The 115,343-nt window shown below is 61.4% G+C and carries 96 protein-coding genes (2 of these 96 only partly in view); 52 read left to right on the top strand and 44 right to left on the bottom strand.

Going from position 1 to position 115,343, the window contains the following annotated elements:
• The 10 genes from yjfF to OSJ75_RS11785 form a co-directional block, all read right to left on the bottom strand.
• On the bottom strand, positions 1–377 hold the start of the coding sequence (yjfF, locus tag OSJ75_RS11740) for a galactofuranose ABC transporter, permease protein YjfF (RefSeq protein ID WP_267228178.1). It extends 601 nt beyond the left edge of the window; only the first 377 of its 978 coding nucleotides appear in the window; it begins with the start codon at positions 375–377; its stop codon lies off the left edge, out of view.
• Complete coding sequence (locus OSJ75_RS11745; protein ID WP_250018938.1) at positions 374–1,390, bottom strand: ABC transporter permease; 1,017 nt, start codon at positions 1,388–1,390, stop codon at positions 374–376. The genes yjfF and OSJ75_RS11745 overlap by 4 nt, the downstream gene beginning before the upstream one ends.
• Positions 1,387–2,907, bottom strand: coding sequence for a galactofuranose ABC transporter, ATP-binding protein YtfR (gene ytfR, locus OSJ75_RS11750; RefSeq protein WP_371929572.1), 1,521 nt, complete (start codon positions 2,905–2,907; stop codon positions 1,387–1,389). Before ytfR ends, OSJ75_RS11745 begins: the two co-directional genes overlap by 4 nt.
• A gap of 71 nt (positions 2,908–2,978) precedes the next feature.
• On the bottom strand, positions 2,979–3,935 hold the full coding sequence (gene ytfQ, locus OSJ75_RS11755; RefSeq protein ID WP_267228274.1) for a galactofuranose ABC transporter, galactofuranose-binding protein YtfQ: 957 nt from the start codon (positions 3,933–3,935) through the stop codon (positions 2,979–2,981).
• A 229-nt stretch (positions 3,936–4,164) separates the two neighbouring features.
• Positions 4,165–4,995 carry a carbohydrate ABC transporter permease gene (locus tag OSJ75_RS11760; protein ID WP_267228179.1) on the bottom strand — a complete coding sequence of 277 codons (831 nt, stop codon included), beginning with the start codon at positions 4,993–4,995 and terminating at the stop codon, positions 4,165–4,167.
• Positions 4,992–5,870 (bottom strand): carbohydrate ABC transporter permease, encoded by an 879-nt coding sequence (locus tag OSJ75_RS11765; RefSeq protein ID WP_371929582.1) that lies wholly within the window; start codon positions 5,868–5,870, stop codon positions 4,992–4,994. Before OSJ75_RS11765 ends, OSJ75_RS11760 begins: the two co-directional genes overlap by 4 nt.
• An 85-nt stretch (positions 5,871–5,955) precedes the next feature.
• Positions 5,956–7,227: an extracellular solute-binding protein gene (locus OSJ75_RS11770; protein WP_267228275.1), complete on the bottom strand. Its 1,272-nt coding sequence runs from the start codon at positions 7,225–7,227 to the stop codon at positions 5,956–5,958.
• Positions 7,228–7,293: 66 nt separating this feature from the next.
• Positions 7,294–8,364 (bottom strand): ABC transporter ATP-binding protein, encoded by a 1,071-nt coding sequence (locus tag OSJ75_RS11775; RefSeq protein ID WP_267228181.1) that lies wholly within the window; start codon positions 8,362–8,364, stop codon positions 7,294–7,296.
• Between the two features lie 9 nt (positions 8,365–8,373).
• A complete protein-coding gene (locus OSJ75_RS11780) occupies positions 8,374–9,885 on the bottom strand; it encodes an alpha-N-arabinofuranosidase (protein WP_250018944.1) in 1,512 nt (503 codons plus the stop codon).
• 124 nt (positions 9,886–10,009) lie between these two features.
• Positions 10,010–10,939 carry an ArsR/SmtB family transcription factor gene (locus OSJ75_RS11785; protein WP_250018945.1) on the bottom strand — a complete coding sequence of 310 codons (930 nt, stop codon included), beginning with the start codon at positions 10,937–10,939 and terminating at the stop codon, positions 10,010–10,012.
• A 207-nt stretch (positions 10,940–11,146) separates the two neighbouring features.
• On the opposite strand from OSJ75_RS11785, the gene OSJ75_RS11790 reads away from it, so the two are divergent.
• Together OSJ75_RS11790 and OSJ75_RS11795 are read left to right on the top strand one after the other, a co-directional pair.
• Entirely contained in the window at positions 11,147–12,475 is a 1,329-nt protein-coding gene (locus OSJ75_RS11790; RefSeq protein ID WP_267228182.1) for an epoxide hydrolase family protein, read from the top strand.
• 54 nt (positions 12,476–12,529) lie between these two features.
• Positions 12,530–12,916 carry a cupin domain-containing protein gene (locus OSJ75_RS11795; protein WP_416362560.1) on the top strand — a complete coding sequence of 129 codons (387 nt, stop codon included), beginning with the start codon at positions 12,530–12,532 and terminating at the stop codon, positions 12,914–12,916.
• A 36-nt stretch (positions 12,917–12,952) separates the two neighbouring features.
• On the opposite strand, the gene OSJ75_RS11800 is transcribed toward OSJ75_RS11795, so the two are convergent.
• The 3 genes from OSJ75_RS11800 to OSJ75_RS11810 are packed head-to-tail and all read right to left on the bottom strand — an operon-like array spanning position 12,953 to position 15,780.
• A complete protein-coding gene (locus OSJ75_RS11800) occupies positions 12,953–14,233 on the bottom strand; it encodes a TRAP transporter large permease (RefSeq protein WP_250018948.1) in 1,281 nt (426 codons plus the stop codon).
• Between the two features lie 2 nt (positions 14,234–14,235).
• Complete coding sequence (locus OSJ75_RS11805) at positions 14,236–14,757, bottom strand: TRAP transporter small permease (RefSeq protein WP_267228184.1); 522 nt, start codon at positions 14,755–14,757, stop codon at positions 14,236–14,238.
• 42 nt (positions 14,758–14,799) lie between these two features.
• Entirely contained in the window at positions 14,800–15,780 is a 981-nt protein-coding gene (locus OSJ75_RS11810; RefSeq protein ID WP_267228185.1) for a C4-dicarboxylate TRAP transporter substrate-binding protein, read from the bottom strand.
• Between the two features lie 72 nt (positions 15,781–15,852).
• On the opposite strand from OSJ75_RS11810, the gene OSJ75_RS11815 reads away from it, so the two are divergent.
• From OSJ75_RS11815 to bioB, 4 genes are all read left to right on the top strand, one after another.
• Positions 15,853–16,563 (top strand): GntR family transcriptional regulator, encoded by a 711-nt coding sequence (locus OSJ75_RS11815; protein ID WP_267228187.1) that lies wholly within the window; start codon positions 15,853–15,855, stop codon positions 16,561–16,563.
• A 119-nt stretch (positions 16,564–16,682) separates the two neighbouring features.
• Entirely contained in the window at positions 16,683–17,348 is a 666-nt protein-coding gene (locus OSJ75_RS11820) for a GntR family transcriptional regulator (RefSeq protein WP_267228188.1), read from the top strand.
• A gap of 87 nt (positions 17,349–17,435) precedes the next feature.
• Positions 17,436–18,002 (top strand): biotin transporter BioY, encoded by a 567-nt coding sequence (locus OSJ75_RS11825; RefSeq protein ID WP_250018953.1) that lies wholly within the window; start codon positions 17,436–17,438, stop codon positions 18,000–18,002.
• A complete protein-coding gene (bioB, locus tag OSJ75_RS11830; RefSeq protein ID WP_267228189.1) occupies positions 17,999–19,057 on the top strand; it encodes a biotin synthase BioB in 1,059 nt (352 codons plus the stop codon). Before OSJ75_RS11825 ends, bioB begins: the two co-directional genes overlap by 4 nt.
• A gap of 24 nt (positions 19,058–19,081) precedes the next feature.
• Here the strand turns inward: bioB and OSJ75_RS11835 are convergent, their stop codons facing one another.
• The 4 genes from OSJ75_RS11835 to OSJ75_RS11850 all read right to left on the bottom strand — a co-directional run bounded on the left by OSJ75_RS11835 (position 19,082) and on the right by OSJ75_RS11850 (position 22,516).
• The gene (locus OSJ75_RS11835; RefSeq protein ID WP_267228190.1) at positions 19,082–19,987 is read right to left on the bottom strand and encodes an arginase family protein; all 906 of its coding nucleotides are present in this window, start codon (positions 19,985–19,987) and stop codon (positions 19,082–19,084) included.
• A 94-nt stretch (positions 19,988–20,081) separates the two neighbouring features.
• Positions 20,082–20,798 (bottom strand): L,D-transpeptidase, encoded by a 717-nt coding sequence (locus tag OSJ75_RS11840; protein ID WP_267228276.1) that lies wholly within the window; start codon positions 20,796–20,798, stop codon positions 20,082–20,084.
• Positions 20,799–20,924: 126 nt separating this feature from the next.
• Positions 20,925–21,851: a LysR family transcriptional regulator gene (locus OSJ75_RS11845; RefSeq protein ID WP_267228191.1), complete on the bottom strand. Its 927-nt coding sequence runs from the start codon at positions 21,849–21,851 to the stop codon at positions 20,925–20,927.
• A 164-nt stretch (positions 21,852–22,015) separates the two neighbouring features.
• Positions 22,016–22,516, bottom strand: a complete 501-nt coding sequence (locus OSJ75_RS11850; protein ID WP_267228193.1) for a MarR family winged helix-turn-helix transcriptional regulator — start codon at positions 22,514–22,516, stop codon at positions 22,016–22,018.
• A 53-nt stretch (positions 22,517–22,569) separates the two neighbouring features.
• Here OSJ75_RS11850 and OSJ75_RS11855 point away from each other — a divergent pair, with 53 nt between their 5' ends.
• Together OSJ75_RS11855 and OSJ75_RS11860 are read left to right on the top strand one after the other, a co-directional pair.
• Positions 22,570–24,090 carry an FAD-dependent oxidoreductase gene (locus OSJ75_RS11855; protein WP_267228194.1) on the top strand — a complete coding sequence of 507 codons (1,521 nt, stop codon included), beginning with the start codon at positions 22,570–22,572 and terminating at the stop codon, positions 24,088–24,090.
• Positions 24,087–25,319: an MFS transporter gene (locus OSJ75_RS11860; protein WP_267228196.1), complete on the top strand. Its 1,233-nt coding sequence runs from the start codon at positions 24,087–24,089 to the stop codon at positions 25,317–25,319. Before OSJ75_RS11855 ends, OSJ75_RS11860 begins: the two co-directional genes overlap by 4 nt.
• 23 nt (positions 25,320–25,342) lie before the next feature.
• Here the strand turns inward: OSJ75_RS11860 and OSJ75_RS11865 are convergent, their stop codons facing one another.
• The 5 genes from OSJ75_RS11865 to OSJ75_RS11885 form a co-directional block, all read right to left on the bottom strand.
• Complete coding sequence (locus OSJ75_RS11865; protein ID WP_267228197.1) at positions 25,343–26,407, bottom strand: ABC transporter ATP-binding protein; 1,065 nt, start codon at positions 26,405–26,407, stop codon at positions 25,343–25,345.
• The gene (locus tag OSJ75_RS11870; RefSeq protein ID WP_267228198.1) at positions 26,407–27,453 is read right to left on the bottom strand and encodes an NAD(P)-dependent alcohol dehydrogenase; all 1,047 of its coding nucleotides are present in this window, start codon (positions 27,451–27,453) and stop codon (positions 26,407–26,409) included. Before OSJ75_RS11870 ends, OSJ75_RS11865 begins: the two co-directional genes overlap by 1 nt.
• Before the next feature lie 5 nt (positions 27,454–27,458).
• A complete protein-coding gene (locus OSJ75_RS11875; RefSeq protein WP_250018962.1) occupies positions 27,459–28,277 on the bottom strand; it encodes a carbohydrate ABC transporter permease in 819 nt (272 codons plus the stop codon).
• A complete protein-coding gene (locus OSJ75_RS11880) occupies positions 28,274–29,137 on the bottom strand; it encodes a carbohydrate ABC transporter permease (protein ID WP_250018963.1) in 864 nt (287 codons plus the stop codon). The genes OSJ75_RS11875 and OSJ75_RS11880 overlap by 4 nt, the downstream gene beginning before the upstream one ends.
• Before the next feature lie 68 nt (positions 29,138–29,205).
• The gene (locus tag OSJ75_RS11885; RefSeq protein ID WP_267228200.1) at positions 29,206–30,456 is read right to left on the bottom strand and encodes an ABC transporter substrate-binding protein; all 1,251 of its coding nucleotides are present in this window, start codon (positions 30,454–30,456) and stop codon (positions 29,206–29,208) included.
• Positions 30,457–30,588: 132 nt separating this feature from the next.
• Here OSJ75_RS11885 and OSJ75_RS11890 point away from each other — a divergent pair, with 132 nt between their 5' ends.
• Entirely contained in the window at positions 30,589–31,539 is a 951-nt protein-coding gene (locus OSJ75_RS11890) for an AraC family transcriptional regulator (RefSeq protein WP_267228201.1), read from the top strand.
• Between the two features lie 132 nt (positions 31,540–31,671).
• A complete protein-coding gene (locus OSJ75_RS11895; RefSeq protein ID WP_267228202.1) occupies positions 31,672–32,703 on the top strand; it encodes an NAD(P)-dependent oxidoreductase in 1,032 nt (343 codons plus the stop codon).
• Positions 32,704–32,737: 34 nt separating this feature from the next.
• Here the strand turns inward: OSJ75_RS11895 and OSJ75_RS11900 are convergent, their stop codons facing one another.
• A complete protein-coding gene (locus OSJ75_RS11900; RefSeq protein WP_267228204.1) occupies positions 32,738–33,730 on the bottom strand; it encodes a zinc-dependent alcohol dehydrogenase family protein in 993 nt (330 codons plus the stop codon).
• Positions 33,731–33,809: 79 nt separating this feature from the next.
• Between OSJ75_RS11900 and OSJ75_RS11905 the strand changes: the two genes are divergently transcribed.
• Complete coding sequence (locus OSJ75_RS11905) at positions 33,810–34,181, top strand: winged helix-turn-helix transcriptional regulator (protein WP_250018968.1); 372 nt, start codon at positions 33,810–33,812, stop codon at positions 34,179–34,181.
• Positions 34,182–34,306: 125 nt separating this feature from the next.
• Here the strand turns inward: OSJ75_RS11905 and repC are convergent, their stop codons facing one another.
• From repC to OSJ75_RS11925, 4 genes are all read right to left on the bottom strand, one after another.
• Positions 34,307–35,530, bottom strand: coding sequence for a plasmid replication protein RepC (gene repC / locus OSJ75_RS11910; protein ID WP_267228277.1), 1,224 nt, complete (start codon positions 35,528–35,530; stop codon positions 34,307–34,309).
• 157 nt (positions 35,531–35,687) lie between these two features.
• Positions 35,688–36,689, bottom strand: coding sequence for a plasmid partitioning protein RepB (repB, locus tag OSJ75_RS11915; protein WP_267228205.1), 1,002 nt, complete (start codon positions 36,687–36,689; stop codon positions 35,688–35,690).
• Positions 36,686–37,897, bottom strand: coding sequence for a plasmid partitioning protein RepA (repA, locus tag OSJ75_RS11920; RefSeq protein ID WP_256473302.1), 1,212 nt, complete (start codon positions 37,895–37,897; stop codon positions 36,686–36,688). Before repA ends, repB begins: the two co-directional genes overlap by 4 nt.
• A gap of 1,302 nt (positions 37,898–39,199) precedes the next feature.
• Entirely contained in the window at positions 39,200–39,919 is a 720-nt protein-coding gene (locus tag OSJ75_RS11925) for a transcriptional regulator NanR (protein ID WP_250017821.1), read from the bottom strand.
• 165 nt (positions 39,920–40,084) lie between these two features.
• Between OSJ75_RS11925 and oiaX the strand changes: the two genes are divergently transcribed.
• From oiaX to OSJ75_RS11975, 10 genes are all read left to right on the top strand, one after another.
• On the top strand, positions 40,085–41,344 hold the full coding sequence (gene oiaX / locus OSJ75_RS11930; RefSeq protein ID WP_267228207.1) for a 3-oxo-isoapionate-4-phosphate decarboxylase OiaX: 1,260 nt from the start codon (positions 40,085–40,087) through the stop codon (positions 41,342–41,344).
• Positions 41,344–42,672, top strand: a complete 1,329-nt coding sequence (locus OSJ75_RS11935) for a four-carbon acid sugar kinase family protein (RefSeq protein WP_267228278.1) — start codon at positions 41,344–41,346, stop codon at positions 42,670–42,672. The genes oiaX and OSJ75_RS11935 overlap by 1 nt, the downstream gene beginning before the upstream one ends.
• Before the next feature lie 55 nt (positions 42,673–42,727).
• Positions 42,728–43,174: an RpiB/LacA/LacB family sugar-phosphate isomerase gene (locus OSJ75_RS11940; protein ID WP_267228208.1), complete on the top strand. Its 447-nt coding sequence runs from the start codon at positions 42,728–42,730 to the stop codon at positions 43,172–43,174.
• Between the two features lie 57 nt (positions 43,175–43,231).
• On the top strand, positions 43,232–44,059 hold the full coding sequence (locus tag OSJ75_RS11945) for a phosphogluconate dehydrogenase C-terminal domain-containing protein (RefSeq protein WP_250017219.1): 828 nt from the start codon (positions 43,232–43,234) through the stop codon (positions 44,057–44,059).
• Positions 44,060–44,134: 75 nt separating this feature from the next.
• Positions 44,135–45,076 carry a D-ribose ABC transporter substrate-binding protein gene (locus OSJ75_RS11950; protein ID WP_267228209.1) on the top strand — a complete coding sequence of 314 codons (942 nt, stop codon included), beginning with the start codon at positions 44,135–44,137 and terminating at the stop codon, positions 45,074–45,076.
• A 64-nt stretch (positions 45,077–45,140) separates the two neighbouring features.
• Positions 45,141–45,785: a DUF2291 family protein gene (locus OSJ75_RS11955; protein WP_267228210.1), complete on the top strand. Its 645-nt coding sequence runs from the start codon at positions 45,141–45,143 to the stop codon at positions 45,783–45,785.
• A 1-nt stretch (position 45,786) separates the two neighbouring features.
• Positions 45,787–47,331, top strand: a complete 1,545-nt coding sequence (locus OSJ75_RS11960; protein WP_267228211.1) for a sugar ABC transporter ATP-binding protein — start codon at positions 45,787–45,789, stop codon at positions 47,329–47,331.
• Positions 47,328–48,389 (top strand): ABC transporter permease, encoded by a 1,062-nt coding sequence (locus OSJ75_RS11965; RefSeq protein WP_250017223.1) that lies wholly within the window; start codon positions 47,328–47,330, stop codon positions 48,387–48,389. The genes OSJ75_RS11960 and OSJ75_RS11965 overlap by 4 nt, the downstream gene beginning before the upstream one ends.
• A gap of 6 nt (positions 48,390–48,395) precedes the next feature.
• Positions 48,396–49,430: a Gfo/Idh/MocA family protein gene (locus OSJ75_RS11970; protein WP_267228212.1), complete on the top strand. Its 1,035-nt coding sequence runs from the start codon at positions 48,396–48,398 to the stop codon at positions 49,428–49,430.
• A complete protein-coding gene (locus OSJ75_RS11975) occupies positions 49,427–51,292 on the top strand; it encodes a hypothetical protein (protein WP_267228213.1) in 1,866 nt (621 codons plus the stop codon). The genes OSJ75_RS11970 and OSJ75_RS11975 overlap by 4 nt, the downstream gene beginning before the upstream one ends.
• Positions 51,293–51,296: 4 nt before the next feature.
• Here the strand turns inward: OSJ75_RS11975 and OSJ75_RS11980 are convergent, their stop codons facing one another.
• The 4 genes from OSJ75_RS11980 to OSJ75_RS11995 all read right to left on the bottom strand — a co-directional run bounded on the left by OSJ75_RS11980 (position 51,297) and on the right by OSJ75_RS11995 (position 55,770).
• The gene (locus tag OSJ75_RS11980; RefSeq protein ID WP_267228215.1) at positions 51,297–52,382 is read right to left on the bottom strand and encodes an SMP-30/gluconolactonase/LRE family protein; all 1,086 of its coding nucleotides are present in this window, start codon (positions 52,380–52,382) and stop codon (positions 51,297–51,299) included.
• A gap of 192 nt (positions 52,383–52,574) precedes the next feature.
• Positions 52,575–53,957, bottom strand: coding sequence for a tripartite tricarboxylate transporter permease (locus OSJ75_RS11985; protein WP_267228216.1), 1,383 nt, complete (start codon positions 53,955–53,957; stop codon positions 52,575–52,577).
• Between the two features lies 1 nt (position 53,958).
• Positions 53,959–54,417, bottom strand: a complete 459-nt coding sequence (locus OSJ75_RS11990) for a hypothetical protein (RefSeq protein ID WP_267228218.1) — start codon at positions 54,415–54,417, stop codon at positions 53,959–53,961.
• A 60-nt stretch (positions 54,418–54,477) separates the two neighbouring features.
• Positions 54,478–55,770, bottom strand: coding sequence for a hydroxymethylglutaryl-CoA reductase, degradative (locus OSJ75_RS11995; RefSeq protein WP_267228219.1), 1,293 nt, complete (start codon positions 55,768–55,770; stop codon positions 54,478–54,480).
• A gap of 133 nt (positions 55,771–55,903) precedes the next feature.
• Here OSJ75_RS11995 and OSJ75_RS12000 point away from each other — a divergent pair, with 133 nt between their 5' ends.
• The 3 genes from OSJ75_RS12000 (at position 55,904) to OSJ75_RS12010 (ending at position 62,614) form a co-directional block, all read left to right on the top strand.
• On the top strand, positions 55,904–57,298 hold the full coding sequence (locus OSJ75_RS12000) for a PLP-dependent aminotransferase family protein (RefSeq protein WP_267228220.1): 1,395 nt from the start codon (positions 55,904–55,906) through the stop codon (positions 57,296–57,298).
• The gene (locus OSJ75_RS12005) at positions 57,288–58,184 is read left to right on the top strand and encodes a hydroxymethylglutaryl-CoA lyase (protein ID WP_323748385.1); all 897 of its coding nucleotides are present in this window, start codon (positions 57,288–57,290) and stop codon (positions 58,182–58,184) included. Before OSJ75_RS12000 ends, OSJ75_RS12005 begins: the two co-directional genes overlap by 11 nt.
• Before the next feature lie 671 nt (positions 58,185–58,855).
• Positions 58,856–62,614, top strand: a complete 3,759-nt coding sequence (locus OSJ75_RS12010) for an autotransporter outer membrane beta-barrel domain-containing protein (protein ID WP_267228222.1) — start codon at positions 58,856–58,858, stop codon at positions 62,612–62,614.
• Positions 62,615–62,807: 193 nt separating this feature from the next.
• Here the strand turns inward: OSJ75_RS12010 and OSJ75_RS12015 are convergent, their stop codons facing one another.
• The gene (locus OSJ75_RS12015) at positions 62,808–63,347 is read right to left on the bottom strand and encodes a cysteine hydrolase family protein (RefSeq protein ID WP_250017827.1); all 540 of its coding nucleotides are present in this window, start codon (positions 63,345–63,347) and stop codon (positions 62,808–62,810) included.
• Between the two features lie 198 nt (positions 63,348–63,545).
• Between OSJ75_RS12015 and OSJ75_RS12020 the strand changes: the two genes are divergently transcribed.
• From OSJ75_RS12020 to OSJ75_RS12045, 6 genes are all read left to right on the top strand, one after another.
• Complete coding sequence (locus tag OSJ75_RS12020) at positions 63,546–64,259, top strand: FadR/GntR family transcriptional regulator (protein ID WP_250017238.1); 714 nt, start codon at positions 63,546–63,548, stop codon at positions 64,257–64,259.
• Between the two features lie 77 nt (positions 64,260–64,336).
• Positions 64,337–65,242, top strand: coding sequence for a 5-dehydro-4-deoxyglucarate dehydratase (gene kdgD, locus OSJ75_RS12025; RefSeq protein ID WP_267228224.1), 906 nt, complete (start codon positions 64,337–64,339; stop codon positions 65,240–65,242).
• 89 nt (positions 65,243–65,331) lie between these two features.
• Positions 65,332–66,843: an ABC transporter substrate-binding protein gene (locus tag OSJ75_RS12030; protein WP_267228225.1), complete on the top strand. Its 1,512-nt coding sequence runs from the start codon at positions 65,332–65,334 to the stop codon at positions 66,841–66,843.
• 69 nt (positions 66,844–66,912) lie between these two features.
• Positions 66,913–67,827 carry an ABC transporter permease gene (locus tag OSJ75_RS12035; protein ID WP_267228226.1) on the top strand — a complete coding sequence of 305 codons (915 nt, stop codon included), beginning with the start codon at positions 66,913–66,915 and terminating at the stop codon, positions 67,825–67,827.
• 3 nt (positions 67,828–67,830) lie between these two features.
• Positions 67,831–68,754 carry an ABC transporter permease gene (locus OSJ75_RS12040; protein WP_267228227.1) on the top strand — a complete coding sequence of 308 codons (924 nt, stop codon included), beginning with the start codon at positions 67,831–67,833 and terminating at the stop codon, positions 68,752–68,754.
• Positions 68,751–70,391: an ABC transporter ATP-binding protein gene (locus tag OSJ75_RS12045; RefSeq protein WP_267228228.1), complete on the top strand. Its 1,641-nt coding sequence runs from the start codon at positions 68,751–68,753 to the stop codon at positions 70,389–70,391. Before OSJ75_RS12040 ends, OSJ75_RS12045 begins: the two co-directional genes overlap by 4 nt.
• Before the next feature lies 1 nt (position 70,392).
• Here the strand turns inward: OSJ75_RS12045 and lhgO are convergent, their stop codons facing one another.
• From lhgO to OSJ75_RS12070, 5 genes are all read right to left on the bottom strand, one after another.
• On the bottom strand, positions 70,393–71,604 hold the full coding sequence (gene lhgO / locus OSJ75_RS12050) for an L-2-hydroxyglutarate oxidase (protein ID WP_267228229.1): 1,212 nt from the start codon (positions 71,602–71,604) through the stop codon (positions 70,393–70,395).
• Between the two features lie 77 nt (positions 71,605–71,681).
• Positions 71,682–72,839, bottom strand: coding sequence for an NAD(P)/FAD-dependent oxidoreductase (locus OSJ75_RS12055; RefSeq protein ID WP_267228230.1), 1,158 nt, complete (start codon positions 72,837–72,839; stop codon positions 71,682–71,684).
• A complete protein-coding gene (locus tag OSJ75_RS12060; protein WP_267228231.1) occupies positions 72,836–74,227 on the bottom strand; it encodes an NAD(P)/FAD-dependent oxidoreductase in 1,392 nt (463 codons plus the stop codon). Before OSJ75_RS12060 ends, OSJ75_RS12055 begins: the two co-directional genes overlap by 4 nt.
• Positions 74,224–74,532, bottom strand: coding sequence for a 2Fe-2S iron-sulfur cluster-binding protein (locus OSJ75_RS12065; protein WP_267228232.1), 309 nt, complete (start codon positions 74,530–74,532; stop codon positions 74,224–74,226). The genes OSJ75_RS12060 and OSJ75_RS12065 overlap by 4 nt, the downstream gene beginning before the upstream one ends.
• A gap of 91 nt (positions 74,533–74,623) precedes the next feature.
• Positions 74,624–75,406, bottom strand: a complete 783-nt coding sequence (locus tag OSJ75_RS12070) for an IclR family transcriptional regulator (RefSeq protein ID WP_250017266.1) — start codon at positions 75,404–75,406, stop codon at positions 74,624–74,626.
• 201 nt (positions 75,407–75,607) lie between these two features.
• Between OSJ75_RS12070 and OSJ75_RS12075 the strand changes: the two genes are divergently transcribed.
• From OSJ75_RS12075 to OSJ75_RS12110, 8 genes are all read left to right on the top strand, one after another.
• Positions 75,608–76,378 (top strand): enoyl-CoA hydratase/isomerase family protein, encoded by a 771-nt coding sequence (locus OSJ75_RS12075; RefSeq protein WP_267228233.1) that lies wholly within the window; start codon positions 75,608–75,610, stop codon positions 76,376–76,378.
• A gap of 92 nt (positions 76,379–76,470) precedes the next feature.
• Complete coding sequence (locus OSJ75_RS12080; RefSeq protein WP_250017279.1) at positions 76,471–77,529, top strand: ABC transporter substrate-binding protein; 1,059 nt, start codon at positions 76,471–76,473, stop codon at positions 77,527–77,529.
• A gap of 122 nt (positions 77,530–77,651) precedes the next feature.
• Positions 77,652–78,728 (top strand): ABC transporter ATP-binding protein, encoded by a 1,077-nt coding sequence (locus OSJ75_RS12085; RefSeq protein WP_267228234.1) that lies wholly within the window; start codon positions 77,652–77,654, stop codon positions 78,726–78,728.
• Positions 78,725–80,464, top strand: a complete 1,740-nt coding sequence (locus tag OSJ75_RS12090) for an ABC transporter permease subunit (RefSeq protein WP_267228235.1) — start codon at positions 78,725–78,727, stop codon at positions 80,462–80,464. Before OSJ75_RS12085 ends, OSJ75_RS12090 begins: the two co-directional genes overlap by 4 nt.
• A gap of 68 nt (positions 80,465–80,532) precedes the next feature.
• Positions 80,533–82,032 (top strand): class I adenylate-forming enzyme family protein, encoded by a 1,500-nt coding sequence (locus tag OSJ75_RS12095; RefSeq protein ID WP_267228236.1) that lies wholly within the window; start codon positions 80,533–80,535, stop codon positions 82,030–82,032.
• A 17-nt stretch (positions 82,033–82,049) separates the two neighbouring features.
• On the top strand, positions 82,050–83,138 hold the full coding sequence (locus tag OSJ75_RS12100) for a hypothetical protein (protein WP_267228237.1): 1,089 nt from the start codon (positions 82,050–82,052) through the stop codon (positions 83,136–83,138).
• A gap of 187 nt (positions 83,139–83,325) precedes the next feature.
• Positions 83,326–90,957, top strand: a complete 7,632-nt coding sequence (locus tag OSJ75_RS12105; RefSeq protein WP_267228238.1) for an SH3 domain-containing protein — start codon at positions 83,326–83,328, stop codon at positions 90,955–90,957.
• 276 nt (positions 90,958–91,233) lie between these two features.
• Positions 91,234–91,554: a helix-turn-helix domain-containing protein gene (locus OSJ75_RS12110; protein ID WP_250017321.1), complete on the top strand. Its 321-nt coding sequence runs from the start codon at positions 91,234–91,236 to the stop codon at positions 91,552–91,554.
• A gap of 16 nt (positions 91,555–91,570) precedes the next feature.
• Here the strand turns inward: OSJ75_RS12110 and OSJ75_RS12115 are convergent, their stop codons facing one another.
• The 4 genes from OSJ75_RS12115 to OSJ75_RS12130 are packed head-to-tail and all read right to left on the bottom strand — an operon-like array spanning position 91,571 to position 94,872.
• Positions 91,571–92,809: a sensor histidine kinase gene (locus OSJ75_RS12115; RefSeq protein WP_267228240.1), complete on the bottom strand. Its 1,239-nt coding sequence runs from the start codon at positions 92,807–92,809 to the stop codon at positions 91,571–91,573.
• Positions 92,810–92,811: 2 nt separating this feature from the next.
• Entirely contained in the window at positions 92,812–93,360 is a 549-nt protein-coding gene (locus tag OSJ75_RS12120; protein WP_267228241.1) for a hypothetical protein, read from the bottom strand.
• Positions 93,347–94,015 (bottom strand): FkbM family methyltransferase, encoded by a 669-nt coding sequence (locus OSJ75_RS12125; RefSeq protein ID WP_323748430.1) that lies wholly within the window; start codon positions 94,013–94,015, stop codon positions 93,347–93,349. The genes OSJ75_RS12120 and OSJ75_RS12125 overlap by 14 nt, the downstream gene beginning before the upstream one ends.
• 41 nt (positions 94,016–94,056) lie before the next feature.
• Positions 94,057–94,872 carry a response regulator transcription factor gene (locus OSJ75_RS12130; protein WP_267228242.1) on the bottom strand — a complete coding sequence of 272 codons (816 nt, stop codon included), beginning with the start codon at positions 94,870–94,872 and terminating at the stop codon, positions 94,057–94,059.
• Here OSJ75_RS12130 and OSJ75_RS12135 point away from each other — a divergent pair.
• On the top strand, positions 94,871–95,263 hold the full coding sequence (locus OSJ75_RS12135; RefSeq protein WP_267228243.1) for a hypothetical protein: 393 nt from the start codon (positions 94,871–94,873) through the stop codon (positions 95,261–95,263). The two genes, OSJ75_RS12130 and OSJ75_RS12135, sit on opposite strands and share 2 nt — an antisense overlap.
• A gap of 3 nt (positions 95,264–95,266) precedes the next feature.
• Entirely contained in the window at positions 95,267–95,680 is a 414-nt protein-coding gene (locus tag OSJ75_RS12140; RefSeq protein WP_267228244.1) for a hypothetical protein, read from the top strand.
• Positions 95,681–95,779: 99 nt separating this feature from the next.
• Here the strand turns inward: OSJ75_RS12140 and OSJ75_RS12145 are convergent, their stop codons facing one another.
• From OSJ75_RS12145 to tssH, 3 genes are all read right to left on the bottom strand, one after another.
• Entirely contained in the window at positions 95,780–96,280 is a 501-nt protein-coding gene (locus tag OSJ75_RS12145) for a hypothetical protein (protein ID WP_250017344.1), read from the bottom strand.
• A gap of 115 nt (positions 96,281–96,395) precedes the next feature.
• The gene (locus tag OSJ75_RS12150) at positions 96,396–96,872 is read right to left on the bottom strand and encodes an Hcp family type VI secretion system effector (protein ID WP_250017346.1); all 477 of its coding nucleotides are present in this window, start codon (positions 96,870–96,872) and stop codon (positions 96,396–96,398) included.
• 45 nt (positions 96,873–96,917) lie between these two features.
• Complete coding sequence (gene tssH / locus OSJ75_RS12155; RefSeq protein WP_267228245.1) at positions 96,918–99,698, bottom strand: type VI secretion system ATPase TssH; 2,781 nt, start codon at positions 99,696–99,698, stop codon at positions 96,918–96,920.
• Between the two features lie 166 nt (positions 99,699–99,864).
• Between tssH and tssA the strand changes: the two genes are divergently transcribed.
• From tssA to tssM, 12 genes are all read left to right on the top strand, one after another.
• Positions 99,865–100,920: a type VI secretion system protein TssA gene (gene tssA / locus OSJ75_RS12160; RefSeq protein ID WP_250017831.1), complete on the top strand. Its 1,056-nt coding sequence runs from the start codon at positions 99,865–99,867 to the stop codon at positions 100,918–100,920.
• A 96-nt stretch (positions 100,921–101,016) separates the two neighbouring features.
• On the top strand, positions 101,017–101,532 hold the full coding sequence (gene tssB / locus OSJ75_RS12165) for a type VI secretion system contractile sheath small subunit (RefSeq protein ID WP_250017351.1): 516 nt from the start codon (positions 101,017–101,019) through the stop codon (positions 101,530–101,532).
• A 25-nt stretch (positions 101,533–101,557) separates the two neighbouring features.
• Complete coding sequence (gene tssC, locus OSJ75_RS12170) at positions 101,558–103,039, top strand: type VI secretion system contractile sheath large subunit (RefSeq protein WP_250017353.1); 1,482 nt, start codon at positions 101,558–101,560, stop codon at positions 103,037–103,039.
• Positions 103,040–103,097: 58 nt separating this feature from the next.
• The gene (tssC, locus tag OSJ75_RS12175; RefSeq protein ID WP_267228246.1) at positions 103,098–104,492 is read left to right on the top strand and encodes a type VI secretion system contractile sheath large subunit; all 1,395 of its coding nucleotides are present in this window, start codon (positions 103,098–103,100) and stop codon (positions 104,490–104,492) included.
• Positions 104,489–105,316: a type VI secretion system accessory protein TagJ gene (locus tag OSJ75_RS12180; protein WP_267228247.1), complete on the top strand. Its 828-nt coding sequence runs from the start codon at positions 104,489–104,491 to the stop codon at positions 105,314–105,316. Before tssC (OSJ75_RS12175) ends, OSJ75_RS12180 begins: the two co-directional genes overlap by 4 nt.
• Positions 105,309–105,818, top strand: a complete 510-nt coding sequence (tssE, locus tag OSJ75_RS12185; RefSeq protein ID WP_267228248.1) for a type VI secretion system baseplate subunit TssE — start codon at positions 105,309–105,311, stop codon at positions 105,816–105,818. Before OSJ75_RS12180 ends, tssE begins: the two co-directional genes overlap by 8 nt.
• On the top strand, positions 105,811–107,592 hold the full coding sequence (gene tssF, locus OSJ75_RS12190; protein ID WP_267228249.1) for a type VI secretion system baseplate subunit TssF: 1,782 nt from the start codon (positions 105,811–105,813) through the stop codon (positions 107,590–107,592). Before tssE ends, tssF begins: the two co-directional genes overlap by 8 nt.
• A gap of 19 nt (positions 107,593–107,611) precedes the next feature.
• Positions 107,612–108,613: a type VI secretion system baseplate subunit TssG gene (gene tssG, locus OSJ75_RS12195; RefSeq protein WP_267228250.1), complete on the top strand. Its 1,002-nt coding sequence runs from the start codon at positions 107,612–107,614 to the stop codon at positions 108,611–108,613.
• 2 nt (positions 108,614–108,615) lie between these two features.
• Positions 108,616–109,818 carry an FHA domain-containing protein gene (locus tag OSJ75_RS12200; protein ID WP_267228251.1) on the top strand — a complete coding sequence of 401 codons (1,203 nt, stop codon included), beginning with the start codon at positions 108,616–108,618 and terminating at the stop codon, positions 109,816–109,818.
• Positions 109,815–111,155, top strand: coding sequence for a type VI secretion system baseplate subunit TssK (gene tssK, locus OSJ75_RS12205; protein WP_250017369.1), 1,341 nt, complete (start codon positions 109,815–109,817; stop codon positions 111,153–111,155). The genes OSJ75_RS12200 and tssK overlap by 4 nt, the downstream gene beginning before the upstream one ends.
• A 13-nt stretch (positions 111,156–111,168) precedes the next feature.
• Positions 111,169–112,671 carry a type VI secretion system protein TssL, long form gene (gene tssL / locus OSJ75_RS12210; RefSeq protein WP_267228252.1) on the top strand — a complete coding sequence of 501 codons (1,503 nt, stop codon included), beginning with the start codon at positions 111,169–111,171 and terminating at the stop codon, positions 112,669–112,671.
• Positions 112,668–115,343 carry the 5' portion of a type VI secretion system membrane subunit TssM gene (gene tssM / locus OSJ75_RS12215; RefSeq protein ID WP_267228253.1) on the top strand. The gene runs 816 nt beyond the window's last position, so the window shows 2,676 of its 3,492 coding nt (coding positions 1–2,676); its start codon is at positions 112,668–112,670; the stop codon falls past the right edge of the window. The genes tssL and tssM overlap by 4 nt, the downstream gene beginning before the upstream one ends.

A 115,343-nucleotide genomic window follows, 5' to 3' on the forward strand; every position in this document is an offset into this window, starting at 1 on the left:
AGAAACATGCCGGCGAGCGTGACGATGAAGGCAGGCACCTGCAGATAGTGGATGATGATGCCCATCGCCGCGCCGAAGGCGGTGGTGATGGCCAGCGCGACCGCAAAGGCAACGAGCGGATGAACGCCGTGCTGGGTGATGAGCACGGCGAGCAGGACCCCGGTGAAGGCGATGACCGAGCCGACGGAAAGATCGATGCCGCCGGAGAGGATGACGAAGGTCATGCCGACGGCGGCGATGCCGAGGAAGGCATTGTCGGTGAGGAGATTGCCCGCCACCCGCGTCGAGAACATCGCCGGGAACTGGATGAGGCAGGCGGCATAGGCGATCAGGCAGATAAGCAGCGTCGCATAGAGAGGCAGGAGGCGGGTATTCATTGCTGTCTTGTCCCTTTTGCGCGAAATTCCCCCTTGAGGAACGCCCATCCGCCCAGGGATGAGAACGACTGCGCCAAGAGGATGACGATGATCACGAGCGCCTTCAGGATGAGGTTGTATTCCGGCGGAAAGCCCGAGAGCAGGATGCCGGTATTCATGGCCTGGATGATGATCGCGCCGATGGCGGACATGATCAGCGAGAAGCGGCCGCCGAACAGCGAGGTGCCGCCGATGACGACGGCGAGAATGGCGTCGAGCTCGAGCCAGAGGCCGGCATTGTTGGCGTCGGCGCCACGAATATCGGCCGCGATGATGATGCCGGCGAGCGCGGCGCAGACGCCGCAGAACCCGTAGATGACGAGCAGGAGCAGCTTGCTGTTCAGGCCCGCATAGCTGCTGGCGCTCCTGTTGACGCCGATGGATTCGATGAGCAGGCCGAGCGCGGTGCGCCGCACCAGCACGATCGTGACGGCGAGGAGGCAGGCGGCGATCAGGATGGGGACGGGTATGCCGAGAATGGCGCCGCTGCCGAAGAAGATCAGCCCGGGCTCGTTGAAGGTCACGATGGAACCTTCGGTGATGAGCTGCGCGATGCCGCGCCCGGTCACCATGAGGATCAATGTCGCCACGATGGGTTGCAGGTCGAAATAGGCGACGAGGACCCCGTTCCACAGGCCGCACAGGAGGCCGACGCCGATGGCTGCGATGACGGCGACCGGCACCGGATATCCCGCTACCGTCATCGTGGCGGCCAGCGCGCCCGAAACCGCCATGACCGCGCCGACGGAAAGGTCCACGCCGCGGCTGGCGATGACCGCCGTCATGCCGATGGCGAGGATGATGATCGGCGCACCGCGGTTGAGCACGTCGACGAGGCTGCCATAAAGCCGCCCGTCCTGGAACCGGATCTCGAAGAAGCCGGGAAATGCCAGGTAGTTGAGAAACAGGATCAGGGCGAGCGAGCCGAGCTGCGGCGCTGCCCGCGCCGCCGCCGGAATGAACATGTTCTTCATGCGGGAACTTCTCCGGTTTCCGTCGCGATCATCTGCATGATGTTGGACGTCGTGATCTCGTCGCCGGAAAGTTCGCCGAGATGCGTCCGATCGCGCAGCACGACGACGCGATTGCTATAGGCCACGATCTCGTCGATTTCCGAGGAGATGACGAGGAGTGCGAGCCCCTTGTCGCAAAGCTCGTTGATGAGCGTGATGATTTCCGCATGCGCGCCGACATCGATGCCGCGCGTCGGCTCGTCGAGGATGAGGAAGCGCGGATTGGTGGCGAGCCAGCGGGCGAGGATCACCTTCTGCTGGTTGCCGCCCGAAAGCAGCTTGACGGGCTTTTCGATATCGGTGGTGCGGATGTCGAGCGCCTTGACGAAGCGGTCGGCCATGGCTGTCTGCTCGCGCTTCGGCAGGCGATTGAACCAGCCGCGGTGCGCCTGCAGCGCCAGCGCGATATTCTCGCGGATGGAAAGATCGCCGATGATACCGTCGGATTTCCGGTCTTCCGGGCAGAGGCCGAAGCCGAGGGCGACCGCATCCTGCGGCGTGCGTATGCGAACCGCCCTGCCGTCGATCCAGGCTTCGCCCTTGTCGGCGGCGTCGATGCCGAACAGAAGCTTCGCGGTCTCGGTGCGGCCTGAGCCCAGGAGCCCGGCCATGCCGATGACCTCGCCCTCGCCAATGTCGAGGTCGAAGGGAGCGATGCTCCGGCTGCGCCCGACGCCCTTGAAGGAAAGCTGCCTCTCCTCGGGCGGCGGCCGGTGGCGCCGGTCGCCATGGGTGGCCACGGCAAGCGTGCGGCCCAGCATCATCTTGACGAGATCGAGCTTCGGCAGTTCGGAAGTCGGCGCGCTGCCGGCAAGCTTGCCGTTGCGCAGCACGGTGACATGGTCGCAGACCTCGTAGACCTGGTCGAGGAAATGCGTGATGAAGACGATGCCGAGGCCGCGGGCCTTCAACCGCCGGATCATGGCGAACAGAATCTCGACCTCATGGCGGTCGAGGCTGGCGGTTGGCTCGTCAAGGATGAGGATACGGCCGGACATGTCGACCGCACGGGCGATGGCGACCAGTTGCTGGATCGCGACGGAATAGCGCGACAGGTCCGATGCCACGTCGAGATGCAGGTCGTATTGCGCCAGTACCTCGCGCGCCCGCCGTTCCATCAGCCGCCGGTCGATGAAACCATATCGCGTCGGCTGGCGGCCGATGAACAGATTGTCGGCTACCGACATGTTGGGGAGCAGGTTCACTTCCTGGTAGACGGTGCCGATGCCGAGGCTTTGCGCATGATGCGTATCGCGCACATGCACCGGCTGCCCGTCGAGGCTGATCACGCCCGCATCGGGCTGGTGTACGCCGGTAAGCACCTTGATCAGCGTCGATTTCCCGGCGCCGTTTTCGCCGAGCAGCGCATGGACCTCGCCGGCCCTTATGGAAAAGTCGACGCCGTCGAGCGCCTTGAAACCGACGAAGGACTTGCCGATGCCTTCGACGGCAAGCACATTGGCTTTGTCCGTCATCACGCCCTCTCCCGCGAGCGAATTCCAAGAAAGGCCAGCCGCCCCGGAAAGGGCGGCCGGCGCGACGGGCTCTATCAGTAGCCGAGGCCCTTTTTCTCTTCGTAGACCTTCATCGGATCATCGGCCTGCGTGAAGAGTTTCGACTCGGTCTGGATCCATTTCGGCGGCGCCTTGCCGCTGTCCTTGAATTCCTTCAGCGCATCGAATGCGGGACCGGCCATATTGGGCGTCAGCTCGACCGTCGCATTGGCTTCGCCGTCGGCCATGGCCTTGAAGATATCCGGGACGGCATCGACCGAGACGACCAGAATATCCTTGCCCGGCTTCAGGCCCGCTTCCTTGATGGCCTGGATGGCGCCGACCGCCATGTCGTCATTATGGGCGTAGAGCGCGCAGATGCCCTTGCCGCCATTCTCTGCCTTGAGGAAGCCTTCCATCACTTCCTTGCCCTTCGACCGGGTGAAATCACCTGTCTGGCTGCGGACGATCTTGATGTTCGAGGCAGAGGCAATGCCCTCTTCGAAGCCCTTCTTGCGATTGATCGCCGGGCTGGAGCCGACGGTGCCCTGGAGCTCCAGCACCTTGCAATCCTTGTCGGCGACGGTCTTGGCCAGCCATTCGCCCGCCACCTTGCCTTCATGCACGGTATCGGAGGTCACGGCCGTCAGATAGAGGCTGTCATCGGCGGTCTCGATCGTGCGATCGAGCAGGATGACCGGGATATCGGCTTCCTTCGCTTCCGCAAGCACCGTGTCCCAGCCGGTCGCGACGACCGGCGCTATGAAGATGGCATCGACGCCCTGAGCGATAAAGCCACGGATGGCCTTGATCTGATTTTCCTGCTTCTGCTGCGCATCGGCGATCTTGAAAGCGATACCGCGCTTTTCCGCCTCGATCTTCGACACCGATGTCTCCGCGGCGCGCCAGCCGGATTCCGAGCCGATCTGCGAAAAGCCGACCGTCAGGTCGGCAGCACTTGCCGTTCCGAAACCTGCCACTGCGAACACACTGGCAAGCAAAATTCTCTTCATGGAAATCATGATTTCTCCTCCCGATAATCAATTCAACGCGAAAGATCCTCCCAGATCTGATTCAGTTATTATAATATAGTAATACAAATGGCAAGCGTGCTCAGAGACCGTTTCGCGCGGCGGTTGCAGCACACCCATGGGCCGATCAAGCGGACGGAAGAACCAGCCAGCCAAACGAAAATGGCCCGCTCGGAAGCGGGCCATTTTCCAGTCCAGTCGATGCTGTCGCTCAGCCCTTGACCCCGGACGAGATCATCACGGCCTGGGTCACCCTCTTCTGGAAGATCAGATAGGCGACGGCGACGGGCATCGCTCCGAGCAGTGCCACCGACATCAGGCGCGCATAGAACACGCCGAACGCGTCCTTGACCTGCGTGATGCCGACCGGGATTGTCATCATGTCTTCCGTCGTCACCGCGAGGAACGGCCAGAGGAACTGGTTCCAGGCCATGATGAAGGTGATGATGGCGAGCGCGGTCGTGATGCCCCAGTTCAGCGGCAGATAGATCTTGAACAGCAGCGTGTAGTCGCCGCCGCCATCCAGAACCACCGCCTCGCGCATCTCCTTCGGCACCGCGTCGAAGAACTGCTTGTAGACGATGATGACGACAGGGACGATGAGCTGCGGCAGGATGATGCCGGCCCATGTATTGATGAGGCCCATATCGTTCATCAGGATGAACTGGGTGACGACGAGGGCCTGCGACGGCACCATGAAGCTCGCCAGCACCACGCCATAGAGAATGCGCCGGCCCGGAAACCGCATCTGCGAGATGGCATAGGCGCACATCATGCCGGAGACGATCACCGTTACGGTGATGATGAGGGCGGTGCCGATCGAATTGATGTACCAGTTGACGAGATTGCTGTTCCAGAGGATGTCGACATAGGAGGAAAGGTTGAATTCGTCCGGCACGATGCCGGCGGCGTCGGACACCACGCGTTCTTCCGAACGAATGGACGTGATGAATGCCCAGTAGAGCGGAAATATCCACAATGCCGCGGCGAGGAAGGTGCAGGCCGTCAGCACCGCGTTTTCGATTTTCCTGATCGATCTCATCGCCGTCCTCCCGCACGAAGCAGCTGGAACTGCAGGATCGACAGCATTGCGATGATGACGAACAGCACCAGCGCGATCGTCGAGGCATAGCCGCCATGGTTGAGCTGGAAGGCCTCGCGGTAGACCATCAGCAGCAGCACATAGGACGAATTGAACGGACCGCCGCTGCTGAGCAGGTAGACCTGGTCGAAGATCTTCAACTGCAATATCAGCTGCAGCGTCAGCACCAGCGCCGTGACCGGCCAGAGCAGCGGCCATGTCACCCTGGCGAACAATTGCCACCGCGTGGCGCCGTCGAGCTGCGCCGCCTCGTAATAATCCTTCGGGATATTGCGCAGGCCGGCGATGAACAGCAGGACGTTGAAGCCATTGGTCCACCAGATCGTCACCGCAGCGACAGTCGGCATGACCCAATAGGGATTCTTGAACACGGGAACAGGCTTGCCGGTGAAGAATTCGATCATCGGCTGCAACACGCCGAACTGGAAATCCAGCATCCATGTCCAGATCTGCGTGACCACCGACACCGGCAATATGTAGGGCAGGAAGAATATGGCCAGCGCCAGCGCCTGCAGCGGCCCGCGCAAACGGGTGATCATCAGCGCGATGCCGAGCGCCAGCGCCGTCGTCGGAACCACCGTCAGCAGCACGAAATAGCCATTGTTCTTCAGCGATGTCAGGAACAGCTTGTCGGATAGAAGCCGTACGAAATTGTCGAGCCCGATCCACTCGCCGGGGCCGATAAGCGGCGAATTGGTGAAACTCAACTGCACGAGCCGGATCGTCGGGTAAAGGAAGACCAGCGCGAATATCAGTACGAACGGTGCAACGAGCGAGACGGCAACCGCCACCTCCTTCCGCCGGTTTGTCAGCACAGCCACGTCAGAAACCTCCCAGTATGCCCAGTGTGCCCAGTATCGATGCGAGGGGCCGCGCGCGAACGCACGGCCCGACAGCCGCTTATTTCAGCCGATCCTGCAGATCCTGCTTTATCTGTTCCGCCGCCTGCATCGGCTCGGCATAGCCGTGGATGGCGGGGGAGATGACATTGATTGCCGCGTCATAGGCCGGCGATGCGACGCCGGCGATCGGCGAGCGCGGATCGTAGGAGGCATTGTTCGCCAGCGCCGAATAGGTGGCGTTCGGCTCCATCTTCTTGAACGCCTCGCCCTCGGCCACTTCCTTATAGGCCGGGATGTGCCCGGCTTCAGCCCAGGCGAGCGAATTCTTCTCCATCCAGCCGATGACGGTCATGACCGCCTTGCGCTTTTCCGGCGACATCTTGTTGTTGGCGGGGATGGCGAAAGCGTGCGAATCCGCCCAGGAGGTCTGCGTGCCCATCAGGTTCGGAACCTGCACGGCGCCCCATTCATAGCCGAGCGTGCCCTTCTTCTCCATGTCGATCATGGTGGGAACTTCCCACACGCCATTCAGCGAGAAAGCCGATTTTCCGGCGGTGAACAGCGCGACCGAAGCCTCGTACTCCGCCTGTTCCGGCTGCCAGCCATTGCCGGCCCACCGGGTCATGACTTCGATCGCCTTGGCGGCCTTTTGCAGATTGTCGCCGGCCAGGACTTCCTTGCCCGTGATCAGCTCCCCGCCCTGCTGGCGCAGCAATGTATAGAAAACGCGGAAGGTGCCGCCATCGTCGCCCGTCGCGTAGGAAACCGGCGCTTCCGCGCCCTTCTCCTTCGCCAGCGCTAGCGCCTCTTCGAAATCCTGCAGATTGTTGATGCCGGTCAGCTTGCCATCGGCGTCGAGGAACTTCGTGTCCTTGAGATAGGACTTGTTGTAATAGAGCACGATCGAGTGGATATCGAACGGCACCGCATGGAGCTTGCCGTCATCCGAGCTCGCGGCCTTGACCGAGGCAGGGAAGAAGCTTTCCTTGGTCACGCCGGCATTCTTCAGGTCGTCGTCGGTGATCTCGTCGAGCACACCCTCCTCCAAGCCGAGCGGCATGCGCGACAGGTGATAGGTCATGACATCCGGCCCCTGCCCGACGGCGACGGAGGTGCGCACCTTCGTATAGAAGGGGATGCCCCATTCGAGCGTGGTGCCGGTGACCTTGATATCCGGGTGCTCCTCGTTGAAGCGGGTGATCAGCGCCTTCATGCGGACGCCATCGCCGCCGCTGAGGAAATCCCACCAGGTGACGTTTTCCACCGCCCAGGCCGGAATCGTCATGAGCGCCATCGCCGTGGCGGCAAGCAGAGTTTTGTATTGCATCAGAATTCCTCCATCATGTGAGGCCACCTCACTCCCGTCGGTGGCTATTGACCCAACTCCATGAAAGCGTCAGCGCAGCCGACGCCCATTCTCCGCAAAAACAAGGACGTCTTCCGGCGCCGCTCCGACCGCTATGGCCTTTCCATCGAGGCTGTTGCGGCGGCCGCGCATCTCGACGACGATGGGACGCCCGTCGGACAAGCGCGCATGCAGATAGGAAACGCCGCCGAGATCTTCCTCCATTTCAACTGTCGCCGGAATACCGCCATCGACCGGTTGCAGATGCTCGGGCCGCAGCCCGATCTTGATGCCGGTGCCGGCGGCAACCTCCGTGGTCACTCTTGCCGTCAGCTCCTGCTCTATTGCGTCGAGGCCGATGCGCAGCAGGCCGTCCTGCTGGCCGAGGGCCCGCCCGGCGAGAAAGTTCATGGCCGGCGATCCGATGAACCCGCCCACGAACTGATTGTCGGGATCGTCATAGAGTTCGAGCGGCCTGCCCGCCTGCTGCACCACGCCGCTCTTCAGGACGAAGATGCGATCCGCCAGCGTCATCGCCTCGACCTGGTCATGGGTGACGTAGATCATCGTCGCACCGATCTGCTTGTGCAGCCTTGCAAGTTCCAGCCGCATCTGCACGCGCAGCTCGGCATCGAGGTTCGACAGCGGTTCGTCGAACAGGAACACCTTTGGCTGCCTGACGATGGCGCGGCCGATGGCGACGCGCTGGCGCTGCCCGCCCGACAATTCGGAAGGCCGTTTCTTCAGGTGGTCCTCGAGATGCAGGATGCGCGCCGCCTCCTGCACCATGTCGTTGATGCGCGCCTTCGGCGTCTTCTTCAACCGCAGGGAAAAGGCCATGTTCTCGAAGACGGTCAGATGCGGATAGAGCGCATAGGACTGGAAAACCATGGCGACTTCGCGCCTGGCCGGTTCCACATGCGTGACGTCGCGGCCCTCGATGGAAATCGTGCCGCCGGTCGTATCCTCAAGCCCGGCGATCATGCGCAACAGCGTGGACTTGCCGCATCCCGAGGGTCCCACGAAAACGGCAAAGTCTCCGGTCGGAATTTCCATGCTGACATCGTGGATGACGTCGATGGGGCCGAAGCTCTTTTTCACATTGTTCAGAGTGATCCCCATGTCGCCGCCTCAATTCATCTTGAGGCGGAAGACATGATAGGAAAGCGGTGCGATGCTGCCCTTCAGATTGCCGTCCTCGACATCGACGCCCGCGCCCTGCCTTGGCACGACATGATCCGGCCGGTCGGGGCCATTGGTATCGTTGAGGCCGTAGCCTTCCATCGCATGATGCTCGAACAGCGCCGCCTTGGCAAAGCCGGTCAGGCTGACATCGAGCTCGGCCTTTTCGGTGAGGTGCCTGTTGACGACGAAGAGCGTCAGGACGCCCTCGCCCCGGTCATGGACCGCGGCAATGTCGAGATAGGACACGTCATCGGCGACACGGCAATCATATGTCGGCGCATCGACGGCGACGTTCAAGGCTTCGCCGCGTCCGTAGATCGAGGCGAACCGATAGGGATGATAGATCGTCTGGCGCCAGGCGGGACCGTTCTTCTCGGCGCGAATGGGGGCAATGACGTTCACCAGCTGCGCGATGCAGGCGATGCGCACGCGGTCCGAGCGGCGGATGAATTCATTCAGCAGGCCGGCGACGAACAGCGCGTCCTCGAAATTATAGGTTTCCTCCAGCAATGCCGGCGCCTCCGGCCAGTCCCATGTCCGCCAACGCTGGCTGTCCTCTTCGCGGATATGGTACCAGACGTTCCATTCGTCGAAGCAGATATGAACGTCGTTCTTCGCCCGCTTCTTCGACTTCACGTAGTCGATCGTGCCGGCAATGGTCTGGATATAACGGCCGGTCTCCTCGATCTTGCCGAAATAGTTCAGCGTGTCCTTGCTCTTGTTACCGAAATATTTGTGCAGCGAGATGTAGTCGACATTCTCGTAGCACTCTTCGAGCACTTCGCGCTCCCATTCGGGATAGGTCGCCATGCCGTCATTGGAGCTGCCGCAGACGATCGCCTCGATATCGCGGTCGAAGCTCTTGAACGCCTTGGCCGTCTCATTGGCGAGACGGCCATATTCGGTGGCGACCTTGTGGCCGATCTGCCAGGGGCCATCCATCTCGTTGCCGAGGCACCACATCTTGACCTGGTAAGGATCGGCCTTGCCATGCGACTGGCGCAGATCGCTCCATGCCGTGCCCGACGGGAAATTGACATATTCGAGGAAGTTGCGCGCATCGTCGAGACCGCGCGAGCCGAGATTGACGGCCAGCATCATTTCGATGCCCGCCATCTTGGCCCAGTCGGCGAACTCGTTGACGCCGATCTGGTTGCTCTCCTTCGAGCGCCAGGCAAGGTCGAGGCGAACCGGGCGCTGGTCCCTCGGACCGATGCCGTCCTCCCAGCGATAGGCCGAGACGAAATTGCCGCCCGGATAGCGAATGGCCGGAATGCGCAGGTCCTGCACGAACTTCAGGACATCCTTGCGAAAGCCCTGTTCATCGGCCTGGGGATGGCCGGGTTCGTAGATCCCGCCATAGATGGCACGCCCCATATGCTCGATGAAGGCGGAGTAGAGCCGCTCATCGATATCGCTGATCTTGAAATCCCTATGGACGGCCGCGCGAGCCTTCATTCTGCTTCCTCCTATATCCACGAACACGATATAAATCGTATTTTTGGATATAGACAGGCCAGCCGGTCGCACTTGTCAATGGCTAGAATGTGCTGCAGCGCACAACGCAGCGCCGGCTTCCGAACTAGGGCCTTGTTTTCAAACGCAAAATAATATCCTGGTCGTAATTGCCAAAACCGCGGCCAAATATGTTGATGCCGCCGGGGTGACGGCTATCCGCCTTGACCTCGACGCGCAACCGTATCGAGCGGTGCTCGTCAAGCGCGAGGTCGTCGGTGGTGACGTCGGATATCCTGTGGCCATCGACGAAGGTGCCCGTCGGGCCGACGGACCACGTCTTGAGCATTCCGTACTGCGATCCCTTCAGCTTCCACCAATCGGGCGTGTAGGTGCCCCTGCGGTCGCCATAATCGCCGGGCGAGGTCCAGACGCCGATCTCCCTGCCATTCACAGACAAGACGATATCGGATGGCCAGTTCGCCAGGGTTCCCGGAACCTCCGAGCTTACTTCCATAGCAATTTCAATGGCTTCTATACTATGGCCGCGCAATTTCGCATTGTTGGGAAACTGATATTCGACAAAGCCGCTGGTGAACCAGAGCAGGCTCGTCTTCATGCGCTCCGGATCCATGAAGGTTTCCGGCACGTCGAGAAGCCCGATTATTCCATTCACCGAACAGATGCCGCAGGGGCCTGTCACCGCATTGTTGGTATAAAGACCCAGCGGCATCGCTACTTCCACTATATCCGACGACAGCGCGGGCCGGGTCGGATTGAACGTGACGACGAGTTCGTCATAGACCGCAAAGCACATCTTCTGGTTGCCCTTGCGCGCTTTCTGCATCTCGGTGCGGACAAGCCCCGCATTTTCCAGCACCTGGAGATGCGCCGAAACGGATGATTGCGGCAGGCCGGATGCCTTTGCCAGGTCATTGACGTTCATGCCCGGCAGTCTGGACAATTCCTTCAAAAGCCTGATGCGCGGCATCGATGAGACGCCCTTGATGACGGCCAGGTCTTTTTCGGGGTCTATTACGAGAAAGTTGGAGTCCATTTTGCGTACCGACTGATCCGAGATTTACGCTTCATATCGGATTTATCGATTCAGATAAACGGATATTATCGATTTCTGCTGCTCCGGGCCGGTCAAGCCACAATCTGATACAGTTTCGGCCATTTCCTGAAACATTCGGGATACGCCGCTCCTTCATAAGCCTCCGCACCGATGTCGCACCCCGCGACAGCAACCATGGAGCGTCTCATGAAATATTCCCGTACGGATATCAGTCGCAATCGTCTCGCCGGCCAGGCCCTTGCCATAGCATTGGGCGCGGTGTTTCTGGCCCCTGCCGCCTATGCGCAGGCCTCCGGCAGCGCAGCCGTCAGCGCCGGGACCAAGGCCGCCAGCGAAAGCATACGGCCTTTCAGGATCGAAGTTCCCCAGCCGCAGCTGGACGAGCTTCGCCGGCGGATCGCTGAAACGCGCTGGCCCGACAAGGAAACGGTGGGCGACCTGTCGCAAGGCATCCAGTTGTCGCGTGTCCAGGATCTGGTTCGCTATTGGGGCAGCGATTACGACTGGCGCAAGGCCGAAGCCCAGCTCAACGCCCTGCCGCAGTTCATCACCACCATCGACGGCGTGGATATCCAGTTCATCCACGTGCGCTCCCGCCACCCCAATGCCCTTCCCGTCATACTCACCCACGGCTGGCCGGGATCGACATTCGAATTCATCAAGGCGATAGGACCGCTTACCGATCCGACGGCCTATGGCGGCCGTGCCGAGGATGCGTTCGACGTCGTAATTCCCTCCATCCCCGGCCATGGCTTTTCGCAGAAGCCCACCGGGCCCGGCTGGGGTCCCGACCGCGTCGCCGCTGCGTGGGACGTGCTGATGCAGCGTCTTGGATACACGCATTATGTTTCGCAGGGCGGCGACCATGGCTCCGTCATTTCCGACGCGCTTGCGCGGCAGGCGCCGAAGGGGCTGCTGGGTATCCATCTCAATATGCCGGCGACGGTTCCGGGCGCGCTCATGAAGGCGATCAACAGCGGCGATCCCGCGCCGGCGACGTTGTCCGAGGCCGAGCGCGAGGCCTATCAATCGCTGAGCACGTTCTTCGGCAGGAACGCCGCCTACGGTGCAATGATGGTGACGAGGCCGCAGACCATCGGCTACTCCCTCGCCGACTCGCCCGCAGGCCTGGCCGCGTGGATCTACGAGAAGTTCGCCCAGTGGAGCGACAGCGGCGGCGTCCCCGAGCGCGTTCTCTCCAGAGACGAGATGCTGAACGACATCACCCTGTACTGGCTGACGAATACGGGGGCGTCATCGTCACGCTTCTACTGGGAGAACAACAAAAACAATTTCGGCGCCGACGCGCAGAAAACGAAGGACATCAAGGTTCCCGTCGCCATCACGGTCTTCCCCGGAGAAATCTATCGCGCTCCCGAGAGCTGGAGCAGGCAGGCCTATCCAACGCTTCAATATTATCACCAGGTCGAAAAGGGCGGTCATTTCGCCGCCTGGGAACAGCCTGAACTTTTTGCCGGGGAGCTGAGAGAAGCCTTCAGGCCGCTGCGCCGATAAATCACCAACACAGACCAGCACCAACCATTCCGAAAGGACAAGACCATGAAACATATCCGCCATCTGGCAGCCTTGGCCCTCATCATGACCGCCGCCGCCTCGCTGCCTGCTTCGGCCGACGAGCCTCTGAAACGCACCGATCTGGTGCAGAGCGACATCGACATTCCCGGCCATGAGGCCGCACAGGTCCGTGTCGATTTCGCTCCGGGCGTGCTCGCACCGAAACACACTCATCCGGGCGAGGAGATCGCCTACGTTCTCAAGGGCACGATCGTCTATGAGCTCGAAGGCCGCGATCCGGTGACGCTTACCGAAGGGCAGTCGCTGTTCATTCCCTCCGGCGTTCCACATTCGGCGCGGAATATCGGCAAGGATACTGCCTCGGAACTCGCCACCTATATCGTCCGCAAGGGCGAGGCGGTCTTCGTCCCCGTCAAATGAAAATGCGGGGTGGGACGCGGGAAACCGCCCCCACCCTCACCTGAAGGCGAGATTGGGCAGCCAGAGTACCAGGCCGGGCACGAACAGCAGCACGGCGATAAGGGCGACGATGGCGGCAATGAACGGGATCGATTCGATTGAATATTCCTCGATCGAGACATTCATCAACGAGCATACCGCGAACATCGCCGAACCGCTGGGCCAGGTCATGCCGCCGAGAGTGACGATCGACATCATCAATATGCCGAAATGGACGGGGTCCATGCCCAGCTGCACGATGATCGGCACGAATATCGGCGTCAGCAGCAGCACCATGACGGTGCTGTCGAGGGCGAGCCCCGCCACCAGCAGGAAGACCAGGATGACCAGCACGATCAGGTTCGGATCGCTGATCCCGGCCAGCATCCAGCCGGCGAGTTCCTGGGGCACCTGCATATAGATGGTGGCATAGCCGACCATGCCGCTCATCAGGATGATGAGCATGATCAGGCCGACATCCGAGGTGGCCTGCCCGAAACTCCGCCAGACCTCCTCCAGCGTCAGCTGGCGATGGGCGAAAAAGCCGATGACCAGCGCATAGACGACGGCCGCCGAACCCACCTCGGAAGGCGTGAACAACCCGCCCCGGATGGCCAGAACCAGCGCCACGGGAAACAGCAACGCCCATTTGGCATCCCAGCAGGCAGTTCCAAGCGCCCGCAAGGTCGGCCGCGTGCTGTCGGCGACGACATATTTGCGCTTCTTGGCAATGAGATAGGTCGTGAGCATCAGGACGGCCATCATCAGGAAGCCCGGGACTATGCCGGCGAGGAACAGCCGCCCGATCGAGACATTGCCGACGAAGCCGTAGAGGATCAGCCCGATCGACGGCGGAATGGTTGCGGTGATCAGCGAGCCGACGGCGATGGCCGCGGCCGAGAAACCCTTGCCATAGCCCTTCGCCACCATTGTCGGGCCAAGGATGCGCGCTTCCATGGCGGCATCGGCGACGGCAGAACCCGAGACGCCGCCCATGAGCGTCGACAGCACGATGGCGACCTGCGCCAGCCCGCCGGACATCCAGCCGACGGAAACCAGCGCCACCTTCAGGAGGCGCGAGGTGATGCCGCTTGCATTCATCAGGTGCCCGGCAAGCACGAAGAACGGCACGGCGAGCAGCGGAAAGCTCTGGCTCATCGAGGCGATCTTCTGGACGCCGATCGACATCGGCATGCCCGGCGTGGTCATGAAGAAGATGAAGCCGGCTATCCCCGTCGCGAAGGCAACAGGCATGCCGACGACCATCAGGATCACAAAGACGATTGTAATGAGCAGCATGATCAGAGTTCCAGCGTTGGGGCGGAGGCTTCGATTTCCGCAGGGGTGCGGTTGTAGACGAGCAGCTCCTCGCGCTGGCCGCGGAATGCCCGCACCATGTTATGGACGAGCGTCGCGCCCAGCAGTACGCATCCCACCGGCACCGCCACGGTGACCCAGGCATAGGAAAGCGTACTGTCGCCGAAAGTGCGCTCGCGATTGAGCCAGGTAAGCCTCCACCCTTCCAGCGCGAGAACCGCGAGAAAGGCGATGATGATCACCGCGCAGATCACTTCGAGCCAGAAGCGGCGCTGATAGCGGAGGCGCGATACGAGCACCTCCATGCCGAGATGCGACTTCTCCCGCATGGCCTTGTTGGCGCCAATGAAGCAGAGCCAGATGAACAGCAGCTGAGCCATATCGACCGACCAGATCAGCGGGTGGCCGAAGAAGCGCATGATGGCGGCAACGAAGACGAGGCCGGTAATGCCTGCGAGCAAGGCGAAACAGATCGCCAACTCAAGTTGAACCAAGCGTTTGAGCATGATGTCCCCAGATCAAAGACGGCGGCCCGCAGAGGCCGATTTTCAATTGTTGGTTATCGCCTGCAGTTCCTGCCGCAGCGCGCCGTAGCCGAGCTTGTCGTAGACGACCGCGGTGGCCTCCTTGAAGGGCGTCACGTCGATCTCCTTGACCGTCATGCCGGCAGCGACCAGATCGGCCTCGATCTTGGCCAGCGAATCCTGCGTGCCGTGCGATGCGATGTCGCCGGCCTTCAACGCCTCTTCGCGCAGCATGGTCTGCAGCTCCGCCGGCAGGCTGTCGAACCACGGACCCGAGGTGACAAGGCCGGTGATGAGATTGATGTGGCCGGTTTTGGTCAGCACTTTCGTCACTTCAGGCAGCTTTGCCCCGAGACCTGCCGGCAGCTGCGCCTCGACCGAGTCGATGACCCGCTGTTCCAGCGCGGAATAGACTTCGGCAAACGGCATCGGCGTCGGCACCGCGCCCATTGCGGACACTGTTTCCACCCAGACCGGCGCGCCGGGGGTTCGCATGCGGTTGCCCGCAAGGTCGGCCGGCACCTTGACTTCCTTGCTGGTCCACAAATGCCTTTCGCCCTGCCACCAGTTGAACGACAGGACCTGGTGCCCGGACGCGTCGTGCAGTTTCTTGACCCAATCCTCGAACTTGTCCGAAACCACCACCTTACGGATGCCATCATAGCCCGAGGCGAGGTAGGGCGCGCCGAGGACGCCGAATTCGTTCACGAATGCCGCGAGCCGTCCGCCATCGACGATGACGGCGACCGGCGCGCCGGCACGAGCCTGCTCCAGCACGTCCTCGTCGGCGCCGAGCTGCGAGTTCGGAAACAGCTTGATCTCCATCGCGCCATTGGACGCCTTGGCGACATTGTCGCGGAAGGCTTCAAGACCCTTGTATAGCGGGTCCGAAGTCGTCAGCGCCGTGTTTATGCTGAGCGTATAATCCGCAGCCAGCGCCGGCGACGCCAGCGAAATCGTGGCCGCCACGACCGCCCCTGCCCAGAATTTCGAAACAAAGCTCATTTTGTCCTCCCAAAAGCCATTGGCCCTCCAGCCTCTTTGCAAGACTAGTATGGTAGTATATGTAGTGTCAACATGACGGCGAATTTCAAACTTGCGGCTCTCACACCCGATACCACGCGGGCCCGGCAGACCAGTGTCGGCGGCCAGGTCTATGAGGTGGTACGCAATGCGATCGTGCAGCTGCAGCTGCGGCCCGGCGACGCGGTTTCCGAATCTGAGATCGCGGCACAGCTCGGCGTCTCGCGCCAGCCGGTGCGCGAAGCTTTCATCAAGCTGAGTGAGGCGGGCCTCGTCGAGATACGCCCGCAACGGGGAACATTTGTCCGCCTCATCTCCGTGCAGGAGGTCGAGAACGCCCAGTTCCTGCGCGAAGCCATCGAAGTGGCGGTCGTGCGCAAGGCTGCGCTGCAGGCATCGGCGGCCGGGATCGCCCAGCTTCGGGATATCATCGAGCAGCAGCGCAGGGCAGCCGCAAGGGGCGACCATTCGGGCTTTTTGCGGCTGGACGAAGCCTATCACCAGGCCATTGCCGGAAGCGTCAATTGCGATGATGCCTGGCGGGTCCTGGACAGCCTGAAGGCGCAGATGGACCGCGTGCGCTATCTGTCATTGCCCGAGGCAACACCCCTGGACGCCATCATCGACCAGCATGCGACGATCGTCGATGCGCTCGAAACCGGATCGCCTGAAACGGCCGAATCCGCGATGCATATCCACCTTCGCGAGATACTTAAATCATTGCCGAAACTTGCGGCGGAAAACCGAAGCTTTTTTGCCGATTGATGCCTGGCTCGCAATGTGTGAGATGAAACGAGCTTCCGATGGCGGGAAGCTGCCGAGACCGTTGTGGAGGGCGCCGGCGGCTGGTCGACAAGTGGCGCTTGCCGAATTATCTATTAAACATGAACAGGAAATCAGAAGAGACCGTGGCGGCGCGCATCAGCCGCCATCTGGCAGACCGCATCATCGCCGGTGAGATCGAGCCGGGGTCGCGGTTGCGGCAAGATCATATAGCCGAGGAGTTCGGCGCAAGCCACGTGCCGGTGCGCGAGGCGTTTCGGCGTCTGGAGGCGCAGGGGCTGGCCATCAGCGAACCGAGGCGCGGCGTCCGCGTTGCCGCTTTCGATCTTTCCGAGGTCAAGGAAGTTGCGGAAATGCGGGCCGCGCTCGAAGTGCTGGCATTGCGGCACGCCGCGCCGCATCTGACTTCAGCCATTCTCGATGCCGCCGAAGAAGCGACGAAGGCCGGGGATAATTCACGCGACGTCCGCTCCTGGGAGGCGGCCAACCGCCGTTTTCATCGCCTGATCCTCGAGCCCTGCCGGATGCCGCGTCTCATGGCAACGATCGACGACCTGCATGCGGCGAGCGCCCGTTTTCTCTTCGCTACCTGGCAATCCGACTGGGAGACGCGGACGGACCACGATCATCGCGCCATTCTGGCGGCGCTGCGCAAGGGCGATGCCGAAACCGCCTGTGCGACGCTTGCACGCCATGTCCAGTGGATTGGGCATCGTCCCATCACGCGGGGCGGCTGCAAGCGCGATGTTTTCGCGATTGTCGGATAGAATTATCTATATTCCGCTTGCAATTCATGCCCGCTTCTGGATTCATTATAGATATTATATCATTTTATCTATAAAATGAGGATCCGAATGCACCAAGCAGCCGCTGTCGACAAGCTCAATTTCCGATCATCCTTCAGGATCGCCGCCACCATCGTCATCGGGGTGGCCTTGATCACCGCCGCAGCGAAGATCCATGTCCCTTCCTGGCCCGTGCCGATGACGCTGCATACCCTGGCCGTCATGGCTATCGCGCTGGCCGTTGGGCCGCGTCTCGCCACGGCGACCTTTCTTGCCTATCTCGCCGCCGGTGCGGCGGGGCTGCCGGTATTCTCCGGCACACCCGAGCGGGGCATCGGGCTCGCCTATATGGCTGGTCCGACAGGCGGCTATCTGCTCGGATATCTGGTGGCGAGCTGGCTGACCGGAACGCTGGCGCGCGGACGAAAGACGGTGGGCAACATCATGTCCATGCTGGCGGGCCTTGCCGTGACCTATGCCATCGGCCTTCCCTGGCTTGGTTTCTACGTGCCATTCGAGCGAATCATCGCGCTTGGCTTCACACCCTTCATCATCGGCGATCTGATCAATATTGCCGTGGTGGCTTTCGGTGCGGCGCTTGTTCCGGCCCGTCTTTCCAGGTTGATCGGCGAATGACGGCCTCAAGCCTCGCTATCGACCTGGTCGAGGACACCGCCGAACCATTGCGCGCGACCTGGACACCGGCTGATGCCCGCAGGATCTACGATCTGCCATTTCCGGAATTGCTCTACCGGGCGCAAACCGTCCACCGCCGCCATTTCGACCCGACCGAGATCGAGACTGCGACGCTGCTGTCCATCAAGACTGGCGGCTGTCCCGAGGATTGCGGCTATTGCTCCCAGAGCGCGCATTGGAAGACCGGCATCAAGGCAACCAAGCTGATGGAGGTCGAGCGCGTGCTGGCGGAAGCCCGCCGCGCCAAGGCCGGCGGCGCCACTCGATTCTGCATGGGGGCTGCCTGGCGCAGTCCCAAGGCTCGCGACATGGATGCGGTCTGCGCCATGATCGAGGGTGTCAGGGCGCTCGGCATGGACAGTTGCGTGACGCTCGGCAGCCTGACGCCCGAGCAAGCCGCGCAATTGGCGGAAGCCGGGCTCGATTTCTACAATCACAACATCGACACTTCGCGCGATTTCTACGCCGAGATCATCACGACGCGGACCATGGACGATCGGCTGCAGACGCTCGAACATGTTCGGGCCAGCGGCATCAAGGTCTGCTGCGGCGGCATCATCGGCATGGGCGAGACGGTGGATGATCGTATAGCCATGCTGATCACGCTGGCCACACTGGAACGGCCTCCGGAAAGCGTGCCGCTCAACATGTGGAACGCCGTCGAAGGCACGCCTGTCATGGACAAGGCGAAGCCGGTCGAACCGATCGCCTTCGTGCGCCTCGTCGCGCTTGCCCGCATCCTGATGCCGCGCAGCGTCGTGCGCCTCTCGGCTGGAAGACATGCTATGAGCGACGAATTGCAGGCCCTGTGCTTCCTTGCCGGCGCAAGTTCGATCTTCACCGGCGAGACTTTGCTCACCACCGCCAATCCCGGCCGGGACAAGGATGCCGATCTGCTGGAGAAGCTCGGCATGCGTGCGGCTGCGATGCCCGCCGGAGGATCGGGCGAAGGTCGCGGTTCTCGGGCGGCTCCCAATGATCGAGCCGCTCGATAGCAACTCTCTGCGGAAGCCTCGGCCTCAGGCCTGCTCACGGACCTTGCCGATCAAGGGCAGTTCGGCAAGCGCTTCGCGCAGCGCAATCGCGTCCCACGGCATGTGCTCGGTGATGCCGAGGCCAACCACATCGACCTCCTTGGCGACGTCGGCCAGCAAGCGGACGATCTGCGGAAGGGTCATGCGGCCAGCCTGAATATCGTCATCCGTCGGCGCCGGCCGGCCGGGCTTCGCGAACGTCAGCGACCGGAACAAATTGGCGTCGAGGACATCGAGATCGAAATGCACCGCGACGTGTTTCGCGCCGGTCGCGCGCAACCAGGCGAGCACCGGCTGGCTGTCGCCCGCCAGTTCTTCCGGCCCAACTCTCCGAATATCCATGCGCTCGGCGAGAGCATTCTCGAATTCCTGCAATTCCGAAAACTTGTCCGGAAGCGGACGCCAACCCGCAATCAACGCATTGCCGGGCTTGATCGGCAACTTGACCGCAGCAAGAAATTCCGGGTCGCCCTGCCCCATCAGGCTGCCGAGCACATGGGCGTGGGAATTGGCAAAGACCTTGTCCGAGAACAGGTCGCTATGTGCGTCGATCCAGAGCACGGCGAGTTCACCGTCATACCGCTCGTTCAGATAGGCGAAGGGCGCCAGATCGACGCCGCAGTCGCCACCGAGCACGACGATCCGGTCCGGCCGGTGGTGATCGATGCGGCGACGGGCGTCCCGGAACTGGCTCACCACCACGCCGCGCGCCAGGATTCCGTCAATGACCTGCAAGGGCGCGCCGTCGGGCTCGGCCACGGTCACTTCCTCGACGGGTCCATCCGCCTCGGGCGCAAGCCAGGCCAGCATTCTCCCGCCGAACATGTAGGACGGATCGCCTCCGCCCTGCCATTGCGGAAAAAGCAGGCGAAGGGTTTTCTGGTGTTGCATTTGCTGTCACTCCGAGACGATTTTCGATTTGCAACAGGTGGTGATCGTCATCGCCGCGCGCCATGCTTGGCGGCGACAAAGTTGCGTCCCGAAATCAGGCAACGCCCGTCATCGGCGTCTGGTGCACGACGATCGGCGCATGGTATGGCACGCGCCCGTAGAGATCGACGATGTCATGGTTGATCAGACGCACGCAGCCGGACGACACCGCCTTGCCGATCGACTGCCATTCGGGACTGCCGTGGAGCCGGTAGAGAGTGTCCTGCCTGTTCTGGAAGATGTAGAGGGCGCGCGCACCGAGCGGATTGGACAGGCCCGGGTCCATGCCGCCATTGGCGACCGAATAACGTTCCAGTTCGGGCTGCCGGGCGATCATCTCGCTGGGCGGCTTCCACCGCGGCCAGGGCTGGCGCCAGTGGATATAGCCCTGGCCTTCCCAGGCGAACCCATCCCGTCCGATTCCGACGCCATAACGCATTGCGCTGCCGCCTTGTTCGACCAGATAGAGGAAGCGCCTCGGCGTATCGACGACGACCGTTCCCGGCGCCTCCCCGGTGGGGTCAATTACCCGCTGGCGCAGGAATTCCGGGTTCATCTTCTTGTACGGAACTGCCGGCACCAGATGGCCGCCATCCTCGAAGGCAGCATAGCGTGCCTCGAGTTCCGTAGTCTCCGGCGCAGCCGGCGTGGCAGCGGGTGACGGCGCGGCGCCGCTGTCGCCGGTCGTCATACATCCGCTCAAAAGCACGGGCGCGGTCAATGAGCCGGCGAGGAAACACCGGCGGGAAATCAAGCTCGGAGGATTCTGCATCTGGGTAGGTTCGCGATCCATATGTTTGACGCCGACATGCCGGCTCTGCTCCAACATAAGCCTGTGAACCCGCCAGTCTTCCATAGGTGGATCGGTGATGCCCCGGATAACCGAAGGTTATGACCCCTAGTCGAAGACGCCGGGATCGCGCGAAATTCCCTTGATGGCCCGCAGTCTCGGAATGACGAAATCCGTGAATGCCCGCACCACCGGCCGCATGAATTTCGTCGACGGATAGGCAAGATATGCCTCGGTGGGCTTCAGCGCGTATTCCGGCAGGACGCGGACGAGATGACCCTGGTCAATCAATTCGGAAACGAGGTTTCTCTGAACCAGACCGACGCCCCGGCCGCGCAGGAGAGCGCTGATCATGACCTGTGCATTATTGGTCTTCAGAACCGGCCTGATGGCAACTTCTTCCATCGTCCTGTCCGTATGCACCAGCGTTACCGTATTTCGGGGCGACAAGGTCTTGGAGGTCGCAACGACATCCAGCTCGGAAAGCTGTTGCGGATCGTGGATGTCGCCAATTTTATCGAGATAGATCGGCGAGGCGACGAGGAACCGCTGCACCCAGCCGACCTTGCGGGCGACGACCTCCTGGTCCTCGATCCTGCCGTAGCGGAGGGTGAGATCGAAATTGTCGTAGACCAGGTCGACAGTGCGGTCGTCCAGTGCGAGCTCGATCATGACAGCCGGATGCTCGTCCTGGAAATCCGCCACCATGCCTTGCAGGTGCCTGGCGCCGATACAGGACGGCGCGTGAATGCGCAAATCACCCTCGATCTCTCCGGCATTGAGACGGACACCTTCAAGGGCGGCATCGATCGAGGCGATCGCGACACGGCTCGCCTCGTATAATTCGAGACCATGCACGGTTGGGCGCACGCTTTTGGACGATCGTTCCAGGAGCCGCGTGCGCAGATGCCGTTCGAGGTTCAAAAGGTGCTTGGTGACCGCGGGCTGCGAGACGCCGAGGTCGCGCGCGGCGCCGGTTATCGAGCCCTTCTCGACGGTGCGGATGAAGGCTTTCAGGGCGATGTTGATGTCCATCGATAGCTCTCGGTTATGGCTTGGCCAGATCATAACTCACGGCAATTGTGGCGCGATGATGGACGGCCTTCCATGGTTCAGTCGCGCGGTGGTGCACGGTCGCTTTCGCCCGGCACCAGTTCGACCGCGAAACCGAACTCGCCGTGTGAAGCTGCCCGCCAGCCTTAAGCCTTGTTTTCCGGCATCAGCGTTTCTTCCGGCAGGTCGTTCATGGCATCGGCAAATTTCCGCATCAGCCGCACCAGTTCCTCGACATCGTGCGCATCCCAGCTCTGGAAGGTCGAGCGGACGATCCTTTCCCGCGCCGTGTCGATCTTGTCGGTCATCGCCTTGCCCTTCGGCGTCACGATGGCTTCCGTCACGCGGCGGTCGGCTTCGCTCTGCCGGCGCGCGGCGAGCCCCAGGCTTTCCAGTTTTGCCACCTGGCGGCTGACCGTCGTGTAGTCGCGGCCGGACCGGTCGGCGAGCTCCACTATGCCTATGGGCCCGAGCCGCTCGATCCCGACCAGCAGCGGAAACAGCGCGCGGTCAAGCGCGATTCCGGCCTCCCGCACCATCTGCTCGTCGCGCTGCGGCCGGTTCATGACGCTGACGATATCGATCAGCGCACTATGAAGCTGGCGGATCTGGTTGCTGTTAATATGTGTATTTTTCACATTTCTCATTGACTGCCCTGCCACTTTGCTATTATGTGCATCTTACACACAAGGAGATACAAATGACAAATGGTTTTGCGGCAGATGTGCTCATCTGCGGTGCGGGAGCGGCTGGCCTGACGCTGGGAATCGAACTTGCGCGACGCGGCGTGTCTTTTCGCCTGGTCGAGAAGAATGGCGAAGCTTTCGCCGGTTCGCGCGGCAAGGGCATCCAGCCCCGGACGCAGGAGATTTTCGAAGATCTCGGCATTCTCGACAGGATCGTTGCCGCCGGCGGTCTTTATCCTGCAGTGCGCGAGTATCGCGACGATGGCAGCTTTGCCGAGAAGGAAACCGGCGAGCGCGCCGATCCCACACCGGCTGAGCCCTACCAGGCCGCGCTGATGATCCCGCAATACCTCACGGAGCGGATCATGCGCGAGCGGCTGACCGAGCTCGGCCAAAGGGTGGAGTTTGGCCGTAAGCTGGTCGGCTTCGAGCAGGACGAGGACAGCGTCGCCGTACGCCTTTCGGGTCCGGATGGCGAGCAGACCTTGCGCGTCCGTTACCTTGTCGGGGCGGATGGGGGGCGCAGCTTCGTCCGCAATGCGCTCGGCATCGACTTTCCCGGCAAGACGCTGGGCGTGCGGGCAATCGTGGCGGATGTAACCCTGACCGGCCTCGATCGCGACGCCTGGCACCGATTCAATGGTGGCGGTAGCGACCGGATGGTCGCGATCTGCCCGCTTGCCGGCACCGACCTGTTCCAGATACAGGCACCCATCCCGCCCGAAGGCGAGGCCGATCTGTCGGCCGAGGGCCTCGAGCGGATGGTCGCCGAGCGGACGGGTCGCAGCAATGTGCGGGTCGGGTCGGTTTCCTGGGCGTCCGCCTATGCGATGAATGCCCGGCTTGCAGACCGTTACCGCGTCGGCCGCGTCTTTCTCGTCGGCGATGCAGCCCATATCCACCCGCCGACCGGCGGCCAGGGCCTGAACACCAGTGTGCAGGATGCCTATAATCTCGGCTGGAAACTCGCCGCCGCGCTCGGCGGTGCCGACGGGCGCCTGCTCGACACCTATGAGGCGGAGCGGCGGCCGATCGCGCAATCCGTGCTCGAACTTTCCACCCGGCTGCTCGGCACGGACAAGCAGGGCCAGATGCGCCGTGACCGCGAAGTGCGGCAGCTCGATATCGGCTATCCGGACTCGCTGCTGTCAAGACAGCTCGGCAAACGCAGCGGCATGTTGCAGTCCGGAGACCGGGCGCCCGACGCCCCGATCGAGGGTGCCGCCGGCCAGGCAACGCGGCTGTTCCAGCTGTTCCAGGGGCCCCATTGGACGCTGCTCGTCGATGAAGCGGCCCGCGGAACGATCACGCCGCGACCCGGCCTCCATGTGCATCACATCGGTCCGAAGGGCGATATTATCGATAGCTGGGGCCATGTCGGCGACGCCTATGCACTCGAGCCGGGCGAATGTGCCCTGATCCGCCCGGATGGCTATGTCGGCGCGATCCTGACCCTTGGCGAAGACCGGACCGCGAATCTCGAAACCTATTTCGACCGCGTGGCCCTGTTTCAGCTCGAAAATGCTTCAAAATGAGCGCCGGCGCCAGTCTGAACGGCGTATCGGATCGGCTGGATTGGCAATTGATGCTGCCGCTGTTCGCCATTGTCGCACTTTATGCGGCTGGCGTCGGGGCGGTGCTGCCTGTCCTGCCGTTCTATCTGCGTGCCATGGGTGCGAGCCCTCTGATCTTCGGCCTCGTCCTTGCCACGGAGGCAATCAGCCAATCCGCAGCCTCGCCCTTGCTCGGCCAGTTGTCCGACCGTTTCGGACGCAAAAGGGTACTTCTGGCGAGCCAGTTCGTGGCGGTGGCGAGCCTGTTGCTGCTCGCCGTGGCGCAGAGCATCTTCATCGTCATGCTCGCCCGCTTTCTCTTCGGTCTCACCGCCGGCAACTTCTCGGCCGCAATCGCCTATGCAGCAGACAAGAGCACGGTGGCGACGCGGCGTCAGGCGATCGGGATCGTCAATGCCGGCCTCGGTCTCGGAGCAATCGTCGGCGCCGGCCTTTCGAGCATTCTGTCGGAAATTTCACTGACCACGCCGATCTATCTGGCGCTGGCCCTGTCGATTTCCGGCATCATCGTCACCACCTTCTGGCTCAAAGGCGACACGGTAGTGCGGCCATCCGCCGGCGAGCCCGATCCTGCCAAGGTGTCGCTATGGGCGATAACCGCCTCTCCGGTAGTCCGCATTCTCATCATCGTCATGCTGTGCCATTTTCTCGCCTTCGGCATGTATACGTCGCAGCTGCCGCTGTTCCTTGCCGACAAATTCGTCTGGAACGGCCATGCGCTGGGAGCGCGCGAGTTCAGCTACGTCATAGCAGCGGACGGCGCGATCAACGTCGTGGTCCAGCTTTTCCTGATACGATGGTTCGGCCGCGTCTTCTCGGAACACCAGCTGATCATCCTGATCTTTGCCCTCATCTGCACGGGCGTCATCAGTGCCGGGGTAGCCAATTCCGTCCCCGTGCTCGCCTTTGCCGTCCTCTGCATCAGCACGGGCGACGCTCTTGCAAAGCCAACCTATCTGGCGGCGCTCTCCCTCCACATTCCACCCGGCAGGCACGGGGCCGCCATGGGAGCCGGCCAGGCACTGGCCGCGGTAATGGATATTGCTTCGCCGGTTTTCGCCGGGTTCATCCTGGGATGGGGACTCTATGGGGTTTGGATCGGTACGGTCGTGGCAATCGCCATCATCGGAGCCATTGTCGCGGCGACGCTCCTTCCCCGCCACGCCAGCCAGGCAAGTCAGCCTGGCTGAACCCGGCCGCTTGTCGAAGGCTCTCAGGCCGCCGCCTTCTGCCCTTCATACCGTTTGCCGGTTTCCGGATCGAACAGATGCAGGTCGCGCGGATCGACTTCGATGCCGACGGTTTCACCTTCCTTGACCGCCGTCGAGGCGGGAAGGGCAATGCTGATCTCGTGGCCGTCATTGCGCAGGGTCACGAGCCTCGTCTCACCGTGGAACTCGTTGCGCTCGACCCGGCCCCGATAGCCGCCGGCTTCGGTCAACCGGAATGATCCCGGGCGGATACCAACGGTTACGGCACCCGGCCTGACCGCAAAGGGCGCCTTGAACAGGACCGAAGAATCGCCAATTCCCTGCTCCGACGCCTGCAATTGCAGGAAGTTCATGGGCGGCGTACCGATGAAGCTGGCGGCGAACAGGGTGGCCGGAGCTTCGTAGATTTCTTCCGGCGTTCCCATCTGCTCAATGCGGCCATCCTTCATCAGGACGATCCGGTCGGCAAGTGTCATCGCTTCCAGCTGATCATGGGTGACATAGATGCTCGTCGTCTGCAATTCGCGATGCAGGCGGGCGATCTCGACCCGCAGGCTGCCGCGAAGCTTGGCGTCGAGATTGGACAGCGGCTCGTCGAACAGGAACACCTCCGGCGTCTTGATCATCGCACGCGCGATAGCCACACGCTGCTGCTGGCCACCCGAAAGCTCCGTCGGCTTGCGCGTCAGGTAGACGCCGAGGCCGAGCGCCTCGACCACCGGCGCGAGCCGCGCCTCGATGGCACTTTTGGCAATGCCGGCGCGCTCCAGGCCGAATACGATGTTCTCCCGCACGGTCATATGCGGATAAAGCGCGTAGTTCTGGAACACCATGGCTATGCCGCGATCACCGGGATCGCGGTCGTTCATGCGCTGGCCGCCGATCAGGAGATCGCCGCCGGTTATCTCCTCGAGCCCGGCAATCATGCGTAGCATCGTTGATTTTCCGCAACCTGAGGGGCCGAGGAAGACCACGAATTCATGATCGTCGATATCGAGGTTGAAGTCGCGCATCACCTCCACCGATCCGTAGACCTTGCGGATGCCGCGGCATTCGACTGTCGCCATCAGTGCCCCTCCTCGTCCAGGATGATCTGCAGTTTCACATCCTCCGGACGTCCCTCGGCAGCGCGCTCGAAGGCCGCGATGGATTGTTCGAAGGCGAAGGTGCCGGAGATCAGCGGCTTCAGGTCGACCTTGCCCGCCGCGATAAGAGCGAGGGCGCGATCGAACACGTTGGCATAGCGGAACACGGTCTCGATGCGGCATTCGCGCGAGCAGGCAGCGGCAATGTCCATCGGCACCGGTTCAGGCGGCAGACCCACCAGGACCACCGTCCCGCCCGGCCGCACGACCTTGAAGAGATCGGCGACCGCAGCCGGCGCGCCCGAGCATTCGAAGACGATATCCGCACCCCAGCCGCCAGTGGCGGCATTGACTGCATCGACAAGGCTTTGCTCTCGCAGATTGATGCCGGTTACGCCGTCATATGTCTCGGCCAGTTTCAGTTTTGGCGCGGAAACATCCGAGATCAGCACCCGCGAGCAGCCACCGGCCAGGGCAGCCAACGCCACCATGATGCCGATCGTTCCGCAGCCAGTCACCACGGCCGTGTCGCCAGGCGTGATCCGCGCGCGGGCCGCGGCCTGCATGCCAACGGCGAAGGGCTCGACCATCGCGCCTTCCGCGAAGGAGACGTTGTCCGGCAATTTATAGGTGAAGCTGGCAGGATGGATCGTTTCCGGGCACAGCACGCCGTGCACGGGCGGCGTTGCCCAGAAAGTGACGGCCGGATCGACATTATAGAGGCCAAGGCGCGAGGCGCGCGACAATGGGTCGGGAATTCCCGGCTCCATGCAGACGCGGTCGCCCGGCTTGAGATCGGTGACGTTGGCGCCGACCTCGGTCACGGTGCCGGCAGCCTCATGCCCCAGAACCATGGGTGCGTTGACCACGAAATCGCCGATGCGGCCATGGGTGTAGTAATGTACGTCGCTGCCGCAGACGCCGACCGTATGGAGACGGATGCGGACGTCGTCCGCGCCCATATTCCGGGCCAGATCGATATCGCGCAACTTGAGTTCACCGACGCGCTCCAGGACAAGTGCTTTCATGGGATTCAACCTTGATTATTTTTCTTCGAGAATGCTGCATTGAGCCCGCCCGCCAGAACTCCAAGCAGAATGAGAGGTGGCAGCGACAGGAGAACGACGGCGGCGTTGAGAATGCCCCAGGGGACGTTCATTCCGAGCTGGGACATTTCGGATGCAATGATCGGCAGGGTCTTGGCCTTGGACGTGGTAAGCATCATGGCGAGAAGGAATTCGTTCCAGACCAGCACGAACGAAAAGGCGATGGCGCCGAAGACCTGGAAGCGCGCAATCGGCAGCGCGATGCGGAAGAACGTGCCGTATGGCCCCAATCCATCGACCCTCGCCGCCTCTTCGACCTGCAGGCTCACCCGCTCGAAGGCCGGCACCGAGAGCCAGATGGTGATCGAGGCGGTGACGATCAGATAGGTGATGATCAGCGAGACGCGCGTATCATAGAGGTCGAGGCCGAGCCAGATGACCAGCATGGGGATGGCGATAGCCACAGGCGGCAGAAAGCGCAGGGACAGCACGAAGAACTGCGCCTCGGCCGTCAGGCGGTTCTTGAACCTGGCGATGACATAGGCTGCCGGCACGCCAAGCACGGCGCCGAGCACCACGGCACTCGTGCAGATGACCAGCGAATTGGTGAGCGCCCGCGCGACCGAGCGTCGATTGAGCACATAGCTCATATTGTCCAGGACCGGCTGGAAGAACAGCTTCGGCGTGCTGACCAACAGGTCGGCATTGGTCTTGAAGGCGTTGAGCAGGGTCCACAGCAGCGGCAGGACGACGAAGGCGGCGGCCAGCACCAGCAGCAGCCTGAGCAGAAGCGTCGAGACTTTCATCGGTTCAGCCTCTTCCAGGTGACGGTGAATGTCACGACCGTCAACACCATCATGATGACCGCCATCGACGAGGCGTACGAGATCTTGCCGGATTCGATGAAGCCTTGCGAATAGGCGTACATGTCGAGCGTTTCCGTGGAGATACCGGGGCCGCCGCGGGTCATGACATAGACCAGGTCGAAGGAGCGCAGGCTTTCGATCGCCTTGACCAGAAGCAGGCTGATGAGCGGAGCCTTCAGCATAGGCAGCGTGACGAAGCGATGCACTTCCCAGCGTGCCGCGCGGTCGATCCGGGCGGCTTCCAAAGGTTGCGGCGGCAGCGACTCCAGCAGTTTGAGAATGATGACGGCGAAGAACAGGCCCCATTGCCAGACATCGACGAACGCCACCGCCAGCAGCGCGCCCCATGGCGTCGACAATATGTCAGGCGTACTGCCGGTGAGTTCGCGTACCGGCCAGGTCAGCGCGCCATAGAGGGGATGAAACGAGAATTTCCAGACGAAGGCCGCGCAGACGCGCGGCAGCAGCACCGGGATTATGAAGAGCACGCAGAGAACGTTGCGCATTCTCGGCCCGGCCGCCTCGAACATGGCGATGGCGAGCACGATGCCGGTCACCATGGTGGCGGTGACGCTGAGGATCTCCCATTTGAACGATACCCAGAGTGCATTGAGGAAGCGCGCATCGGAAAACAGCACGACGTAATTGGCGAACCATACATAGTCGGCCTGCGGCTGCGCCAGCGTGCGGTTCTGCAGTGAGATATTGAAGGCATAGATCGTCGGCACGAGCGCCAGCACGATCAGGATGCCCAGTGTCGGGCCGAGAAAAACATAGGGCAGCGAACGTCCGCGGCGCATGGTGGATCCTCAACTCAAGATATTTGGCGCGCCGATGGCGGCGCGCCATGTGTGACGGCTCGATTATGTCAGAGCTTGGCGGCGAAAGCCTCAAGTTCATTGAGCGTCGCCTTGATGTCCTTGCGGCTGCCGGTGATCAGCTCTTCCAGCATGATGCCCCATTGATTGCCCAGTTCCTGCCAGCGCGGGTCCTGCCAGAATGTCACCTGGGTCCGGCTGCCGGTCTGCGCCATGGCATCGGCGAGGTTCTGGCCGAATGTCGCGGCATATTCCTTGCTCTGATAGGTGCTGGTCCGGGTCAACTCGCCGGGCTGGCCGGCCGCCAGACGACGCGCTTCCTGTTCCTTGGAAGTCGCCCAGGCGATGAAGAGGCCGGCGCAGGCCTTCTCCTCGTCAGTCGGGTTGGCCTTTGCGGCGATGGCGAAGCCATGGGCATAGCCGGCGCCCGGCAGCGGCGTCGGCGGCACTGCGAAGGCGACCTTGTCCGCCACCTGGCTCTGCGCCTTGTCGACCGACATGCCGCCGAGCGGTGCGGATTCGATGATGATCGCGACCTTTCCGGCACGGAATGCACCGGTGGACTCGTCCCAGGAGCCGGTCTGCGTTCCGGGCGCGGAATATTTGAACAGGTCGAGATAGGCCTCGGTAGCCCTGACCGCTGCATCCGAATTGAAGGCGGGTTTGCCGTCCTTGAACCACTCGCCGCCATTGGCCTTGAACAACGGCATCCAGCGCCAGACATTGGCGCCCGAACCGCGCTGTCCGCGCAGGGCCGTGCCGTAGATCCCGTTGTCGGGATCGTGGAGTTTTTTCACTGCGGCGAGGTATTCGTCCCAGGTCTTCGGCGGCGCAATTCCAGCCTTCTCCAGAAGGTCGGTGCGATAGACCATCAGGTCGCCGCCGCCTTGAATCGGGGCGAACCACTGCTTGCCCTCATAGGTCGCCGCCGCCCGCATGCCGGCATCGAAATCGGCATAATCATATTCGGCCGGATAAAAGCCGTCGAGCGGTACGATCCAGCCCGAGGACGCGAACAGCGCAAGGTTTGCCTCGTCGATATAGTAGACGTCGAAGCTGCCGACGGTGGACGCATCGGCCTGCGACTTCGCGCGGCGGTCGTTCTCGTTGAGATAGCTGATCTCGAAGCCGGCGCCGGACAGTTCCTCGAATTCGTCGACATGCTGTTCGAGAAGTGTCAGCCCGTCACGCGGCTGGGCCAGGACGCGCAGATCGTCGCTGCATTGGGCCGCCGCAAAGGCGTTCGACGTCGCAAGTAATGCAATTGCCGCGCAACCGGCGCGAAGCTTGTTGAATGTCATCATATCCTCCCTCGGACGGTCTCCTGCCGTCAACAGGAGCAATTCTGCCCGGATACGCCCTTGAAACTAGCTTGCCCTTGAACCAGAAATGATACTATTTTGACATACATGACCATGATGGCAGCTTAGCAGATGTCAATTGCATCAGATTTTCCTCTGTCGGTAGCAGACACGTTCACCGCCACCCGGGAACAGATCGTGCTGCCCGGCGGCATGTCCTACCTCATCCGCCGCGACGACTATCCGAACCCGATCTGCATCTGGAACTATCATCCGGAGTGGGAAATCCACTTCATCCCCGACGCGCAGGGCTTCGCTTATGTCGGCGACTATATCGGTCCGTTCAAGCCGGGCCACCTGATGCTGACGGGCACCAATCTGCCGCATAACTGGATCACGCCGGGCGCGCCGCATCTGCCGGGGCGCGATCTGGTGCTGCAATTCGATGCCGAGGCGCTGATGGGCGTACGCGCGGTCTGTCCGGAATTCGACGTACTTCACCGCCTGAAGCCGCTTGCCGATCGCGGCATCGAGATCATGGGCCCGGCGGCATTCGATATCGGCAGCAAGATACTCGATCTTCACGCGCTCGAGGCCGGTGGCGGGCTCGGCCTGTTCATCGAAATCCTCAATGACATCGAGGCTGCTCCGCAAAAGCGGCTTCTGGCCAGTGAACATTTCATCTCGGTCTACAACCAGTTGGCCGACAGGCGCCACCGCAGGATCGACCACGCGATCCAGATCATGCAGTCCAGCCCCGGCGCGCAGATGCACGAAGTGGCGAAGCTGGTGGGCCTCGCGCCCTCGGCGTTCTCCCGTGCATTCCGCCGCCTCACGGGCATGAACTTTTCGGCTTACAGCCGCTCGGTGCGGGTCTGGCGCGCCCGCACATTGCTGGCGGAAACGGAAATGTCGATCACCGACATCTGTTTCGAGGCGGGCTTCAACAATCTCTCCAACTTCAACCGCTATTTCAGGACGGAAACCGGTCTGACGCCACGATCCTATCGTAACGCCGCCCGAATCCGCGCCCAGTCGATGATTGCGCCCGGCAGCAGGGCCAAGGCCAGCCTGAAGTCCTGACGATCCCTGCATTTCCCGGAAACTCGCCCCAGTTCGCAAGCATGGAGGCCCGCCGCCATTGACTCGCCGCCACGATATTACTATTAGTAACTTACTGTTAGTAACAAACCACGGAACGAGGTATCGAAGATCATGGCAAAGAGCATCTCCCCTATTCTCCTGATTGGCGGCACCGGCATGGTCGGCAGCAAGGTGGTCGAGCATATCCGCCGGCTTCACCCCGACCTTCCGCTTGCGATCGCGGCGCGCGATGCGGTGCGTGGCCGAGAGGTTGCTGAGCGAGCCGGCAATGCCGAATTCCTCACCGTCGACCTGACGAGGCCCGACCTTGGCCTTCCAGCAAGGCCGTTCGGTGCGGTTGTTGCGCTCGTCAAGGAAAACACGCTGAACCCGCTTCGGCTCGCCGAGGCCGCATCGATCCCCTATCTCAGCATGGCCGATGGCGCCTTCGAGATCGCGCCGGCGGTGGCACGGCACATCTTGCGGCCGTTAACCGTGCCGATGCTGCTGGCTGGCCAATGGGCGTCAGGCGTCACCAGCCTTGCCACGCTCCATTACGCCCGGAAGTTCGAGCAGTTGCACTCCATCGAGGTGACGGTCATCATGGATCCCGATGAACCGGCTGGTCCCATGGCTACCAGCGACGTCGAACAGATCATGCTCAATTCGCCGCGCCCGCTGATGCTTCGCGAGGGCCGGTGGCAATGGGCGGCCGAGCCCCGATCAACCCGCAAGGTCGTTACAGCGACGGGCGAAACGGTCGAAGTCCAGGCGATGTCGGTGCTTGATACGGTGGATCTTGCCGCCATTACCGACGCGCAGTCCGTCCGGTTCGACTTCGGATCGGCCATGACCGCGGCGAGGAAAGCCGGAGGCCCGGCCGCGCACGAAATGATCATCGTGATCGAAGGCGTGCTGAAGGATGGCCGGACCGGGCAGATGCGGGTGGATATAGAGACATCGCAAGGCGCTTCGGGGCTGACCGCACTCGGCGTGACGCTCGGGCTGGAGCGCCTGCTTGGCCTGGCGGGCGAACCGCCACTGGCACCAGGCCTCTATGTTCCCGAAAGCGTCATCGACCCGGCCTATGCGGTCAAGCACGTTCTGGAGCTTGGCGGCAAATTGTCGGAGGCGCCGCTCCAGGAGACACGTTCCGCCGCATAGATCGCCATGGACCATCGGAAAAGCGGCTTTGCCGTTATCCCTGTCTGCTGACCTCGACGACCAGCTTGCCGAAATGGTTGGCGTCGCGGAGCGCGTCATAGGCGAGGTTCGCCTCGTCGAAGCCGAAGACCTTGTCGATCTGTGGCCGGATGCCCGCCTTGACCAGCATTTGCAGGGCCGCGACCGGACCGACATAAATCCCCTGAAGCGTAATCCGCTTCTCAAGAATGGTCGCGGTGTCGATCTTGCCGTCGAACCCGGTCAGTACGCCCATCAGGGATATCCGGCCATCGAAACGGGTCGCCTTCAGGGTCTGGTTGAGCGTCTGCGGCCCTGAAACCTCGACGGCGAGGTCCGCACCCTTACCGTCGGTGAGCCGGAGCACTTCGTTTTCCCAATCCGGCCGCTGGCGGTAATTGATGATCTCGTCCGCACCGAGGGCACGAGCCCGCTCAAGCTTCTCATCCGAACTCGATGTGATGATCACACGGGCACCGGCCTTCTTCGCCAGTTGAAGCGCGAATATGGAAACGCCACCGGTTCCAAGCAGCAGCACCGTTTCGCCGGGCTGCACCGACCGCCGTTCGAACAAAGCGGCCCACGCCGTCACGCCTGCACAAGGCAGGGTCGAGGCTTCCTCGAACGTCATCGAGTCCGGAATTCGGACGACGCCGGTTGCCGGCACGACGATGCTTTCGGCAAGGACGCCATCCACGCCGGGTGCACCCAGGCTCCCCGCCTTGCGCGCCTCGGTGATATTGCCCTCGACCCAACCCGGCATGAAGCCGATGACGACCCGGTCACCGACCGAAAGCGTCTCGACATCCTCTCCTACCGCCGAAATCACGCCGGAGCCGTCCGACACCGGAATGAAACCCTCGAATCGCTGCGCCACGATCAGGTCGCGGTAATTCAGCGAGGCGGCCCGTATATCGACAGCGACCTCGCCCTTGGCCGGATGGCGGCGCTCGCCCTCGCCGAGGGTTGCCCAGGGGTGATCATGTCCATTGATGATATAGCGCTTCATGACAGTCTCCTTTTCAGGCACCGCAAATAACATTATGCTTCCTGTATTATAAGTACGTACAAAGAGAGCATGTAGTATCATGATCGATAGTGTCACCAGACGCGAGCGGCGCAAGGCGGGCCGGACCGGCTGTGCCGTGGAGGCGACGCTTTCGGTGATTGGCGGGATCTGGAAACCGGTGATCCTGTTCCATCTGCTCGAAGGCAAGCTGCGCTTCAACGCGCTTTGCCGCCTCGTTGCCGCCGCAACGCCAAGAATGATGACCTTGCAGCTGCGCGAACTCGAGGCAGACGGGGTCATCCGGCGCATTGTCCATCCAGAGGTTCCGCCAAAGGTCGAATATGAGCTGACGGATCTCGGCCGCACATTGGCTCCGGTGTTGCTCAGCATGCGCGATTGGGGCCAGCGAATACAGGCGGCCGATGGCGGATACCAGCCGACGCCCTGCTAGCTTCTGCCGATCCCTCGAACTCGATGCGCTCGGACGCGGCTGGCCCCGTCTACGGTTCTGCTCGGATACGGAACTTAACACGCGATTAGCTTTCGTTGTATGGCAATGCTGATCACGCCCCAAGCTCACGAACAAAGTGCCACAAACTCCGGATCATGGGTTTTTCCATGCAAAGCGGCCGTCAGCATGGGCTCAACCGAGAATTTTCCGCGCTCCGCCCGTTCGATCAGGCTGCGGAAATAAGCTGCCGGTGCTTTGATGGTTTCCGATCTCTGGAGCATGCAGGCGATTATGATCGCCGTGTTCTGATGCCCGAGCACCCCCAGGCTCTTGTCATAGGCTTTTGACGAGATACCGAGATAGGCTTTGACCTGACCTGCAAGAGCGTAAAACTGCTGCCAGTTCGTAATCTCACGGAGCGAATAGTCGGCGATTTCCGGACAGGCTCTTATGACCGTATCGAGCGAAAACGCCTGATGCAGGGGCTTTTCCACCGGCGCTGGCTTGTCGTGGTTGGCGTCGACATTTGCTGCAGCGCTCAGCGGACATTCTTTTATTTGAGATTCTGATTCGAGACTCTGTTGTTGCCGCTCATTCTGACGGTCATTGGTGCTCGGAATCCGATCATTGATGTTCTTTTCCAACAGGATAGTGACTTCGGCCTGCAGGGCCTCCAAGGCCTCCAGAATATGTTGGAGCTGTCCTATCTCGGCGCGGCGAGGGATTGCCTCGACAATGGCGCGAAGCCGGGCGTTCAACATGGTCCAGTCGCCGGCGAATGTCTCGCGGTGTGCGACATCGATGAGTTTGGCAATGTCGCGTCGATGCAGGCTTACACGCTCGCGCAGGAGCTTCAATGCCATCCGTTCGGCCTGGACTTTCGCAGCCGCGCGCTTGAACTCATCGGCCCGCGCGAGCAGCGGCGCCAGCGAGAACCCGAAGGCCTCGACGATCTCGCCTCCCCTGCCCTTGCGCGAATATCGTTTGCCATTGGGGCTGTCCTTGCGGGTGATCAGGCCAAGCTCGAGTAGCGCCGCGAGATGCCGGCGCAATGTTGCACCTGCCATGCCGTGCGCCCGGAGCGATAGTTGCGCATTGGACGGAAAGACGATCAACGGCTCCTTGGACGAGAGTTCGGTCTGGGGCAGGAAGGATAACAGAGCGCTGAGCACGGCCAGTGAACGATCGCTGACCTCCAACGCCTCCTTGCCTTCGCAGAGCCAACGATAGACCTGCCACTTGTCGACGGCGGTATCATCGGTATGTGCGCGCGCCTGCGCTTGTGCCCGGAGATGGCCAAGCGTCATCGTCCGCCGCCCAAAGGGCGTCGTTATATGACTTTCAAGCATCGTTCTTTCACCTTTCAATGAGGCAAAAGATATTCAACCACCGAAACGGTGCCATAAACTCTTGACAGTGATTCGAGGAAATGCGATTCTCAACTTGCTGAGAGATGAGAGAGGCTTCCACGACGGAAACGTTTGGGGGCCTTTTTCTTTTGCTGCGTTACTCCTTGGTATTCTGGGCCTGCCATTCAGCGTAGATTTCATCCAGCTTGCCTGACAGAAATGTCCCGAAGCCGACCGTGGCTGCGGTTGCCTTGAGGGAAAGCGAATAGGCTTTCCCGGTGTTCTTGATCCTGGCCGTCAGCTTGCCGTCGCGCGTATGCCACTGGGTGACTTCGCTACTGCCCTTTGGCTGCTGTGCAAGCTTGGCCAGCATGAATGCGAAGCGATCATCCGATGCCAACGCCATGAACTGCTCGGAAGCGGCAGCTTTTCGCAGCCGGTCGAGATGCTGTTCTTCGGCGATCTTTTCGGAAAGCTCCATCCATTTGCGCCTGCCGATCGAAGGCGCCGGTCCAATCGCGCGCACAAGATCAGCGGGGATCGCCCGCGCCACCGATAGAAGCTTGGATAGCTCCGTCTTGTCGGTGTTGAGCGCCTGCATGATCACGTCGCGACCAAAGCCTTTCGCCTCGAGGCTGAGCGCGAACAAAGCGCGCTCGATATAGGACAGGTCCTTGCGCGCCGTATTCTCGATACCCTGCGCGACGACTAGCTGTGCATCGGTGAGGGGCCGGACGACCGCGCGCACTTTCCGCCCCAGCAGCCGAACGGCGATGAGGCGGCGGTGACCATAGGCCACCTGGTAGCGGCCATTGAGCTCCGGGTGCTGGCGCACGAGGATCGGAACCTCCTGCCCGTTCTCGGCGATCGATTGCACCAGCGGGTCGTCTTCCGTAACGGCTTCATCCAGCCTGTCGCGTACGAACGATATCTCGATCAGCTCCGGATCGAGTTCGACGACCGTATCGCCCGATTGAAGTGCTGCCTGCAGGTCGCGCGCTTCCTGGTCCAGCCGGTCGAGCGCCAGCCCCATCGTGCGAACGGGCCCGGCAAGAACGCGGCTGCGATCATTGGCCTCTTCGGCATCGAGCGAGTTGGCCGCGGCCAACTCTCGGCTTGTATCGGCAAAAATGCCGGTCAATTTATCGCGTCTGCTCATACCCTGCCCCACGCAATCTTCATGCTTTCGAGGATCTCGCCATTCACCGCATCCAGCGATTCGATCGCGCGGTCATAGGTCGTGCGCCGAACCTGGCCGCGTTCGATCTCGTAGAGTGTCTGTTTGGTCAGGCCGGCATCGGCGATTGCCGTCGATTTAACGACGGTTGCGGCCAGGACTTCTTCGCGGAACAAACTTCGCAGCAGGGCCACGATCTGCCCCTGCGGCCCATCGAAAGGCTCGTGCCTTGTTATGACATAGCGAATGAAATCATGGTTCAGGTCGCCGCCGGCCTTCCTTACGACCGATAGAAGATCGGACGTCATCAGCAGGAACTGGCTCATCGATGCGACGTCCACCATTTGCGGATGAATGGTGATCAGCAGCGAAGTCGCTGCGCACACCGCGCCGAGTGTCAGATAGCCGAGTTGCGGCGGGCAATCGATGATGACGACATCATAGTCCGCCTCGACTTCGGCAATGGCCGAGCCGACGCGCTTGAAGAAAATCTCGCCCTGGGCCGTCTTTCGCTCGATGAGGGCGCGAGGCGTCTCATGCTCGAACTCCATCAGCTCCAGATTGCCCGGCACCAGGTCGAGCCCGGTAAAATAGGTCTTGCGGATGATGTCGCGCAGCGGGCGGCGTTTGTCATCGTAGCGAATGGCGCCGTAAAGCGTGTCGCCTTCCGCCAGGTCGAATTCAGGCTGTACACCAAGCATCGAGGTCAGCGAGGCCTGCGGGTCGAGATCGACGGCAAGCACGCGGTAGCCCTGCAACACCAGATATTGCGCCAGATAGATCGAGGTCGTCGTTTTCGCCGAGCCGCCTTTGAAGTTGGCGACGGCGATGGTCTGCAGCTTCTCGCCATGCTTGCGCCATGGCAGATAGGTGAGGGCGTCCTTGGGCTTGATCGCCGCCATGTGCTGGCGCAATTCGTGGATCTGGCCGAGCGTGTAGGAACGCCGCCCGGTTTGGGAAATGTCGGGCGCAGGTCCCTTGCCGTCGAGCGATAGCTGGCGAAGATAACCATCCGATACGCCGACGAGCTGCGCCGCCTCCCCGGAGCTGAATGTCTTCAGCGCTTTCTCGGATGAAGGCGGGAACAGGCGCTCCCGCAGCAGCTGCAATTGCTTTGACAATTGCTTCGCATGATGGGAGATTTTGGCATCGGAAGTAATGCCGACAGCCGATACGTTTTTATTCTGCAACACCGATGTTTTCCTCTCGATGCGCTTTTTAAGCGACATAATCAAAAAAACCGTATTGAAACTGCCATGATTCGGGGCTTATGACAAATAACGCCCGACAGACAAGGGTTTCGCCGAAAAGTTGGCCGCGGCCAACTGGGTCAGGTGAGCTCAATCCCCCTCATGGCGAGCCGCTTGCGATGAACCTGTCGGGCCACGAATCATGCTGGGGCCACTTCATTCTATGCAACACACGGCCCTCCGTGGGGGATAAATGGAAACTTATCCCACCACTTTGAAACCGGGTTATTGTGATTCGGTCCTTTCCAGTGGGGGAGCAGCTTCCGGAGCTGTTTCGACAAGCTGGGAAAGGGTGACGTTGCCGGATGGTCGGAAGTGACAACCCCGATTGGCCAGCAAACTGCAGATGGAAACGGAGGTAGCGCTCATGTTTCCGGGTTGTTGCGTCTGACAAGCGTGACAATAGCAGGCAAAGACGTCGCGGGCGGTCTTCGGACCTCGACCCTGATACCACTACGACGCGCTGAAGACCGCCCGTCTCCCCCCATTTTCAATGACCAGACGCGATTTTCGCGGGCGTGGTGCGGATTTTCCGTATTTAACAGGTGCTGCACAAACGTTGCTGCGTGCTTCGACAGGCTCAGCATGAGGGGTTTGGTTTATTTGCAAGGCGGTAGTTTTGCGAGGTTTTCAAACCTTGGCTCCCTCCACTTCCGCCATCAATAATTTTTTCCCTCGTGCCGAGACTGTCGAAGCATGCGGTACATTATTGCCATCTCTTGTTGCAGGGGCTGCACAAATGTTGCTACGTGGTTCGGCAGGATCACCCATGTGGGCTCAGCAGGAGGGGAGGGGTCCAGGGTAGCGGTTCTGGGGGGTAAGCGGGGGGCTGGTTGGAAATAGTGCACCAGCGCCCGTCAACCACGCCATTGCGCCAATCCAACTCAATGAAGCAAACCTTCGTTTAGCTTCAAGATGGCGGGATGGAGCGCAGGTGTGGGTGGTTGTACGAAGGCAGGCGATGAGACATCGGTCGGACCTCCTTATAACCCTGACAGCTCAGATATTCAATCGCCGACTGGGCACCGCAATCGGCACCGCAATGTGTGCCGTAACGGCCGGGCCGGGCGCTTTGATCCCCTCGCCCGATCAGGCTGACGCTCGCCTTGAAAGAAATAGGGCGCTCGACCCGTGAGGGGAGCGCCCTATCGAACCCGGACGACCGCGCGCGCAGATCGCTCTGCCGCTGCACTATCGTCTTGTACGGGTGGAAGCCACAGATGGGAGCCGCCGGTTACACTTTCAAGAGGCGCTTTCGCTATTGCCGTAAAGCGCCCGCGAGCGTTCCAGGTGCTTGAGGATGGCAGCCTCGGCGCCATCCGCATCGCCGGCCTGCAGGCGCTCGACGATTTCCTCATGTTCGACCAGCGTGAATTTCTCCTTGCCGGTCCAGATCAGCATGTGCACGTGAAACTGCTTCAGCCATGCCAACATGGCCTCGCTGACGGCGACAAAGATGGGATTGCCGGAAATCTCCGCAATGCGGGTGTGGAATTCCATGTCGGCCGAGATGAACTCCTCGGCGTTGCCGAGCGAACGGCGTTGCAGATCGATGATCTGGCGAAGGTCGGCGATATCCTGTTCCGTCGCGCGCTCGGCCGCTTCCCTTGCCATGCCACGCTCGAAGAAGATGCGCGCGCCTTTCAGGTACTCCAACGAATCGGCGGACTGCATCAGCATGATCTTCGCGGTCAGATCGACCTGCCGCAGGATCGACTGCGCGGTCAGTCGCAGCACTTTCGCCCGTTCGCCATGGGTGATGCTGACGAGCCCCTTGCCGGCCAGCGCCTGCATCGCCTCGCGGATCGCCGGGCGGCCAACGCCGAAGCGTTCCATCAGCACCCGCTCCGACGGCATTTCGTCGCCGGGCTTCAGTTCGCCGGAAGTGATCAGCCGTTCCAGCCGATCGAAGACTTCATCGGACAATTTTCGGCGGACGATCTGCTCGACGACTGAGGACATGGTTTCTCGCTGACTCATGGAAATCCTTCCTTAGCACCAACGGCGGCTTGCACAAAGTGCATCGATCTCGGCAGGCCGGCCAGATTTCTGTTGCACAGTTGGAATACTCATTATACCAGTGCGACAGACGACACCATGGCTAATTTGCCGTCGCGGGAGGAGTAGTTGACCACGATCACCCTGACCTACCGGATCGAGACGCCGGGAAGCATCGAGGCGATGGCCGCCAAGATTGCCAGCGATCAATCGACGGGAACCTTTGTGCCGGTGCCGGGCGAAACCGAGGCGCTGAAAGACCGGGTGGCGGCGAGGGTGATTGCAATCCGTCCCCTCGACGATCGTGAGTTGCCGACCTGGCCGGAGGCGCCCGCGGCGGGGGGCGCATTCCACCGGGCGGATGTCGATATCGCCTTTCCGATCGAAGCGATCGGAACCGACCTCGCGGCCCTGATGACCATCGCCATAGGTGGTGTCTTCTCGATCAAGGGCATGACGGGCATCCGCATCGTCGGCATGAAACTGCCTGAGATCTTTGGCGAAGTTCATCCGGGCCCGCAATTCGGCATTGATGGAAGCCGCAGGCTGACCGGGGTCGAAGGCCGTCCGATCATCGGCACGATCGTCAAGCCTGCGCTCGGGCTGCGCCCGCATGAAACCGCCGAGCTGGTCGGAAGCCTGATCGAATCCGGCGTCGATTTCATCAAGGACGACGAGAAACTGATGAGCCCCGCCTATTCTCCGTTCGAGGATCGGGTGGCGGCAATCATGCCGCGCATCCTCGATCATGAGCAGAAGACCGGCAAGAAAGTCATGTATGCGTTCGGCATTTCGCATGCCGATCCTGACGAGATGATGCGCAATCATGACATCGTGCTCAAGGCCGGCGGCAATTGCGCCGTCGTCAACATCAATTCGATCGGCTTCGGCGGGATGAGCTTCCTGCGCAAGCGCTCGGGCCTCGTCCTGCATGCCCACCGCAATGGCTGGGATATCCTGACCCGCGATCCCGGTGCCGGTCTCGATTTCAGCGTCTACCAGCAGTTCTGGCGGCTGCTTGGCGTCGACCAGTTCCAGATCAACGGCATCGGCGTGAAATATTGGGAGCCGGACGAGAGCTTCGTCCGCTCCTTTGAGGCGATCAGCACGCCACTGTTCAAGGCCGCGGATCGTCCCTTGCCCGTCGCCGGATCGGGCCAGTGGGGCGGGCAGGCGCCGGAAACCTATGAGCGCACGGGGCGGACGGTCGACCTGCTCTATCTCTGCGGCGGCGGTATCGTCAGCCATCCCGGCGGCCCGGCTGCCGGCGTGCGCGCGGTCCAGCAGGCATGGCAGGCCGCGGTCAAGGGCATAGCGCTCGAAGACTATGCCAGGGACCATCCGGAGCTTGCCGCATCGATCAAGAAGTTCGGCAAGGCGCAAGCATGATGGCCGAAACGCTGCTCAGCTATTATGGCGATGATTTCACCGGTTCGACCGACGTCATGGAGGCGCTCACATCCAATGGCGTTGCGACGGTGCTTTTCCTCGGCATCCCGTCGCCGGCAATGCGCCAACGGTTCCGCGATTGCCGTGCGATCGGCATTGCCGGCACCAGCCGCAGCGAAACGCCGGAATGGATGCAGCAGCAATTGACGCCGGTCTTCGAATGGCTCAAGGGCCTCGGCGCTGCGATCTGTCACTACAAGGTGTGCTCGACCTTCGATTCGAGCCCCAAGGTCGGAAGCATCGGCACGGCCATCGAGATCGGCAAGTCCGTCTTCGAACAGGCTTGCGTGCCGGTCATTGTCGGCGCGCCGCAACTCGGGCGCTATACCAGCTTCGGCAATCTCTTCGCCACCTATCAGGGCAAAATGTTCCGCATCGACCGGCATCCGGTCATGAGCAGGCATCCTGTCACGCCGATGGACGAGGCCGATCTGACCGTCCATCTTGCCCGCCAGACCGGCCTGTCCATCGCGCTTGCAGACATCGCGACCCTGTCGTCGCCGGACGCGGCGTCCAGGATCGACGCGATGGCATCCGATGCCGGAATTCTGTTTTTCGACGTGGATTCGCCGCAGACGCAGGCGGCGGCCGGGGATCATTTGTGGCGACTGGCGCGCAAGGGCAGCCGTTTCACCGCCGGGTCGTCCGGCGTCGAATATGCCTTGCTGAACACCTGGCGGCAGCAGGGCGTCATAGGCGAAAAGCAGCATTTCGCTTCGCCCGGAAAGGTGGAGCGGCTCGCCGTGGTTTCGGGCAGCGTTTCACCCACCACCGCGCGCCAGATCAGCGCCGCCACCGCGGACGGCTTCGACAGTGTCAGCCTTGATCCGGTGGAGCTCGTTTCCGGCGGCGAGGAAGCCGTGGCCGGGGCCGTCGATGACGGCATCCGTATCTTGAAGTCTGGCCGCAGCGTCATCCTCAATACGGCGCTCGGACCCTCTGCCGATCGCGGTGCGGAGATCGACCGCATTCCCGGCGCGCGGCACAGGCTCGGCCGTTCGCTGGGCATGATCCTGCGCCAATTGGTGGAGCGGGAGAAGCTGCCGCGCGCGGTCATCGCCGGCGGCGACACATCGAGCCACGCGCTGCGGGAGCTTCGCGTCGAGGCATTGACGACACTGCTTCCGCTGCCGCAGACGCCGGGCTCGCCGCTCTGCCTGGCGCATGGCAGGCATGGGCCGACCGATGGCCTGCAGATCGCGCTCAAGGGCGGGCAGATCGGCACCGATGGCTATTTCGCGCAGATCAGGGACGGGCAGGGGGGCTGAACCGGCGCCCGCAAGTTCGTTACGGAACAGGAACATTCAAGGAAGGAATACCAGCATGAAGATTGCAATCGGAGCCGACAGCGCGGGCAAGCCGCTGCTGGATGTGATCGCCGCCCATCTCGGCGGCAAGACCGAACTGGTGGTGACGGATATGAGCCAGCCGGGTTTCTACGCCGATCTCTCGCGCGACCTTGCACAAACCATTATCGATGGCGAGCATGAGCGCGGCATCCTCATCTGCGGCACCGGCATCGGCGTGAGCATCTCGGCCAACAAGGTGCCGGGCATCCGCGCCGCGCTGACGCACGATACCTATTCGGCCGAACGCGCCGCCAAATCCAACAATGCCCAGATCATCACCATGGGCGCCCGGGTCATCGGGCCCGAACTGGCAAAGGCCATCGTCGATACCTGGCTGGCCTCGGAATTCGATCCGAACGGTCCGTCCGTATCCAATGTCGCGGCGATCGACCGGCTGGACGGCACCGGCGATGCTGTATAGTGATTGACTCATCATACCAGTTGCTATACGAGCTTGTTTGAAAAGGTGAGGAAAAACATGACATCGGTTGCTTTGTTCGGTGCTGGCGGGAAAATGGGATACCGGCTCGCCAAGAATTTGAAGGGCTCGCGGTTCGACGTTCGCCATGTGGAAGTCAGCGATGCCGGCAAGGCGCGGCTCAAGAACGATCTCGGCCTTGATTGCATTGCGGCGGACGAAGCCCTCGCGGGCGCGGAAGTCGTGATCCTCGCCGTTCCGGATACGGCAATCGGCAAGGTCGCCGCGGGCATCGTCGACAAGGTGAAGCCCGGCACGATGATCGTTGCGCTGGATGCGGCCGCTCCCTTTGCCGGCCACCTGCCTGAACGCAGCGACCTGACCTATTTCGTCACCCATCCCTGCCATCCGCCGATCTTCAACGATGAGACGGACATGCAGGCCAAGAAGGACCATTTCGGCGGCCTTTTCGCCAAGCAGCACATTGTTTCCGCGCTGATGCAGGGGCCGGAGGAGGCCTATGCGCTCGGCGAGGAGATCGCCAAGGTCATCTGGGCGCCGGTCATGCGTTCGCATCGCGTCACCGTCGAGCAGATGGCCATGCTCGAGCCCGGCCTTTCCGAAACCGTCTGCGCTTCGTTGCTGGTCGTCATGCGGCAGGCGATGGACGAATGTGTCGCGCGCGGCGTGCCGGAGGAAGCGGCCCGCGATTTCCTGCTCGGACACATGAACGTCCTTGGCGCGGTCATCTTCAAGGAAGTCGATGGCGTCTTTTCGGATGCCTGCAACAAGGCGATCGAATTCGGCATTCCGGCGCTGATGCGCGACGACTGGAAGAACGTGTTTCAGCCAAACGAGATCGCGGAGAGCATCCGGCGCATCACATGACATCGCAATTGGTGAGGACATAGAAACCTCACCCGCTCTGCCTGGGAAATAGAGCCATTCAACGGGAGGAAAACCATGAATATGACACGCAGACTGACACTGGCGGCTTTCGCGGCAGCCTTGGCGATGGGCGTATCCGCGCCCGCATTCGCCGCCGATCTCATTGCCATCATCACGCCGTCGCATGACAATCCGTTCTTCAAGGCGGAAGCTGTCGGTGCCGAGGCGCGCGCCAAGGAACTCGGCTACGAGACCCTGATCCTCGTGCACGATGATGACGCCAACAAGCAGTCGCAATTGATCGACACGGCCATCGGCCGCGGCGCCAAGGCGATCATCCTCGACAATGCCGGTTCGGAAGCGTCGATCGCCGCCGTCAAGAAGGCAAAGGATGCCGGCGTTCCCTCGTTTCTCATCGACCGCGAGATCAACGCCACCGGCATCGCCGTTTCGCAGATCGTTTCGAACAATTACCAGGGCGCGCAGCTCGGCGCTGAAGAGTTCGTTCGCCTGATGGGCGAGAAGGGCAATTATGTCGAGCTGCTCGGCCGCGAAGCCGATCTCAATGCCGGCATCCGCTCGAAGGGCTATCATGACGTGATCGACGAATATCCGGACATGAAGATGGTCGCGCAGCAATCGGCCAATTGGAGTCAGACCGAGGGTTACTCCAAGATGGAGACCATCCTTCAGGCCAATCCGGACATCCAGGGCGTCATCGCCGGCAATGACACGATGGCCATGGGCGCGATTGCCGCGCTGCAGGCAGCGGGACGCAAGGACGTCATCGTCGTCGGTTTCGACGGCTCCAACGATGTGCGCGACTCCATCAAGTCGGGCGGGATAAAGGCGACTGTCCTGCAGCCCGCCTATGCCCAGGCACAGCGGGCGGTGGACCAGGCCAGCGAATATATCAAGACCGGCAAGGCCCCGGCGGAAGAGAAGCAGCTGATGGATTGCGTGCTGATCACCAGCGAAAACGCATCGCAGCTCGAAACCTTCGCCCTGAAGGACTAAGCGTCCCTGACATGGCAGTGGCGGAACAGTCCCCACTGCCATGCGCATTGCATGGAGGCGTCTCATGCCCATGAACCGGACAGGCCTGTTGATGGCGGCGACCCTTGCCGCCGCATTGGCGGGCTGCAAGATCATAAAGACACCGACCCCGGAAGAAGCCGCGGCGACGGCAAGCGGCGGCTTTGATCCTGCGCGTCAGGTGGCGGAACTCTGGGACGCCAAGGCCGTGCCTTTCCTGAACCAGCGCGCCGGAAATTTCACCGAGGTCGCCGCTCTCGCCGGCAGCGATCCGGATGCCGCAGGGGCAAAATATGGTCACAAGGAGGAGCAGGGCAGCGCTCCCTGGACCTTCGCGGCCAAGGTCGCCGGTACGATCGTCAAGGCCGAGACCAGATCCCGCGCTTCCTATCTCGATACCGATGTCGATGGCGACGGCAAGGCCGATGTGCGTATCCAGATCGGGCCCGTCATTCGCGGCACCGCGCTGCGCGACAGCCTCGACTTCGTGAATTTCAATGCGTTCAAGAACCAGATCCAATGGGCCGAATTCGGCAAGGCCTTCAACAGCCATGTCAACTCGGCGACGCTGGAAAAACTGCCGCGCGACAAGCTCGAGGGCAAGAAGGTCGAGGCGGTAGGGGCGTATCCGCTGCCCGCCAAGGGCCAGCTGCCGCTGCTGACGCCCGCCACCATTTCGGTCGGAGACTGAGATGGCCGGGATGGATGAAGGCGATGTCGTTCTGAGGCTGGAGGACGTGACGAAGGTCTATTCCGGCATCGTCGCGGTCAAGCATGCCAATCTCGCGCTCAGGCGTGGCGCGGTGAATGTCCTCGTCGGCGAAAATGGCGCCGGCAAATCGACGCTGATGCGGATGATTGCAGGCGTGGAACGGCCTTCGCTCGGCCGCATCCTGCTCGAGGGGCAGGAAGTGGAGTTCAATTCGCCCGCCGATGCGCAGAAACATGGCATCGGCATGGTGTTCCAGGAGCTCAACCTGTTCGGCAATCTTTCGGTCGCCGAGAATATCTTCGCCACCCGCGAAATCGTCCGCGGCATCCGCGGCATCGATCACCGGGCGCAGGTCGAGAAGGCCAATGCGTTCCTGGCCAAGCTCGACGCCGGTATCGACGCGGAAAGCATGGTCGACGACCTGCCGATCGGCCAGCAGCAACTGGTCGAGATCGCCAAGGCCATTTCCCTCGACACGCGTATCCTCATTCTCGACGAGCCCACTTCGGCGCTTTCGGCGGCGGAAGTCGATATCCTGTTCAAGGTGATCGGCGAGCTCAAGGCGCAGGGCGTCGCCATCGTCTATATTTCCCACCGGCTCGAGGAGTTGATGCGCATCGGTGACTACATCACCGTCCTGCGCGATGGCCAGATCACCGGCCACGCCATGGTTCGCGACATCGATACCCGCTGGATCGTGCGGTCGATGATCGGGTCGGACGCCAAGGATTTCGCCAAGTCGATCTCGCACAAGCTCGGGGGCGAAGTGTTTCGCGCCGAGGATATCTGCCTGCCGCGCAAGACCGGCGGACTTGCCGTCGATCATCTCTCCATATCCGTCCGGGCGGGCGAGGTGCTCGGCATTTACGGGCTGATGGGAGCCGGGCGCAGCGAGTTCTTCGAATGCGTCATGGGCCGGCATGTCAATTCCACCGGCAGGATCTACATCGACGGCGAGGAAATCGGCTCACGCGATACCTCCACCCGCATCAAGCGCGGCCTTGCGCTGATCCCGGAGGATCGCCAGCGCGAAGGGCTCGTGCAGGTCCTGTCGATCGCCGCCAACCTGACGCTGGCGAGCCTCGAGCGGTTTACCCGTTTCGGCTTTCATATCCGCGACGAGAGGGAGCAGGGCGCCATCGCGCAGGCGATCCGCGACCTGGCGATCAAGGCGCCCAATCCGGATTTCGACATTACCTCCATGTCCGGCGGCAACCAGCAGAAGGTCGTCATCGGCAAGGCGCTGATGACCAACCCGAAAGTGCTGCTGATGGACGAGCCGAGCCGCGGCATCGACATCGGCGCCAAGGCCGACGTGTTCCGGACGATGCGCCGGCTTGCCGGCGAGGGCCTTGCGATCCTGTTCTCCACCTCTGACCTCGAGGAAGTCATGGCGCTCTCCGACCGCATCGCGGTGATGAGCAATGGCAAGGTGACACGGATCATCGACCGCGAGGAAGCAAGCGAAGAAATTATCGTCAAGGCCGCCTCTGTCGGCCATAGATCAAGGGAAACTGCGTCATGACCACGGCAACCACGACCAAGGGCCTCGCAGGCGGCAATGGTTCGATGCTGCTGACGCTGATGAAGCTCCGCACCTTCATAGCACTCTTTGCCGTCATCGCCTTCTTCGCGATATTCGCGCCCAATTTCCTGTCCGCCGCCAACCTGATCCTGATGTCCAAGCACGTCGCGCTCAATGCCTTCCTGGCCATGGGCATGACCTTCGTCATCATCACCGGCGGCATCGATCTTTCGGTCGGCTCCATCGTCGGCCTTTGCGGCATGGTGGCCGGCGGCCTCATCCTCAACGGCATCGATCTGCAATTCGGCTATACGATCTATTTCAACGTGTTCGAAGTGTGCCTGATCACCCTCTTCGTCGGCGTCCTCATCGGCGCGATAAACGGCCTGCTGATCACCAAGCTGAACGTCGCGCCCTTCATAGCGACGCTTGGAACGCTCTATGTCGCCCGCGGCTTCGCGCTGCTTTCGTCCGATGGCCAGACCTTCCCCAACCTCGTGGGCAAGCCCGAGCTTTCCACCACGGGCTTCGGCTTCCTCGGCTCCGGCAGGCTGCTCGGGCTTCCGGTCTCGATCTGGATTCTCGTCGTCGTCGCGCTGGCCGCCGCCTATGTCGCGCGCTATACGCCGATCGGCCGCCAGATATTCGCCGTCGGCGGCAATGAGCGCGCCGCGCGCATGTCGGGCATCCGCGTCGACCGGGTGAAAATGTTCGTCTACATGTTTTCCGGCCTCTGCGCCGCCATTGTCGGCGTCGTCATCTCATCGGAACTGATGGCGTCGCATCCGGCGACCGGCAATTCCTTCGAACTCAACGCCATTGCGGCGGCGGTGCTCGGGGGAACGTCGATGTCGGGCGGACGCGGCACGATCGGCGGGACCATTATCGGCGCCTTCGTCATCGGCATCCTGTCGGACGGGCTGGTGATGATGGGCGTTTCCTCCTTCTGGCAGATGGTCATCAAGGGTATCGTCATCATCGTCGCGGTGGTGGTGGACCAGGCGCAGCGCAGGCTGCAGCAGCAGGTTGCCCTGAAGCAGCTGGCGGCCAGGGAGTAATAACGGATGGCGTTGTTTCGCGGAGCACTGATCGGCTGCGGCTTCTTTGCCGTCAACCAGATGTATGGATGGCGCGATGTGGATGGCGCCGAAATCGTCGCCATCTGCGATCGCGACCCGGAGCGGCTGAAGATCGTCGGCGACACGTTCGGCATCGAACGGCGCTATCTCGACGCGAGCGAGCTCTTCCGGGATGGCGGTTTCGATTTCGTCGATATCGCCACCACCGTGCGCAGCCACCGGTCGCTGGTGGAACTGGCGGCCGCCCACCGGCTGCCGGCGATCTGCCAGAAGCCGTTCGCGCCGACGCTCGCCGACGCCAAAGCCATGGTGAAAGCCTGCCGCGATGCGGGTGTTCCGCTGATGGTGCACGAAAATTTCCGTTGGCAGACGCCGATCCGGGCGGTGCGCGAGGTGCTTGCAACCGGCGCGATCGGAACACCGTTCTGGGGCCGCTTCTCCTTCCGCTCCGCCTATGACGTATTCTCCGGCCAGCCCTATCTGGCCGAGGGCGAGCGCTTCATCATCGAGGATCTCGGCATCCATACGCTTGACATTGCGCGCTATATTCTCGGCGACGTGACGTCTCTCACCGCGCGGACCCGGCGGGTCAATCCGCGCATCAAGGGCGAGGATGTCGCGACGATCCTGCTCGACCATGAGGGCGGCGCCACCTCCATCGTCGATGTCAGCTATGCGACGCGGCTTGCCGACGAACCATTTCCCGAGACGCTGATCGAACTCGATGGCAGCGAAGGCAGCATCCGGCTCTACAAGGGCTATCGCCTCGAAGTGACGAACGCAGCCGGGACGACGGCGAGCGACGTGGCTCCGGCGCTGCTGCCATGGGCCTCGCGGCCCTGGCACAATATCCAGGAGAGCGTGCTTGCCATCCAGCAGCATTGGGTCGAGCAGCTGCGCTCCGGCGCCGAAACCTCGACATCCGGCGCCGATAATCTGAAGACCTTCGCCCTGGTAGAGGCAGCCTATGCGAGCGCCGCGACCGGCCAGCCCGTCGATGTGCGGAAATTGCTGGCATGAGCGCCGCCGATCCGTTTCTTCTCTACGGCACGCATGAGCGCGAGGCGCCGCCGCTTCGCCTCGTCGCCGGGCGGCTGGCGGCCGATTTCGCCGACGGCAATCTGCGCACCATCACCTATGATGGCGTCGAAGTGCTGCGCTCCATCTCATATCTGGTGCGCGACCGCGACTGGGGCACCTACAGGCCGCGCATCGAGGACCTGTCGGTCAGGCAGGATGACGGCCGCTTTGCCCTGACCTACCGCGCCGATTGCCAGGGGCCGGAGCATACGGCGCTCTCGGTCGATGTCAGCATCGAGGCGGGCGATGGTGCGCTGGTCTTCAAGGCGAAAGCCGTTTCGACGACCGGCTTCGACACCAATCGCTGCGGGTTCTGCATCCTGCATCCCATCATCGGCGTGGCCGGCGGACCGGTTGCCGTGGAGCATGTGGACGGCCGCCGCGAAGAGACGGTCTTCCCCGATCTGATCGAACCCTGGCAGCCATTCAAGGATATGCGCGCGATCACCCATCCGGTCATGGACGGCGTATCGGCGACGTGCCGCATGGAAGGCGATGTCTTCGAAATGGAAGACCAGCGCAACTGGTCCGACGCATCCTACAAGACCTATGTCCGCCCGCTGGCGCTGCCCTGGCCATACCGGATCGAGCCCGGCAAGCCATTCGAGCAGACGATTGCGCTGACCATCGAGGACGGCCGTCCCCATGGCCGACCGGCTGTGGCGGCGGGTGCGCCGGTAACGATCCGGCCCGGCAGCCGGCGCGGCATGATGCCGAATATCGGCCTGGTCATACGTCCGGAGGACGCAGCATCCACTTTGCAGGCTGGTCATCTCCGCGGCGAGATCGGCGCGCAGGAACTGCTTTTCCATTTCGACCCGCTTGCGGGCCACGGCAAGGCGGCGCTGCAGGATTTCGCGGCCATTGCGCGGCTCCACCGGGGACGCGCGGTGCTCGAGATTGCGCTTCCCTGCGACAGGCAACCCGACGACGAATGCCGCGAGATCGCGCAGGACATGCGCTCGGCCGGCCTCCAGCCCGATGCGATCGCCATCTCGCCCGCAGTGGACAGGCAGTCGACGCCGCCGGGCAGCGAATGGCCGGAATGCCCGCCATTGGAGGTGGTCTATGCGGCGGCGCATGGCGCCTTCGCGGATATTCGCCCCAATATTCGCATTGGCGGCGGCATGCTGAGCTATTTCACCGAATTGAACCGCAAGCGCGTGCCGCCGCAACGGCTGGATTTCGTGACGCATTGCACCAATCCCATCGTCCATGCGGCCGACGATCTGAGCGTGATGCAGACTTTGGAAGCATTGCCCTTCATCACGCGGTCCGTGCGCGCGATCTATGGCGACTTGCCCTATCGCATCGGTCCCTCGACCATCGCCATGCGGCAGAACCCCTATGGCAACCGCACCATGGACAATCCGCATGGCAGCCGTATCGCCATGGCCGATCGCGATCCGCGCCACAATGGCCGTTTCGGCGAAGCCTTCGCCATGGGCTACGCGATCAGGACGCTGGAGGCGGGCCTCGAATGCCTGACGCTTTCGGCGCTGACCGGGCCTTTCGGCCTCGTTGCGGGCGAAGGCGAGCCGTCGGCGCCGGGTGCCATGCGTCCGATCGGGGCAACCGTCCGCACATTGGCAAGCCTCGCCGGATCGACATGGCAGGAAATGGTGTCTTCTTCGCCGGGCGCCGTCCTTGCCTTCGCCGCGATCACGGATTCGCGCCGGACGCTCCATGTCGTCAACCTGACGCCGGATGAACAGAGCGTGCATCTCGACGCCCAGGAAGACGCCGCGCCGCGGCGCATCCTCACGCTCAGCCCCTACGAGACCCGCTGCATTGGCGTTTAACCCGTCACTTCGCGTGCGCGGGGTCCGGGGCGGCCTTGGCCAGGGCCTTCACGGCGAAGATGCGCGAGCCCTGTCCCTTGTCCCAATCATTGCTGAAGATCAGCATTTCGTCGGTGCCCGGGCGTATCACCATCGAGGTCGATCGCAGAAAGTGACCCTGGTCGCGTCCCGGCAGCAGATATTGGCCGACCGGGAAACCCAGCGGGTTGAACGCCATCACCTTTCCCTGCCCATAGACTGCCACATAGACATTGCCTTCGGCATCAATGCGGAGGGAATCCGGTCCGCCACCCGTGAAGCTGTAGACGATCGATGAGCCGAACGGCGCGACGGTCGTCGGATCGGCCAGCGCTATGCGATGCAGATTGCCGCCGGCGAGTTCGGTCACCCACAATGTCTTGCCATCCGGGCTGAGGCCGATGCCGTTGGCGATCTTCAGGTTGGGTACGACCAGAACCGGCTTGCCGCCATCCGGGCCGACATAATAGACGCCGCCCGTCGGCACGCTCGACCCGCCCTTGAAATCGGTGAAATAGAAGCCGCCATTCCTGTCGAAGACGAGATCGTCCGGCAGGAAGCCGGCATCCCGCGATACGATCCTGCGCATGTCGGTCCCGTCGGGCGCGAGGCTGACCACCGACCCCCTGGACTGGAAGTCGCCAAGCTCGGCCATGTAGATGCGCCCATCCTTGTGGACGGCAAGTCCGGCTGGCCGCAATTCCGCGTCGGGCAGGAAACTCGTCAGCTCCTTTTGTGGTGTCAGGCGGAACAGGCGCCCGCCGAAGACTTCGCAGAACAGGAGATCGCCGGCCGCGTCGAAGGTCGGGCACTCGAGCTGCAGCGCCTCGTCGGCGACCTTGAAATATTCCTTCGCCTCGACGGATGGCAGCTGCGAGTCCGCCATGGGGAGAGGCACGACGCTTCTCAGCTCCTTCGGCAGGTCGAGCGCCGGGAGATTCCCGGCGCTCTCGGTCGCCTGGGAGGCGGTGGTTGCGGATATGGGACCCAGTAGCGAGCCCATGATGAAGGCGAGGCCCAGTGCCGGGCCCAGTGTCCGGCCAAGTGCCCGGCTGCGGCTATATATGTTCATGACTGTTCTCCTCCCTCACTTCGTTCGACCTAGTGACCCGAATCTGAAGTTCACTACATTATTGCAGCAGCGTCAGATGAACTTCAGATTCGATAAGGTCACTAGCAACCATATGTTTCTAGTGTGGTTTTCGGAATTGAAATACGCTCCGGCCCCTGCCGCCATAGTCAGGCGTATTTCAATTCCACCACACTAACTGAAAAGTTTCAGTATGGCGGGAACGCTGAGGATCGCAGCATAGTAGCCCATGAACTGGACGCCCGTATTGATGCCGAGCACCCGGTAGAGCAGCCCGCCGATGAGGCCGACGGTCAGGATGACGAGCAGCGCAATCACGCCGCCTTCCCATATGCCGATCACCAGTATCAGCCCGACGAAGGTGGCGATGATCGCCTCATGGCTGATATATTTCGCCACGAAAGCCGCAGCGCTGCGCGCATGGTTCATGGCGAAGGGATAGGCGATCGCCGCGGCGATGAAGACGGAAACCAGGCCCCAGACCAGGAATTCCGGCACCGACAACATCGTATGGAGGTTGTTGACCGCACCCGTCGCGGTTTCGACGGTGAAGCGTGGCGGCGCGTTGAACAGGGGCGCGGCAGGACCGGCGGCGACAGGGCTGAGCGGCAGGCCGAACGCAATCAGCGGGATCAGGGCCTCGGCGATATAGGTCGATTCCGTCACGCCGTTGCGCACGGCGAGAACGGAGGTCAGCCGGTGATAGGCGTGCTTGATCCGCGCGCCCACGATCTCGCCGGCGATCACGGTGACGGCGACGGGGCTGAACACGAACGTGGCGCTGGTGATGGCCGCCGCCGTTGCGGTCGTCGTCGCCTGGCTGCGGTCGAGCACCTTGAACGGGTTCGGGAAGTAGCCGCCCCAGCTCTTGACGTCCGGCGCCAGCGTGGTCTGGCGCAGGTCGTTGCGGTTCATGCGCTTCTGTTCAAGCGGCGAAAGCGACGATACCAGCTCGGCGACCAGCGGCCCGATGGCGATGCCGAGGAAGTAGCTGACGCCGAGCTTCACATTGTGGTCGGCGGTGAAGGCCTGCATGGCGACGATCATCAGCGTGAACGGAACGAGCGCCACCACCGAGGCCCAGCGGCCGGCCGAGAAATAGGCGATGATGACCGCCGCGATGATGAAGAGCCAGGGCGCCGATGCGGTGATATAGGAGCCGAACGGGGCGAGGATCACCGCGAACAGGACGGCCAGCGGCACGGCGATGAACGCCGATATGACCGAGCCTGCCAGCATCTTGCGCAGCGCCACATGCGGTGCGCCGAGATTGCGCAGCGCCGTCGCCTGCTGCAGCAGCGGCAGGGCCATCGTATCGCCGGGAATGCCGAGAAGCGCTGTCGGCACCGCATGCGTCATGTGTTTCGAAATCGCCGCGCACATCCAGAAGGTGAAGACCGCGGCCGGTGGCGCGCCGAGCAGAACGACGAGCAGCGTCACCGGGGCGAGCGTCGTCGTTTCGTCCGTGCCGGAAATCAGGCCGATGGCCGAAAACAGCACTGCGCCCAGCAGGCCGAGTGCCAGGGCGATCATTATTTCGTAAAGCAGACCGTCCATATCACACCCCCGGCCTGTCTGGGCCACGTTCCGATTCATGGTTCCTGAAGATTTCGTAGAGCCCGACCTGGCGCATCTCCTCGGCGACGACGGGCGGCAGATCCTGCACCCGGCCGATGGGACCGCCATCCTGTTCGAGCTGTTCCAGAACTTCGGTGAGCCATGTGGTGCCGGCCGCTACTTGCTCGACCACCACGCGCTTGGGTGGAAAGATGCGGGCGCAGATGGCGCCGCCGACAACCGACGCGACGATGCCGGCCAGCATGGCCAGCGCCTTGCCGATGGCAGGCGTCGCCGCCAGCGGCGTGATCAGCTGAAGTGCAATGAAATAGGCCGCCACGCTGAGCACGGCGCCGATGATCATGGCCTTGCCAAGCTGGGGCCGTGAAATCACGTCACCCCAGACTTCGGCCAATTGGCCATGCCTTCCTGCCGATGGGGCAGGGGTCGTATCTGTCATCATAGTCCTCCCACATATGTGCAGGCGGCGAAGCTCCCCCTTCGCCGCGTGCAAGAAATCTTATTTGCGCAGTTCGGCCAGGATTTCCTCGGCCCGTGCCGCGCGCACGTCATGATCGGCGGCGAGCCTGCGGGCCACCGCGTCTATCTCTTCGCCCACCGCACCCGCGCCGATCGCGATGTTGCGGGCATGCAGGGCCATGTGGCCGCGCTGGATGCCCTCCGTCGCCAGCGCGCGCAGCGCCGCCATGTTCTGGGCAAGACCGACGGCAACGGTGACCTCCGCGAGCTCCACGGCCGAACGGACGTTGAGGATTTCCAGTGCGGCCTGTGCCGCCGGATGGGTTTTCGTGGCGCCGCCGACAATGCCGAGCGCCATCGGCATCTCGATGGTCCCGACGAGATTTCCCTTGGCGCTCACTTCCCAGGTCGTCAGCGACGTATAGCGTCCCGACCGGGCTGCGTAGGCATGGGCGCCGGCTTCGATGGCGCGCCAGTCATTGCCTGTCGCCACGACGACGGGATCGATGCCGTTCATGATGCCCTTGTTGTGGGTGGCGGCGCGATAGGGATCGATTGCCGCGAATTCATAGGCGTCGATGATGCCTTCGATCATGCGGCGGCCGGAAAAATCCTTGGTGGCGAGGGCATCCTCGGTCACTTCGATGCGAGCCCGGGCCAGACGCAGATCGGCGAGATTGGACAGGATGCGCAGCCTGACCGCGCCGCCGGTTATGCGCTCGACGATCGGGGCAATGGCCTCGGCCATGGTGTTGACCGTATTGGCGCCCATCGCGTCGCGCACGTCGACGAGAAGATGCAGCACCACCATCGGACCGCGCGAACTCGCGGCGAACACATGCACTTCGATATCGCGGCAACCGCCCCCGAACTTGACGAGGACGGGGTCCTTGGCATTTGCGGCGGCGATGATCTCGTCGCGGGCGGCGAGGATGGCGAGGCGGGCACCATGCGGGTCGGACGTGCCGAGGACCTGGACCTGCGCACGCATGACCGGCGCCGTGGACGACGTCTGGAAGCCGCCGCAATCGCGGACGATCTTCGCCATATAGGACGCGGCGGCGACGACGGAAGGTTCTTCCACGGCCATCGGCACCAGATATTCGCGGCCATTGACCAGGAAGTTGGTGGCAACGCCAAGCGGCAGTTCGAATGTGCCGATGACGTTCTCGATCATGCCGTTGGCGCGGGTGACGGAAAGGGCATCGGGCGCGGCGAGCACGGTCCGGGCCTGTTCGCTCAGCCCGGCAGCCTTGGCAACCTGCTCGAGGCGTTCTGCGGGTGAAAGGTTTCGCATATTCTCGATACGAGAGGTTGCGGTATTCTTCGTCATGCGGCCCTACTCCAACCAATAGGCAACAAAAGCTTGCGTCGGCTGCAAACTGTCCTAGGATACTGCCACTGATCAAGGGACAGTTGTCTTGAATATTGACGGCACTGTCCCATTTGAAAACTGGGACAATTGCATGAATCTGGTCGATACGATCGTGGCGCAGATAAGCGGGCAGATTGCATCCGGGCTTTACAAGCCGGGCCAGCGGCTTCCTTCGGTGCGCGGTGGCGCCGGGCAGTTCGGCGTCTCGAAGAACACGATGGCCGAGGTCTATGACCGGCTGGTCGCCCGCGGCCTCGTCATTTCCCGGCAGGGCTCCGGATATTACGTCACCAAGAGCCGCCCGGTCGCGCCGCAGAAGAGCCGGCCCTATGTCACCGAGGCGACGAGCATCATGTCGCTGCTGCGCGAGCAGCTCGACCAGAACTATATGACGCGGCCGGGCGATGGCCGCCCGCCGACGACCTGGACCGAAGATGCGGACATGCGGCGCATATTGCGCACCGGCCGCAATGCCACGGCGGAAGTCGATTTCGGCTATGGCAGTTCCTGGGGGCTCGGGATGCTGCGCGACTGGCTGCGCATGAAACTGGCGGAGCGCTCGATTGCGACCGAACCCGATGGCGTGATGCTGACCAGCGGGGTCAATCACGGCCTCGACCTGATCATCCGGCATTTCCTCGAACCGGGCGATACCGTTTTTGTCGACAGTCCCGGCTATTATCCGCTCTTCGCCAAGCTCAGGCTGGCAAAGGCCAATGTCGTTGCCATCCGCCGCTCCGAGGATGGGCCGGATCTCGACGACCTGCAGCAGAAGCTGGCGCTCCACCACCCGAAGATATTCTTCACGCAGAGCCAGGCGCACAATCCCACCGGCTGGACGCTGTCGCCGGCGCATGCCTTCGGCCTGTTGCAACTGGCCGAGGTGCATGACTTCCGGATCGTCGAGGATGACATTTTCGCCGACCTGCTTGCGCCGACCTTGCCCCGGCTCGCCGCGTTCGGCCAGCAGAGGGTGCTTTATGTCGGCTCATTCTCCAAGACCCTGTCCGCGAGCCTGCGCTGCGGCTATGTCGCCGGCGCCCCGGACACGATCCGCAGCCTGGTGGACCTGAAGATGATCACCATGGTGGCGACGTCGCTGCATGTCGAGCGTGTCGTCCTCGAAATGATCGAAAGCGGTCAGTATCTGAAGAATCTGCGGCGCCTGCGCGGCTGGATCGAGGATGGCGCCAAGGCCACGGCCCAGGCTCTCGCCGATGTCGGGCTGGAGGTGAAACTGCCCAAGGTGCAGGGATTCTACATCTGGGTGCCATTGCCGCCAATGCTGGACGAAGCCGCATTTTGCCGCCGGGCGGCGGAAGCCAATATTTTCGTCGCCCCGGCCAGCGTCTTCCATCCGGACCGCGACACGCCGGTCCAGCCGGCCATGCGGGTCAATGTGGCCTATGGGGCCGATCCGCGATTCTGCGCGTTTCTGCGCGAGGAAATGAACATGTTTTCGAGAGGTGAAGCGAATAATGGATAATATACGCCTGGTCGAAGTCGGCCCGAGGGATGGGTTGCAGAACGAGGCCCGGCCGCTGAGCGTCGAGGACCGCATCCTCATGATCGAGGGTCTGGTTGCCGCGGGCCTGCGCAGCATCGAGGCGGGCAGTTTCGTCTCGCCGAAATGGGTGCCGCAGATGGCCGGTTCCGCCGAGGTGCTTGCCGCGCTGCCAAAGCGCGACGGCCTCGACTTTCCCGTGCTGGTGCCGAACATGAGGGGCTTCGAAGCGGCGCATGCGGCCGGAGCCGGGGAGATCGCCATCTTCGCTTCCGCATCGGAAAGCTTCTCGCAGAAGAATATCAATTGTTCCATTGCCGAGAGCTTCGAAAGATTCGAACCGGTGATGGATGCCGCGCGCCAGGCCGGAATCCGCGTCCGCGGCTATGTATCCTGCGTCCTCGGCTGTCCCTATGAGGGAGAGGTGGCGGTATCGGCCGTGGTGAAGGTGGCCGAGCGGCTCCATCGCATGGGCTGCTACGAGATTTCCCTCGGCGATACGATCGGCGTCGGCACGCCGAAGGCGGCGGCTGCCATGGTGCGAGCCGTGGCGGGAGAGGTGCCCATGGACCGGCTGGCGCTGCACGAACACAATACTTATGGACAGGCGCTGGCCAATATCTACGCCTGCCTCGAAGCGGGCGTGCGGGTCTTCGACGCTTCGGTCGGCGGTCTCGGCGGCTGCCCCTATGCCAAGGGTGCGACCGGAAATGTCGCGACGGAGGAACTGGTCTACATGCTGGAAGGGATGGGCGTTGCAACCGGTGTCGACCTGCCGGCGCTGTGCCGGGTTGCCCTCGATACATGCGCCCGGCTCGGGCGCGAGCCGATCTCGCCCATCACCAGGATCATCGCGGCGAAAGGCTGAGCTTGTCGAAACACGCGGTACATCGTTCTCCGGGCCCTGAACGGGGGCAAACTGGCCCATATGGTGGGATAGATTTTCGGCCTAAAAAAATATTTTGCCCTGCAAGCTGCTGATTTCGCTCATTCTTCCTTCCGGCACGCAAAAAAACTTATCCCCCCTGTTTGAAGCCGGGGTATTCTGCACAAATCCTTTCCAGTGGGGGAGCAGCTTCCGGAGCTGTTTCGACAAGCTGGGAAAGGATGGCGTTGCCGGACGATCGGAAGTGACAAACCCGATTGGCCAGCAAACTGCAGAAGGAAACGGAGGTGGCGCTTCGTTTCCGGGTTGTTGCGTCTGACAAACGTGACAATGGCAGGCAAAGACGTCGCGGGCGGTCTTCGGACCTCGACCCTGATTATAATACTGACGCGCTGAAGACCGCCCGTCTCCCCCATTTCAATGACCAGACGCGATTTTGCGGGCGTGGTGAGGATTTTGCTTATGCAATCAATCCCCTCATGCTGGGCTTGTTCGCCGGCGGAATATCATTCCCTTGTCATCCAATTGATAAACTGACGCGTTAACGCAGTCATATTTGATCGGTTTATTTGAATTTCAGGATATTGATTATGTTTCGGCGATTGAGTGCCATCATACTGGCAGGCTCTGTATTTTTTCAATCTGCTCCGTCTTTGCATGCAAACGACCTGCAGGTTGCCCTCGAATACATCGAAAAGGAACGGGAGGGCTGGTTCAAGTATCTCAAGAAGAAAATCCTGAAGGACTATCCCCTATCCGGGACCAGCTTTGCCGAACTCGATCGCAAGAAAAGCCTGCAATACCAGGCCATACCGGGTGCACGGAAGATTCTCGCCGAGTCGGATAAAGATGAAAAAGAGCCCTATCTCTACCAGAGCTTCCTCCCGACAGCTCTCGGTTCGCTTTCCACCAAGGCGAAGCTCGACCAACATCAGAGCTATATATTCGCCAAAGAGGTGATCGACGCTGCCAACAAATCTTCGGCGTCTCTCCTGAAGGATGAATTCCTGCGGGGACGTCCAAAAGAGGTGCTCGACCGTCAAGGCCGATATAAGAAAGAATATGAGGACATAAAGGGCTCGTCCTTTCCAAGCGGCCATTCCTGGAGAGGTTACGATCAGGCGCTCGCCCTGGCCATCCTGTTCCCCGAGCGCGGCGCGGAAATCCATTCCCGCGGCGATCAATATGCGGAAAGCAGGGTGGTCGTCGGAGCGCACTTCCCGACCGATACCATCGCCTCGCGCATCGGCACCTACAGCACGGCGGCGCAACTGCTCTCCGATGACTGGATGGCCGGCGCTTTCGCGCGGCAAAGCAAAGCGCTGCGACGCGATCTGATTGGCCTGTGCGCGCAGGCGCTGCGCGAGTGTCTTGAACGTGAATCTACTCCGCTTTTCAACGAGAACGCCAAAAGCGGGTTCCCGATGGGCTCCTATGGAGCTTCGGCTGCGACGCCGGCGGCCTTGTTGCCCGGCCAGCTGCCAAAGATGGCGGCAAATCTGCTCCGTCTCCGCTTTCCCTATCTGAACGAGCAGCAGAGATTGGAAATCCTGGCAAGTACCGCATTTCCCGAAACGTCGTCGGCCGGATGGCTGGTCACCAAGAAACACCCGGATTCCCGCTGGGGCCTGATCAATCTGGCTGCCGCGCATCATGGGCCGGCCTATTTCCGCGACACGATGATCGTGGACCAATCGATCGATCCGAAACTGGACGTGGCGGATTTCGGCGCAAGGGATAGATGGAAGAACGATATTTCCGGCCCCGGAGGACTGACCAAGCGCGGGCCCGGCACGCTGGAACTGTCCGGCAACAACAGCTACTCCGGCAGCACGACGATCGAGCGCGGGGCCCTGCGAATATCGTCGGACAGCAATCTCGGCGCAGCTGCCGCGCAGCTCGATATGAAGGACGGCGGACTGGAGGCACGCGGAAATTTCTCGATGGGCAGAAATATCGCGATAGAAACAACCGGGCTGTTCGACGTTAGCCGCACCGACAGGCTGGACCTGACCGGCGCGGTCACCGGCGCGGGGACGCTGATCAAAAGCGGCGGCGGCGTCCTGCATCTCGGGAACACCGGCAACAAATATGCCGCGACGATCGTCCGGGGTGGCACGCTCGAGGGCGCGGCGGGCTCGATCGCGGGAGATATCGCCAATGCGGGGACGGTCATATTCGAGCAGTCCAGCAACGCAATCTTCGGCGGTGACATTACCGCCATCGATGGTGCGCAAACCGGCAAGATCGTCAAGAAACAAGCCGGAAAGATGGTCAAAAAGCGCGTCGCCGATCTGGCGCTCGAGGGTAGCTCGGCGTTGGATTGGTCGATAGAGCAGGGAAAGCTTCTGGCCGATGCGGCCAGGTTCCATGGCAATGTCCAGATCGGTGCCGCTGCAACACTGCAGATGGATCAGAAGCAGGCTTCCGTCTATTCAGGGCGGATCGCCGGCGCAGGCAGTTTCGTCAAGCATGGCCAGGGAGCCCTACTGCTCGATGGCGATAGTTCCGGATTCAAGGGAGATACATTGATCGCCGGCGGCACCCTGCTTGTCGGCGATCCGGCAAAACCGGCTGTTCTCGGCGGGCGCCTCAAGATAGCCGAAGGTGCCGTCCTTGGCGGTTCCGGGCAGGTCGGCAGCGTACGGCTCGAGCGTGGAGCAATGATCGCGCCGGGCAATTCGATTGGAACGCTGACCATTGCCGGCGATCTCGACAGCCTGGACGGCGTCGTGCTGCTGGAAACCGCATTGTCCGGCGACGATTCGGCGACCGACAGGCTGATTGTCCGTGGCAATACGTCCGGCTCTTCGACGGTTCGCGTAAGCAATGCCGGCGGAATGGGCGCGAGGACCACCGAGGGTATCGAGATCATCGCCATCGATGGCGCGTCGGAGGGCATATTCGTCCTCGAGGGCGACTATGTGGTGGCCGGCGCCTACACATACCGGCTGCACAAGAACAATGCCTCCGGCACCGACCCGAAGGATTGGTATCTGCGCTCGGCGGCACCGAAAGCCGATGCGGCGGAGAGCGCCACAATCGCACCCGAAGCGCCTGTGCATCAGGTCCTTGCGCCCGAAGTGCCTGCGCCTGAAGTGCCTGCGCCCGAAGCGCCTGCGCCCGAAGTGCGTGTACCCGAAGTGCCAGCACCTGAAGTGCCTGCGCCTGAAGTGCGTGCGCCTGAAGTGCCAGCACCTGAGATTCTGGTATCTGAAACGCCCGTGCCCGAAGCACTTGTGCCCGTAGTGCCTGCGCCGGAAACGCATGCGCCTGAAGTCGCCGTGCCCGACGCGCCGGAAGCGCCTGTATCGGAGGCGGATGTGAACGCCGGTTCCGCCGCCGGTCCGAGCCCCGTGCCGGCTGCGGAAGAGCCGCAACCGGCTTCCAGTCCGGAGATGAGTCCCGAACCGGTCTCCGCGCCGGAATATCACGTCGGATCGCCGGCCTATGAGGCCTATCCGCAAGCGCTGCTCGGGCTGAACGGCGTCGGTACGCTGCAGCAGCGTCTGGGCGGCCGCTTCCAGGCGGAAGGGAGCGACCGCACCGAAGATGCAGGCGCCCATGGCAGCGGCCATCTCTGGGGCGGCATCGAAGGCGGGCGGGAACATATCGCGCCCCGGTCGTCGATCACCGCCACCGGTTTCGAGCAGGATATGCTCAAGTTGCAGGCTGGCATCGATGGCATGATGATCGACAACGAACATGGGAGCATGACCGGCGGCGTGTTCGTGCACTATGTCCGCGGCAATGCGAGTACCCGTTCGGGCGCCTATGCCGATGCCGAAATCTCGACCGAGGGCTATGGTTTCGGCGGCACGCTGACGTTCCGGGGCAATGGCGGCTTCTATGTCGACAGCCTGGCGCAGGTGACCTGGTACAATACCGACCTGACGACATCGGCTCGCGGCGGCGGGCTCATCGACGGCAATGACGCGATCGGTTTCGCGCTATCGCTGGAAAGCGGCAAGCGCTTCGCAATTGCCGGGCGCTGGTCGGTGACACCGCAGGCCCAGCTTACCTATTCGAGCGTCGATTTCGACGATTTCAAGGATGGATTCGGCTCGAACATCAGGCTTGAAATGGCGCGCAGCCTGCAGGGCCGCCTTGGCATTTCCGTGGATCATGAGCGCTCATGGCAGAACGACCGCGGCCTCGCGGACAGGGTACAGTTCTCCGGCGTCGCAAACCTCTATTACGAGTTCCTTGAGGGCACGAACGTCAAGATCGAGAATGTCAGCTTTGTCTCGGGGAGGGACGATCTATGGGGCGGCATCGGCCTCGGCGGTTCGTTTGGCTGGGACGACGCCCGATATTCGATCTATGGCCGCGGCACGGTCAATACCAGCCTCGACGACATCGGCGGCAGCTATTCGCTCACCGGCAATGCCGGCTTCAAGGCCATATGGTAATCGCATTGAACGGCGCCGAGCCAGGTTCAAGGCGGCGATACGGGCGCTGCTGAAATGCCAGCCCTATGCGGAATTCGGTTTGAAGGGCCAATTTCACTTGCCGTTTATAATCCAATAGGCAAGCTCATGGCCGAGCCCGGATGCAGGAGCGGCGTCCAGGCATTCTGACGCCGCTGGTATCGGCCCGGCGAGCCTAGATCAGCTCGTCTGACGCGACGACTTTGCCATAGGCAAAGCCAAGGGCCGCTAGAAAGGCTGCATGGGTGTCGGCGGCCGGGATCGTTTTTCCGCCAAACTCCACGTCGCGGCTTGCGGTCGCGTCGTGGGCGACAAGCACGCTGTAGCCGAAATCAGCAGCCGCGCGAGCCGTTGCATCGATGCACATATGCGTCATGGCGCCTACGATGGCCACTTCCTTGATGTTTTCCGCATCCAGGAGGGCCTTGAGGTTCGTATCCCGAAAGGCGTTGGGATAGTTTTTCGTCACCACCGGCTCGCCGTCTCTTGGCGCCACGGCGGGAATGATTTCCGCACCACTGGTTCCGGCGACGAAAAACGGAGCGTCCGGCCCGCTCTCGTGGCGAACGTGGACGACGGGCGTTCCTGCGGCGCGCGCCGCGGCAACGACCCTGGCGGCGTTATCGACCGCAGCTTCAATCCCCGCCAGCGCCCATTTGCCGGAAGGGAGATAATCGTTCTGGAAATCGACGATGACGACGGCGCGGCGGTTCATGGAAATTCCTTTCTGATCGATGCGAGTCGAGTGATGATACAGGCAGCGACACAAACCGCCAGAGCCATCCAGGCATAATCCCATACGGTCAGAGAAGTATGATGACTGCCACACAGTCATACTTTTTTGTTCCCCGACCAATTGAGATCATGTAGTTTGATGCCAAACAATGGAGTGCGGATGGTTATGGCGGACAGCATGGGTGCCAAAAAGACGCTGGCCTGGAAAGTTGCCGATGAGTTGCGCAGGCAGATCGAAGGCGGCGATTACGCGCCGGGAGACAAATTGCCGATCGAACCGGTGCTCGTCGAAAAGTTCGGCTTCAGCCGCACCGTCATTCGCGAGGCGATAGCGGCGCTCCGGGCAGACGGACTGCTGGAATCGCGCCACGGTGTCGGGGTATTCGTGCTTGGCCCGAAGCAACCCTCCGAGACCCTTGCGCTCTTCACCGCCGCCACCGACAAGATTTCCGATATTATCGAGGAACTCGAGCTGCGCATCGGCATAGAGGTCGAGGCGGCGGGGCTTGCGGCGCTTCGCAGTTCGCCGGCCCAGGAGGCCGAAATACAGGCGCAACTGGACATTTTTGCCCAGCTTGTCGCCGATGGCGAGTCTACCGACGAGGCGGATTTCCACTTCCACATGGCTATCGCCAGTGCAACGAACAATGTCAGGTTCAAGACGTTCCTGGCGCATATAGGCCGCCGGATTATCCCCCGCGTGAAGTTCCGCAAGGCGATGGGTGGGATCGATCCGTTGCCCAACCGCGACCGTATCCTGCTCGCCGAACATGCGGAGGTGGTGGATGCCATCCTCGCACGGGATCCCGAGCAGGCGCGGGACGCGATGCGGCGGCATCTTCTCGGCGGCATCAAGCGCTATCGCGGACTGGCGAGCCGAAAGATCGTCTGACGCAAAGCCAGTTGACAGTTCCTCCTGTGTCATAATATGACTTGTCGCAAGACATCTTATCTATAACGGGAGTTGAAATGTCGCCAGAAGAAATCAAGTTGCGGCTGTCGTCAGGCTTGCTGTCATTTCCGGTCACGCACTTCGACAGTGACCTTCGGCTGAACCTTGCGAGCTATCGCGAGCACGTGGCCTGGCTGTCCAGCTTCGATGCCGCAGCGCTTTTTGCGGCGGGTGGCACCGGCGAGTTCTTTTCCCTGTCGCCGGAAGAAGTGGGCGAGGTCACCAAGGCGGCGAAAGAAGTGTCGGGCGATGTGCCGATCATTTCGGGCTGCGGATACGGGATCGAGCTTGCAAAGGACGTTGCGCGCCGGGCCGAAAAGGCGGGCGCGGACGGGCTGCTGCTTCTGCCGCACTACCTCATCGGCGCGCCGCAGGAAGGCATCTACCAGCATGTGAAAGCCGTCTGCGACGCCACGGGCCTGGGCGTGATCATATATAACCGGGCCAATTCCGTCGCCAATGCGGACACGGTGGCGCGGCTCGCCGACGCATGTCCCAATCTGATCGGCTTCAAGGACGGAACCGGCAAGGTCGATCTCGTTCGCAACGTCACGGCGAAGCTTGGCGACCGTCTTTGCTACATCGGCGGCATGCCGACGCACGAGCTGTTTGCCGAGGCATTCAATGCCGTGGGCGTCACCACCTATTCGTCGGCCGTCTTCAACTTCGTGCCTCAGCTGGCGCAGCGGTTCTACAGGGCCATGCGCGCCGAAGACCGGGCGACGATGGCAGCCATTCTCGATGGCTTCTTCTTCGAATTCGCCAGGATCCGCGATCGCGAAGTGGGCTATCCGGTTTCCATCATCAAGGCGGGGGTCGAACTCATCGGCAGGACGCCGGGGCCTGTGCGGCCGCCCCTGACCAATCTCAGGCCCGAGGAAAAGGCCATGCTGGCAAAGCTCATAGAGAGCGCAGGCGTTTAACCGCAGGAGGGAGCCTGCGGTACTTCGGCTCGGTCGAAAGGCAGCACGATGTGCCGTTCGAAAGTTTGAACACAATGGGAGGAGACAGTATGAAAACGAGGCACAGCATCGCTGTCATTGCCATGGCGCTCATGGCTACGACGTCCGGGATGGCATATGGCCAGGAGGCCGGGAAAGCGATCAAGATCGTCCTGCCGGAGCAGCCCGCCAATCTGGAACCCTGCGGCACGATCATCACCAATGTCGGGCAGATTCTAAGCCAGAACGTCACGGAAGCGCTGACCGTCATCGATGCCGGAACGGGCCTGCCGCAGCCAAAGCTGGCGACGGAATGGGCCCGCACCGACGACATGACATGGCGCATCAAGCTCAGGCCGGGCGTCAGGTTTCAGGACGGAACGGCGATGGACGCGAAAGCGGTCGCCTTTTCCATCAAGCGCATGACCGGCGGCGCACTGACATGCAACAACATGGCGAAATTCGGCGACCGGAAGCTCGAGGCAACGCCGGTCGACGACCTCACTCTCGATATCAGGTCCGACCGGCCTGAACCGATCCTGCCGACGCTGCTCAGCGTGGTGATGGTGGTTTCGCCCAATACGCCGGTAGACAAGCCCGTCAACGATCCTGTCGGCACCGGTCCGTTCAAATTGACTTCCTTCGATACGCAAACGGTCACGATGGACCGGTTCGACGGCTATTGGGGCGAGAAGCCTGAAATCGAAAAGGCAACCTATGTCTGGAGATCGGAATCGTCGATCCGGGCGGCGATGGTCGAAACCGGCGAAGCCGACCTGACGCCATCGATCGCCACCCAGGACGCGACCAACCCCGAGACCGATTTCTCCTATCTGAACTCGGAAACGACCGCGATGCGGATCGACATGTCCAAGCCGCCGCTCGACGACCTGCGCGTGCGCAAGGCGCTCAATCTGGCGATCGACTGGGATGGCCTGAAGGCGTTGTTCGGCGCGGACGTCAAGCGTGCATCGCAGATGGTGGTGCCGGGCATCAACGGCCACGACGACAGTCTGCAGGCCTGGGAGTACGATCCGGACAAGGCAGCCGGACTCGTCGCGGAGGCGAAAGCCGCCGGCGTGCCTGTCGATACGGAAATAGTCCTGATCGGCCGCAATGGAATCTATCCCAATGGCGGCGAGGCCATGGAGGCCATGGCGGCGATGTGGCAGGCGGCGGGGCTCAATGTGAAGCTGACCATGCTCGACGTTGCCGACTGGATTCGCTATCTGCAGAAGCCCTATCCTGAAGAGCGCGGCGCGACCCTGTTGCAGATGATGCACGACAACAACAAGGGCGACGCCGCATTCACCATCCCGATCTTCTATCGCTCGACCGGCCAGTATTCGACGGTTTCGGACCCCGCCCTTGATGCGGAAATCGACAAGGCGCTGGCCGCCACGGGGGAAGACCGCATGAAGGCTTTCAAGGCGATCTTTACCAAGGCGCGCACGGATGTCGTGTCCGACATCCCGATGTTTCACATGATCGGATATACGCGTGTCGGCAAGCGGCTCGACTGGAAGCCGGACATTACGACCAACAGCGAAATTCCGCTCGCCCATATCCGCATCAAGGACTGATACCGGCGGGAGCGCGGGCCGTCCGGACCTGCGCTCCCGGTTTTTCCAGCTACAGCCGAAGGCAAGGTCATGTTAAGTTTTATCGGCAGGCGCGCATCGCACAGCATCATTTCGGTCATGGGCCTGCTCGCGCTGGTCTTCTTTCTCACGCGCCTGACCGGCGATCCCTCATCGCTGTTCCTGCCTCTCGATTCGACGGCCGAAGCGCGAGCGGCATTCGCCAGGCTGCACGGGTTCGATCAGCCTGTCTACTGGCAGTTCCTGCAATATCTGCGCGATCTGCTCAGTCTCGATTTCGGCGAATCCGTCCGTCAGAACCGTTCGGCAATGGCGGTCGCGCTCGAGGCTTTCCCCCAGACGCTGAAGCTTGCCATCGTGGCGATGGCTCTCTCCACCATCCTCGCGCTCGTCGCCGGGTCGCTCGCTGCCGCGAGGCCGGGCGGCCTGTTCGACCGCGCGGTGACGCTCGTCTCCCTTTCGGGCGCCAGCGCGCCGGATTTCTGGGTCGCGATCGTCGGGATACTGGTCTTTGCCGTCACCTTCGAGCTGCTGCCGACATCGGGCACGGGCAGCTATCTCCACTGGATCCTGCCCATCTTCGTGCTGATGCTCCGGCCTTTCGGATTGCTGGTGCAGGTCGTTCGCGGCGCCATGCTCGCGGCGCTCGCCTCTCCCTACATCAAGACGGCGAGGGCAAAGGGCCTGCCCCGGCAAAAGATCATCTTCGGGCATGCGCTCAGGAACTCGCTGCTCCCCGTCATCACCGTCGCCGGCGACCTCACCTCGGGCCTTATCAATGGCGCGGTCATCGTCGAAACCGTCTTCGGCTGGCCGGGCATCGGCAAGCTGATGATCGACGCCATCATCCAGCGCGATTTCGCCGTCGTCCAATCAACCATTCTGGTCACCGCAACCGCGATCTTCGTCCTGAATATCTGCATCGATATTCTTTACGCGGTGCTCGACCCAAGAATCCGGTATTGACCCATGACCGCAATCACCAACGCAGCATCAGCCTCCGATCCGGCAGGGCGCGCCCGGACCGTCTTCAACTGCCTGAAGCGCGACAGGCTGGCTCTGGCAGCCGCCATATTTCTGGTGATACTGGCCATAGCGACGCTCGCCGGACCACTGCTGATCGGTGACATGGCGGCGAAACTCGGTTTGCGTCAGCGCAACCTGCCGCCGTTTTCCCTCGACCATGGCTGGCTCTATTTCCTTGGCGCCGACACGCTTGGGCGTCCAATCCTGGCGCGGCTGGTTGTCGGCGCGCAGAACACGCTTGGCATCGCGCTTGCGGCGGTCGTGTCTTCCATGCTGGTCGGCGGCGTGCTTGGGCTGGTCGCCGGCTACAGCGAACGCTGGTACAGCCAGGTGATCCAGCGTCTGGCCGATATCATCATGAGCTTTCCGTCGCTGCTGCTCGCCCTCATCGTGCTCTATACGCTCGGGCCAAGCATTTCCAACCTGATCATTGTCCTCGCCCTGACGCGCATACCGATCTACCTGCGGACCACGCGCGCGGAGGTGCTGGAACTGCGTGAGCGGATGTTCGTAAGCGCGGCGAAATCCATGGGCGCCCGGCCGCTTCGGATCGTTCTCCGCCACATCGCCCCCATGGCGCTGCCGACGCTCCTGACCATAGCGGCAATCGATTTCGCAACGGTCATCCTGGCCGAATCCTCGCTGAGCTTCCTCGGGCTGGGCATTCAGCCGCCCGAGTTCACCTGGGGCGCCATGGTCGCCAATGGCCGTGGCTATCTCGCCACTGCCTGGTGGATCTCGTTCTGGCCCGGCCTGGCGATCCTTTTGACCACCCTTTCCCTCAACCTGCTTTCCAGCTGGGCGAGAACCATGGCGGACCCGCAGCAGCGTTGGCGTCTCCAGAGCCTGAGAAAGGCGTCCAGATGAACGAGTTGGCACCCATTCTTTCCGTTGAGGACCTGACGGTGGACTTCCTCTCCGACGGAGCTCCGGCGAGGGCCGTCGACGGTGTGTCCTTCGAGGTCAGGCGCGGCGAAACACTGGTGATCCTCGGCGAGAGCGGTTCGGGCAAGAGCGTCAGTACCAGCGCGGTGATGGACCTGATCGACCAGCCGCCGGGCGATATCGTGCGTGGACGCATATCCTTCGACGGCGCCCGCATCGATGGCCTGCAGGGCGAGGCGCGCCGGGTCATCAATGGCCGGCGGATCGCGATGATCTTTCAGGATCCGCTGGCATATCTCAATCCGGTCTACACGGTCGGACGGCAGATCTGCGAAATATTCGAGAGCCATGGCGTTGCCAGTGGCAGCGCGGCCCGCGAACGCGCCATGGATTTGCTGAAGCGCGTCGGCATTCCCGAGCCCGAAGCGAGGATCGACCAGTATCCGCACCAGTTTTCCGGCGGCCAGCGGCAACGCGTGATGATCGCGATGGCGATCGCATTGCAACCGGACCTGCTGATCGCGGACGAACCGACGACGGCGCTCGATGTCAGCGTTCAGGCGCAAATCCTCGATCTGCTGCGTGATCTGCAAGGCGAGACGGGAATGGCGCTGATCCTCATCACGCACGATCTGGAGGTTGCCGCCTCGATGGCCGACAGGGTCATAGTCATGAACCGGGGCATGATCGTAGAGGCGGGGGAGGCAAGAAAGGTCTTCACCAACCCCCGGCACGCCTATACGCAGAAGCTGATTTCAGCGTTGCCGCATGGCGACGCGGCGGAAAGCGCGAACCGGCGTTCCACGACGAATTCGGGAGAAACGGTTCTGCGGGTTGAAAACCTGACGAAGGAATATGTCGTCTCATCCGGGCTTTTTGGCAGGAAGAAGTCATTTCTCGCGGTCAAGGATGTGAGTTTCGAAGTCAGCAAGGGCGAAACGCTGGGCATAGTCGGCGAATCCGGGTCAGGCAAATCCAGCGTGGCGCGCATGCTGCTGAGGTTGAACGAGCCGACCGCCGGCAAGGCCATGTTCAACGGCGAGGACGTCTTTGCCATGGAGGAGCGCGGTCTGCGCGCCTATCGCCGCAAGGTCCAGATGGTGTTTCAGGATCCGTACGGTTCGATGAACCCGCGCATGACCGTGCGGGCGATCATTGCCGAACCCTGGTCCATCCATGCCGACATCCTGCCGAGGGCCGGATGGAGAGATCGCGTCGCCGAGCTGCTCGAACTCGTCGGCCTGAAGCTGGAATATGCGGATCGCTACCCGCACCAGTTTTCCGGCGGCCAGCGGCAAAGGATCGCGATTGCCCGCGCACTTGCGAGCGAACCGGAACTCGTCATCTGCGACGAAGCGGTGTCTGCGCTCGATGTCTCCATCCAGGCCCAAATCATCGACCTGCTCGCCGACCTGCGGACCCGGCTTGGCCTGTCCTATATCTTCATCACCCACGACCTGCCGATCGTGCGTCATTTCGCGGACCGCATTCTGGTCATGAAACAGGGCGTGGTCGTCGAAGAGGGGCCAACTTCGACCATCTTCGGCAATCCGAGCCAGGCCTATACGCGCAGTCTTCTGGACGCCACGCCGGTCCCGAAATGGCTTGAACCAGCCTGATCTATTGAGCAACCGGCGGCTGCTTGATCGAGGCGAGGCGTGAAGCGATCATCTCGGCGATCGGAATGGCTGAAGTCGCGGCCGGGGAAGGGGCGTTGCAAACATGCAGCATCCTGTCCGTCTGGGCAAAAAGGAAGTCGTGCACAAGCGTGCCGTCACGCTTGACGGCCTGTGCGCGGATTCCCGCTTCATGCGGGAGCAGGTCGCCTGTCTCGAGGCCGGGGCAATAGCGCCGGCACTCGGCAAGATAGCCCGGCTTCCACAGGGAGTTCCGAAGTTCGGCGGCAGCGGAACGGCGGTTGGCGAAGACGGTCTTCCAGAAGCCCGGGAAGAATGCGTAATCGCCGAGATCCGCGAGGTCCAATGCGAGCCGGGCATATCCTTCCCGGGCAAACCCGATAACCGCGTTCGGGCCGACGGTAACGCTGCCGTCGATCATCCGGGTAAGATGGATGCCGAGAAAAGGCAGCGCCGGATCGGGAATGGGGTAGATGAGATGCCGGACAATGTCGTTCTTGTCGGCGGGAAGGCGATAATATTCTCCGCGGAAGGGCACGATCCGGTGATCGATGGCGAGGCCGGCGAGCCGCGCCAGCCGATCGGACTGCAATCCGCCGCACACGACAAGCTCGTTTGCCCGCCAATCGAGATCGTCGCTACCGATCTCGACGTGATCGATCTTTTCGCGAATGCTCGTCACCTGGGTAGAAAGCCGGACTTCGCCGCCAAGCGCCGTGATGCGCTCTCCCATCGCCACGCAGATATCGAGATAGCTGACGATACCCGTCGCAGGCACGAATAGCGCGCCCTTGCCGACAATGTTCGGCTCGCGCTCCGCAAGTTCGCCAGCGGAGACCCGGTGCACCTCTATCGTGTTCTGCTTCGATCGCTCATAAAGCGCATCCATGCGGGCCACTTCCACGTCGGTCGTGGCGACGAGAAGCTTGCCGCAGATCTCGTAGCGGATACCGTTCTGCTCGCAGAATTCCTTGGTTGCGGTGGCACCCTTGCGGCAGAGCTCGGCCTTGAGACTGCCGGGCGGATAGTAGATGCCGGCGTGGATGACGCCGCTATTGTGGCCGGTCTGGTGTTTTCCGAGCGCGTCTTCCTTTTCCAGCACGATCAGGCTGCTGCCCGGCCGGTTCTCCAGAAGCCGCATCGCAGTGGCGAGGCCGACGATGCCGCCGCCGATTACGCAATAGTCGTATTTCACGTTTCCCCCCGATGCCTGCGAGCGTACAAAGCATCGCGGCCATTGCGCAATACGTCAATCCAGCACGCCAATCGGCGTCAGGCGTCGAATTCACGCAGCAGTTTTTCGCTTTTCTCGACTTCTGTCCGGAAACGGGAGATCGAATATGGCGCAAGATCGACGGACGGGTTCTGATCGCAGATGATCTGCGCCAGGCACTCGCCGACTGCGGGCGCGATCTGAAATCCGCCGCCACTCGCGCCGAAAGCATGGAAAAGCCCCGGCGTGGTCTGGCTTTCGCCGACGACCGGCAGCATATCGGGCAAATAGCCCTCGACACCCGACCATACCCTGATGATATCGGCGTTTCTCAGCGACGGAATATGGGTCGCGACGGCACGCATGCCGTTCAAGGTTTTGTGAGGCGGTACGAAAGTATGCTCGCCGTCCTCGTTGGCCAGCGTGCGCGGATAGCCGGCAAAAATATAATTGCCGCGCGGGATCTGGCGGATGATCATATCGCCCTCGATCGCGTAGACGGAAGGCTTGAGCGTGTAGGGCAGGGGCTCGGTGACGAATTGAGGCGGTCCTGCGGAAAACAAGGGCACCGCTTCGTCGAACTGTTCGCATATGGCCTTGGCCCAGCCGCCCGCGGCATTGACCAGCTTGGATGCGGAGATTTTCCGGCCATCGCTGCATTCCAATGTAAAGAGGTCGCCGGCGCGGGTCGTCCTGACGATCTCGGTGTGCTGGAACAGGGTGCCGCCATGGCGCAGCATCGCCCGGGCGACGGCGGGGGTCGCCAGCCTCGGATTGGCAACGGCGCAGCGCGGCGAATGGGAGGCGATCACGGCGGTATCGGCAAGCCATGGCAGATTTTGCTTGAGTTCCGCACCTTCCCAGATCGATATGTCCAACCCGCATGCGCGGGAGGTCGCGGCATAGGCGAGCAGCCTCTCCTTGCCGGCTGGCGTATGGGCGAAATAGACCATGCCGTTACGGTCGAACTCGCAGCCTTCGCCGATGAGTTCGTCGAAATCTTCCCAATGGGTCTGTGCAAGGAGTGACAGGGGATACTGGCTGAGGGATCGACCCTGCAGGCGCAGGCCGCCGAAGTTTGCGCCGCTCGATTGCGCGCCGACATGACCGCGTTCGACGATTGCCACCCTCTTGCCCATGCGGGCAAGAAAGAAGCCGGTGAAGCAACCGAACAGGCCGCCGCCGACAATCGCAACGTCATAATGTGCGGCGTTCATGGCTGAACCGTTTCCGGCTGGCTGGAAGAGATGGGGATCGGCTTGACCGGCGCCTGCGCGCGAATGCGGCCGACATCGCTGACCGGCAGGCCAGTGGTTGCCGCCGTCAGTTCCTGCAAGGTCTGGCTGCAGAAGCGCCCCTGGCACCGGCCCATGCCGCAACGGGTGATGGCTTTCACGCGGTTGATCTCGGCGGGCCCGGCAATCTTGCGGATTGCCGCGCGGATTTCACCGGCATGGACGCGTTCACATCGGCAGACGATGGTATCGTCGGGCAATGTGGCGGCATATTCGTGCGGCCATCGAAATGCCTTCGCCATATGGGTCTGGAATTGTCTCAGCCGGACGATGGATCGGCGTAGAGCCTTCCGATCGGTTGATTGTGGAAGCTCGCCGCGCGCTTCCAGCATGGAAAGGGCAGCAAGACGCCCGCTCTTGGCCGCCGCGACCCGTCCACCGGTGCGTGCACCGTCCCCGGCCAGCCAGAGACGGGGCCCGGCGCGTCCGTCGCTGTCGATGACGGGAAACCAGTTGCGCAACACCGGATCGAAGCGGAATTCTGCGCCGGCGAGTTCTGCCAGCTGGGTTTCCGGCCGCAGCCCATGGCCATAGGCGACGGCGTCGCAGGAAATGCGCTCGACAGTACCGTCGGAGCGCCGGATTTCCAGCGCTTCCGCCCGCTCGTCGCCGATGATGCGCTGCAGGCTTGCTCCGGTGATCGTCCGCACGCCGAGACGCCTCAGTTCGAGCAAAAGCGATATGCCTTCGAGCAGGGTGCCGGGCGCAGTCAGCGCCATGCCAAGGCCGGCCTTGAGCTTGTCCCTTGTCGATGTCGTGTCGACGACCACGAGGCGCTTGACGCCCATGCGGGCATATTGCGCAGCCGCCAGATAGAGCAGGGGGGAAGAGCCCGCCATGACGACCGATTGCCCGATCAATGCGGCGTGGTGCTTGAGCGCCACTTGCGCGCCGCCGAGCGAATATACGCCCGGCAGCGTCCAGCCGGGCAGCGCCATGATGCGATCGGTCGCACCGGGGGAAATCATCAACTGGCTGAATTCGATGCTGTCGTGAATGCCATTCCGCAGGATCTCGAGACGATTGCCGAAGACACCCCAGACAAGACTTCCCGGACGCCAGTCGCATGCGCGCAGAATGTCATCCTCGTCACGTTCCCGGCGTGCCGTTCGTGCGGTCGCATCGCCACCCATCAATCGCTGCGACATTGATCGCATCGCCGGCGCCAGACGACGCGTACCCTGGCCGCCGGGCCTTGCTGCCTCGTCGAGAATGATCGGGCGCAGGCCCGCCTTGACGAGGGTCGCCGCACTTGCCAGTCCCGCCGGGCCAGCTCCGACGATGACGGGAGGAAGTTCGGCGTCGCTCACGTCAATGCCTCCCGCGCCGCGGCAGCGGAGGAGCATAAATCAAGGCCCGGTGTGACCTCCACCATGCACGCCCGCAAGCGACGCCCCGCACGGGTCCATACGGTACAATCCTGGCATGCCCCCATGAGGCAGAAACCCGCGCGCGGCGCCTGGTCGAATTCGGAACGCCCGGTCGTCAACCCGGCGCAAAGCAGGGCTGCAAGCAGCGTTTCGCCGGCACAGGCAGCAACCTCCTGGCCATCGAAACGAATGACAATGTCCGGTCGACGGGTATTTATCGGGTGAAGGAGCGGTACAGCGATCATGCCGGTTTATTGCTATCCAATAAGTTATATCGCATAAAGTGAAAGCCAAAGCCGGGGTGCTGTCAATCCGAATTCGGCTAGCCGAAATTGGCTAGCCGAACGAGATCGACCTTGCCGCCGCGATGACCAGTTTCGGAAATGTGTCCAGAATGACCTCGCGGCTGAAGCGCGCCAGCGGAACGGCGACGCTCACGGCTGCGATGACATTGCCATCCGGTCCGGTGATCGGCGCGGCAATGGATGCGTCGCCGTGGTAGATTTCCTCGAATGCCGCGGCAAAGCCCTTGTCGCGGGCTTCGTTCAGGAGCGCGACGACCACCTCTGGTGATGAAGGCGTCGATGGCGTGTACGCCTTGAACTCGGTGTCGGCGAGAATGTTGGCGACGTCCGTCTCCGGCAGACGGGAAAGAATCGCCCTGCCGGGCGATGTGCAATAGGCCGGCAGCCTCGATCCGGTGATGACATCCGTGGCGAGCATCTGCCGGCTCAAATAGCGCGTGACGAACACGATCTCGGTGCCGTCGAGAATGGTCAGGCTGACCGCCTCTTCGGTCTCCTTGCTCAGGTGCTGCAGGGCCGGCATGGCGCGATCGACCAGCCGCGAACTGCGGGTGTAGTGATAGGCGAGATCCAGGGTCTTGATCGTCAGCTCGAACTGGCGCGAAACCGGATCCTTGCGCAGGTAACCCAGTTGGGTCAGCGTGTGGGTGAAACGCTGGGCCGTGCTGACATCCATGTCGGTGAACTGCGCGATCTGCGACATCGTCAGGGACGCGTGCCGCTTGTCGAAGACGGTGAGCACCTTGAACGCCTTGGCGACCGACTGCACCATCAGCGGATCCGGCCTCTTTGGCTGGGCGGTCTTGTCTTTCATGCAATTTCCTCCGTCCGAATCGCTGCCCACGCAGTCGCTCGCCACTCAAGCCGATCATGGTGCGGCTTGGCAACTCGACCTGCCGGGCGATGGCCACGGCGACCCTTCAAAAAGCTCCGGTGAAATTTTTACCTTGACCTATCTTCGCTGCACAGTATCATTATGCAATAATTATTATTGCTATGCAATAGGAGAATCTTGTTGGAACAGTTCGTAATTGTGGAAACGATCGGCCGCGTTCGTCGCCTGACCCTAAATCGCCCGGACAAGCTCAATGCCTGGAACACACCGATGCGGGACCGGCTGATAGCGGCCTTGAAGGCGGCCGAGGCGGATGCAGAAGTAGGTGCCATCGTTCTGACCGGCGCGGGCGACCGCGCCTTCGGCGCCGGGCAGGACCTGTCGGAGAGCAAGAGCTTCGATTCCGACCGCGCGGAGTCATGGATGGCCGAATGGAAGGCGCTCTACAATCTGTTCCGGCATGGCTCGAAGCCGGTCGTCGCAGCACTCAACGGCATCGCCGCCGGTTCGGCGTTCCAGGTTGCCTTGCTATGTGATCTCCGGGTCGCGCATGCGGGGGTCAAGATGGGCCAGCCCGAGATCAATTCAGGCATCGCGACCGTTACCGGCAGCTGGATCATGCGGGAAATCATCGGCCTTGCCCGTACCATCGACCTGACCTTGACGGGCAGGATGCTCGAGGCGAAAGAAGCATTCGAGTTCGGACTGATCTCGCGTATCGTGGACGCCGACAAAGTGCAGTCCGAAGCGCTCGAACTTGCCGAATATCTGGCCGGAAAGCCGCCTGTTGCCATGCGCTTGAACCGTCGACGCTTTGCCGAGCTGACGGAGGCTGGCTTCGAGAACGCCATGAGCTCGGGCGTCCGCATTCAGCGCGAAGCATACGGCTCCGGCGAACCGCAGGCGATGATGGAGAAATTTCTCGCCGAGAGAGCCGCCCGAAAAGCCTGATTTTCTACCAGTCGTCGCAATGGGAGGCGACTGCCACTGCCAACCTAACAGACACCGTCGAAACGGTGCGCCAACCTTCAGAGGAACACAGTATGTCCAGGCCCGGTCTTTTGAATCTCAACCGCCGCACACTCCTCGCAGCAGGCGCGGCCGCTCTTGCCACGCCCGCATTCCTGCGCCGGGCGTGGGCCGATCAATCTCTCGTCATTGCCGATCCGGGCGGTCCTTTCACCGACGGCTATCGCAAGGCATTCTACGAGCCGTTCACTGCGGCGACCGGCATTGCGATCACCGGCGTCGCGCGTGACGCAGAACCGACGGCGCAGTTCAAATCGATCGTGGAGACGCGTTCCTATATCTGGGATGTCTGCACGCTGACATTGTCCGCGCGCCTGATTCTCGAGGAACAGGACCTGCTCGAACCCCTGAACCTCGATCAGGCCAAAGTTGCCGACGTCATGCCCGAGGCGGTTCATCCGAACATGCTCGGCACCGACGTCTATTCGACGGTCCTTGCCTACAATACCGATACGGTGACCGAGGCGCCCACGGGCTGGAACGCGTTCTGGGATTTCGAGCGCTTTCCGGGCCGGCGCTCGCTGCGCCGCAACCCGATCGATACGCTGGAAATCGCGCTCATGGCGGACGGTGTCGACGCCAAGGCCCTCTATCCGCTCGATGTCGAGCGGGCGTTCAAGAAGCTCGATGAAATCAAAAGCCGCATCGATGTGTGGTGGACGGGCGGCGCGCAATCGACGCAGTTGCTCGAAAGTGGCGAAATCGACTTGATCGCCGGCTGGAATGCTCGTTTCCAGGCCGCGATCGATGGTGGCGCACCCGCAAAGATCGTCTGGAATGGCGGGCTCTATTCCATCGAGGGCTGGGGCGTGCCCAAGGGAAATCCAAAGGCCGACATGGCGCGCGAGTTCGTCGCGTTCTGTGCTCAGGCCGATATGCAGGCGAAGTTCACGGACGATCTCGCCTATGGGCCGACCAATCTGCGTGCCTATGATCATATCGCACCGGAACGCGCTGCGATCCTGCCAACGGCGCCCGATAATCTCAAATTGATGTCGCTTGCGTCGGAGCCCTATTGGCGGGAGCACCGCGCGGCTCTCAGCGAACGGTTCAATGCCTGGCTTCTGGCCTAGCATTCATGGCGGTAGGGCGGGCCTGGTTCAAGCCTTCCTGCCTTACCAGTACCAGGCATCAATGAAGCAGCGCGTTCGCCCCGGCGAACGTGCATGCGATCCTGTTGAATTTAGGAATGACAATGACAGCGGACCAGCAGCAAGCCAAACTCGTCCTCGAAGGACTGTCAAAGCAGTATGGTAATTTCACTGCGCTCGAACCGACGAGCCTGACAGTTCGGAACGGGGAGTTTCTGACATTGCTGGGCCCTTCGGGCTCAGGCAAGACAACCCTTCTGCAGATGGTGGCAGGACTTGCCGAGCCAAGTGCCGGTCGTCTGCTGGTTGATGGCGCAGACTGGACCTACCGGCCCGTCAACGAGCGCGGCATGGGCATGGTCTTCCAGCACTATGCGCTGTTTCCTCACATGACGGTTGCCGAAAACGTGGCGTTTCCCTTGCAGATGCGCAAGCTTTCGGCAGCCGAGGTGCGCAGCCGGGTCGAGGAAACCTTGCGCAAGGTGCAGCTCGAAAAGTTCTCGCACCGGTTTCCCAAGGAATTGTCCGGCGGTCAGCAGCAGCGCGTCGCGCTCGCAAGATGCTTCGTCTTCAATCCGAATGTGATCCTCATGGATGAGCCGCTCGGCGCGCTCGACAAGGCGTTGCGGGAGCATATGCAGCTCGAGATCCGGCGCCTGCACAAGGAATATGCCACGACAGTCATCTATGTGACGCACGATCAGGAAGAAGCGCTGGTCATGTCGGACAGGATCTGCGTGATGAACCATGCGCGGGTCGAACAGCTGGGCAGCCCGCACCAGATTTATGCGAATCCGGAAACCCTTTTCGCGGCGACGTTCATCGGCCATTCCAACGTGCTGAAGGGAAAGCGTGACGGAAGCGACGGCGAGTTCGCCAGAGTGCGGACGGCAGGCGGCACGTTTTGCGGACGCGACATGTCGCGCAACCAGGCGGGGGATGTTGCCCTTGTCGTGCGGCCGGAACACATGCGTATCGGCGAGACGACGAGCGCCGAGTTCGACAGCGTTCGCGGCCGTTTGACGGATCTGGTCTATGTCGGCGTAGAGACACGGTTGCTCGTCGCCCTGCCCGACGACAGCATCCTGACGCTTCGCCATGATGCGTCTGGCGAAATACCTTCCATCGGGCAGGAGATCGTGACGCATTGGCCGAAGGCGGCCGCGAGGGTCGTCGCATGAGCATTTCCCACGCGAATCCGCGTCCTGCGGCCGTGCGGCCGGGGCCGATATGGCTCGCCGTTCCTGCCATCGCGCTTTTGGCGGTGTTCTTCCTGTTTCCGATGGCAAGGCTGTTCGTTCTTGGCATTCAGGACAGCGCAACCGGCGGCCTCACGACAGAGCATTACCAGCGGCTCCTGACCACGCCGGTCTATTGGAGCATACTCGGCATCACGTTCCGAATTGCCATTCTCACGGCGGTCTTTTCGGTGTTGCTCGGCTATCCACTGGCGCTGTGGCTCTCAAGGATGCACAGCTCGCGCCAGACGATCATGGCCTTGCTGGTGCTGCTGCCCTTCTGGACGTCCTATCTCGTCAAGACCTTCGCCTGGATGATCCTGCTTGGCAATCGCGGCGTCCTCAACACGCTTTTCATGGATATTGGCCTCCTCGATCGGCCACTGCGGATGATGTATAATGAGCTTGGCGTGATCATCGGCATGGTCCATGCGATGATGCCGCTTGCGGTCTTGACCATGCTGCCGGTGATGAACGGTATCGACAAGCGCCTCACGCTGGCGGCGGGGACCATGGGAGCAGGTCGTTCCGAACGGTTCTGGCTGGTCTACTTCCCGCTTTCGGTTCCCGGAGTTGCCGCCGCCGGCCTGCTGACTTTCATCACCTCGCTTGGTTTCTTCATCGTTCCGGCGTTCCTCGGCGGCCGTGGCCAGACCATGCTTGCCCAGACCATCATCACGCAGGTCCAGGAACTCGTGAACTGGGCGTTCGCAGCGGTGCTCGCAAGCCTCATGGTGGTCGCGGCGCTGGTCGCGATCTGGATCTACAACCGGTTCTTCGGCCTGTCGACGATTTCAGGAGGCGGATCCGACAGCACGACACCAGGCAATGGCCCATTGCGCGTCGCCGGCCAGAAAATACTGAGGACCATGGCGATCCTCTCCCGCCCGTTCGACCGGTTCGACACCCGTCCGGGAGCGACGGAGCGCGGCTTCAGGCTCTATCCGGTGCTGATGCTGACATTTCTGATCGCGCCGATCTTCGTCGTCTTTCCCATCGCCTTCACCTCGGCCAGTTCGCTGCAATTTCCTCCTCCCGGCTACTCGCTTCGCTGGTTCGAGCAATATCTGACCTCCCCGGTCTGGCTTTCCGCGACATTGCGCTCGTTCGGCGTCGCCTTCGCGACGGCACTCTTCGCCACCGTCCTGGGTGGGCTGGCAGCCCTTGCCCTGGCGCGCAGCCGTTCGCGGTGGAACGGCGCCATCTTTGCGCTGATGCTTGCTCCGATGGTGGTGCCGCGCATCGTCATTGCCGTGGGCCTGTTCTACCTGATGGCGCAGCTTGGTCTGGTCGCGACCAATACAGGCCTCGTCATCGGCCACACGCTCCTTGCCATTCCCTACTGTTTCATAACGGTGGGAGCAGTGCTGAAAAGCTATGACTGGCGCCTGAACCAAGCTGCCGAAACGCTGGGTGCGGGACGCCTGACGATCCTGCGCCGTGTCACCCTGCCATTGCTGCGCGGTGGCGTCATTTCGGCAGCCCTGTTTGCTTTCGTCACATCGTTCGACGAGTTGACGGTCGCAATCTTCATTTCGGGCGGCCTGAAGACGACGCTTCCAAAACAGATGTGGGACGACATGTTCCTGCAGCTCAATCCGACACTGGCCGCAGTATCGGTCGTGGTGATGCTCCTCGTCATGCTCATATTGCTCGCAGCCCAGAAGATTCAAAAGTGAAATGTGTCAGGATCGCCCTGCCGATCCGCTAAATATCAAGGTTTTCATTGAACATGCAGATCCAAGGATTGGCCCGCCGCCTACAGGTCCTCGCTCGCGAGACACCCAACCGAATTTTCGCCAATACCAGCTCCGGCCCGGTAACGTTCCAGACCCTCGCAAGCGCCGCGGAGGGTTTTGCCCAGCGCTATCATGATCGTGGCCTGCGCAAGGGCGACAGGGTCGTCGTGATGATGGCCAACAGCCTGCCGTCTCTCGCCATCATTCACGGCCTGCTGCGCGCCGGTCTGGTCTGGGTGCCGGTCAATCCGGCTCTGGTCGGGGCGTCGCTCGCCCATGTCATCCGCACCGTGGGGCCTTCGCTCATCATATGTGACCACGAGGTCACGGCACGCCTTTCCGAATGCGCCGAGGCCGAAGGCATTCCGGTCGATCCGATGCAGAATGACGAGCTGCCGGCAGCAGCACTTCCCGTTTCGGCCGAATTTCCCGAGCCCGGCGACCTGGCATCGATCATGTTCACCTCCGGTACGACCGGCCCGGCGAAGGGCGTGATGGTCAGCCATATGATGCTTGAGCTTGCGGCCCAGGGCGTGGTGCTCTGCGGCGACATGAAGACCGGCGACAACCTGTTCGTGTGGGAACCATTCTATCATATTGGCGGCGCGCAGGTGCTGATGGTGCCGCTGTTGCGGAACGTGCATCTGACGATTGCCGACCGCTTCAGCGCGTCGCGCTTCTGGCAACAGGTGGCGGAAGCGGGCTGCACGCATATCCATCACCTTGGCGGCATCATTCAAATTCTTCTCAAGCAGGCGGAGAGTCCGTGGGAGCGCGCCCACAAGGTGCGCATCGCCTGGGGCGGCGGCTGCCCCCCGATAGCATGGCGCGCCTTCGAGCAAAGGTTCGCTGTGCAAATCCGCGAATGCTACGGCATGACCGAATGTTCGAGCCTGACGACGTGGAACAATGATGGCGTGGTCGGCTCGGTCGGGCGCGCCATGCCATGGTTCGAGATCGAGTTGAAGGACGAGAACGGCCGTACCCTGCAGCCCGGAGAAGGCCCAGGCGAGATCGTCGTGCGCACCAGTCTGCCGGGTGCGATCACGCAAGGCTACTACGGAAACCCCGCGGCAACGGCCAAGGCCCTGCAGCCGGACGGGTTTCATACGGGTGATCTCGGCTCGTGGGACGATGACGGCATGTTGTTCTTCCTTGGGCGCATGACCGACTCGGTGCGCTGCAAGGGCGAAAACGTCTCGGCATTCGAAGTGGAGACCGTGGCCAATCTTCATCCGCAGGTCGTAGACTCGGCCATGGTCGGCGTTCCGGGCGAAGTGGGGGAGCACGACATACTCCTTTTCATACAGACGCATGACCAGTCCACGATCGAGCTCGATCAGCTATGGCGCTGGATGGCGGAGCGTCTCGCTCCGCATCAGCGGCCGCGCTATGTCAAGGTCGTGAACGAGTTTCAGCGCACACCAAGCCAGCGCATCCAGAAACATCTCCTGCCGACGGGGCAGGAGGGACGATGGGATGCCGCCCAATTGAAAAAGGCACCATGAACAGGGGAGAGCCATCGATGGGCCATGATGTACTTATCACGGGCACCGGCATGTTTGCCGGGCGGATCGCGCTGGATATCGCGGCGACGGCAAAGACGCCGGTCACCGTGATGATCGCCGGACGCAACCGGATGCGCCTTGACTGGTTGCGCACTGCCGGAAATGCACGCGCCGCGATGTTCGGAACCCCTGCGCGTTTCGAAACGCATCAGATCGACCTGCTTAAGCCCTGCGCGAGCGAAACGCTTCTGGCGCTGTGTCGGCCGCGACTGGTGGTGCAGGCGGCATCGATCCAGACCTCGACGGTGATTTCCGACCGCGGTTCGCGCTGGAGCGATCTCGTCGCCGATGGTGGCCTGAGCGCCACGGCGGTGTTTCAGGCGCTCATCAGCTCACGGATGGCGAAGGCCATCAGCGACAAATCGCCCGATACCAGGCTTATAAATTGCTCGTTTCCGGATGTCGTCAACGGCATGATCACCGCCATGGGATACAAGGTCCTGTGCGGCACCGGCAATGTCGCGATCCTGTCGAACGTGTTCGACGGTGAGCGGGCACACCTTCCCGCCGGCCAGCTGCGGGTCATTGCTCATTATCAATGCCTCGCGCCGTGGCGGTTGCGCCACGAGGAGCGGGCCGGACACCCGGCGCCGCGCGTCTTCATCGAGGACGAAGAGATCGAAGATCCGTTCGCCGCCTTCAAGGACTGTCAGCTGACACCGGAGCCTGCAATCGAGATATCAGGCGCGTCAGGTGTAACGCTCATTCTCGCGCTGATCGGCGGGCAGGAATGGCGCGGACACGTACCGGGGCCCAGCGGGCTTCCCGGGGGCTATCCCGTTCGGCTTGAAGGCGGCGAACTCGTGCTCGATCTGCCGGGCGGTATCACTGCAGACGAGGCCATTGCCTGGAACGAGGCATTCGAACAGCGCAGGGGACTGACCGTTCATGGTCGGGCAGCGGCCTATCATGGCAGGCTGCGGGAGCTTCTCGTTGAAGAAGGCTCCGTCCACGCGGATGGTTTCGACCTCGACGATCTGGAAAGCGTATGTTCCGATTTTCTGCAACTGCGCGATCGACTCATCAAACTTCCCAGCGTGAAATAAAGCGTGGGGATATCTGTCACAAAGACGCAATATAGGTACGATATTCCCGTATTCTCAAGGTAGTCGGCGGCTGGTTCCGGCCGCTGCGCGAATGATTGGAGGCCAAGCCACAGTTTCGCTGTCGTTTTCGGTGAGCGCTGCAGAAGCTGAGTGAAAACACGCTCTGAGCAAAAAGTCCGGATCCTGCATGCAACGTCCGATCAAGATTGCCAATCCCGCCCGCGCTGCTGTTGAAGCCGTTGCATGGTCTGCCGCCGTGACGGCCGCCAAGACAGCGGCAAAGGCGGTGACCAAGTCGCCGTCGCCCTCTCCGGCACCCGCCGCTCCACAGTCTGTCTTCACTACCGCGCCTGCCCGCCAGCAGACAACTCCAGCCAGCAGGAATGCCTCGCAGACGCTGCCCTTCGGCCAGCAGACAAGTACGGCACCTCTCGCCTTGACGTCAGGCATCAATCCGGCGGACTTCCTTCTCAATGGCATCACCGTGCCGCAGGAAAACGACACGCCGCCGCCATATATTCCGACGAACAACGTGCCGGTATCGGCGGAAGAAGCAGACGAAACGGAAGCTTCCGCCATCGTCGACCAGATGACGTCCGGACAGAGCATCGACCAGATTGCCGAAGATCGCGGCCTGACGCGTCAGCAGATACTCGATACGCTGGAATCAGGCGGCATGACCGTCGACGAAAACGCGCCGACCAGTGACAATGGGGACGTCCAAACCACCGCCATCACACTGGCGAACGGCGAAACGGTCAGCGAGTATTACGATTACCAGCATGATGCCTATCACACCGAATTAACGGGCGCGGACGGAGAACCTGTCGACGAAACGCCGATGCGCGACGGCAGTGGCCGGGCGATGAGCACGAGCTATGACGCCGAGACCGGGCAGACGTCCACGATCTATGAGGACGACCTTGGCGACGGGACCGTCACCGAGGACATCTTGATGCCCGACGGCACCTCGGTCGAAACGGTCGTCAACGGCACCGATGCAACCGGAGCCGGGATAGTGCCGATCACGACGGTGACGGTTCCGGGCGGCCAGCCAGTTACCCTCGATTCGAGCCAGGACCCGGGCGGTGAAACGACCCAGGCAATCCAGGACGCCCTGGCCGAGGGCGAGTCAATCGACCAGATTGCCGAGAACCGCGAGCTTACGCCCGAACAGGTCCGTGCGGAATTGCAGGCCGCCGGCTATACGGTGGAGACGACCGACCCGTCCAGTGACAATGGCGACGTGCAGAACACGACGCTGACCAACGCCCACACGGGCGAGGAAATCGCCTACACGCGCGATTGGCAACACGATGTGACGACGACCACGTCAACTGATGGCGACATGGTGACCACGCATTCCGAAACCGGCAATGGCGTTGTCACGGACCGTACGGAGAATACCAGCACAGGCGAGGTCGAAGAGGTCGTCTTTGATTCCGTCAACCAGATAATGACCACCACAACCATCGACGCCGATGGACGCGAAACGGTGAAGACCGACGATATCCAGGGCGACGGTGAGCCGAACGAATATGTGGTGGAGGAAGGCGACAACCTCACGGCGATCGCGGAAGCGAACGGGATGACGCTCGATGAGCTCCAGGAGCTCAATCCCGGGTTCTTCGCGGGGCGCGATCCCGATTTCATCAATCCCGGCGAAATCGTGATGGTGAACGATCCGGTCGAGACGACGGTTGCAGTTACCTTCAACGGGTATGAAGTCACGACCGCCCCGAACGGCGAAGTCACCGTCAATAATCTCGAGGACAATTACAGCGTCACGTTCGAGGAGGGCAGCGCCGGTGCGGACATGGCTCTGCTCGTGACGGAGGTCGATCGCAACAGCGACGATCCGGAAGAGGCGATGCAAGCGGAGGTTACGCTCAACCAGCTTGACTCATATTTTGCCAGCGAGGCGGCGCTGGAGATCCAGCAGGACCTCGATTTGCAGGAAGTCGAAGGCCTTGGTCTCGTATCGGCGAATACGAGAGCCGCCGTCGACGAATACGGATCGGGGGTCGTGGCCCAACCTTCGGTCGATGAGGATGGCGTTCCCGACCCCGTTGGCGAGCGCCCCGAGGACGTGCCCGGCAACTGGGTGCCCATCGACTGGCAAGGGACTTACCGCTGGGTTGCGCCGGAAGTCGCGGATGCGCTGACCGATGACGCGGCCGCGATGTCCAAACTCGGCGAATTGTCCAGCATGATCGACGTTGGCGGCGCGCAGGCCGATGTCTATGCACTCGATCCAGCCTATAATGAGGCGCGGGACGGCGCCGAGGACCTCCTGAACGAGAGACTCAATCCGCACGGCTATGAGGTGACCCTGGGACGGCCCGACATGACAGCCGAGGATGCGCAGGCGCGTCTGGACGAGGCAGAGGCAATTCGGGATGAGGCATCGGAGGTAGCAGGCCTCTATGAGGAAGCCAATTCTGTTCTCGATGAAGCGATTGAAGCGAACAATGTGCTGAGCACGACGACGCCGGTCGAAGCGCCGGGCGCTGACAATCTGGATCAAGTCGAAGGCACCCAAACCTGGACCGATGCCTATCAGAATGAGGAATACGCCAATTATCGGGCCCAGGTAGCGGATACGGAGGCGCTCTTCGGCCGGTATAATCAGTTGATTGCCCAGGGCGATCGGGGGTCGATCGATCTGGCCGTCATGCGCAATGAGGCGGCCGGCATCGATGCGAACAGCCCTGAACATCAAGCGCTGCTCGATATGCAGGAGGGGTTTGCTACAAGGGCAGAGCTCGCCGAAGCTTACTCGCAATATCTCGATGCCGAGAGCGAGCTGCGCAATTACGAAGCGGAAACCGCGCAGCAGCTGCGTCAAATGTTTGACGAATGGAACAGCACTTCCGGCGATACGCCCACTTATGTCACGGTCTACGCCACCGCCGAAGGGCAGGGGATGCTGGATCTCTACTATGATGAGGCGACATTCGAGGCGGAATACGGGTCTGACCGTGCCCAGGCCAATGTCACGAGCGGTCAATCGATCCGCCTGAGCGTATTCGGTACCGAGAACGAGATGCCGCCCGACTGGATCAACGCGGACTTGAACGATGCGTGGAACGCACATCATGCTGACGGTCAAGGCGAAGGTGTCCATGGGGGCAGCTTCATAACAGCCCGCGAGAATGCTGCTGCCAGATGGGGTGAATTGCAGGCAGGCCAACTCGATGCAACCATAGAACAATATCAGACAGACCTGACTGACCTTAATACGGCCTACGACACGCTGCTCACCGAACACGGCCCGGGTACCGCAGAGCTTCCCGAAGGTGCTTTCCCGGACGGGATCGAGCCGGTGACAGTGGAAGTCGCCGGGCAGGACATTCTTGTCACCCCCGAGGCCAAGGAACAGATCGAGGCGGGAAACTGGGATGGCGTGATCGAGGCTGGCGCGCCGATCAGGCTCGCGCTTGACGTGGATGGCGACGGCGAAACGGAAGAACGCTGGGTCGCGCCGGAGCTCGCCCTTGTTGCTCTGCAGATACAGGAGTCCGAGACGCAGATCGGTTCCTTGCAGGGTTATCAAGACTATCTGAATGGCTGGGCGGGAAGGCACCGCGACGACGCCAGCAACCCGTATAATTATTACGCAGCCGACAACGCCGATTATGAGGCGCTGACAGGCGACGAGGGGAATGCCCTCGCCGCAAATTTCCAGCATCAGTTTCAGGCATTCCACGAGCAGGGTTATGATGGCTCCTTCAATCCGGTCAGCAGCGGCGACCTGGATCAGACCGTGGCCGATGCCCTCGGACTCGACCCGGAAGATGAGCAGCATGCCGAGATCATCGACTCGGTAACGGAGGCGATCCAGGAGGAGGGCGGCGAGAATCCGGAACTCGCAATGTCGCCGATATTCCATGTCGACAGGAACGGCACGACGCAAACGATGCTGTTCGCCGTGCACAATAGTGATGGCGAGACGGTCTACATCGACATCACCGGCAAGACATTTACCAGTGTCGAGGATTTCCAGGACCACAACGACCAGTTCAGCGAAGAAGGCCAGATCGTTTTCGCCGAGAATTTCGATATGACGGCTGGTGAAGACGGCCAGGTCAATATCGATGCCGGGCAGGCCCGGAACATGTCGTTCCTGGAATCGACGGTCGATCCAGCAGTCGGCGTGATTACCACCGTTGCCACTGTCGGTTCGTTCATTCCGGGCGTCAACGTCGTTGCGGCACCCATCGCTATTGCCGGCGGCTTCTATCTTGGAGGCCGGGCGGTCGCCAATCAATATGAGCATATCTCGCATGGCGGCGAGTGGAACGATACTCAGTCCGTCATGAACATGGTCGGTGCGACGACCGCTGTTCTGCCCGGGGCCTCGGGGGTTCTGCGTACCATTGGTATGGTGCGCGCGGGCCTGCCGGGTGGTACGGCCGCAATGGCAAGCATTGGTGCGGTTGGCAGGAACAGCGCCTATGCGGACGATGTCGCGGGTTTCATGGGTTCGGGAGCGATGACAAATCGTATCGCCTATGGCGCCGACGTTGCTTCGCTGGCATCCGGCACACCGGCGCTCGTTGTTTCGGGTTACGATCTTGCCGTCAATGGCGGCGAGATGAGCGGGCTGGAGCTCGCCGGCGCTCTGGCCAATCTTGGCGTCGGTGTGCTGGGAACGGGCATGGGTATACGCGGCCTTCGCGTGGTTCCTGGCAGTAGCGTTCCTGGCAGTACCGGGGCGCCCGGAACCACGGCGCCATCAGGTGAGGCGTCCCGGGGAGTACCTGAGGCACTTGTGCCCGATAGGCTTTTGCTGCCGGTACCAGAGGCTGCGCAAGGGGCAGGTGCTCCGGCCCTTGATCCTGCAATGGTGCGACCAGCGGCCGTCCATGAACTGGGACCGGATGGAGGCTACCACCCAACCGGGGAGGTGGTCGATCTGGGCGCGGACGGATCTCTCATCGCAGGAGAAACGATAGATGCCGGCGGCAGTGGCCGGGGCGGCGACGAGTCCGAACCGATCATCGTCGTGGAGGAGGATGCACCCGGCAGTGCGTCGACAGGCCAGCCTGCAATTGATGCCGCACCCAACCGTCTCGCAATCGAGGCAGCGCCCGTCAACGAGTTTACGCTGGATCAGCTATTCCATATGTCTACCGCAGAGCGTGGTGCGGCAGCCGAGACCTATATAAGACGACTCCACAATTCGTCGGAACACAACATTCTCGATGGCACTGATGCGAGCTTCGCCGTGCCACAGAATACAGGCCTGAAAGTTCGCTCCCGCCGGGATGTCGACGCGGCGGTAGAAAACCGCTGGACGCAGATCATCCAGGCGCTTGAAGTCAAGAACTGGCGGCTTTGGGCAAATCGGGGCAACGGGAACGAGCGCCAGGAGGTGCCGCTCAGCAGTCATATCCAGGAACAGATCAATGCGGATATCGCGCTTCGCGATACGCGTTCGGATTATCTGCCACGCTGGATTTTCATCGACGCCCCTCCAAGCCCGGCCTTGCTGACAGCGCTCAATGCGGCCCGCATACCTGCCAATATTTACGGGCGCGTTCCTCCACTTGTGGATGGATCAACATATGTGCCCGGTCCCGACAACAACCTGATCGCGGCCAGGCTGGATCCGTCGCTCGGTCGGGGTTCATCCGACATGATCCGCCTTAATCCGAACTATGTGTATCGGCCAGGGGCGGACGGGGTCGTGCCGACAGCATCGGCCCTGCGTAACAGCGGCAAGCTTGGCGTGCTGATCACGGATGCCGATGGGCCTGTCGTCGTTGCCCTGGGTGATGCGCGTCTGCCGGGCCGCTCGGAAACCCAACCTGCGGCGACGCAAAAGGTGACACCGGTCGCGGATGCGCCGGAAGGATACCTTGCGATAGAAGCCTCCCCGCCATTGGCCGCGCTCGAGCCGGCGGCTGAACCGAATGCGGCCACGGCGCCGGAGAGCGGGACGGATGGCGCGGTCGATGTTGCAGCAGGCAACGAAGCGCCGGGGGGGCACGATGAGGACATTTCATTGTCGCCCGACCAGCTTAAGGCGCTGGACAGCAAACAGCTGCGGGCGCTCACTGCGGAACAAGTCGCCATGCTTTCCCCTGAGGGCCTTGAAGGGATCGCTCCCGGCAAGATAGGCAAGCTCGATCCCGCGGGCGTCGCTCAATGGAATACGGCCCAGATCGAAGCGCTTTCGCCGCGACAGGTCGAGCGCTTGAGCGTCGACCAGATCAAGGCGATGAGCGCCGGACAGTTGAGCCGGTTCAGCGATGATCAATGGAGCAGTCTCAACGAGGCGCAGGGCAAGGCCCTGACCAGCGAGCAGCTCGTCCTGGTCAGCGAGGATCATTACGCGCGAATCCCCGACAAGGCGCTTTCGAAGATCCATCCGGATGCGATCGGCCGCCAGGACGTCCAGTATATCAGCGACTATTCGGCCGATAAGCTGAAGGCATTGAGCTTTGAACAGATACGGTCGCTGTCGCCTGAACAGGTCGCGGCAATCGATCCTGTGCAGCTTGGGCGCATGCGTGCGGATCATATACGAAAGTTCAGCGCCGAGCAGTTCACCTGGATGACGCCGAGGCAGCGCGCGGCACTCAGCACCGAACAGGTATTGTCGCTGCGCAATACCAACAAGAACACACTTACGGAGACGCAGAAGGCCACGCTCAGCGCCCGGGAACAGAAGGCGCTGCTCAAGTCGCGCAATGGGAGTCTTACCAACGAGCAGGCACAATTGTTCCGCGACACGTTGAAGGCGGCGAAAAAGCGGGAACTGGGTTACTTCGCCAGCTTCGCCACCGGCACGACGGCGGGTATCGGCCTCGTCCATGCAACGCTTCCTCCCGAGTTGAGTGCGCCGGTGGCTGCTGCCGGTCTCCTCGTGCGAGGCAGTGTCACGGCCGCCCAGGGCATGTTCAAGAATGCCACTTACGACAATACGATGCTGGGACGTATTCTGAACGGCGTCGCTGGTGCCAGCTACCTGGCAACGGGCCAAGCGGGCTTGCAAAACCCGGCAGCATCGGCGCCATCGCTGGCGACCAATTTTCTCAATTCGCCCAAGGGCATGATCCGGTCTGTCACCGGCCAGACCATGTTACGCACATGGTCGACCCGTGTTACCGATCCGGCCGCCGTCGGCGTCGGCGTGAGCATCATGGTGAACAATCCGGACAATCCAGTGGCCTTCGGGGCCGGCGCGTTGATCAGTCTGGCGAACACCGAGAGCATCATCCGGGGCATCCGTACAGAACGTGTCTGGAATATGCCGCACCCGACCGACAAACAGGGTGCCGACCAGCTCGAAGCCAGCAACAAACGTTGGGATCGTTCGAAATTTGCCGCTGGCTTCGTCGGTCTTGTGGGGGCTGGGGGCGTTGTGACCACCCTGCTCACGAAGGACGATCCGCAGAACGCCGACGAGCCGGATTTGCCAACCGAGGCGCCAGGCCCGTCCACAATCTTGGCGCCGTCCGCTGATCCCGTACCGCTGCCGCCAGTCGCCGACAGTTCCACGCCTGCGCCCTCCGACCCGAACCTGACGCAGCCTTGGGAAATGGGCGGGCCGCAAATGCGGCCGGAGCCGGCTCCAACCTATTCGCAGTTCATGGTGGAGCCCGCGATTGGGCTCAATCTGAGGTCGGAGCCCGATGCCGACGCTATGATTGTGACCGCTTTCTCGCCCGGCACCGTTCTTGACCAGATCGGCGAAGTGGAGACAGACGCAGACGGCAGGCGCTGGACTCCGGTCGAAGGTGTCGGGCAGGATGGCGCTCCGGCCACAGGCTGGGTGGCGAGCGAATATATCAGTTCTCATACGGCATGAACCGACCCTTGAACCGACCCTTGGGGCCGCTGCAATCCTGAACGCGATTGCGGTTGCCGACAATGCCGATGCGGTAGCACTTGATCCTCAACTGTCCACAAGCTCTCTGCTTTTCGCGATTCAATCCGCGGCAACTCGTCAAAATTGTTGGCTGGGTAAATATGGCGGCTTGATTGTTGCCGCGCTTTCTTTTCGGCCGGGAAAGAGTCATCATTTCACGAATCATGACTCTGGTGAAATAAACCGAAGTGCGTGTCGGACAAAGAAGGAAAATAGATGCCTAGATACAAGGGGCAACTCGAACAAAGTGTTGAGTTGGCTATTTTTCAGACGCGGCTGGCAGCCGTCTTGAATGAAATGCGGAGGAACCGTCTGTTCAAGCTGAAGGATCTGGCAAAACATGTCGGCGTCTCCAATACCTACATGACAAAGATCATGCGTGGTCAGGCGAATATTTCCCTGAGCCTGTTATATTCTTTCTGCCGGGAATTGGACGTGACGGTGGTCGATCTCATTGGTCTCAGGGCCGATGATTCCACTGAAATGCCGAAGGGTGCCTTTACCCAGCTTAAGAATCCCGACGAAAGCACCACATAGCGGCCGCTTGGGCTCGTCACCTCAGTACATAGGTTATGCGGACCGTCGTCCCTAGACCGGCTGCCGAAGTGATCTTGAGTTTTCCTGCCATGGTTTTTACCAGACTGACGCAGTTTGTGAGCCCGAGACCGACATGAACACCGGCTTTCGTCGAAAAAAACGGCTCATGGGCCCTGACAAGAAACGACGACGTCATGCCGACTCCATTGTCGGATACCGTGGTAATCAGCTGAGTGCGGCGCCAGAGGCGGCGCTTTAACTCTGCCTTGATCGTAATCCGGGGGTCATTCGATCCAGCAACCGCATTGACGGCGTTACCCACGAGTTCATCGATGAGCAGGTGAAATTGCGAGGCGGGGACGACAGCTGCGTTCGCTTCCTCGTCGATTTCCATTTGCAGTTCGAGCGGGCAGTTTTTTTCGATATCTACGAGCAATTCCCCAAGGGTGGTCGTCTTGGATCCGACTTTCGCATGCCCCATCGTCATCATGCCTTCATTGATACTGTCCAGTTCCGCGATCGTGCTGCGCGCCGCCTCGACGGATCCGGGGGAAGGAAGCCGGTCTTCGGCAAGATAATCGAGAAACAGCCGCAATGCCGCGATGCGCGAACGGGTCATATGTGCGAACAGGGACGCAAAGGACCGGACGTGCTCGTCCTTGCGCCGGGCAAGCAGGCTCCTTTGAAAAATCAAAAGAAACGCAACTCCCAGGACGAGAAGAGCGCAGGCGAAAAGAAGCTTGTTTCGCATCGCATTCGCCTCGATGGCTGCCGTGGCTCGCAATGTCAGGCTGTGCGCCAGCGTAGCGCCGGAAATGCGGAAAATATCGGCTTCGAACGTCGGGATCGATTCAAGCGCCTCTTTTAGCTGATCGTTCGCCCTGATATGCGGCAAGAGCGAAGTTTCGATGGCGGCGACGGTACGGTGCAATACATCCAGTTCGGGAACATCGAGGAAGCGATCGACGTAGTCCAACTTCGCCAAGGCCTTCAGATTGAAGGACAGCAGCATGGTTTCCGCCAGGAGCCGCGGCTGGGGTTGTTGCGTTGCTACTGCAACGATCAGATACCCTTTGATATTGGCGAGTTTTTCCCGGGCCTGTGACGCCCGATCCTGAATCTCGAAGGTCTGGCTCATGATCTCGTCTGTCTGCACGCGGTAATTGTCGGCGCGCAGGAACGACAAGAGACAAAAGCCAGCACCGAGCAGTAGCGCTCCGTAAAGGGCCGCGGTGATGTATTTCCGCCAGTTCATGTCTAGTCGGCCGCCCGCATCTTGACGACAAACCAGACCCAGATCGAGTTGCGACCGGGTACATAGGCCTTCGGGAGCTGTTCCAATGGCCAGATAATGTAATAGGGCCCGCCATCATCCAGCGAGAGCGGCTTGTAGTCCTGGCCGGAACTGCAACCATCGCTTGATCTGTCCGCTTCGGTACAGGCTCTCTCCACGGCCAGTATGGGCGAGTATGTGCCGATCTCCTCGTTTGTTATCTTGGTGATGTAATTGTCGAAAGCGGTCACCTCGACGGCGGCGCGACCGTCTATGCCGTTCTTTGCGATGATGTCCTTGAGGCGTGGCCCCCGATATTGGAACTTTTCGCCACTCTTGCTCCATGGCGTGGCCGTTTCGATCATATGTTGCGGAAAATCCTGCCGCAGCTGCTCAAGAGAATACGAGACCGATGGTTCCCCGGGCTGACGTTCGATATGGACTTCCGCCGGATCGGTCCCTGCCGCAAGGGCCGGAATGGCGGTGAGCGCAACAATGCAAAGCGCGGCCGGAAGAAATCTAGGCAGCCGCATGGATGTCCTCCGCCTCATAGCTGCGTGGATCCGTATTGCGGGAAAAAAGCACGCAAGGGCCGCTCGACCCCCGCGGATCATAGGCAAATCCTTTGTCTGCCATGGCGCTCGTGAGATGCCGGATGCCTTCCAGACCATAAAGATGGTCATGGAACTCCAGAAAGACCCTCTCGACGCCTGGCAACTCGGCGCCCTTGAGCAAATCCAGCTCTGCACCCTCGATATCCATGACGATAAGGTCGATATTCGCCTGACGGATGAACTCGTCAATATTCGTGGATTGAATCTTGATGGTCTTGAGATAGGGGCCCTGATGCTCAAGCAGTGACGACATCCACAAATCTTCCCGCACATAGAAGGTGAAATCTTGCGGCGGGCCGGCTGTCAGCAAGCCCTGTCTCAATTCCACATTGTTGCGGTTGTTCGCCCTGATGACTTTTTCGGCCAGCGTGACGGTATGCGGGTTGGCCTCGAACGCCATGACCTGCGTGCCGTCGACTGCCGCCAACAGGGACGTGATCACGCCAATGCCACTGCCGAGTTCAAGAATACGGTCCTTGGGCCGTGCGGCCTTCACCGCCCATCGTGCTTCTTTTGCTTCGTAGCTGCCATCACGCAGCGCCGACCATATGATGTCGGACACTTCGTCGGGCATGATCGGGACGTCTATACCGTGCAAATGGAGCGTGTTCTTCATCATAATCCTTTCGGCAATATTCCGGTCTTCAAGAGCTTCGCACGGGCGCGTTTATAGTATTTTTCCGCAGAATCGGGATCAATGCCTATGCGATGGCCGAGTTCCTCATAAATCTGGCGCCGGCTCTTGCCTTCCGGACGTTGTCGCATCCAGTTGATAAGTTCCTGTTCGCGAGGCGTCAGTCCGGAATAGACGAATTCCGGAGGTGCCATTGCCTCGTCGGCAAATCGCACGCTCAAACCCTCATTGGCAAAATCGTCCAGGACCTCGATCATTGATCCAGGCCGGATGTGGTTCTTGGCAAGGTATGCGGATACGCCAAGTTTCTGCATAGCCCGCCATTCCTCGTCAGAATCGGAGCCCGTAATGACAAAGTGAATGGCATTCGGTGACATTTCGATGATGGTCTGCACAACCGCGAGGCGGTCGGATTGCGATCGAGGGTCAAATCCTGGCAGGCCGGGATCGATAATGACTAGATCGAAGAGATTAGTTTCCAGCATATCCATGGCCTGGGACATGTTGGCGGCGCCCTGGACAAAACATGTTGTCAATGCGCCCTTCAATTCATCGACGAGAATGGTCCTCATCAAATGCTGATCCTCGATAATCAGCACGTTCTGCACATGTTTTGACTGAGTTCCCAACATCGCTGAGCTCATATTGCCGATACCGAACCGTATAGCCTGCACCATCCAAATGGAAGTGCTCGGCGATGCGAAGTCAAACAGGGACAGCACTGTCCCTGTTTCACATAATCTCTTCGAATTACTGTCGCGAGACAATGAGAAAATCTGCAGGGTGAGGAAAAGCATGTCATTAGCGCTTGTCGCCACAAACAGGATTGGCACTAAGGTTGCTGACGGGCAGCAATCGATGCTGGAGGTCATCCGACGCCACAAGACCGCACTGAAGCAACACGAATCGCTGATCGAGCGCTGTGAGGAAGCAAGCCTGGCTGGAGAGGAGTGCTCGAAACTGGAGCAACGCCTGCTCGCAGCCGAAATTGCCGAGCAGCACGCGCGCGCCGCCTTTTTCAGCCACCCGGTCAAAACGATGGAAGACGTTGCGGCGAAGGCAAGACATGTGCGATCGTTCCTGCACGAGGAAGAACCGGATAAATCCGAAATCGACATGCTGATGAGATCGCTGGAGTTTCCGGCGATGGCAGCTTCCCGGAAAAAGCAGCGATCGAGGTGCGCATAGCCAATGCCCGACTGGACACTTTTCGATCCCGAGGCAAATACAGGATTGTTCACGGGAGCCGATGCGGTTTTCAGAGCGAAGATCAGGCCGCTCATCGTTCTCTTCGACAGGCTGCAATCATGCCTCGATGACTTGGAGAAAAGCGCGGATGCGGCAAAAAAACGAGCGTGCTGGGCGCGGGCGGAAGGCATTCATCGGGAAATCATGACGAGATGGCGCCTGTCATTTTTCCTGGCCCGCAGAGCGGTCGATGCACATCTCGCGAAGATGGGACTCAATTCATCGCTCCCCGAGCACGAGTCGTTGCGAAATGCCGTTCACAAAAAATGCCGCCCAACGACCAAGATGGCTTTTATCCTCCTGCAGTTTGACGATCTCCGCTCCAATAGGCCGATGACATCGGCAAGGCGAAGCTGATCGGGTATGATGAGCTTGGTGTTTTTCTCGTAGTCCGCGGTATCGGAATCGCTCCAAGGCTTGTCGTCAATCCATGCAAGCGAGGCCCCGTCATCTCGATCAGAGGCGCTCGCCCACCAGATAGGCATATTGGAATTTCGTCGCGTAATTGGGGATTGCATCCGCTTGCGGTCCATAAAGAACATCGGGCGTCAGGATTGTGCCGACGTCCTTTGTCGTTGGAACCGTGCCGAGCAGATGGATATCGCGCGACAGGAACATCTGATTGCCGAACGAATTGGCGACGGCATAATTGACCTGCACGACAAAGACGGAATGCTGGTTGCGCAGCAGTTGCTGATTGATCTTGCCTTGATTGGCCTTCAGCCAGTTCTTCAGCCACACACTGAGCGAGGCTTCATTGATACCGCCGGCGATATAGGAAACCGCAGCAGCGACGCCCGCGCCCGCGGCCATCCGGCTGTTGTATTGGCGCGGACCATTGGCATAGGTCAGATATTCGAGGCTAGGACCGCGGCGCATGCTCTGTACCGGCGGCAGTTCGTTCTGGCTGACCGGTCGGACGCGAAATTGCGACGTTGTGACATTGAAATTAGGCATGACGGCTCCCTGCGGAAAACGGGTTCATTCTTCAACGGTCGCCGATCCGCCGGGTTGGCGGAAAGGCGAACAAGATGCCGCGCAGCCGCGGCACCTGGTCTTGGAATGATCGGCCTCAGGCCGCTTTGGTTGTCGCGAGATCGTAAGATGCGATCAGCGGCGACTGCGGCGACTGGTTCTCGTCGAACGGCGTGTATTTCACTTCCAGCTTGGTGAAGTTCAGCTTGATTGTTTCGACCGGGCGGTCGCCGTTGGAATCAATCGAGTAGCTGGCAAGCAGCGTATTGGTCAGCGAATATTCGATATAGGTCTCGCCGGGATTGCCGGTGGTGACCAGATGAATGACCGCGCGCTTGCCGGTGCGGCCCGAGCAGGCCTCCTGGAAAAGCTTGGTCGAGGAAGAATCGCTGACCTTGGTCAATATGACTTCCGAAACGGTGGGCTCGGAAGCTTCGCGGTTGGCGGCCGAACCGGCCGACGTGTTCATATTGCGCGAAACATTCCAGTGGATCGCTTCGATGTCCATCCACTTGCGGTGCTGTTCCTGGGTGGCGTCCCCCTGGATGCCATCAATCTGAAGGTAAATCGGCACGGTTGTGGTCTCTCCTGTTGGTGGTTGATTTTTTCCTGAGTGGTATCAAGGCACCTTTGCCTTTCGGGTCGTTGCCGCATCCGAATGGTTTTTGCCTCCATTCGGGGCTGCTCTATCCGCCAGCTGGTCGTCCAACCCGGCGAATTCCTTCATGCCGACCGCAGGGTCGGCATCGATGCTGAAGCGGTGGTCGTCATAGCCGATCGTGATTGTCGCGATCTTCCGGCCCTCGGCCACGGCGTCGAGGAAGAACGTCGAAAGCGTCGGAAGAAGATCGCGGGCGATCATGGATTCGATGGCGCGCGCGCCCATCTCGCTGGACACGGCTCGCGCTATCAGCGCCGCGCGCGCGTCAGGTGACAAGCCTACCTTCGTGCCATAGCTGGCGTTGACGCGGTCGCGGATGCGATCGATCTGAATATCGACGATATCCGACAGGGCGTCCTTGCCAAGCGGCATGAATGGCAGAACGACCGTGCGGCCAAGGAATGCAGGTTTGAAGTGTTTTTGCAGTTCCGGCAGCAGGAGTGTCTCGAGTGCTGCCGCGTCCGGCATGGTATCAGGATCGGCCGCCAGCGCGGCCAGCAGTTCCGAGCCGGTATTGGCTGTCATGACGATCGTAGTGTTCTTGAAGTCTATGTCGCGGCCTTCGCCGTCTCGCAACGTTCCCTTGTCGAAGACCTGATAGAAAATTTCCTGTACGCCGGTATGCGCCTTGTCGATTTCATCGAGCAGAAGCACGCCATAGGGCCGACGGCGAACGGCCTCGGTGAGAACCCCGCCCTCGCCATAACCGACATAGCCGGGCGGAGAACCAAGGAGCATCGATATCTTGTGCTCTTCCTTGAACTCCGACATGTTGATCGTCGTCAGGTACTGGCTGCCGCCATAAAGCAGATCGGCGAGGGAAAGCGCTGTTTCCGTCTTGCCGGTGCCAGACATGCCGACAAGCAGGAAGACTGCCGATGGTCGGCGCGGGTCGGACAATCCCGCGCGCGCCGCACGCATGGCTGAGGCGATACGCTCGATGGCCGCTTCCTGCCCGACGACGCGCTGCTTGAGGCGCGCATCCAGCGATTTGACCGTCTCGACCTGATCGGAAAGCAATTTGCCGACCGGAATGCCGGTCCAGCGGGCAACGAGGCTCGCGATAACCTCCTTGTCGACGGCACGCGGCATCAGCGGGGTTTCACCGGCGACGCGTTGAAGATTGCGCTCGGTTGCAGCGAAGGCAATGCGGGCATTGTCCGGCGTGGTCCCATGCCCTGGAAACTGGGCCACGTTGCTTTCGTCCGCTTCGCCCGTCGCAGACCCCTGCGGTTCAATTGCCTCGTCGGGCGAGAAGACCGCTTCCAATCGGTCGGCCTCGCGAACAAGGCGACGTTCCTCGTCGAATTTCTTTTCCAGGACATCGATTTCGACGGCCAGTTGCGTCGATTTCGCTTCGATCTGAGCGCGTCGCTCCTGAATTTCGCTTGTTTGGGGCTCGTTTTCGAGCCACGCCGTCTCGGTTCTGAGCAGATCGTGTTCCTTGCGCAACGACGTCAGTGCCTCGGGGACGGTCTGGCGACCAAGCGAGACGGCCGCGGCGGCGGTGTCGATCAGGCTGATCGCCTTGTCGGGCAGCTGCCGCGCCGGTATGTAGCGCGCCGACAATCGCACGGCTGCGGCAAGCGCCTCGTCGCGAATACGAACCTTGTGATGTGTCTTGAACGCGCCGGCGACACCGCGAAGCATGCGGATGGCGGTTTCTTCATCGGGTTCGTCCACCTTGACCGTCTGGAAGCGGCGGGTGAGGGCGGCATCCTTTTCGATGAAGCGTTTGTATTCGCTCCAGGTGGTCGCCGCTATCGTACGCAACTCGCCACGCGCCAGGGAAGGTTTCAGGATGTTGGCAGCATCGCCCTGTCCGGCCTGTCCGCCAGCGCCGATCAAGCTATGAGCCTCATCGATGAACAGGATAATGGGAAAGGCAGAGGCCTTCACCGCATCGACGACACCGTGGAGCCTGCGTTCGAACTCGCCTTTCACGCCAGCCCCCGCCTGCAGCAGGCTGAGATCGAGCGAAAGCAATCGAACCTGCTTGAGCATGTCGGGAACAGCGCCGGCTGCAATTTCGATGGCGAGCGCCTCTGCGATGGCTGTCTTGCCGACCCCGGCCTCGCCGACGAGGATCGGATTGTTCTGCCGGCGACGCATCAGGACATCGATGACCTGCCGCAATTCACGTTCGCGCCCTATCACGGGATCGATACGGCCTGCGCGGGCGTCGGCCGTCATGTCCTGAGTGTAGAGCCGCAGGAACTCATTGCCGTGCGAGGCAGCACCGGCCTCGGAGCTGGAAAATGACGCCGGTTCGGTGTCGTCCAACACCGCGGAACTCAGCTCTTCCTCGATCGATTTCAGATTGATGTCGCGCAGCGACGGCGCGATGGAGCGGGCGACGATCCGCACGGACTGTTCCGTTGAGAGCGCCATCAGCAAATCGCCGAGCATGACCTGTGTGCGGCCATATTGGAGCGAAGCAATCAGCCATGCCTCGCGTGCGAGCGTGAGCACGTTCTGGGACAATGTCAGCTGCGTTCCGTCCTCGCGAGCCATGTCCGCGATGGCGAGGCCCAATTCCTGGCGCAGTGCCTCGGGAGGCACGCCCGCCCGCTCGAAGCCGGGTGCTACGGACGCGATGTCGAGCAAGGCGTACAACCAGTGCGCGATCTCCACCGAGGCGTGTGCATTGCGTGCAGCAATGCCGGCAGCTGCCTCAAGACCGACGCGCAAATCAGGTTGCAGCGTTCGGATCAGGCGGTTGAGATCGATATTCTGCACTGGCAAAAGCCCCCTGTTCCTCGACCGTTGTCTACCTCGGCCCTCCAGAAAATACAACTAGGGTGTTATTAAAAAATACAACTAGGGTGTTATAAAATATTGACAAGGCCGTGACGCGGCAACACAATAAGGACCTAGGTGGATTTAGTTTGGGGCTGTTGTGCAGTTGAATGTCAGCGAGATCATCTCTCCATTGGGACCAGGTCTTCCATGCGGAGAAGACATTCGCGTAAGCCCGCAATTCAAGGAATTGTACTTCACGATCAAGGATGCCCGTAACTCGGCACGCAGCGCGGAAAGAAGCATTGCGCCGGGCGAACCGGTGCGTCTCACGCAATCCTGGCACGAGGTCAATGATCTCGGTTTGCAGATCCTTGTTTCGCAGAGCAAGGATATCGAAATTCTGGCGTGGCTGGCAGAGGCGCAACTTCGGCTTCGGGGGTTTGAAGGGTTGAAGGATGTTTTTGCCGCAACTGCCTCGCTGCTGGACAATTACTGGGACGAACTCCACTCCATCGGCCACGACGATGTCGCGGAAAAGCTCGCGCCCCTTGCCGGGCTCAACGGGATAAGCGGGGAGGGGGCCCTGATCCCGGCAATCCGCCTGTCTCCCCTGGTGCCGAACGTGCCGTTTGGCCAGCACACGCTCTGGGATTATCAGCTGGCGCAGCGAGCCAATGAGACCGGGCGCCGCAACGCGCTCTATGAGGCCGCGAGCGAGGCGGGCGTCGCGGCGATGTCAGCCCATCTCGGCATCTTGAATGAATGTATGGCCGCCTTCGACAATCTCGTGTCGGTCCTCGATCGTCGCTGTGGCGACACGGCGCCGCCGAGTTCCAACACCCGCAATGTTCTTGCCGAGGCGGCATCGGCGATCCGTGTACTTGGCGGCATCACCGTTGATGTACCGGTCGATGCCGTACAGGAAGAGCATATTGCCGACGGCAATGGCAGCGCGGCTTTGGCAGCTGCGCCGATCTCCGCCCGGGCGGTTGCCATCGGCACGAGGGAAGAGGCATTCGAGGTTCTGCTTTCGGTCGCGCGCTATTTTCGCGTCACCGAACCGCATTCGCCCATTTCCATGTCGATCGAGACATTGGTGCGGCGCGGCCGCATGGATTTCTCCGAGCTTTTAACCGAATTGTTGCCGGAACCGCAGGTGCGGATGGCTGTCATGACGGCTGCGGGAATTCAACCCGACGTCGAGAATAAAGGGAATTGACCGGCGCGTTCACGCCGGCCGTGCGGGACCGGTCGGCCAGGACCGGCTATTGCAACGTGGACCAACAATCGCGCTAGGCGCACGAAGGAGAGTTTGATGGCAAGTGTTCATGAAAAGCTGGAGAGGGTTCGCAAGCCGCGAGTCCATATCAAGTATGAAGTCGAGACCGAAGGCGCAATGGTGGTGAAGGAACTGCCATTCGTCGTCGGTGTCCTCGGTGACTTTTCAGGCGATCCCACGCAGCCCCTCAAGCCTTTCGGGGAGCGCAAATTCGTGCAGATCGATCGCGACAATTTCGACGACGTCATGCGCCGGATGACACCCGGTCTCAACATTGCCGTCAAGAATACGCTCCAGGATGATGGAACGGATCTGGCTGTTTCGCTCAAGTTCGAAAGCATGGAAGATTTCGAGCCCGGCGCAGTCGTCAGCCAGGTGCCGGCTCTGAAGGCATTGCTGGACGCCCGCAACCAGCTCCGCGACCTGATGAGCAAGGCAGATCGGTCCGAGGATCTGGAAAATATGCTCGAAAACATTCTGCAAAATGAAAGCGACCTGAAGAAACTGGTCGGTGAACTCGATGGTCGCGACGGTCGCGACCCGAAAAATTGAACGCAGCAACGGGAAGGATCGGGTGATGAGCGCCAAGACGCAACTGAAGCCGGAAGCTGGTATTGAACTCGAGCAAGAGGAAAACCTTCTCTCCAAGGTCGTGGCCGCGACACGCCAGACCGAACCGGACCGTGCACAGCATCTGCTGCGCACGCTGACCGACCAGGCACTGAAGGGCACGGTCGTCTATGATCGCAATTTGACCGTCACGCTCAACAACGCGATCGCCGAGCTGGACAAGACGATTTCGCGCCAGCTGGCGGCCATCATGCAGTCGCCCGAATTCACCAAACTCGAAGGCACCTGGCGCGGCCTGCACTACCTTGTGAAGAATACCGAAACGAGCGTGAACCTGAAGATTCGCGTGCTCAATGCCTCCAAGCGCGAACTGTCGAAGGATCTTTCCAAGGCGGTCGAATTCGATCAGTCGCGCCTGTTCAAGTCGATCTACGAGGACGAGTTCGGCACGCCCGGCGGTGAGCCGATGGGCGCGCTTGTCGGCGACTATGAGTTCGACAATTCGTTCGAGGAAGTACAGCTGCTTCAAGGCATCTCGTCGATTGCGGCGGCCGCCTTCGCCCCATTCATATCCGCAGCCAGTCCGCGCATGTTCGGCTTCGAAGATTACCGCGACCTTGCCCGGCCGCGCGATCTGGAGAAGATTTTCGAGACGGTGGAATATGCCAAATGGCGCTCGATGCGCGAGAGCGACGACTCGCGTTTTGTCACGCTTGCCTTGCCGCGCGTGCTCGCACGCATGCCCTATGGCCCCAAGACCAACCCGATCGATGAATTCGTCTTCGACGAGACGGGTGGTTCGAAGACCGGTGAACTGCCGCACAATGACTATTGCTGGATGAATGCCGCCTATGTGATGGGCGCGCGCCTGACCGACGCTTTCGCCAGGCATGGCTGGTGCACGGCGATCCGCGGCGCCGAGAATGGCGGCAAGGTGGAAAACCTGCCGATGCACATCTTCTCCAGCGACGATGGCGACCTCGATCTGAAATGCCCGACCGAGGTCGGCATTACCGACCGCCGCGATGCTGAACTTGGCAAGCTCGGATTTCTGCCTTTGTGCCACTACAAGAACACGGACTATGCCGTCTTCTTCGGCGCCCAGACCGCACACAAGCCCAAGGTCTATGACAAGCCGGAAGCAACGGCCAATGCTGCCGTGTCGGCTCGACTGCCCTACATGATGGCTACGTCGCGCTTTGCCCACTACCTGAAGGTCATGGGCCGTGACAAGATCGGCTCCTTCATGGAAGCCGAGGATTGCGAGGCCTGGCTCAACCGGTGGATTTCCAACTACGTCAATGCCAATGACGAGGCAGGCGAGGAATCGCGAGCCAAGTATCCACTGCGCGAGGCGAAAGTCACGGTTCAGGAAGTCGCTGGCAAGCCGGGCTCCTACAATGCGGTGGCATGGATGCGCCCTTGGCTGCAGATGGAAGAGCTGACGACCTCGCTTCGCATGGTCGCCCGCATTCCGGCCAAGAACTAAGCATGCGCACACGCGCGGCCCGGGCCTCGCGTGTGCCCCAACATTCTGTGAACGCGCAATGACGAAGGGTCCGAGCACATCGTGGCGGCGCAGGGCAGATCAGCTCATTGCATTGATCGACGAGGCCCTGAACCGCCAGGTCAACGCTATTTTGCATCATCGCGAATTTCAGGCGATGGAGGCGAGATGGCGTGGCCTTGCAATGCTGGTGCACGCTGCCTCCCGCGGCAGTGACGTCAAGGTCAAGGTCCTGAATATCAGCTGGGCGCATCTTGCGCGCAGCATGGAACGGGCGACCGACTTCGACCAGAGCCATGTCTTCGAACTCGTCTACAGTCACGAATTCGGAATGCCGGGCGGTGAACCCTACGGGCTGCTTGTCGGGGATTACGAACTCTCCCCGACCGGTCACGGCGGTGGCGAAACGGTGAGTGCACTGACGGGACTTGGCATGGTGGCCGCAGCGGCCTTTTGCCCTTTTATCGCCGGTGCCTCGCCGGGCGTGATCGGGCTTGAGAGCTTTCACGATTTGAACCGCGTGCACGATCTGTCGGAATTGGCGGACGATCCGTCACGTATTCGCTGGAACAGCCTGAGGGCGCGGGAAGATTCCCGTTTTCTTGGTCTCGTTGCCCCGCGTGTTCTGGTGCGCGCACCCTACGAGCCATACTCCAGACGGCGCGATGACGGGTTCCCGTTTCGGGAGGACGTATCTGCCGATGGCGATACCCTGCTGTGGTGCAACGGAGCGTTCGCGTTTGCGACCATCGTCATCCGCAACTTTGTCGAATCCGGCTGGTTCGCGGATATTCGCGGGGTCACACAGGATGCCATGGACGGCGGAATCCTCAGTCCGGACGAACTTGCACCCTATGACTTCGGAACGGAAAGCGCGGGCTTGTCGGCGCAGGCCCCGGTCGAAGTCCGGCTGACCAGCGCCCAGGAACAGCAGTTTTGCGACCTCGGGCTTATTCCGGTCGCTACCAGCTATTTATCCGCGCTGGCCATCTTCAACTCAAACCAGTCGCTGCATGCGCCTCGGCATTATTCGAATGAGAACGCCCGCCAGAACGCCCGTCTCGCGGCCATGCTGCAATATGTACTGTGCGCCTCGCGCTTCTCGCATTATCTGAAGGTCATCATGCGCGATGAGGTGGGCAATCTTGCAGATGCCCTTTCAATCGAACGCAAGCTGGAAGACTGGTTGTCGCGCTACACCCTTGGGAACGACGACGCGGACCTGCCGCTGCGCACACGGTTTCCCCTGCGCTCGGCGGGCATCAGCGTCCACGAGATACCAGGCAAGCCAGGGACCTTTTCCTGCACGGTCCGCCTGCAGCCTCATTTCCAGCTCGATGACGTCTCGACCAGTTTTCATCTGATCGCCGAGACAGCCCTGCCGCCAACCGGGCGCAGCGATATCTCACCTGTTTCGCAAAGGATGACCGCATGACGCTTTCCGCCAGCATTGCCAGATTGCTCGCCGACGATGCTTTGACCGATGCGCTTGAAGCTGCCAAGGCGCATCTGAAGACCAATCCCTCGGATAAGGAGGCGCGGCACATCTATATCGATCTCCTGATCGTTCAGGGCGATTACGAGCGTGCCGATGCGCAGAGCGCGCTGGCAACGACACTGACCGGGGAAGACCTTGTCGGTTTTGCGCTCCTGCGCAACCAGCTGCGCGGCATGGCGGCACGGGACGCCTGGTTCACGACAGGGGCCGTTCCGGAATTTCCGCAAGGGCCGAGCGAACTCGACAAGGCGACGCTCAAACTCAATATCGCGCATCGGTCCGCCTTGCGTGAGGAGAGCACTGTCGCGCTCTCCGCGCTGGAACAGGTGCGCGGTGAACGGCCGATGGTATGGAACGGCAAGTCCGTGGCCGATTTTCGCGATCTCGACGATCGTATCCCGCACGCTTTCGAAGTCATCATGTCCGGCGGAGCCTATCTTTGGATCGACTTTGCCAAGATCGCTTCCGTTGCACTCGAGCCGATCGCACGGCCCCGCGATCTTGCCTTCCGGCGCGCTGAACTGGCGCTGATCGACGGAGCTACCGCGTCCGTCCTTTTGCCGGCGATCTACCATGGAAGCAGCGGCGATGAGCGACTGCTCCTTGGGCGGGAGACCAGATGGGTGGACGAGGATACCGGCATAACCACGGGGCGCGGACAACGCTGCTTCCTGGCAGGCGACGATTTCATTTCCTTCCACGAGGCCGAGAATATTGCGGCCGCCGCGTTGCCTGGAGAAAGGAAGGCAGCCAATGGCTGACCCGCTCGACCGCTACAGATCACGCGACCGGGTGCTGTCACGATCGATCCTGGATCGGCTGCTGGACCCCAATCCGGATATGCAGCAGGACGGGCCGTTGAGCCTGGTCGAGCAAGTCAGGGAAATGCGCGAGTCGATCCGGCGGGATCTGGAAGCTCTCTTGAATACACGTCGCTGCCCGACCGCGCCACCAGGCGCCCTGGCAGAGCTCAAGGATGCCCTCGTCTCCTACGGCGTGGACGGCGTAGTCTCGGCCAATCTCGTAACAGATGAATCCAAGCTGCGGCTGGCGCGCGCCATCGAGCGGCGCATCGTCATGTTCGAGACCCGGCTTTCCGACGTGCGGGTGACGATTCTCAAAAGCCGAACCGCGGGCGAGCGGGCGCTGCGCATGCGGATACAGGCAATGTTCCGACTGCATGACGGCATGCCGCCGATAAGTTTCGAATCGACCATAGACCCCTCGACACAGCGGTTCCTCGTGGAGGCAGCCAATGGCTGATGGCTTCCTGCAACGTTATAATGAGGAACTGTCGGCGTTGCGCCGCCGCGCATCGCGGTTTGCCGATGCCTTTCCGAAGATTGCCGGGCGTCTCCGCCTGACCGCCGACGTCGCCGACGATCCGCATGTCGAGCGCCTCATCCAGAGCTTTGCCTATTCGGCCGCGCGTGTCCGGCAGAAACTCGACGACGAGTTCCCCGAACTGACCGATGGACTGCTCGAGACGCTCTACCCGCACTACCTTGCGCCGATCCCCTCAATGAGCATCGTGCGCTTTTCCCCCAGCGAGACGCTCAACTCGGTCCAGACGGTCCCACGCCACACGGAAATACTCGCTGAACCGCTTGCGGGAGAAACCTGCCGGTTCCGCACGACACAGCAGGTCGACGTCGCGCCAGTACAAATCAAGGCCGCGGCACTCACCGGCCAGCCGATCCAGGCGCCGCTGTCGCCCTTTGCGGGTGCTGCGGCGTGCCTGCGAATATCGATCGAACCCCAGAATGGTCGCAGCCTGTCCGAAACAGGTCTGGAGCGGCTGCGTTTTCACATTGCCTCGCCATGGCGGCAGGCGAGCGCTCTTTATGAGCTCCTTGTCAACCATACGCTCGGCATCGCGCTTGCACGTCATAGCGATGACCAGAACCCGGTCTTCCTGCCGGCGGCGAGCCTTTCCCCGGTCGGCTTCGATACCGAGGAAGCGATGCTTCCATATCCGAACGCGAGCTTTGCCGGTTATCGCCTGCTGACTGAATTTTTCACGATGCCGCAGAAGTTCCTTTTCTTCGACATCAACGAACTGCATCGCTGGCGGAGCGAAAAGCTGGAGATATTTGTCTATCTCGATACGGCGGACAGCAAGCTGGAGCGGACCGTTACTGCTCGCGATCTGACGCTTCATGCCACGCCGGTCGTCAATCTCTTCCATCAGGCCTGTGAGCCGGTCCTCATTGATGGAACACACACCGAATATCGTCTGCTTCCGGACTCGCGTCGACAAAAGACGCGAGAGGTCTATGCCGTCGATCGTGTGCTGCTGTCCGGACATGGCAGCGACGAATATTTGTGCCAGCCATTCTTCGGGCGCTCCCAGCGGGGCGGCAGCAGCAAGTCATGTTTCTGGCAGGTCAAGCGCCGCTTCAGCGAGGATGATGGCACATGCGACATCGACATCGCTTTCGTCGACCGGGATCGACATATCATCGGCAAGGTAGACGCGGTGGCAAGCGTGGACGCATTGTGCCTCAATCGCAACCTGCCTGAGCGATTGCCGTTTGGCGGTGGGCATCCATATCTCCAGCTGGCCAACGGAAATGAAGCCGTCGCTTCCGTGGAAGCGCTCTACCCGCCAACGCCTGCCGTACGAACCAATGACCAGAATGGCCGCAACTGGCGTCTGATGTCCCATTTGCTGCTCAATCATCTGTCGATCTTCGACAATGACGGGGCGGCGCTCAAGGATATTCTGTCGCTCTACGCGTTCCGCGACATGCCGGAAACCAGGCAACTCGTGGATGCGATCAGCAAGGTCGAAGCGAAAGCCTCGACGGCGCGTCTCAAGGGCGGGGGCATGGTCCCAGGCACGGACATTCTCATCGAGTTCGATCCCGCTGCAATAGATCGGCCTTCCGCCTTTCTCTTTGGATGCGTGCTCGACCGTTTCTGTGGGCTTTATACCTCGGTCAACAGTTTCACGCGGCTCACCGCGACAATCAAGGGACAGTCGAGGCCTGTCGCGACGTGGCGCGCGCGTGCCGCCGAACGTCCGCTTTTGTGAAGAGGATTTTCACCACCACATGACCTTACCTGCCGACAAGAACCACGACAGCCTTGCTGATCTGCTGGAGCGCGACCCCGGTCGGTTCGAGCCGACGACGGCTTTTCGCGTCGCGCAGGCCGCCGACGAAGGGACGGCGATCACCTCGCCGTTCGGTGTCTCGGCCTCGTCATTGCCTGTAGCCGGGTTTCGGCGCAAGGGCGGCAAGACCACTTTGCGCAGCGTCCTTGGCGGAATTCTTGGACCGCTCGGCTCGCTGCCGCCGGCCTATAACGAACATGTCATGCGGGAGGAACGCAACAAGTCAGGCGCGCTTGCGGCATTCCTCGATATTTTCAGCTCCCGCATGGCGGAGCTCTTTGTGGATGCTTGCGAGAAATACAGGCTTGCCCGCCTCCTGCGCTGGGACGCGGGACGCGGGCGAAATGCGTTCAGCACGGCTCTTTTTTCGCTCATAGGCTTCGGAACGAAGGGAATGAGGGAAAGGAGCGGCCTGGATGACGATGTCCTTTTGCGCTTCAGCGGATTTCTGGCATCGCGGACACGCAACGCCGCAAACCTGAAGGCTTTGTTGAGCGAATACTGCGGCCTGCCTGTCGAGGTTGAACTGTTCCGCGGCCGCTGGCTGTCCGTGCCTGAGGACGAGCGCAGCCAGATGGGACGAACTGCGGCCGTTCAGCTTGGCGTCAATGCAATGGCCGGGACGGCAATTCGCGATTTCAGCAGCAGCTTCCGCCTCGTCCTCGGTCCCCTCGATTATCCAGATTATCTTTCGCTCGCGCCTGGCAGTGCCAATGTGGAAGAGATCTTTGCCTTGACGCGGCTGTTCGTCGGACCTGGCCTCGACTTCGACATTCAGCTCGTTCTGAAAAAGGAACAGGTGCCGTTCTGTCAGCTCGGCCAGACCGGCGATCCGCCGCGACTGGGCTGGAACAGCTGGGCAAGGGTCACGCCGGCGGTCCGGGACAGTGGCGATGCCGTCATCGTTGCTTCACAGCACAATCTGCGAAAGGCGGCATGATCATGCGGCTTGAGCTCAAAAATGCCCAGGAACCGGGAACAGGCAAGGGGGCAATTCAGGGTTGGTATTTCGAGCATGGTCGTCGCACGATCGGCAGATCGAGCAATTGCGACTGGCAGATACCCGACGCACCACGCTCCGTCTCCAAACTTCATTGCACGATCGAACGAGACCGTGAGGGCTTCCTGCTGCGCGACGAAAGTGCCAACGGCACTATCGTCGACGGAGTTGTCGTGCTGGAAGGGGAGACGGCTCGCTTGTCCAGCGGTTCGAAGCTCGAATGCAGTGGATTCGCCTTCCTGGTGCAGATTTTGGGCGAGAACAATCCTGACCTTGGGGACCCCGATCCGCGACTGCCGCTCAGCGATGAGAACCTGACCATTTCGGCTATCCTGTCGGACATAGCGCCGCATGGACAAACGGCAACCGGTATCGTGGGGCGGTTCGCGACCGGCGATGCCACGGACCATCCCATACGCCCAACGCCGAGGGCTGGCATTGAAACGGCGCCTTCGTCCCGCAATGTGGAAATCGGGTGGAACGGGCCGCCCGAGACCGCAGACATGAAACCGATCCTGCCAAGCGACTGGAACGAGAACTTCGACTATGGCAACAAGCTCGAGCATGCGCCGGCGCCGCATGTCTCGATGCCGGCGACAAAGCCCCGCAGGCAAGCGGAAGCCTCAAAGCCATCTTCTCCAACTGCTCCGGTCCTGATCTTCGGCGGCACCCAGGAAGCGCGTCCCGCAGCGGGTTCCGTTCAGGATCTATTGAGGCGTATCGAACCCCTGCTTGAACGATGCGATGAAGCCTCGCGGTCGTGTTTTGCAGTTCTTGATATCGAACCCGGCATGCCGGTCGATACTCCACACCTGCCTTCGGCGAGCCAGGAGGAGATTGTCCTCGCACGGCTTGAAACCCTGCTTGCACGACAATCGGCCCTGAATACCGCCCTGGAGGGGCTGCTCAGGCACGCCAGCCACGCGATGGAGCCGCGCATCGTCGAAGCGCGTGTCGATGCGGAACCAAGGCGATTGCCCTGGCGCACCGATCGATCCTACTGGCAGGCCTATCGCCAGCAGTTTGACAATGATGGCAACGACATCCCCGTGCAGGCGCTCTTCCGCCGGGCAATGCTGCGCGCGCTTGCCATTGCCGGGGATGATGAAGCCGATACCACAGAGAAAGAGAGCCCTATCCGATGAGAAGCGAAAACAGGGTCGCCTGGAGCGAGGGCATGTTTCTTCGCGTTCAGCATTTCCAGCAGGCCGATCGCTGGACGGAGCGATTGGTGCGGATGATGACGCGGGAACTCGCTGCTTACCCTTGGGGCATTGCCGAGATCAGCATCGATCGCAGCGCGCTTGCAATCGGCCAGTTCGCGATCGCCAGTCTGCGCGGGATCTTGCCCGATGGCACGCTTTTCGAAGCGCCGATAGATGCGGATCTGCCGCCGCCGCTGGATCTCGATGAAACGACAAAAAACACCATGATCTATCTTGCCCTTCCGGCCCGGCGCCCCGGCAAGGCAGATGTGGCAATGGCCGGCGGGGCATCCGTCAATGGCGCCCGCGTCATCGCCTCGCACTATGAAGCGCCGGATGCCAATGTCGAAACCGATTTCATGGCGCCTATCGATGTCGGTCGGCTTAGCCTCCGGTATCTGAAGGGCGGAGACGAACTGGCAGGCTACGAGCTCATCGGGCTTGCGCGGGTCATCGAAGTGCGTTCCGACAAGGCCGTCATTCTCGACCCCGACTATATCGCGCCAAGCCTGAACTGTGCTGCGGAACCGCGATTGAACGAACTGATCACCGAATTGCTCGGCATCGTACGTCATCGCGCGCAAGCGATTGCGGATCGTATCGGCGACCCCAGCATTCGCGGCACCGCCGAAGTCGGCGACTATTTTCTGTTGCAGCTGCTTAATCGTGCCGATCCGATGCTGCGCCACATTTCTGCAAATGCAACACGCATGCACCCGATGGCGTTTTACGAACAGTGCATCCAGCTTGCGGGCGAACTCGCCACCTTCACCATGGATTCCAAGCGTGCCAGCGATTTTCCGCCCTATCGGCATGAGGATCTCAAGGGAACGTTTGCCGCCGTCTTCGACGATCTGCGTACATCGCTTTCGGCCGTACTGGAACAGACGGCGGTCGCAATTGAACTCGTTGAGCGCCGGCATGGGGTACGCGTGGGAACGATCAACGACCGCACCCTGCTGAAAGACGCAGGCTTCGTGCTCGCCGTGCGCGCCGAGATGCCTGCCGAAGACGTTCGCCGCAAGCTGCCGGCGCAAATCAAGGTCGGACCCGTCGAGCGTATCGCGGAGCTGGTCAATGTCGCACTGCCGGGCATCCCCGTCCGGCCGCTGCCGGTACTGCCGCGGCAGCTGCCTTACCGTTCCGGAACGCTGTATTTCGAACTCGACACGAAGAACCCGCTTTGGAAGCAGCTCGATACGTCGGGTGCCCTCGCGCTTCATCTCGCCGGCGATTTCCCGGGCATCGAGATGGAACTTTGGGCCTTGAGAGAATGAGGAAGCCAGGCGAATGAGCAAAGGACCAGCCAATCTCTGGCAAGACCTGCCCACGGTCGTTGAATTGACCGAGGAGGGGGTGCGCAAGGACAAATCTGCCCGCAAGATCGCGGAAATGCTCGATGACACGCTGGACGACGGGCCGCTGGGAGAACCTGTCAAGGCAGCGGGCTGGTCGGTCGAGGCCCTCGTGCGCGACTTCCACTTCGGTGGCGACGAAGTACCGACCATTGTCGCCTCCGCAGCACCGTTGCTCAATCTTGCACATATCCTGCGCCACACTGATGAGCAGCCAGACATCGAACAGCTGCGTCGCACCACGATCGATGCAATCGGCCGCTACGAACGCGATCTGGCAGGCGCTCGCATCAGTCCGGAAAGGGCGCGTGCTGCCCATTACGTTGTTTGCGCCACCGTCGACGATGTCGTGCTGAGCAAGCCATGGGGCGTGCGGGCAGGCTGGGCCCGTTCCGGACTTGTCTCCACATTCCACATGGACGTGACCGGCGGCGATCGTGTGTTCGATCTTCTCGACCACTTTCACCAGAGTCCCGGCACCAACAAGGATCTGTTGCTGCTGATCTATCTCTGCCTGTCATTGGCGTTCGAAGGACGAACCCGTGTTTCGCAGCGCGGCCCGCTGGAGCTTGGTCGCGTCCGCGACAGCCTCTACAAGACCTTGCTCGGTCAGTACGGAGTCTTCGAACGCGAGCTTTCGCCCCATTGGCGCGGCGTCTCGGCGCGGCACAAGCCGCTGCACACGGCAGTCGCGCTCTGGACGCTTCTTTCTGGGCTGATCCTGTTCTTTTCGCTCGGTTACCTGTTCTTCACCCTCTCGCTCAATCGCTCCTCGGATGACACTTTCGCGCGACTGGCAAACCTGCCGCCGCGTGAATCTCCGAGCGTCTTCAGGCAGCCTCCTCAACCTGCTGTCGTAGAAGCGCCGCGGGTCGAGACAAAGGTCGAAGAACCGGTGGTACTGGCACCGAAGCCGCCGAGCCGTCTGGAGAATCTGATGGCATTTCTGCAGCCGGAGGTGAACCGCAAGCTGGTGACGCTTTCGGACTCCAACGGCAGGCTTTTGGTCCGCATCAACAATTCCGGCCTCTTTTCGGTGGGAAGCGCCGAGGTCAGCCCGCAATTCCGCGACCTGCTCGAGCGCATCGGCGGCGCTCTTGCCGCCGAAAAGTTCCGTGCGGTAGTCGTCGGCTACACGGACAATGTTCCCATCCGTACCCTGCAATTCCCTTCGAACTGGCATCTGTCGGAAGCGCGCGCCAGCGCGGTCGGCAAGATTCTGTCGGCCTATACGGGACCTGCGGCCATTCTGACCGAAGGGCGCGCCGACAGCAATCCACTGGCGAGCAACGACACGAGCGAAGGGCGGGAAACCAACAGGCGCACTGAAATCCTTGTGCTTACCGATCCGAGCGAAAAACTCGATGCGATCGGCGTCGTGCCTGCCTTGCCGGACAACAGTGCCGACAAACCTCAAGCAGAAGGGGCATTGCCGTGAATCCGCTCAGCTATTTCTATACGCTGCGTTCCTATGTCGATTCCTATGCGGGAATAGTCGGCCGGCGCTTTGTGTCCGTAATCTGGGTGGCGGCGATCTGCGTCGTCATCTGGTTCTACGGCTACCTGATTGGATATGGCGAGTTCAAGCCCCTCGAAAGTTCGCGCAACAGGATAATCACCATCGCCATCGTGCTCGTGGCATGGGCCGCCTATATGGTGGTCTCGACCATTCGCGCGCGTCGTCGTGACAAGGTACTTGTCGACAGTCTCGAGAAAGATGCCGAGGCGGAAGCCGCGGCGAGCCAGACAGCGGAAGTCAGCGAAATCTGCAACAGGCTGAAAGAGGCTCTGGCGCTGTTGCGCCGTGTCACCAAGAAGCGATTTGGCTATGTCTATGAATTGCCCTGGTTCGTGATCTTCGGCGCGCCGGGTTCCGGCAAGACCACGGCCCTGACCAATTCCGGTTTGAAGTTCCCGCTCGGCGACGCGCTTGGCTCCAATTCGGTGCAGGGCATCGGCGGTACGCGAAACTGTAACTGGTGGTTCACCGACGAGGCCATTCTGATTGATACGGCTGGCCGCTACACGACGCAGGACGATCTCAACGGTGCGGCCAAGGCGGGCTGGGAAGGCTTCCTGAAGCTGCTGAAGAAGTATCGCCGTTCCCAACCGATCAACGGTGTTCTGGTAACGCTGTCGATCGGCGACATGCTGACCCGGGACTCAGCTGCGCGGCTTGAGGAGGTGCGTGCGATCCGCCAACGGCTGTCGGAACTCGATGAATTCCTGCAGGCGCGCGTGCCGGTCTATCTCGTGCTGACCAAGGCGGACTTGCTCACCGGTTTCGTCGAATTCTTCGATGGTTTCAGCAAGACCGATCGGGAGCAGGTCTGGGGCACGACTTTTGACCTTGACGAGAGCTACAAGGCGGAAGACCTGCCGGAACGTTACCTGGAAGAATTCGCGCTGCTTCAGGAGCGTGTCGGTGCCATGCTGATCGAACGGTTGCAGCAGGAACCGAGCAGTCATCTCCGCGGACGCATCTTCCGGTTCCCGGCCGAACTCGCCGCCCTGAAAGAAAGGCTGCATGAGGTCCTGGCCGAACTTTGCGCCGGCTCGACATTGGTCGAGTCCCCGCTCGTGCGCGGGGTGTACTTCGTCTCCGGCACGCAAACGGAAGCACAGGCACCAGCCGGACAGCAGGCCGGCGCGCCGCGTTTGCGGCGAAGCTATTTTCTTTCGCGGCTCTTCAAGCAGGTGATCTTCGAAGAAGCCTCGCTCGTTGCACGCGACAAGAGATTGTCGCGCAGGCAGATCCTGTTGCGTCGAACGGCCTATGGTCTGGCGACCCTGCTGTTGGCAATCGTACTGACAAGCTGGACTGCGACCTATTTTCAGAACACCAGCGCCCTGGCCCGGGCCGATGAGCGTATTGCAGCCTATGAGCAGCTGGTTCGAGGCATACCCATTCGCGATGTTTCCGACGCCGATTTCCTGCGTATCCTGCCGGCCCTCGACAATCTGCGCGATGTGGTAACCGGTTTCTCGGAGAATCGCGTCTGGCCCATCAGTTTCGGGCTCGATCAGGAAGGCAAGATCGCCAGCCGTCAGCGCGAGGCCTATCAACGCGCGGCCAACTCGCTGCTTCTGCCCCGCCTCCTCGTTCAGCTCGAGAAGACGATAAATGACAACAGGGATTCCGGTCGGACGTTCGATGCGCTCAAGCTCTACGGAATGCTTGGCGGCCTCGGCCCAATCGACCCGGAGTTCGTTTCGTTGCAGGCGGAAGACATGTTCATGTCGCTCTATCCGGGCGAAGGTCGAGCCGCAGTCCGGCGTGCGCTCGTAAGCCATGTCGACAGCATGGTATCGGGGCCGCTGACAGCGGTTGACCTCGACGCGCCGCTGATTGCCAAGGCACGCGAGATTGCCCGCGACCAAAGTATCGCGGCGCGGGCCTATCACATCTTGAGCAATGAGCGCGAGGCGCGTGCGCTTGCGCCCTGGATACCGGCCGACGCCCTTGGCCCGTTAGGCGAACAGGCATTCGAACGGTCTTCCAAGGCATCATTGCGTGCAGGCATCCCCGGTCTTTTCACCGGTGAAGGCTATCGCACGGTCGTGTTGCCGCATGTCATGGATGCCGCCCGCAAGGCGCTCGACGAGCAGTGGGTGCGTGGCGACCAGCCGGTCGCCGGCAGCATGACGATCGACGCCGTGGCACAGGCAGCGCTTCAGCTCTATTTCAACAATTTCGAGCAGCAATGGTCGGGTATGCTGACGGATATGCGGGTTCGTTCCTCGCAGACATTGGCTGACGCGACCGAGACGGTCCGCGTCCTCGCCAATGATCCCGGTCCCATCGAGGCCGTCGCCCGTGCCATCGTGGGCGCCACGGATCTCCGACCGCAGGGAAGCGCCGAAATTGCCGCTGCCGATAGCGTTCCCCGGGGCGCAATGACGCTTGCGCTCGCGGGCGCGGTGAATGCCCCGGATCCCTTCGGCCGGCTCCGCGAGGCCCTGGACGCTCCGAAATCGGCGGAATCGCAATCAGGCGAAAAGCCGCTCTCTCAGCTTGGCGCACTGCAACCGATCCTGAAGACCATCTATGGCCAGCTCTCCCGCGCCAGCACCTCCACCGCGGAAGTGTCCAAGGTATTTGACGTCGAC

Source organism: Phyllobacterium sp. 0TCS1.6A (genome assembly GCF_026420825.1).
Classification (GTDB): Bacteria; Pseudomonadota; Alphaproteobacteria; order Rhizobiales; family Rhizobiaceae; genus Phyllobacterium.

Bases quoted from the DNA above. Each gene is read 5' to 3' on its own strand.
- OSJ75_RS11745 (WP_250018938.1), bottom strand. From the start codon at position 1,390: ATGAAGAACATGTTCATTCCGGCGGCGGCGCGGGCAGCGCCGCAGCTC.
- ytfQ (WP_267228274.1), bottom strand. From the start codon at position 3,935: ATGAAGAGAATTTTGCTTGCCAGTGTGTTCGCAGTGGCAGGTTTCGGA.
- OSJ75_RS11760 (WP_267228179.1), bottom strand. From the start codon at position 4,995: ATGAGATCGATCAGGAAAATCGAAAACGCGGTGCTGACGGCCTGCACC.
- OSJ75_RS11775 (WP_267228181.1), bottom strand. From the start codon at position 8,364: ATGGGGATCACTCTGAACAATGTGAAAAAGAGCTTCGGCCCCATCGAC.
- OSJ75_RS11780 (WP_250018944.1), bottom strand. From the start codon at position 9,885: ATGAAGGCTCGCGCGGCCGTCCATAGGGATTTCAAGATCAGCGATATC.
- OSJ75_RS11785 (WP_250018945.1), bottom strand. From the start codon at position 10,939: ATGGACTCCAACTTTCTCGTAATAGACCCCGAAAAAGACCTGGCCGTC.
- OSJ75_RS11790 (WP_267228182.1), top strand. From the start codon at position 11,147: ATGAAATATTCCCGTACGGATATCAGTCGCAATCGTCTCGCCGGCCAG.
- OSJ75_RS11800 (WP_250018948.1), bottom strand. From the start codon at position 14,233: ATGCTGCTCATTACAATCGTCTTTGTGATCCTGATGGTCGTCGGCATG.
- OSJ75_RS11805 (WP_267228184.1), bottom strand. From the start codon at position 14,757: ATGCTCAAACGCTTGGTTCAACTTGAGTTGGCGATCTGTTTCGCCTTG.
- OSJ75_RS11810 (WP_267228185.1), bottom strand. From the start codon at position 15,780: ATGAGCTTTGTTTCGAAATTCTGGGCAGGGGCGGTCGTGGCGGCCACG.
- OSJ75_RS11815 (WP_267228187.1), top strand. From the start codon at position 15,853: ATGACGGCGAATTTCAAACTTGCGGCTCTCACACCCGATACCACGCGG.
- OSJ75_RS11820 (WP_267228188.1), top strand. From the start codon at position 16,683: ATGAACAGGAAATCAGAAGAGACCGTGGCGGCGCGCATCAGCCGCCAT.
- OSJ75_RS11825 (WP_250018953.1), top strand. From the start codon at position 17,436: ATGCACCAAGCAGCCGCTGTCGACAAGCTCAATTTCCGATCATCCTTC.
- bioB (WP_267228189.1), top strand. From the start codon at position 17,999: ATGACGGCCTCAAGCCTCGCTATCGACCTGGTCGAGGACACCGCCGAA.
- OSJ75_RS11835 (WP_267228190.1), bottom strand. From the start codon at position 19,987: ATGCAACACCAGAAAACCCTTCGCCTGCTTTTTCCGCAATGGCAGGGC.
- OSJ75_RS11840 (WP_267228276.1), bottom strand. From the start codon at position 20,798: ATGCAGAATCCTCCGAGCTTGATTTCCCGCCGGTGTTTCCTCGCCGGC.
- OSJ75_RS11845 (WP_267228191.1), bottom strand. From the start codon at position 21,851: ATGGACATCAACATCGCCCTGAAAGCCTTCATCCGCACCGTCGAGAAG.
- OSJ75_RS11850 (WP_267228193.1), bottom strand. From the start codon at position 22,516: ATGAGAAATGTGAAAAATACACATATTAACAGCAACCAGATCCGCCAG.
- OSJ75_RS11855 (WP_267228194.1), top strand. From the start codon at position 22,570: ATGACAAATGGTTTTGCGGCAGATGTGCTCATCTGCGGTGCGGGAGCG.
- OSJ75_RS11860 (WP_267228196.1), top strand. From the start codon at position 24,087: ATGAGCGCCGGCGCCAGTCTGAACGGCGTATCGGATCGGCTGGATTGG.
- OSJ75_RS11865 (WP_267228197.1), bottom strand. From the start codon at position 26,407: ATGGCGACAGTCGAATGCCGCGGCATCCGCAAGGTCTACGGATCGGTG.
- OSJ75_RS11870 (WP_267228198.1), bottom strand. From the start codon at position 27,453: ATGAAAGCACTTGTCCTGGAGCGCGTCGGTGAACTCAAGTTGCGCGAT.
- OSJ75_RS11875 (WP_250018962.1), bottom strand. From the start codon at position 28,277: ATGAAAGTCTCGACGCTTCTGCTCAGGCTGCTGCTGGTGCTGGCCGCC.
- OSJ75_RS11880 (WP_250018963.1), bottom strand. From the start codon at position 29,137: ATGCGCCGCGGACGTTCGCTGCCCTATGTTTTTCTCGGCCCGACACTG.
- OSJ75_RS11885 (WP_267228200.1), bottom strand. From the start codon at position 30,456: ATGACATTCAACAAGCTTCGCGCCGGTTGCGCGGCAATTGCATTACTT.
- OSJ75_RS11890 (WP_267228201.1), top strand. From the start codon at position 30,589: ATGTCAATTGCATCAGATTTTCCTCTGTCGGTAGCAGACACGTTCACC.
- OSJ75_RS11895 (WP_267228202.1), top strand. From the start codon at position 31,672: ATGGCAAAGAGCATCTCCCCTATTCTCCTGATTGGCGGCACCGGCATG.
- OSJ75_RS11900 (WP_267228204.1), bottom strand. From the start codon at position 33,730: ATGAAGCGCTATATCATCAATGGACATGATCACCCCTGGGCAACCCTC.
- OSJ75_RS11905 (WP_250018968.1), top strand. From the start codon at position 33,810: ATGATCGATAGTGTCACCAGACGCGAGCGGCGCAAGGCGGGCCGGACC.
- repC (WP_267228277.1), bottom strand. From the start codon at position 35,530: ATGCTTGAAAGTCATATAACGACGCCCTTTGGGCGGCGGACGATGACG.
- repB (WP_267228205.1), bottom strand. From the start codon at position 36,689: ATGAGCAGACGCGATAAATTGACCGGCATTTTTGCCGATACAAGCCGA.
- OSJ75_RS11925 (WP_250017821.1), bottom strand. From the start codon at position 39,919: ATGTCCTCAGTCGTCGAGCAGATCGTCCGCCGAAAATTGTCCGATGAA.
- OSJ75_RS11935 (WP_267228278.1), top strand. From the start codon at position 41,344: ATGGCCGAAACGCTGCTCAGCTATTATGGCGATGATTTCACCGGTTCG.
- OSJ75_RS11940 (WP_267228208.1), top strand. From the start codon at position 42,728: ATGAAGATTGCAATCGGAGCCGACAGCGCGGGCAAGCCGCTGCTGGAT.
- OSJ75_RS11945 (WP_250017219.1), top strand. From the start codon at position 43,232: ATGACATCGGTTGCTTTGTTCGGTGCTGGCGGGAAAATGGGATACCGG.
- OSJ75_RS11950 (WP_267228209.1), top strand. From the start codon at position 44,135: ATGAATATGACACGCAGACTGACACTGGCGGCTTTCGCGGCAGCCTTG.
- OSJ75_RS11955 (WP_267228210.1), top strand. From the start codon at position 45,141: ATGCCCATGAACCGGACAGGCCTGTTGATGGCGGCGACCCTTGCCGCC.
- OSJ75_RS11960 (WP_267228211.1), top strand. From the start codon at position 45,787: ATGGCCGGGATGGATGAAGGCGATGTCGTTCTGAGGCTGGAGGACGTG.
- OSJ75_RS11965 (WP_250017223.1), top strand. From the start codon at position 47,328: ATGACCACGGCAACCACGACCAAGGGCCTCGCAGGCGGCAATGGTTCG.
- OSJ75_RS11970 (WP_267228212.1), top strand. From the start codon at position 48,396: ATGGCGTTGTTTCGCGGAGCACTGATCGGCTGCGGCTTCTTTGCCGTC.
- OSJ75_RS11975 (WP_267228213.1), top strand. From the start codon at position 49,427: ATGAGCGCCGCCGATCCGTTTCTTCTCTACGGCACGCATGAGCGCGAG.
- OSJ75_RS11980 (WP_267228215.1), bottom strand. From the start codon at position 52,382: ATGAACATATATAGCCGCAGCCGGGCACTTGGCCGGACACTGGGCCCG.
- OSJ75_RS11985 (WP_267228216.1), bottom strand. From the start codon at position 53,957: ATGGACGGTCTGCTTTACGAAATAATGATCGCCCTGGCACTCGGCCTG.
- OSJ75_RS11990 (WP_267228218.1), bottom strand. From the start codon at position 54,417: ATGACAGATACGACCCCTGCCCCATCGGCAGGAAGGCATGGCCAATTG.
- OSJ75_RS11995 (WP_267228219.1), bottom strand. From the start codon at position 55,770: ATGACGAAGAATACCGCAACCTCTCGTATCGAGAATATGCGAAACCTT.
- OSJ75_RS12000 (WP_267228220.1), top strand. From the start codon at position 55,904: ATGAATCTGGTCGATACGATCGTGGCGCAGATAAGCGGGCAGATTGCA.
- OSJ75_RS12015 (WP_250017827.1), bottom strand. From the start codon at position 63,347: ATGAACCGCCGCGCCGTCGTCATCGTCGATTTCCAGAACGATTATCTC.
- OSJ75_RS12020 (WP_250017238.1), top strand. From the start codon at position 63,546: ATGGGTGCCAAAAAGACGCTGGCCTGGAAAGTTGCCGATGAGTTGCGC.
- kdgD (WP_267228224.1), top strand. From the start codon at position 64,337: ATGTCGCCAGAAGAAATCAAGTTGCGGCTGTCGTCAGGCTTGCTGTCA.
- OSJ75_RS12030 (WP_267228225.1), top strand. From the start codon at position 65,332: ATGAAAACGAGGCACAGCATCGCTGTCATTGCCATGGCGCTCATGGCT.
- OSJ75_RS12035 (WP_267228226.1), top strand. From the start codon at position 66,913: ATGTTAAGTTTTATCGGCAGGCGCGCATCGCACAGCATCATTTCGGTC.
- OSJ75_RS12040 (WP_267228227.1), top strand. From the start codon at position 67,831: ATGACCGCAATCACCAACGCAGCATCAGCCTCCGATCCGGCAGGGCGC.
- OSJ75_RS12045 (WP_267228228.1), top strand. From the start codon at position 68,751: ATGAACGAGTTGGCACCCATTCTTTCCGTTGAGGACCTGACGGTGGAC.
- OSJ75_RS12055 (WP_267228230.1), bottom strand. From the start codon at position 72,839: ATGAACGCCGCACATTATGACGTTGCGATTGTCGGCGGCGGCCTGTTC.
- OSJ75_RS12065 (WP_267228232.1), bottom strand. From the start codon at position 74,532: ATGATCGCTGTACCGCTCCTTCACCCGATAAATACCCGTCGACCGGAC.
- OSJ75_RS12070 (WP_250017266.1), bottom strand. From the start codon at position 75,406: ATGAAAGACAAGACCGCCCAGCCAAAGAGGCCGGATCCGCTGATGGTG.
- OSJ75_RS12080 (WP_250017279.1), top strand. From the start codon at position 76,471: ATGTCCAGGCCCGGTCTTTTGAATCTCAACCGCCGCACACTCCTCGCA.
- OSJ75_RS12085 (WP_267228234.1), top strand. From the start codon at position 77,652: ATGACAGCGGACCAGCAGCAAGCCAAACTCGTCCTCGAAGGACTGTCA.
- OSJ75_RS12090 (WP_267228235.1), top strand. From the start codon at position 78,725: ATGAGCATTTCCCACGCGAATCCGCGTCCTGCGGCCGTGCGGCCGGGG.
- OSJ75_RS12100 (WP_267228237.1), top strand. From the start codon at position 82,050: ATGGGCCATGATGTACTTATCACGGGCACCGGCATGTTTGCCGGGCGG.
- OSJ75_RS12105 (WP_267228238.1), top strand. From the start codon at position 83,326: ATGCAACGTCCGATCAAGATTGCCAATCCCGCCCGCGCTGCTGTTGAA.
- OSJ75_RS12110 (WP_250017321.1), top strand. From the start codon at position 91,234: ATGCCTAGATACAAGGGGCAACTCGAACAAAGTGTTGAGTTGGCTATT.
- OSJ75_RS12115 (WP_267228240.1), bottom strand. From the start codon at position 92,809: ATGAACTGGCGGAAATACATCACCGCGGCCCTTTACGGAGCGCTACTG.
- OSJ75_RS12120 (WP_267228241.1), bottom strand. From the start codon at position 93,360: ATGCGGCTGCCTAGATTTCTTCCGGCCGCGCTTTGCATTGTTGCGCTC.
- OSJ75_RS12125 (WP_323748430.1), bottom strand. From the start codon at position 94,015: ATGCCCGACGAAGTGTCCGACATCATATGGTCGGCGCTGCGTGATGGC.
- OSJ75_RS12135 (WP_267228243.1), top strand. From the start codon at position 94,871: ATGTCATTAGCGCTTGTCGCCACAAACAGGATTGGCACTAAGGTTGCT.
- OSJ75_RS12130 (WP_267228242.1), bottom strand. From the start codon at position 94,872: ATGCTTTTCCTCACCCTGCAGATTTTCTCATTGTCTCGCGACAGTAAT.
- OSJ75_RS12140 (WP_267228244.1), top strand. From the start codon at position 95,267: ATGCCCGACTGGACACTTTTCGATCCCGAGGCAAATACAGGATTGTTC.
- OSJ75_RS12145 (WP_250017344.1), bottom strand. From the start codon at position 96,280: ATGCCTAATTTCAATGTCACAACGTCGCAATTTCGCGTCCGACCGGTC.
- tssB (WP_250017351.1), top strand. From the start codon at position 101,017: ATGGCAAGTGTTCATGAAAAGCTGGAGAGGGTTCGCAAGCCGCGAGTC.
- tssC (WP_250017353.1), top strand. From the start codon at position 101,558: ATGAGCGCCAAGACGCAACTGAAGCCGGAAGCTGGTATTGAACTCGAG.
- tssC (WP_267228246.1), top strand. From the start codon at position 103,098: ATGACGAAGGGTCCGAGCACATCGTGGCGGCGCAGGGCAGATCAGCTC.
- OSJ75_RS12180 (WP_267228247.1), top strand. From the start codon at position 104,489: ATGACGCTTTCCGCCAGCATTGCCAGATTGCTCGCCGACGATGCTTTG.
- tssE (WP_267228248.1), top strand. From the start codon at position 105,309: ATGGCTGACCCGCTCGACCGCTACAGATCACGCGACCGGGTGCTGTCA.
- tssF (WP_267228249.1), top strand. From the start codon at position 105,811: ATGGCTGATGGCTTCCTGCAACGTTATAATGAGGAACTGTCGGCGTTG.
- tssG (WP_267228250.1), top strand. From the start codon at position 107,612: ATGACCTTACCTGCCGACAAGAACCACGACAGCCTTGCTGATCTGCTG.
- OSJ75_RS12200 (WP_267228251.1), top strand. From the start codon at position 108,616: ATGCGGCTTGAGCTCAAAAATGCCCAGGAACCGGGAACAGGCAAGGGG.
- tssK (WP_250017369.1), top strand. From the start codon at position 109,815: ATGAGAAGCGAAAACAGGGTCGCCTGGAGCGAGGGCATGTTTCTTCGC.
- tssL (WP_267228252.1), top strand. From the start codon at position 111,169: ATGAGCAAAGGACCAGCCAATCTCTGGCAAGACCTGCCCACGGTCGTT.